The organism is Falsarthrobacter nasiphocae, from assembly GCF_031456275.1.
GTDB classification, from domain to species: domain Bacteria; phylum Actinomycetota; class Actinomycetes; order Actinomycetales; family Micrococcaceae; genus Falsarthrobacter; species Falsarthrobacter nasiphocae.
In genome coordinates this window covers 1,025,683-1,141,025 of the sequence record NZ_JAVDUI010000001.1, presented here as the reverse complement: position 1 = coordinate 1,141,025, position 115,343 = coordinate 1,025,683, and the positions used below count along the sequence as shown (strand labels likewise).

Annotated in this window: 96 protein-coding genes, 3 tRNA genes, 3 rRNA genes and 1 pseudogene (1 of these 103 running past the window's edge); 59 read left to right on the top strand and 44 right to left on the bottom strand. The window is 69.2% G+C overall.

The window, feature by feature from the left end; genetic code table 11:
* The 6 genes from gyrB to J2S35_RS05125 form a co-directional block, all read left to right on the top strand.
* A protein-coding gene (gene gyrB / locus J2S35_RS05150) for a DNA topoisomerase (ATP-hydrolyzing) subunit B (protein WP_309850569.1) crosses the window boundary here: on the top strand, positions 1-364 show its 3' portion. It extends 1,658 nt beyond the left edge of the window; the window shows 364 of its 2,022 coding nt (coding positions 1,659-2,022); its start codon lies off the left edge, out of view; the stop codon is at positions 362-364.
* 42 nt (positions 365-406) lie between these two features.
* Positions 407-3,085, top strand: coding sequence for a DNA gyrase subunit A (gene gyrA, locus J2S35_RS05145; RefSeq protein WP_309850566.1), 2,679 nt, complete (start codon positions 407-409; stop codon positions 3,083-3,085).
* Positions 3,082-3,594, top strand: coding sequence for a DUF3566 domain-containing protein (locus J2S35_RS05140; RefSeq protein WP_380083710.1), 513 nt, complete (start codon positions 3,082-3,084; stop codon positions 3,592-3,594). The genes gyrA and J2S35_RS05140 overlap by 4 nt, the downstream gene beginning before the upstream one ends.
* Positions 3,595-3,700: 106 nt before the next feature.
* Positions 3,701-3,774, top strand: a tRNA-Ile gene (locus tag J2S35_RS05135).
* 55 nt (positions 3,775-3,829) lie between these two features.
* Positions 3,830-3,902: transfer RNA gene (locus tag J2S35_RS05130), tRNA-Ala, on the top strand.
* A gap of 188 nt (positions 3,903-4,090) precedes the next feature.
* Positions 4,091-4,615 (top strand): DUF805 domain-containing protein, encoded by a 525-nt coding sequence (locus tag J2S35_RS05125; protein WP_309850564.1) that lies wholly within the window; start codon positions 4,091-4,093, stop codon positions 4,613-4,615.
* A gap of 105 nt (positions 4,616-4,720) precedes the next feature.
* Here the strand turns inward: J2S35_RS05125 and J2S35_RS05120 are convergent, their stop codons facing one another.
* Together J2S35_RS05120 and J2S35_RS05115 are read right to left on the bottom strand one after the other, a co-directional pair.
* Positions 4,721-5,365, bottom strand: coding sequence for a YdhK family protein (locus tag J2S35_RS05120; RefSeq protein WP_407649784.1), 645 nt, complete (start codon positions 5,363-5,365; stop codon positions 4,721-4,723).
* A gap of 253 nt (positions 5,366-5,618) precedes the next feature.
* The gene (locus tag J2S35_RS05115) at positions 5,619-6,392 is read right to left on the bottom strand and encodes a hypothetical protein (RefSeq protein ID WP_309850559.1); all 774 of its coding nucleotides are present in this window, start codon (positions 6,390-6,392) and stop codon (positions 5,619-5,621) included.
* 154 nt (positions 6,393-6,546) lie between these two features.
* Between J2S35_RS05115 and J2S35_RS05110 the strand changes: the two genes are divergently transcribed.
* The 4 genes from J2S35_RS05110 (at position 6,547) to J2S35_RS05095 (ending at position 10,946) form a co-directional block, all read left to right on the top strand.
* Positions 6,547-7,074, top strand: coding sequence for a peptidylprolyl isomerase (locus J2S35_RS05110; protein ID WP_309850556.1), 528 nt, complete (start codon positions 6,547-6,549; stop codon positions 7,072-7,074).
* 146 nt (positions 7,075-7,220) lie between these two features.
* The gene (locus J2S35_RS05105; RefSeq protein WP_309850553.1) at positions 7,221-7,706 is read left to right on the top strand and encodes a rhomboid family intramembrane serine protease; all 486 of its coding nucleotides are present in this window, start codon (positions 7,221-7,223) and stop codon (positions 7,704-7,706) included.
* A gap of 547 nt (positions 7,707-8,253) precedes the next feature.
* Positions 8,254-9,780 (top strand): amino acid permease, encoded by a 1,527-nt coding sequence (locus tag J2S35_RS05100; RefSeq protein ID WP_309850551.1) that lies wholly within the window; start codon positions 8,254-8,256, stop codon positions 9,778-9,780.
* A 137-nt stretch (positions 9,781-9,917) separates the two neighbouring features.
* On the top strand, positions 9,918-10,946 hold the full coding sequence (locus J2S35_RS05095) for an ornithine cyclodeaminase (RefSeq protein ID WP_309850548.1): 1,029 nt from the start codon (positions 9,918-9,920) through the stop codon (positions 10,944-10,946).
* 16 nt (positions 10,947-10,962) lie between these two features.
* On the opposite strand, the gene J2S35_RS05090 is transcribed toward J2S35_RS05095, so the two are convergent.
* Positions 10,963-11,448, bottom strand: coding sequence for an SRPBCC family protein (locus J2S35_RS05090; protein ID WP_309850546.1), 486 nt, complete (start codon positions 11,446-11,448; stop codon positions 10,963-10,965).
* A gap of 46 nt (positions 11,449-11,494) precedes the next feature.
* Between J2S35_RS05090 and J2S35_RS05085 the strand changes: the two genes are divergently transcribed.
* Positions 11,495-11,791: an antibiotic biosynthesis monooxygenase family protein gene (locus tag J2S35_RS05085; RefSeq protein ID WP_309850543.1), complete on the top strand. Its 297-nt coding sequence runs from the start codon at positions 11,495-11,497 to the stop codon at positions 11,789-11,791.
* Here J2S35_RS05085 and J2S35_RS05080 read toward each other — a convergent pair.
* From J2S35_RS05080 to rpf, 5 genes are all read right to left on the bottom strand, one after another.
* Positions 11,781-13,313, bottom strand: coding sequence for an MDR family MFS transporter (locus tag J2S35_RS05080; RefSeq protein WP_309850540.1), 1,533 nt, complete (start codon positions 13,311-13,313; stop codon positions 11,781-11,783). The genes J2S35_RS05085 and J2S35_RS05080 overlap by 11 nt on opposite strands.
* A 41-nt stretch (positions 13,314-13,354) precedes the next feature.
* The gene (locus J2S35_RS05075; protein ID WP_309850537.1) at positions 13,355-13,867 is read right to left on the bottom strand and encodes a DUF3817 domain-containing protein; all 513 of its coding nucleotides are present in this window, start codon (positions 13,865-13,867) and stop codon (positions 13,355-13,357) included.
* Position 13,868: 1 nt separating this feature from the next.
* Positions 13,869-15,017: a lipid II:glycine glycyltransferase FemX gene (locus tag J2S35_RS05070; RefSeq protein WP_309850535.1), complete on the bottom strand. Its 1,149-nt coding sequence runs from the start codon at positions 15,015-15,017 to the stop codon at positions 13,869-13,871.
* Positions 15,018-15,300: 283 nt separating this feature from the next.
* Complete coding sequence (locus J2S35_RS05065) at positions 15,301-16,461, bottom strand: lipid II:glycine glycyltransferase FemX (RefSeq protein ID WP_309850532.1); 1,161 nt, start codon at positions 16,459-16,461, stop codon at positions 15,301-15,303.
* A 215-nt stretch (positions 16,462-16,676) separates the two neighbouring features.
* The gene (rpf, locus tag J2S35_RS05060) at positions 16,677-17,405 is read right to left on the bottom strand and encodes a resuscitation-promoting factor Rpf (RefSeq protein WP_309850529.1); all 729 of its coding nucleotides are present in this window, start codon (positions 17,403-17,405) and stop codon (positions 16,677-16,679) included.
* Positions 17,406-17,996: 591 nt separating this feature from the next.
* On the opposite strand from rpf, the gene J2S35_RS05055 reads away from it, so the two are divergent.
* The 5 genes from J2S35_RS05055 to J2S35_RS05035 all read left to right on the top strand — a co-directional run bounded on the left by J2S35_RS05055 (position 17,997) and on the right by J2S35_RS05035 (position 26,081).
* Positions 17,997-19,880 (top strand): Na+/H+ antiporter, encoded by a 1,884-nt coding sequence (locus tag J2S35_RS05055; RefSeq protein WP_309850526.1) that lies wholly within the window; start codon positions 17,997-17,999, stop codon positions 19,878-19,880.
* 124 nt (positions 19,881-20,004) lie between these two features.
* Positions 20,005-21,684 (top strand): FAD-binding dehydrogenase, encoded by a 1,680-nt coding sequence (locus J2S35_RS05050; protein WP_309850523.1) that lies wholly within the window; start codon positions 20,005-20,007, stop codon positions 21,682-21,684.
* 265 nt (positions 21,685-21,949) lie between these two features.
* Positions 21,950-23,626, top strand: a complete 1,677-nt coding sequence (locus J2S35_RS05045) for an RNA-binding domain-containing protein (RefSeq protein ID WP_309850520.1) — start codon at positions 21,950-21,952, stop codon at positions 23,624-23,626.
* A gap of 104 nt (positions 23,627-23,730) precedes the next feature.
* Positions 23,731-24,486 carry a LamB/YcsF family protein gene (locus J2S35_RS05040; RefSeq protein ID WP_309850517.1) on the top strand — a complete coding sequence of 252 codons (756 nt, stop codon included), beginning with the start codon at positions 23,731-23,733 and terminating at the stop codon, positions 24,484-24,486.
* Positions 24,483-26,081 (top strand): 5-oxoprolinase subunit B/C family protein, encoded by a 1,599-nt coding sequence (locus J2S35_RS05035; RefSeq protein WP_309850514.1) that lies wholly within the window; start codon positions 24,483-24,485, stop codon positions 26,079-26,081. Before J2S35_RS05040 ends, J2S35_RS05035 begins: the two co-directional genes overlap by 4 nt.
* Positions 26,082-26,225: 144 nt before the next feature.
* On the opposite strand, the gene J2S35_RS05030 is transcribed toward J2S35_RS05035, so the two are convergent.
* Genes J2S35_RS05030 through J2S35_RS04995 form a run of 8 tightly spaced genes read right to left on the bottom strand, consistent with a single transcriptional unit; the run spans position 26,226 to position 35,401 of the window.
* Positions 26,226-26,558 carry a cell division protein CrgA gene (locus tag J2S35_RS05030; protein WP_309850512.1) on the bottom strand — a complete coding sequence of 111 codons (333 nt, stop codon included), beginning with the start codon at positions 26,556-26,558 and terminating at the stop codon, positions 26,226-26,228.
* A 60-nt stretch (positions 26,559-26,618) separates the two neighbouring features.
* Positions 26,619-27,578, bottom strand: coding sequence for a PASTA domain-containing protein (locus tag J2S35_RS05025; RefSeq protein WP_309850509.1), 960 nt, complete (start codon positions 27,576-27,578; stop codon positions 26,619-26,621).
* A 12-nt stretch (positions 27,579-27,590) separates the two neighbouring features.
* A complete protein-coding gene (locus tag J2S35_RS05020; protein ID WP_309850507.1) occupies positions 27,591-29,495 on the bottom strand; it encodes a protein kinase domain-containing protein in 1,905 nt (634 codons plus the stop codon).
* Between the two features lie 5 nt (positions 29,496-29,500).
* Positions 29,501-30,943: a penicillin-binding transpeptidase domain-containing protein gene (locus J2S35_RS05015; protein ID WP_309850504.1), complete on the bottom strand. Its 1,443-nt coding sequence runs from the start codon at positions 30,941-30,943 to the stop codon at positions 29,501-29,503.
* The gene (locus J2S35_RS05010) at positions 30,940-32,349 is read right to left on the bottom strand and encodes an FtsW/RodA/SpoVE family cell cycle protein (protein ID WP_309850503.1); all 1,410 of its coding nucleotides are present in this window, start codon (positions 32,347-32,349) and stop codon (positions 30,940-30,942) included. Before J2S35_RS05010 ends, J2S35_RS05015 begins: the two co-directional genes overlap by 4 nt.
* 2 nt (positions 32,350-32,351) lie before the next feature.
* Positions 32,352-33,902 carry a PP2C family protein-serine/threonine phosphatase gene (locus J2S35_RS05005; RefSeq protein ID WP_309850500.1) on the bottom strand — a complete coding sequence of 517 codons (1,551 nt, stop codon included), beginning with the start codon at positions 33,900-33,902 and terminating at the stop codon, positions 32,352-32,354.
* A 3-nt stretch (positions 33,903-33,905) separates the two neighbouring features.
* Entirely contained in the window at positions 33,906-34,421 is a 516-nt protein-coding gene (locus J2S35_RS05000; protein ID WP_309850497.1) for an FHA domain-containing protein FhaB/FipA, read from the bottom strand.
* Entirely contained in the window at positions 34,418-35,401 is a 984-nt protein-coding gene (locus J2S35_RS04995) for a DUF3662 and FHA domain-containing protein (protein WP_309850493.1), read from the bottom strand. Before J2S35_RS04995 ends, J2S35_RS05000 begins: the two co-directional genes overlap by 4 nt.
* Before the next feature lie 368 nt (positions 35,402-35,769).
* On the opposite strand from J2S35_RS04995, the gene J2S35_RS04990 reads away from it, so the two are divergent.
* From J2S35_RS04990 to J2S35_RS04970, 5 genes are all read left to right on the top strand, one after another.
* Complete coding sequence (locus J2S35_RS04990; RefSeq protein WP_309850490.1) at positions 35,770-36,648, top strand: hypothetical protein; 879 nt, start codon at positions 35,770-35,772, stop codon at positions 36,646-36,648.
* Positions 36,649-37,187: 539 nt separating this feature from the next.
* Positions 37,188-37,604, top strand: coding sequence for a hypothetical protein (locus tag J2S35_RS04985; protein ID WP_309850487.1), 417 nt, complete (start codon positions 37,188-37,190; stop codon positions 37,602-37,604).
* Positions 37,605-37,619: 15 nt separating this feature from the next.
* Entirely contained in the window at positions 37,620-38,831 is a 1,212-nt protein-coding gene (locus J2S35_RS04980; RefSeq protein ID WP_309850484.1) for an efflux RND transporter periplasmic adaptor subunit, read from the top strand.
* A complete protein-coding gene (locus J2S35_RS04975) occupies positions 38,828-40,894 on the top strand; it encodes an ABC transporter ATP-binding protein/permease (RefSeq protein WP_309850482.1) in 2,067 nt (688 codons plus the stop codon). Before J2S35_RS04980 ends, J2S35_RS04975 begins: the two co-directional genes overlap by 4 nt.
* A 104-nt stretch (positions 40,895-40,998) precedes the next feature.
* Positions 40,999-41,082: transfer RNA gene (locus J2S35_RS04970), tRNA-Leu, on the top strand.
* A 146-nt stretch (positions 41,083-41,228) separates the two neighbouring features.
* Here J2S35_RS04970 and J2S35_RS04965 read toward each other — a convergent pair.
* The 4 genes and pseudogenes from J2S35_RS04965 to J2S35_RS04950 form a co-directional block, all read right to left on the bottom strand.
* Entirely contained in the window at positions 41,229-42,380 is a 1,152-nt protein-coding gene (locus J2S35_RS04965) for an IS1249 family transposase (protein WP_309850197.1), read from the bottom strand.
* A 713-nt stretch (positions 42,381-43,093) separates the two neighbouring features.
* Positions 43,094-43,465 carry a hypothetical protein gene (locus tag J2S35_RS04960; RefSeq protein WP_309850479.1) on the bottom strand — a complete coding sequence of 124 codons (372 nt, stop codon included), beginning with the start codon at positions 43,463-43,465 and terminating at the stop codon, positions 43,094-43,096.
* A gap of 441 nt (positions 43,466-43,906) precedes the next feature.
* The gene (locus tag J2S35_RS04955; protein WP_309853138.1) at positions 43,907-44,977 is read right to left on the bottom strand and encodes a phytoene desaturase family protein; all 1,071 of its coding nucleotides are present in this window, start codon (positions 44,975-44,977) and stop codon (positions 43,907-43,909) included.
* A gap of 300 nt (positions 44,978-45,277) precedes the next feature.
* Positions 45,278-45,463: pseudogene (locus tag J2S35_RS04950) on the bottom strand (NAD(P)-binding protein); the annotation flags it as partial.
* A gap of 120 nt (positions 45,464-45,583) precedes the next feature.
* Here J2S35_RS04950 and J2S35_RS04945 point away from each other — a divergent pair.
* Positions 45,584-45,985 (top strand): SdpI family protein, encoded by a 402-nt coding sequence (locus J2S35_RS04945; protein ID WP_309850476.1) that lies wholly within the window; start codon positions 45,584-45,586, stop codon positions 45,983-45,985.
* Between the two features lie 108 nt (positions 45,986-46,093).
* Here the strand turns inward: J2S35_RS04945 and J2S35_RS04940 are convergent, their stop codons facing one another.
* From J2S35_RS04940 to J2S35_RS04925, 4 genes are read right to left on the bottom strand one after another with little or no spacing between them, the layout of a single operon-like run.
* Positions 46,094-48,790 carry a GNAT family N-acetyltransferase gene (locus J2S35_RS04940; RefSeq protein ID WP_309853046.1) on the bottom strand — a complete coding sequence of 899 codons (2,697 nt, stop codon included), beginning with the start codon at positions 48,788-48,790 and terminating at the stop codon, positions 46,094-46,096.
* A gap of 5 nt (positions 48,791-48,795) precedes the next feature.
* On the bottom strand, positions 48,796-50,253 hold the full coding sequence (locus J2S35_RS04935) for a lysine N(6)-hydroxylase/L-ornithine N(5)-oxygenase family protein (protein ID WP_309850473.1): 1,458 nt from the start codon (positions 50,251-50,253) through the stop codon (positions 48,796-48,798).
* 2 nt (positions 50,254-50,255) lie between these two features.
* On the bottom strand, positions 50,256-51,830 hold the full coding sequence (locus tag J2S35_RS04930; RefSeq protein WP_309850470.1) for a pyridoxal phosphate-dependent decarboxylase family protein: 1,575 nt from the start codon (positions 51,828-51,830) through the stop codon (positions 50,256-50,258).
* The gene (locus J2S35_RS04925; protein WP_309850468.1) at positions 51,827-54,646 is read right to left on the bottom strand and encodes a GNAT family N-acetyltransferase; all 2,820 of its coding nucleotides are present in this window, start codon (positions 54,644-54,646) and stop codon (positions 51,827-51,829) included. The genes J2S35_RS04930 and J2S35_RS04925 overlap by 4 nt, the downstream gene beginning before the upstream one ends.
* Before the next feature lie 84 nt (positions 54,647-54,730).
* Between J2S35_RS04925 and J2S35_RS04920 the strand changes: the two genes are divergently transcribed.
* Positions 54,731-55,450 carry a siderophore-interacting protein gene (locus J2S35_RS04920; protein WP_309850465.1) on the top strand — a complete coding sequence of 240 codons (720 nt, stop codon included), beginning with the start codon at positions 54,731-54,733 and terminating at the stop codon, positions 55,448-55,450.
* Positions 55,451-55,453: 3 nt separating this feature from the next.
* The gene (locus J2S35_RS04915; RefSeq protein ID WP_309850462.1) at positions 55,454-56,713 is read left to right on the top strand and encodes an MFS transporter; all 1,260 of its coding nucleotides are present in this window, start codon (positions 55,454-55,456) and stop codon (positions 56,711-56,713) included.
* A gap of 127 nt (positions 56,714-56,840) precedes the next feature.
* Here J2S35_RS04915 and J2S35_RS04910 read toward each other — a convergent pair whose 3' ends face one another.
* From J2S35_RS04910 to J2S35_RS04890, 5 genes are all read right to left on the bottom strand, one after another.
* Positions 56,841-57,119: a DUF3349 domain-containing protein gene (locus J2S35_RS04910; protein ID WP_309850459.1), complete on the bottom strand. Its 279-nt coding sequence runs from the start codon at positions 57,117-57,119 to the stop codon at positions 56,841-56,843.
* Between the two features lie 65 nt (positions 57,120-57,184).
* Entirely contained in the window at positions 57,185-57,484 is a 300-nt protein-coding gene (locus J2S35_RS04905) for a hypothetical protein (RefSeq protein WP_309850456.1), read from the bottom strand.
* 17 nt (positions 57,485-57,501) lie between these two features.
* Positions 57,502-58,734: an inorganic phosphate transporter gene (locus J2S35_RS04900; RefSeq protein ID WP_309850454.1), complete on the bottom strand. Its 1,233-nt coding sequence runs from the start codon at positions 58,732-58,734 to the stop codon at positions 57,502-57,504.
* A 122-nt stretch (positions 58,735-58,856) separates the two neighbouring features.
* Positions 58,857-59,285 (bottom strand): GtrA family protein, encoded by a 429-nt coding sequence (locus J2S35_RS04895; RefSeq protein ID WP_309850451.1) that lies wholly within the window; start codon positions 59,283-59,285, stop codon positions 58,857-58,859.
* Entirely contained in the window at positions 59,282-60,283 is a 1,002-nt protein-coding gene (locus J2S35_RS04890) for a glycosyltransferase family 2 protein (RefSeq protein WP_309850449.1), read from the bottom strand. The genes J2S35_RS04895 and J2S35_RS04890 overlap by 4 nt, the downstream gene beginning before the upstream one ends.
* Positions 60,284-60,346: 63 nt before the next feature.
* Here J2S35_RS04890 and J2S35_RS04885 point away from each other — a divergent pair, with 63 nt between their 5' ends.
* A complete protein-coding gene (locus J2S35_RS04885; RefSeq protein WP_456151908.1) occupies positions 60,347-61,168 on the top strand; it encodes a metal-dependent hydrolase in 822 nt (273 codons plus the stop codon).
* Between the two features lie 151 nt (positions 61,169-61,319).
* Here the strand turns inward: J2S35_RS04885 and J2S35_RS04880 are convergent, their stop codons facing one another.
* Entirely contained in the window at positions 61,320-61,490 is a 171-nt protein-coding gene (locus J2S35_RS04880; RefSeq protein WP_309850444.1) for a CsbD family protein, read from the bottom strand.
* A gap of 309 nt (positions 61,491-61,799) precedes the next feature.
* On the opposite strand from J2S35_RS04880, the gene J2S35_RS04875 reads away from it, so the two are divergent.
* Positions 61,800-62,642, top strand: a complete 843-nt coding sequence (locus tag J2S35_RS04875; RefSeq protein ID WP_309850443.1) for a phosphodiesterase — start codon at positions 61,800-61,802, stop codon at positions 62,640-62,642.
* Between the two features lie 30 nt (positions 62,643-62,672).
* Here J2S35_RS04875 and J2S35_RS04870 read toward each other — a convergent pair whose 3' ends face one another.
* Positions 62,673-64,301 carry a stealth conserved region 3 domain-containing protein gene (locus J2S35_RS04870; protein WP_309850441.1) on the bottom strand — a complete coding sequence of 543 codons (1,629 nt, stop codon included), beginning with the start codon at positions 64,299-64,301 and terminating at the stop codon, positions 62,673-62,675.
* A 175-nt stretch (positions 64,302-64,476) separates the two neighbouring features.
* On the opposite strand from J2S35_RS04870, the gene J2S35_RS04865 reads away from it, so the two are divergent.
* The 4 genes from J2S35_RS04865 (at position 64,477) to rrf (ending at position 72,005) form a co-directional block, all read left to right on the top strand.
* Entirely contained in the window at positions 64,477-65,985 is a 1,509-nt protein-coding gene (locus J2S35_RS04865; RefSeq protein ID WP_309850439.1) for a VOC family protein, read from the top strand.
* A 553-nt stretch (positions 65,986-66,538) separates the two neighbouring features.
* Positions 66,539-68,069 (top strand): 16S ribosomal RNA (locus J2S35_RS04860).
* Between the two features lie 479 nt (positions 68,070-68,548).
* A 23S ribosomal RNA gene (locus J2S35_RS04855) occupies positions 68,549-71,683 on the top strand.
* Positions 71,684-71,888: 205 nt separating this feature from the next.
* Positions 71,889-72,005: ribosomal RNA gene (rrf, locus tag J2S35_RS04850) — 5S ribosomal RNA — on the top strand.
* The 16S, 23S and 5S rRNA genes sit together here, the layout of an rRNA operon.
* 176 nt (positions 72,006-72,181) lie before the next feature.
* On the opposite strand, the gene J2S35_RS04845 is transcribed toward rrf, so the two are convergent.
* Both J2S35_RS04845 and J2S35_RS04840 read right to left on the bottom strand, forming a co-directional pair.
* On the bottom strand, positions 72,182-72,562 hold the full coding sequence (locus J2S35_RS04845) for an ATP dependent DNA ligase (RefSeq protein WP_309853044.1): 381 nt from the start codon (positions 72,560-72,562) through the stop codon (positions 72,182-72,184).
* A 113-nt stretch (positions 72,563-72,675) separates the two neighbouring features.
* Positions 72,676-73,854: a GTP pyrophosphokinase gene (locus J2S35_RS04840; protein ID WP_309850436.1), complete on the bottom strand. Its 1,179-nt coding sequence runs from the start codon at positions 73,852-73,854 to the stop codon at positions 72,676-72,678.
* A 202-nt stretch (positions 73,855-74,056) separates the two neighbouring features.
* On the opposite strand from J2S35_RS04840, the gene J2S35_RS04835 reads away from it, so the two are divergent.
* The 3 genes from J2S35_RS04835 to J2S35_RS04825 are packed head-to-tail and all read left to right on the top strand — an operon-like array spanning position 74,057 to position 76,297.
* Complete coding sequence (locus J2S35_RS04835; protein WP_309850432.1) at positions 74,057-74,560, top strand: YbhB/YbcL family Raf kinase inhibitor-like protein; 504 nt, start codon at positions 74,057-74,059, stop codon at positions 74,558-74,560.
* Complete coding sequence (locus tag J2S35_RS04830) at positions 74,557-75,450, top strand: HAD family hydrolase (protein ID WP_309850429.1); 894 nt, start codon at positions 74,557-74,559, stop codon at positions 75,448-75,450. The genes J2S35_RS04835 and J2S35_RS04830 overlap by 4 nt, the downstream gene beginning before the upstream one ends.
* Positions 75,443-76,297 (top strand): glycerophosphodiester phosphodiesterase, encoded by an 855-nt coding sequence (locus tag J2S35_RS04825; protein ID WP_309850426.1) that lies wholly within the window; start codon positions 75,443-75,445, stop codon positions 76,295-76,297. Before J2S35_RS04830 ends, J2S35_RS04825 begins: the two co-directional genes overlap by 8 nt.
* An 18-nt stretch (positions 76,298-76,315) precedes the next feature.
* Here the strand turns inward: J2S35_RS04825 and J2S35_RS04820 are convergent, their stop codons facing one another.
* Complete coding sequence (locus J2S35_RS04820) at positions 76,316-77,593, bottom strand: hypothetical protein (protein ID WP_309850422.1); 1,278 nt, start codon at positions 77,591-77,593, stop codon at positions 76,316-76,318.
* A gap of 11 nt (positions 77,594-77,604) precedes the next feature.
* Positions 77,605-78,924, bottom strand: a complete 1,320-nt coding sequence (locus J2S35_RS04815) for a uracil-xanthine permease family protein (protein WP_380084154.1) — start codon at positions 78,922-78,924, stop codon at positions 77,605-77,607.
* Positions 78,925-78,956: 32 nt separating this feature from the next.
* On the opposite strand from J2S35_RS04815, the gene J2S35_RS04810 reads away from it, so the two are divergent.
* On the top strand, positions 78,957-79,712 hold the full coding sequence (locus J2S35_RS04810) for a DUF1345 domain-containing protein (RefSeq protein ID WP_309850415.1): 756 nt from the start codon (positions 78,957-78,959) through the stop codon (positions 79,710-79,712).
* Between the two features lie 4 nt (positions 79,713-79,716).
* Here the strand turns inward: J2S35_RS04810 and J2S35_RS04805 are convergent, their stop codons facing one another.
* Complete coding sequence (locus J2S35_RS04805; RefSeq protein WP_309850413.1) at positions 79,717-80,412, bottom strand: thiamine phosphate synthase; 696 nt, start codon at positions 80,410-80,412, stop codon at positions 79,717-79,719.
* An 89-nt stretch (positions 80,413-80,501) separates the two neighbouring features.
* Between J2S35_RS04805 and J2S35_RS04800 the strand changes: the two genes are divergently transcribed.
* A complete protein-coding gene (locus J2S35_RS04800; protein ID WP_309850410.1) occupies positions 80,502-81,842 on the top strand; it encodes a glycosyltransferase 87 family protein in 1,341 nt (446 codons plus the stop codon).
* Entirely contained in the window at positions 81,839-82,381 is a 543-nt protein-coding gene (locus J2S35_RS04795) for a DUF4190 domain-containing protein (RefSeq protein WP_309850408.1), read from the top strand. Before J2S35_RS04800 ends, J2S35_RS04795 begins: the two co-directional genes overlap by 4 nt.
* A gap of 123 nt (positions 82,382-82,504) precedes the next feature.
* On the opposite strand, the gene J2S35_RS04790 is transcribed toward J2S35_RS04795, so the two are convergent.
* Entirely contained in the window at positions 82,505-83,971 is a 1,467-nt protein-coding gene (locus J2S35_RS04790) for a peptide MFS transporter (protein WP_309850405.1), read from the bottom strand.
* A gap of 164 nt (positions 83,972-84,135) precedes the next feature.
* On the opposite strand from J2S35_RS04790, the gene J2S35_RS04785 reads away from it, so the two are divergent.
* Both J2S35_RS04785 and pheA read left to right on the top strand, forming a co-directional pair.
* Positions 84,136-84,465: a rhodanese-like domain-containing protein gene (locus J2S35_RS04785; RefSeq protein WP_309850403.1), complete on the top strand. Its 330-nt coding sequence runs from the start codon at positions 84,136-84,138 to the stop codon at positions 84,463-84,465.
* Complete coding sequence (gene pheA / locus J2S35_RS04780) at positions 84,466-85,383, top strand: prephenate dehydratase (protein ID WP_309850400.1); 918 nt, start codon at positions 84,466-84,468, stop codon at positions 85,381-85,383.
* 101 nt (positions 85,384-85,484) lie between these two features.
* Here the strand turns inward: pheA and J2S35_RS04775 are convergent, their stop codons facing one another.
* Complete coding sequence (locus J2S35_RS04775; RefSeq protein ID WP_309850398.1) at positions 85,485-86,702, bottom strand: diacylglycerol/lipid kinase family protein; 1,218 nt, start codon at positions 86,700-86,702, stop codon at positions 85,485-85,487.
* Between the two features lie 44 nt (positions 86,703-86,746).
* Between J2S35_RS04775 and serS the strand changes: the two genes are divergently transcribed.
* Complete coding sequence (serS, locus tag J2S35_RS04770) at positions 86,747-88,006, top strand: serine--tRNA ligase (protein ID WP_309850396.1); 1,260 nt, start codon at positions 86,747-86,749, stop codon at positions 88,004-88,006.
* Between the two features lie 7 nt (positions 88,007-88,013).
* Here the strand turns inward: serS and J2S35_RS04765 are convergent, their stop codons facing one another.
* Complete coding sequence (locus J2S35_RS04765; RefSeq protein WP_309850394.1) at positions 88,014-90,119, bottom strand: DUF6541 family protein; 2,106 nt, start codon at positions 90,117-90,119, stop codon at positions 88,014-88,016.
* Positions 90,120-90,226: 107 nt separating this feature from the next.
* Here J2S35_RS04765 and J2S35_RS04760 point away from each other — a divergent pair, with 107 nt between their 5' ends.
* Positions 90,227-91,087, top strand: coding sequence for an HAD family hydrolase (locus J2S35_RS04760; protein ID WP_309850392.1), 861 nt, complete (start codon positions 90,227-90,229; stop codon positions 91,085-91,087).
* Between the two features lie 106 nt (positions 91,088-91,193).
* Here J2S35_RS04760 and J2S35_RS04755 read toward each other — a convergent pair whose 3' ends face one another.
* Positions 91,194-92,144 (bottom strand): amino acid oxidase, encoded by a 951-nt coding sequence (locus J2S35_RS04755; RefSeq protein WP_309850389.1) that lies wholly within the window; start codon positions 92,142-92,144, stop codon positions 91,194-91,196.
* A gap of 309 nt (positions 92,145-92,453) precedes the next feature.
* Complete coding sequence (locus J2S35_RS04750; RefSeq protein WP_309850386.1) at positions 92,454-92,978, bottom strand: inorganic diphosphatase; 525 nt, start codon at positions 92,976-92,978, stop codon at positions 92,454-92,456.
* Positions 92,979-93,096: 118 nt separating this feature from the next.
* Here J2S35_RS04750 and J2S35_RS04745 point away from each other — a divergent pair, with 118 nt between their 5' ends.
* From J2S35_RS04745 to panC, 15 genes are all read left to right on the top strand, one after another.
* Positions 93,097-94,518, top strand: a complete 1,422-nt coding sequence (locus J2S35_RS04745) for a D-alanyl-D-alanine carboxypeptidase (RefSeq protein WP_309850384.1) — start codon at positions 93,097-93,099, stop codon at positions 94,516-94,518.
* A gap of 185 nt (positions 94,519-94,703) precedes the next feature.
* A complete protein-coding gene (locus J2S35_RS04740) occupies positions 94,704-95,381 on the top strand; it encodes a hypothetical protein (RefSeq protein ID WP_309850381.1) in 678 nt (225 codons plus the stop codon).
* 105 nt (positions 95,382-95,486) lie between these two features.
* Positions 95,487-95,990 (top strand): hypothetical protein, encoded by a 504-nt coding sequence (locus J2S35_RS04735; RefSeq protein ID WP_309850379.1) that lies wholly within the window; start codon positions 95,487-95,489, stop codon positions 95,988-95,990.
* Positions 95,991-96,235: 245 nt separating this feature from the next.
* Entirely contained in the window at positions 96,236-97,300 is a 1,065-nt protein-coding gene (locus J2S35_RS04730; RefSeq protein WP_309850376.1) for a zinc-dependent metalloprotease, read from the top strand.
* Positions 97,297-98,460 (top strand): tRNA lysidine(34) synthetase TilS, encoded by a 1,164-nt coding sequence (gene tilS, locus J2S35_RS04725; RefSeq protein ID WP_309850373.1) that lies wholly within the window; start codon positions 97,297-97,299, stop codon positions 98,458-98,460. The genes J2S35_RS04730 and tilS overlap by 4 nt, the downstream gene beginning before the upstream one ends.
* 48 nt (positions 98,461-98,508) lie before the next feature.
* Positions 98,509-99,060 (top strand): hypoxanthine phosphoribosyltransferase, encoded by a 552-nt coding sequence (gene hpt / locus J2S35_RS04720; RefSeq protein ID WP_309850371.1) that lies wholly within the window; start codon positions 98,509-98,511, stop codon positions 99,058-99,060.
* A 176-nt stretch (positions 99,061-99,236) separates the two neighbouring features.
* Positions 99,237-101,336, top strand: coding sequence for an ATP-dependent zinc metalloprotease FtsH (gene ftsH, locus J2S35_RS04715; protein ID WP_309850369.1), 2,100 nt, complete (start codon positions 99,237-99,239; stop codon positions 101,334-101,336).
* The gene (gene folE / locus J2S35_RS04710) at positions 101,326-101,889 is read left to right on the top strand and encodes a GTP cyclohydrolase I FolE (RefSeq protein WP_309850367.1); all 564 of its coding nucleotides are present in this window, start codon (positions 101,326-101,328) and stop codon (positions 101,887-101,889) included. The genes ftsH and folE overlap by 11 nt, the downstream gene beginning before the upstream one ends.
* Before the next feature lie 29 nt (positions 101,890-101,918).
* On the top strand, positions 101,919-102,818 hold the full coding sequence (folP, locus tag J2S35_RS04705) for a dihydropteroate synthase (protein ID WP_309850366.1): 900 nt from the start codon (positions 101,919-101,921) through the stop codon (positions 102,816-102,818).
* Entirely contained in the window at positions 102,815-103,747 is a 933-nt protein-coding gene (gene folK, locus J2S35_RS04700; RefSeq protein WP_309850364.1) for a 2-amino-4-hydroxy-6-hydroxymethyldihydropteridine diphosphokinase, read from the top strand. Before folP ends, folK begins: the two co-directional genes overlap by 4 nt.
* Positions 103,744-104,208, top strand: coding sequence for a DUF3180 domain-containing protein (locus tag J2S35_RS04695; RefSeq protein ID WP_309850361.1), 465 nt, complete (start codon positions 103,744-103,746; stop codon positions 104,206-104,208). Before folK ends, J2S35_RS04695 begins: the two co-directional genes overlap by 4 nt.
* A complete protein-coding gene (locus tag J2S35_RS04690; RefSeq protein WP_309850359.1) occupies positions 104,192-104,746 on the top strand; it encodes a PH domain-containing protein in 555 nt (184 codons plus the stop codon). Before J2S35_RS04695 ends, J2S35_RS04690 begins: the two co-directional genes overlap by 17 nt.
* Before the next feature lie 2 nt (positions 104,747-104,748).
* Complete coding sequence (locus J2S35_RS04685; RefSeq protein ID WP_309850356.1) at positions 104,749-106,527, top strand: PH domain-containing protein; 1,779 nt, start codon at positions 104,749-104,751, stop codon at positions 106,525-106,527.
* Positions 106,524-107,435, top strand: a complete 912-nt coding sequence (locus tag J2S35_RS04680; RefSeq protein WP_309850355.1) for a Rossmann-like and DUF2520 domain-containing protein — start codon at positions 106,524-106,526, stop codon at positions 107,433-107,435. Before J2S35_RS04685 ends, J2S35_RS04680 begins: the two co-directional genes overlap by 4 nt.
* Complete coding sequence (gene panC, locus J2S35_RS04675) at positions 107,432-108,496, top strand: pantoate--beta-alanine ligase (protein WP_309850353.1); 1,065 nt, start codon at positions 107,432-107,434, stop codon at positions 108,494-108,496. The genes J2S35_RS04680 and panC overlap by 4 nt, the downstream gene beginning before the upstream one ends.
* 119 nt (positions 108,497-108,615) lie before the next feature.
* Here the strand turns inward: panC and J2S35_RS04670 are convergent, their stop codons facing one another.
* Both J2S35_RS04670 and J2S35_RS04665 read right to left on the bottom strand, forming a co-directional pair.
* Positions 108,616-109,098 (bottom strand): glutathione peroxidase, encoded by a 483-nt coding sequence (locus J2S35_RS04670; protein ID WP_309850351.1) that lies wholly within the window; start codon positions 109,096-109,098, stop codon positions 108,616-108,618.
* A gap of 99 nt (positions 109,099-109,197) precedes the next feature.
* Complete coding sequence (locus tag J2S35_RS04665; protein ID WP_309850348.1) at positions 109,198-109,824, bottom strand: GNAT family N-acetyltransferase; 627 nt, start codon at positions 109,822-109,824, stop codon at positions 109,198-109,200.
* Positions 109,825-109,891: 67 nt separating this feature from the next.
* On the opposite strand from J2S35_RS04665, the gene J2S35_RS04660 reads away from it, so the two are divergent.
* Entirely contained in the window at positions 109,892-111,877 is a 1,986-nt protein-coding gene (locus J2S35_RS04660; RefSeq protein WP_309850345.1) for a M13 family metallopeptidase, read from the top strand.
* 18 nt (positions 111,878-111,895) lie between these two features.
* On the opposite strand, the gene J2S35_RS04655 is transcribed toward J2S35_RS04660, so the two are convergent.
* Complete coding sequence (locus tag J2S35_RS04655) at positions 111,896-112,876, bottom strand: alpha/beta fold hydrolase (RefSeq protein ID WP_309850344.1); 981 nt, start codon at positions 112,874-112,876, stop codon at positions 111,896-111,898.
* 177 nt (positions 112,877-113,053) lie between these two features.
* Here J2S35_RS04655 and lysS point away from each other — a divergent pair, with 177 nt between their 5' ends.
* The 3 genes from lysS (at position 113,054) to J2S35_RS04640 (ending at position 115,285) form a co-directional block, all read left to right on the top strand.
* Positions 113,054-114,571, top strand: a complete 1,518-nt coding sequence (lysS, locus tag J2S35_RS04650) for a lysine--tRNA ligase (RefSeq protein WP_309850342.1) — start codon at positions 113,054-113,056, stop codon at positions 114,569-114,571.
* Between the two features lie 2 nt (positions 114,572-114,573).
* Entirely contained in the window at positions 114,574-114,807 is a 234-nt protein-coding gene (locus tag J2S35_RS04645) for a hypothetical protein (protein ID WP_309850341.1), read from the top strand.
* Between the two features lie 139 nt (positions 114,808-114,946).
* Entirely contained in the window at positions 114,947-115,285 is a 339-nt protein-coding gene (locus tag J2S35_RS04640; protein ID WP_309850338.1) for a histone-like nucleoid-structuring protein Lsr2, read from the top strand.
* The last annotated feature ends 58 nt before the right edge of the window (positions 115,286-115,343 follow it).

The following is a 115,343-nucleotide window of genomic DNA, read 5'->3' as shown; positions in this document are numbered from 1 at the left end:
CATCGAGCAGGGCTACGTCTACCTCGCGCAGCCGCCGCTGTACCGCATCAAGTGGTCCAACGCGCCGCACGACTACGTCTACACGGACGCGGAGCGGGACGCGGCCCTGGCCGCCGGCCGCGCCGCCAACAAGCGCCTGCCGAAGGACAACGGCATCCAGCGCTACAAGGGTCTCGGCGAGATGGACTACCACGAGCTCTGGGACACGACCATGGACCCGGCCCGCCGCACGCTGCGTCAGGTGACGATGGAGGACGCCGCCGCCGCGGACCAGATCTTCTCGGTCCTCATGGGCGACGACGTCGAGTCGCGCCGCTCGTTCATCCAGCAGAACGCGAAGGACGTGAGGTTCCTGGACATCTGAGGCTAGGCCCCGATGACCAGAGAACCCCCGCGAAAGGAAACAATGAGCGACATCACGCCCGAGAACCCGGAGAACGGCACGGCCCTGACCGAGGGCGTCGTCGTGCCCGAGGGCCACGACAAGATCGAGCAGATCGACCTCCAGGAGGAGATGCAGCGCTCCTACCTGGACTACGCGATGGCCGTCATCGTGGGCCGCGCCCTCCCTGACGTCCGGGACGGCCTCAAGCCCGTCCACCGTCGCGTCGTGTACGGAATGTACGACGGCGGCTACCGCCCCGAGAAGTCGTTCAACAAGTGCGCGCGCATCGTCGGCGACGTCATGGGCACGTACCACCCGCACGGTGACAGCGCGATCTACGACGCCCTCGTCCGCCTCATCCAGGACTGGACCATGCGGTATCCGCTGGCCCTCGGCCAGGGAAACTTCGGCTCCCCGGGCAACGACGGCGCGGCCGCTGCGCGTTACACCGAGACCAAGATGGCCCCCATGGCCATGGAGATGGTCCGGGACATCGACGAAGAGACGGTCGACTTCCAGGACAACTACGACGGCAAGAACCAGGAGCCCACGGTCCTGCCGTCGCGCTTCCCGAACCTGCTCGTCAACGGCTCCTCGGGCATCGCGGTCGGCATGGCCACGAACATCCCGCCGCACAACCTCCGCGAGGTCGCTGACGGTGTTCAGTGGGCGCTCGAGAACCCGGACGCCACGAAGGAAGAGCTCCTCGAGGCTCTCCTGACGCGCATCAAGGGACCGGACTTCCCCACGGGCGCCACGATCCTCGGCCACAAGGGCATCGAGGACGCGTACCGCACGGGCCGCGGCTCCATCACGATGCGCGCCGTGGTCAACGTCGAGGAGCTCCAGGGCCGCACGTGCCTCGTGGTCACCGAGCTGCCCTACCAGGCCAACCCGGACAACCTCGCGATCAAGATCGCCGAGCTCGTCAAGGACGGCAAGGTCCAGGGCATCGCGGACCTCCGCGACGAGACCTCGGGCCGCACGGGCCAGCGCCTCGTCATCGTCCTCAAGCGGGACGCCGTGCCGAAGGTCGTCCTCAACAACCTGTACAAGCACACGCAGCTTCAGGAGAACTTCTCCGCGAACATGCTCGCGATCGTCGACGGCGTGCCCCGCACGCTGTCCCTCGACGCGTTCGTGCGCCACTGGGTCAACCACCAGCTCGACGTCATCGTGCGCCGCACGCAGTTCCGCCTGCGCCGCGCCGAGGCCCAGGCGCACATTCTGCGCGGCCTCCTCAAGGCCCTTGACGCCCTTGACGAGGTCATCGCCCTCATCCGCCGCTCCCCCACCGTGGAGGACGCGCGGGAGGGCCTGAAGTCCCTCCTCGAGATCGACGACGAGCAGGCTCAGGCCATCCTCGACATGCAGCTGCGGCGCCTCGCAGCCCTGGAGCGCCAGAAGCTCCAGGAGCAGCATGCGCGCCTCGAGGCCGAGATCGCTGAGTACAAGGACATCCTCGGGTCCCCGCAGCGTCAGCGGGACCTGGTCTCCTCCGAGCTCGCGGAGATCGTCGAGCGCTACGGCGACGACCGCCGCACCCAGATCCTCCGCGGGTTCGACGGCGACATGAGCATGGAGGACCTCATCCCCGAGGAAGAGGTGGTCGTCACCATCACGCGCGGCGGCTACGTCAAGCGGACCAAGATCGACCAGTACCGCTCCCAGGCGCGCGGCGGAAAGGGAGTCCGCGGGGCTCAGCTCCGCGAGGACGACGTCGTCGAGCAGTTCTTTGTGACGACGACCCACAACTGGCTCCTCTTCTTCACGAACCTGGGCCGGGTCTACCGGGCCAAGGCCTATGAGCTGGCCGAGGGCGGCAGGGACGCCAAGGGCCAGCATGTGGCCAACCTCCTGGCGTTCCAGCCCGATGAGCGGATCGCTCAGGTCATGGAGCTCAAGGACTACTCTGTAGCGCCCTACCTGCTGCTTGCCACGCGCAACGGGCTCGTGAAGAAGACCCGCCTGGAGGACTACGACACGAACCGTTCAGCAGGCGTCATCGCCATCAACCTCCGCGAAGGCGACGAGCTGGTGGCGGCGCGTCTCATCGACGCCGAGGACGACCTCCTCCTCGTGTCCCGCGAGGGCATGAGCGTCCGGTTCACCGCCACGGATGACGCGCTGCGCCCCACGGGCCGCGCGACCTCCGGTGTCACGGGCATGAAGTTCCGCGGAGACGATCACCTCCTGTCTGCGGACGTCATCACTGACGAGGGCTTCGTCTTCGTGGTCACCGAGGGCGGCTACGCCAAGCGCACCCATGTGAACGAGTACCGCTGCCAGGGCCGCGGAGGCCTTGGCATCAAGGTGGCCAAGCTCGCCGAAGAGCGAGGCCACCTGGTCAGCGGCATGATCGTGGGCGAGGACGACGAAGTGCTCGTCGTCATGCGCAAGGGCAAGGTCGTGCGCTCCCGCGTCGACGGCGTTCCTGCCAAGGGCCGCAACACGATGGGTGTCATTTTCGCCAAGCCCGACAAGGGGGACAGCATCATCGCCGTCGCGAAGAACTCGGAGCGCCACCTTGAGGCAGCTGTCGAGGAGGACGAGACGGGCGAGGACCCCCAGGAGGGTGCCGCGGGCGCGTCTGTCGAGGCTGGCTCCGATGGCGTACCGTTGACTTCTGACACCCAGGGCTTTGACGCCGCGGCGGAGGCCGCCGGCGCTGAGCCGACATCCACGAAGGAGACCGAGTGAGCGAGTCGCAGACAGGACGTGCAGGCGCGCCCCGCACGGGCAACCGCCCGCAGGCCGGACGTCCCGTGCAGCGCCCCAGCCAGAGGACCGCTCCGGCCCGGGCTGGGCAGCGGCAGGGCCTCGTTCGCCCGGCGCCCAAGGCCAAGACCCGCAAGGCTCGCCTCGTTGTCTCGCGGCTTGACCCGTGGTCCGTCCTGAAGCTGGCCTTCCTCCTCTCGGTGGCGTTGGGCATCGTGGCCGTCGTGGCCTCGATCGTCCTCTGGGTGGTTCTCGACCTCACCGGCATCTTCGATCGCGTCAATACGCTCCTCGGGGACATCGGAGGCTCGTCCGTGAGCAGCTTCGACATCCGTCAGATCGCCTCCATGCGTCAGGTGGTGTCCTTCACGACGATCCTGTCCCTGGTGAACATCGTCCTCATCACCGCGTTGTCGATGCTCGCGGCAGTGCTGTACAACATCTGCGCCTCCCTCGTGGGCGGCGTGGGTGTCACGCTGACGGACGACTGACCTGGAGGCGGGGGCCTCAACTCCCCCGCCACCTCCCGTCTGCGCCGATTTTGAGTTCCGGGGCAGTGTCGGGTAGAGTAGTTTCTCGGTCCAGCAGGGCCAAGAAGGGCGTATAGCTCAGGCGGTTAGAGCGCTTCGCTGATAACGAAGAGGTCCCAGGTTCAAGTCCTGGTACGCCCACTGAACCTTCTGTTTCGTCAGGCCACCCCTGGCGGCTCAGCGGGTTCACCTGTTTGGGGGCTTGGCGCAATTGGTAGCGCATCTGCTTTGCAAGCAGAGGGTTAGGGGTTCGAGTCCCCTAGCCTCCACAGAAAAGAATCCCCGTCTCTCACCGAGGCGGGGATTCTTTGCGTCCCGGCCGAGGTCTCCCCCGGGATGAGGGGCTAGCGGGCTAGCGGCCGCGCCCCGGGGATGTGCGCAGGGACGGCCCCTGAGCTGTCTTTCTTCTCAGGGGCGGCTTCCGCAGGAGAGCCAACCTGTGACTAAGCTGGGTGTCATGACGAATCCCACTGCATTCCCCGCTGCCGCCCAGCCCGGCGTCAAGAACCCCGCCGACCTCGACCGTCCTCTCTACGGTGCATCGTTCGGTGAAGCCGTAGCGCGCTACTTCAAGCGCTACGCCCGCTTCCACGGCCGCTCGAGCCGCAGCGAGTACTGGTGGGTGGCGCTCTTCAGCTTCCTTGTGGCCGCGCTCCTCGGCACGATTTTCGCCACTGCGGGCATGGAGGTCCAGGAGGCTCAGACGTACACGACGTCTACGGGCGCGGGGGCCAACGCAGAGATGGTCCCCAACGCGCTGGGGTCGATCCTCATGATCGTCGCGTTCATCTTCTGGCTGGCCACGCTCATTCCGAACATCGCGCTCACTGTGCGTCGCTTCCATGACGGGGGCTTCAGCGGCTGGCTGTTCCTCCTCGGCCTGATCCCGGGCGTCGGCGGCATCATCCTGCTCGTCTTCATGCTGCTCCCCTCGAACCCGGAGGGCCGCCGGTTTGACGCCCCCCACGTGCGCGGGGTCTAGCTCTTCACCGCTTCCATCCGTGCGGTGACACCGGGCGCAGGCATCGGGGCTCACGAGCCCTGGTCCTGCGCCCGTCCTCGTTCATGGGTGGTGCCTCCCCGAGCCCTATTTGGCCGGTTTGATCTCGTCCTCGACGACCCACTTGTGGTTCTTCATCGTCATGCCGCCCGCCTCGTAGTTCACCATGTAGACCGTCTGGCTCGTCGAGCTCGCGACGTTCCCCTTGGCGCCCTTCATGCCGGGCATGTGGTCGGCGAGGATGGTGATGGCGCTGCCGTCTCCGAGCGGCTTGGCGCCGGGGTCCTTGAGCTCTTCGTGCACCACCCAGCGGTGGTCTTTGACGACAGCCCCGCCGTCGGTGGGCGTGTAGTCCACGGCGTAGACGGTGGTCTTGTATGCGCCCACGATCTTCGCTTTGGCGCCCTTCATGCCCTCCATGTGGTCCGCGGTGAGGGTCACGCTGGAGCCCACCGCGTATGTCGGCTTCTCGGCCTTCTTCATGCCTGCGGGCGCCGGCCCGCCGTCTGCGGCGTGGTGCATGTGTCCGCTGCCGGAGTGTCCGCTGGCCTGTTCCGAGGACGAGGCCGAGGCCGATGGCGAGGCCGATCCGGAGCCCGGGTGGCTGTGCGAGGCGCTGGCCGAGGGCGCCGCGTGATTCGGTCCGTGATCCGAGGCGGATCCACACCCGGCGAGGACAAGTGCTCCTCCCACGACCGCCGCGGCCCAGGATGTCGCACGTGCGTTGCGCATGAATACTCCAATCTTCGGGGCCGGGGCCCACTTGACGCGCAGGCGCTGACAGCCACGCGCCTGCCCTGACATGCCGCGCCCATCATACCCCCATGGGGTATTGGTCGGCCATGGGAGCGCCTGTGCCCGGCGCCTGCCGTCCGCAGCGCAGAAGGACCCCGGCACCTCCCTGTGGAGGGTCCGGGGTCCTTCGTGTCAGCCTGGGGCAGGAGTGCTCGACGACGCTCGCCTAGCGGCGTCCCGGGCGGCCTGCTTAGGCGCCGGCGGCGCGGCGGGCCGTCTGGCGAGCCTCGTCTGCAGCCTTCTCCGCCTCAGTGGGCTTCGGCTCGATGGTCGTGGCGCGCTTCCACGGGTCCTCGATGGGCTGGATGGCCTTCCAGATGGCAACGCCCGCAACCGCCGCGGTCACGATCATGCCGAAGACCAGGCCGCCCTTGCCCTTGCCGGCGTTGGCGTTCTGCTTGGAGGCCTTGCGCGCGTCCTTCGCAGCCTGCTTCGCGGCCTCAGCCGCCTGCTTCTGGACCTTCTTGAGGGAGCGGCCGGAGACCTTCTTGGAGGCCTTCTCGAGGCCCGCGGGGATGGTCACGGCGGCGAGAGCGGCCGCAGCCTTGTCGGCTGCCTGGGCGCCCTTGGCCTGGGCGGGGGCGAGGCCCTCGGTCTGGGCCTTGAGGCGGGCCTGCTCGGCGCGCTTGCCGGCCGTCTTCTTGGCGTCCTGGGCCTTGGCCCGGGCGTCGTCCGCGAGGGACGAGGCGTTCTTCTTGGCGTCCTTCGCCGCGTCCTCAGCCGAGCTCTGAGCCTTGTTCAGGGAGTGCTCCGCACGCTCAAGGAGGTCCTGGCCACGGGACTCGAGCTCTTCGACGAAGTGCTGCAGCTTCGGCTGCGCCTCAGAGAGCTTGTCCTGGAGAACGGGGGTGACCTTGTCGATCGTGTCCTGGATGCGCTCCTGAACGGCAGGCGCGTAGTCCTCGTACTGCTTCTGGATGGCTTCGGCGAGCGTCGCCGGCTGGACCTTCTTCTTCTTGATCATGGGAACTCCTTAGTCAGCGATGTGTGCTCTCAGCCTAGTTGCTCGGTCTAGACGTTCGCTTGGAATGGTGTATGGCGCGCTGGGGGAGAGGCGCTTCCTGTTCGCTCGTGTCGAACCCTCGGGGAGAGGGGCAGAAGGATGCGAAGATGTCCCTATGAATGCAATCGCAACGAATCAGGCCACGATCAAGACCAACCACGGCGACATCGTCGTCGATCTCTTCGGCAACCACGCCCCGAAGACGGTCAAGAACTTCGTGGGGCTCGCGAACGGCTCGCAGGAGTGGACGCACCCGCAGACCGGAGAGAAGAACAACGGCAAGCCGCTCTACGACGGCACGATCTTCCACCGCATCATCAAGGACTTCATGATTCAGGGCGGCGATCCCCTGGGCCAGGGCTTCGGGGGACCGGGCTACCAGTTCGAGGACGAGATCCACCCTGAGCTCCAGTTCACCGGCCCCTACCTCCTCGCCATGGCGAACGCGGGCCCCGGCACCAACGGCTCGCAGTTCTTCATCACGACGGCGCAGACGCCGTGGCTCAACGGCCGCCACACGATCTTCGGCGCCGTTGCGGACGAGGCCTCCAAGAAGGTCGTCGACGAGCTCAACGCGGTCAAGACCGGCCGCAACGACCGCCCTGTCGAGGACGTCGTCATCGAGTCCATCGAGGTCGCTTAGCCCCCATGAGCGAGCACCAGACTCCTTCGGGAGACTCTGGGATTCACGTGCGGCCCGCGCAGTCCTCTGCGCGGGCCGCACGTGTCTCCACACCTGTTACATATGCGGCAGAAGTTATATGCCTACTTGCTTACTTAGCTGAACTGGTGCGGCCAGCGCTGGCCTACGACTGGGCCCTCAAGCCAGGGTATGTGGCTCAGGAGCCGCTGACAGTTGTCACCAACGCGTTCTTGCACGACCCAGACTCGTTCGCCCACATCGGCACCAACCTCGTCTCCCTGTGGATCTTCGGGCGGATGCTCGAGCCGCTCATCGGGGCCGGCCGGATGGCCGGGCTGCTCACCGTGAGCATCCTCTCCGCGAGCACGAGCGTGCTCCTGCTCGAGGCCCCGGGCACGTACACGATCGGATTCTCGGGGGCGATCTTCGGTCTCATCGGGGCCGTCCTCGCCGTGCAGCGAAGCTTGCGCATGCCCGTCGGTGGCACTCTCGTCCTCCTGGGCGTCAACGCACTCATGCCGCTGCTCGTCTCCAACATCTCCTGGCAGGGGCATCTCGGCGGGTTCATCGGGGGACTTCTCTGGGGGCTGCTCGTCCTCGGCCCCCGTCTCAAGCGAGAGCGGATCGCCTAGATCTTCACCCTCTCATCGGGGCCGTCCACTGGCCCTCCACACCCGATGTCCACAGGCGGCTTCCCAGAGGGAGGCCGCCTGTGCGCGTGAGAAGGCGGAAAGCGCGGGGAAGTAGGGCGCCGAAGAGAGGATTCGCGCAGGTTCTCCACATCCTGTGGATAACTATGTGCACAGGGTGGTGAATGGTGGGGGCGGAGGATGGCTCACGATCGCTGCTCAGGGGCTGCAGGCAGGGCTCTGCGGCGGAAAATCAAGGCTGTTCCGCGTTGTCCACAGAGGTTGTCAACAGTGTGGGTATCTGACATCGGTGTCATTCCATCCTTGTCATTCCTGTGGAAACGGCCCATGCGGAGGGCGGCTTCAACCGGCGCTCGAAGATTTCTCCACACCTGTGGATAACTTCTGTGCACACCTCCCCGGAGGGCGGGGGGGGTGGCGGCGCGGCCCATCCCCGGAATCATGACGAACGTACTGTATGGTGGATCACATCGTTTGGGTGCCGGCGCCCATGGGGTCGGCACGTCGCCTGACTGAAAGCTCAATGACGATGAATTCAGCACCCAGCACACAGACGCCCCCGGTTCGGCCTCTGGACGACGACGCCCGCCTCCCCAAGGACCTCGGCCCGCGTCAGATCCAGATGATTGCCATCGGCTCCGCCATTGGAACCGGCCTCTTCCTCGGAGCGGGAGGCCGCTTGCATGACGCGGGCCCCGCCCTGGCCATCGTATACGCCGTCTGCGGCTTCTTCGGCTACCTCATCCTCCGCGCCCTGGGGGAGCTCGTCTGCTACCGGCCGACCTCCGGCTCCTTCGTCTCCTACACGCGCGAGTTCTACGGGGAGCGCTCAGCCTACGCGGCGGGCTGGCTCTACTGGCTCAACTGGGCCATGACGGCGGTGGCGGATGCGACGGCCATCGCAATTTACGTGGCGTGGTTCGGCCAGTACAGCGAGTTCATCGCCGGCATCCCGCAGGGCCTGACGGCGCTCATCGTGGTTGTGCTCGTTCTCGTCATGAACCTCGTCTCCGTCAAGCTCTTCGGCGAGCTCGAGTTCTGGTTCGCCCTCATCAAGGTCGGCGCGCTCGTGACGTTCCTCATCGTGGGCGTCTGCTTCGTCATCTTCGGCACCCCGACTGGCCAGCCCACGGGCCTCCACCTCATCACGGACAACGGGGGAGTCATCCCCAACGGCGTCCTGCCAGCGCTCATCGCGGTCCAGGGCGTCGTCTTCGCCTACGCGGGCATCGAGCTCGTGGGAACCACGGCGGGGGAGACCAAGAACGCCGAGAAGGTGGTTCCGCGTGCCATTCGCACGGTGATCTTCCGCATCGCCGTCTTCTATGTCGGCTCTGTCCTGCTCCTGTGCCTGCTCCTGCCGCACTCGTCGTACTCGGACAAGGAGTCGCCGTTCGTGACGTTCTTCGAGTCCATCGGCGTCGGGTACACGGGTCCCATCATGCAGCTCGTCGTCATCACGGCCGCGCTGTCCTCCCTCAACGCCGGCATGTACTCCACGGGCCGCATTCTCCACTCGATGGCCGTCAACGGCTCCGCGCCGAAGTTCGCGGGCACCGTCAACAAGCGCGGCGTGCCGAGCGGCGGCATCTGGCTCACGGCCGCTGTCGGCCTTGTCGGCGTCGGCCTGAACTTCATCGTCCCGGAGGAGGCGTTCGAGATCGTCCTCAACATCGCGGCGCTCGGGACGATGGCCGCCTGGGCGTCGATCGCCCTGGCCCACGCGCGCTTCGTCTCCCAGGCGAGCAAGGGTCTCTACCGCTGGCCGTCCTACCGGCTGCCGCTGAGCCCGTACCTGGACTGGCTCGTCATCGCGTTCCTCGTGGTCGTCGTTGTCCTCATGGCGTTCGACTACCCGGTCGGAACGTACACGCTCGCCTCGATGGCCCTGCTCGTGCCCATCCTCGTCGGCGGCTGGTTCATGGTGCGGACGCGCGTGCGTGAGATCGCCGCGGCCCGCGAGGGCTTCACCGGCGCCGTCTCCCTCGCGGAGATCTCCCGGGCCGGGCGCGGGGGACCCTCGGGGACGGGCTCACACGCCGCAGGCAGCCACTGACTCATGCGCCGGGGGCGGCGAGTCGGGTGGACCGGTCTTGCGCCTCATGGGCCGCCCCGGGGGTGCCCGATACCCTGAAAGAGACGTCCGCGGCGCCGCAGACTCGCCGCGGGACCCACTGAATCAAGGAGGATACGGTGACGCAGTTCGTTGACGTCACGAACATGTCGAAATGGATCCAGCGCGAAGGCGTGGAGCGGATCATCGGCCGCATGGTCGAGTACCTGGAGAAGGACTTCTCGCGCTGGCAGTCCTTCGACAAGATCCCGAGGATCGCCAGCCACACGCCGTTCGGGGTCATCGAGCTCATGCCGACCTCCGACGGGCAGGAGTACTCCTTCAAGTACGTCAACGGCCACCCGTTCAACCCGGCCCGGGGCTTCCAGACTGTCACCGCCTTCGGCGTCCTCGCGGATGTGGACAACGGCTACCCGACCTTCCTCGCGGAGATGACGCTCCTGACCGCCCTGCGGACGGCGGCGGTCTCCGCGATGGTGGGCCGCAAGCTCGCCCGCCCCGAGTCACGGGTCATGGCCATGATCGGCGCCGGCTCGCAGTCCGAGTTCCAGGCGCTCGGCTTCCGCTCCGTCCTGGGCATCGAGACGCTGCGGATCTTCGACATCGACGCCGACGCCATGGAGAAGACCCGCCGCAACCTCGAGCCGCTCGGCTTCACCGTCCACATGTCCAGCTCCGTGGAGGATGCGGTCGAGGGCGCGGACATCATCACCACGTGCACGGCGGACAAGGCCCAGAACACGATCCTCGAGGACCGTCACGTCGCGCCCGGCGTGCACCTCAACGCCGTCGGAGGAGACTGCCCGGGGAAGACGGAGCTCGCGGAGGCCATAGTGCGTCGCTCCACCGTCTTCGTCGAGTACCCGGAGCAGACGCGCATCGAGGGCGAGATCCAGCAGGTCGAGCCGGACTTCCCCGTCGTCGAGTTCTGGAAGGTCCTCACCGGCGAGGCCGCGGGCCGCACGTCCGCCGAGGAGGTCACGCTCTTCGACTCCGTGGGCTTCGCGATCTCCGACTTCTCCGCGCTCCGCTGCCTGCGGGACTGGACCAAGGACACGGACCTCCAGCAGTTCATCGAGCTCGTGGCCGAGCCGGAGGACCCGAAGGACCTCTACTCGCTCGTCAACGCCCTCAAGCCCGTCGGCTGAGGCACGACGACGGGCCTCAGCCCGCCTCGGCCTCGGCCTTGAGGCGGGCCAGGCCCTTGTCGAAGTCTGCCGCGAGGCGCCGCTCCATGGACATGACACGGAACATGAGGCGCTCGAACCAGGTCTGCTCCCCCGTCATGGTCCACATGACCCGGGTGCCGTCGCCGTTGGCCCCGGCGCCCTCGCCGGCGCCGAGCGGCTCCAACGTGAACGCCACCGTGTTCTCCGCCTTGAAGGGCTTGAGGAAGGTCAGGCCCACCTGGATGAGGTGCGGCGCGGAGGAGACGATCCGCATGATGCCCTCGCCGGCCTTGGCATTGCCGGCCCAGTGCATCGTCGCGCCCTCGCCGGACGCGGGGCCGGAGTAGTCCTGCCGCATGTCGGGGTCGGCGTCCTGCCACGGGGACCAGCGCTCCCATTCGCGGAGCGTGTTCACGAGCGCGTGGACTCGGTCCAGGGGCGCGTCGATCTCTGTCATGCGGGTGATTTCAAAGTGAGACATGCCCCCGATCCTACGGGCCGGGGCGCCACGGTGGGAGACTGGAAGCATGATCGTCGAATCCGCACTGCTTCCTGTCATTCCCGGCCGCGAGGAGGAGTTCGAGGAGGCCCTCGCCACGGCGAAGGACTTCATCAGCGCCTCGCCCGGCTTCCTCAGCCTCCAGGTCTCGCGCGGGGTGGAGTCCCCGAGCACCTACCTGCTCGTCGTCACGTGGGAGACCCTCGAGGCCCACACCGAGGGCTTCCGCGGGTCCGAGCTGTTTGAGCAGTGGCGCGCGGCCCTCCACCACTTCTACGAGCCCAAGCCCGTGGTGGAGCACTACCGGCCCGTCGTCACGGCTTAGGCTCGGCGGCGGCCGGCGTCGTCGTCATCCTGAAGGCGAGGATCACGCCCAGGACCGCGAAGCCCGCAGCCACGAGGAACGCGGCCCCCAGGCCGGCCTCAGCGGCCGAGACCTGGGCGGCCGGCGTGCCGTCCCCGTGCCTGAGCGCGGCGAGACGGCTCGCCTGCATCACTCCGGTCAGGAGCGCGACGCCGAGGCCGCCCGCAAGCTGCTGGATGGACGAGAGAGTCGCCGAGCCGTGCGAGTACAGGCGAGGGGGGAGCGGGTTGAGGGAGTAGGTGAACGTCGGCGTGAAGATGAGCGCCAGGCCGAACGAGAACACCGTGTAGACCGCGAGACCCAGCCACATGGACGTCCCGGAATCGAAGCGGGACATGACGAGCGCAGTAACGACGAGGATGCTCGTGCCCGTGAGAACGAGGGGGCGCGCGCCGATCCGGTCGAAGAGGCGGCCCACGGGCGGGGCGGCCAGGCCCATGATGAGCCCGCCCGGCAGCATGAGCAGGCCCGTGGTGAGCGAGTCCTTGCCGAGAAGCTGCTGCATGTAGAGCGGGAAGAGGATGATCGTGCCGAACATCGCGATCATCGAGATGGACATGAGCGCGAGTCCCTTGGCGAACGGCGCGAACGTGAAGACGCGCAGGTCCAGAAGCGGCTCGCCGCCCTTCGTCAGCGCGAGCTGGCGGCGGCAGAAGAGCACGATGCACACGAGGCCGACGACGAGGGACACGATCGTGGCCGGCCCCGGGTTCACGGCGATCTCGTTGATGCCGTAGACGAACCCGCCGAAGCCCGGGATCGTGAGCAGAACCGAGGGCCAGTCCAGCGGGCGAGACGTCTGCACGCCAACGTTCTTGAGGCGCAGCAGGCCCGCCGCAAGCATGAGAAGGGCCACCGGCAGCATGAAGACGAAGAGGAAGCGCCACTCGAAGTGCTGCAGGATGAGGCCGGAGAGGGCCGGGCCCACGGCGGGCGCCACCGAGATGGCGATGGACGCGTTGCCCATGACGGCGCCGCGTCGGTTGAGGGGGACGAGCTGGAGGATCGTCGTCATGAGCAGGGGCATCATGACCGCGGTGCCGGACGCCTGGATGACGCGCCCCACAATGAGCACCGGGAAGCTCGGGGCCGCCGCGCAGACCACAGTGCCCAGGGTGAAGAGGCCCATGGCCAGGGTGAACGTCTGCCGGGTGGTGAGGCGGGACAGGAGGAAGCCCGTGGTCGGGATGACGACGCTCATGGTCAGCATGAACGCGGTGGCCACCCACTGGACCGTGGAGACCTCGGCGATGGACAGGCTCACCATGAGGTGGGGGAGAGCCACGTTCATGAGCGTCTCGTTGAGGATGACGACGAAGGTGGCGCAGAGGAGGATGACGATGACTGGGAGGGCGTTGCGCTGGTCGTCCGTCTGCTGATCCGTCATGGCGGGGGTCTCGGGGGCGGCTTCGGGGACGGCCTCGAGGCGGGCGGATTCGTCAGAGGGCAGGGGGATCTTGGGCGTGTTTTCCGGGTGAGGCACCGGGACAGTCTATAGGTGCGGTTGGGTCCTCCTCCTGTGCCTCAGGCGGAGGACCCCGGCGGACCCACCAGGAGCGCCAGAACGGTGAGGACGACGACGAGGGCCACGCCCACCACAACCGCGCGGGAGGGGTGGGCCAGGAGCCCGGCAAGGACCCGCTCGGGGAAGCTGCGCGGTGTTCCCTGCTGGCCCGGGCGGGCATGATCGCTGGGGGAGGCGAGGCGCCACGTGGGCAGGATCTTCCCCTTGGCCTCGACATCGCTCTCGAACGGCAGCGTGGCGAAGGGCAGGATGGACGAGCCCAGGCCGAGCAGGCCCCGGCCGAGGGACCAGCGGCTGTCAATCCACACGGCCACGGTCACGACGACATAGGAGATGAAGACGATCCCGTGGAGGAGCCCGCCAATGCGGACGCCGAGCTCCGTGGTCTTGGTGACGTACTTCAACGCCATGCCGATCAGGAGGAGGGCCCATGTCACGGCTTCGGCGCGGGCGACGAGCCGGTAGAGGCGGACGGGGGACATGAGCTGGGGTGCGGGGTCTGCGAGCGTCACATTATGAGTGTGCCAGGGGCTCCTGGGAAGCACCACCGCGCCGGGCGCGCTGGGCCGCCTCACGCATGCGGGAGACGGCGGACCGCGCAGCGGCGGGGCCCTTCTGGCGGGCCGTGAGCCACGCGCGCAGGGCCGCGTACTTCGCCGGCTTGAGGGGGACATCGTGCAGCGGCGGGTACTCGGCGATCTCCTTGGAGAAGGAGAGCTTGAAGCGCTCCAGGCGCCGGAGCTCGGGCCAGATCTCGGAGCCGATGCCGGTCAGGCCGGCTGCGGTGTTGCCGCTGGCCCGCAGGTCCAGGAGGAGGCGGTTGAGCATGACGGGCATGACGCCGGCCTTCTGCGCGGCCTTGGTCGAGCCGGCGAAGTAGTAGGAGCCGCGGCCGTGGTATTCGTTGGAGATGGCCCACGCCACGGGGGCCTCCGGGGCCGGCTCGCCCTCGGCGGCGGGCAGATACGTGGCGTAGAGGCGCACGTTCTCCGGCATGACGTCGAGGAGTCGGACGAAGAAGTGCTTGGGCTGGACCTCGAAGCCGTCCCGCTCAGCGGTCTCCTCGAAGATGGGGAAGCACCAGCGGGAGAAGAACTCGGAACGGTTCTCCGTGATCTCGCGGACCTCGACCCGGTTGCGGCGCCCCCGGTTGATGAGGTTGCGCGTCGTCGAGGAGAACGTCTTCTTGAGGTCCTCCGGCGTGTTCGCGAGGGGGACGATGACCTCGCGGTCGAAGATGCCGCGCTCGATGGCCAGGCGCGTGCCCGGGATGGCCTCGGGGTGGGCCACGCCCATGCGGATGTACATGGGGTCCACGGAGGGGTCACGCTTCAGGTGATTGGCCAGGGTCTCGACGAAGCGCCGCTCGGCCTCCGGCGTGCGCTCGGCGACGAAGACGGGGCCCGTGAGGGAGACGATGGAGGAGCGGATCTTTCGCTGAAAGTGCTCGGCCCGCATGAGAGCAACCAGCTCCCCGTGCTCTCGCATGACGATGTAGCCGTACTCACTGCGGCCCGGGTCGCTGCCGTCCATCATGCGCGTCCAGATGCCGCTCTGCTCGAACGGGACATACACCGAGCCAGCCAGGGAATCGACGATCGCGTCGAATTCAACCGGGGAGACAAGCTCGAGGTCGTAGAGGCGGGACGAGGGTCCTGTCACAGGATGGCCTTTCTCAGCGCCGGGTATGGCGCGGCGCACGAAGGCGCGGGTGGGGGCGGGGATCCTGGCCAGTCTATCGGGCGGATGTGATCGCGGCGTATCAAGCCACGGTCTGAGTCGTGGCGTTCACGCCGCGTCAGCGCCGCGGTGGAGAGAGCATTCCTGCGCCTAGCTGGAGAGGTCTCGGCTGGGGTGGCTCTCCGCCGCCAGCTTCTGAGCCCAAGACGGAGTCGGCCCGGGCGGAGCGCTGCTCCACCCGGGCCGATGATCAGGCATGCTTGCCCTAGTTCTTCGCGATGCTCTCCTGGGCTGCGCCGGCCTTCGGGCGCGTCACGGCGGCGCGCGCCTTGCCGGCCAGGTCCTTGGCTCGGCTCACGGCGTCCCGCGCGAGAGCCGGTCCCTGAGACCTCGTGAGCAGCGCCGCGCGCAGGGCGCGGTACTTGAGCGGCTGGAGGGGGACATCGAAGAGGCGGGGAAGCTCGTCGATCCGCTTGGAGAAGCGCAGCTTGAAGTTCTCCACGCCCTTGAGCTCCGGGAAGCGCTCCGAGGTAATCCCCGTCAGGCCCACCTCCCGGTTGCCCGTCTCCGTCAGGCGGAGCAGGATCGTGTGCATGAGCGCGAACATCGCACTCGTCTCCTGGGCCCTGTGGTTCGAGGCGCCGTAGAGGTAGCAGCCGCGCCCGTGGTATTCGGTGGTCAGCATCCACGCGACGGGGATCTTCTCGGCGGCCTCCGGAGCGTCGTCGGACGCAGGAGCGTAGGCGACGTACAGGCGTGAGTACTCCGGAGCGTCCTCAAGGACGGAGACGTAATGCGCGGCAGGCAGGAGGCTGAACGCATCCCGGCTGGCAGTCTCCTCCATGATGGGGAAGCACTCCGTGCGGAAGACCTCGCCCCGGTTCTCCGTGATCTCGCGGACCTCGACGCCGGCGCGAGCCGCCCGGTTGATCCGCGTGCGAGCGGTGGAGGAGAAGGACTTCTTGAGCGCCTCGGGGGACTTGCCGAGCTCGACGACGACCTCGCGCTCGTACAGGCCGCGCTCGATCGAGCGGACCGTGCCCGGCACGGCATCCGGGTAGTCGAGGAAGACGCGCAGGTACATGGGGTTGATCGTCGGGTCCTGGCGAGCGTGTTCAGCGAGGGCCTCGACAACGGCCTTCTCCAGGGCGGGCGTGCGCTCCACCGTGAAGACCGGGCCCGCCATGACGACGAGGGACTCGCGGGTGCGCCGCACGTAGCGGTCCACGGACGCAAAGGCCACGAGCTCGCCCTCGCGCTTGAAGTGGAGGAAGGCGTAGTGGCTGCGGGCGCCGTTGGCGATATCCACCCCCGCCCACGCGGCAGACTGCTCAAAGGGCACGTGCAGCTCAACCGGTAGGGCCGCAATCGTGGATTCGTGCTCGGAAGCTGACACGGGTTCAACGGTGAGTCGCGAGGAATTCATGGGGTCCTGTCGTCTGGCGCCGTCCGCTGGCAGGGAGCGCAGCAGAAGGGCGTCATCGGGTAAGTCGGGGCAGGCGCGCGCGCTTCGCCGATATGAGGAGGGGAGGGGGTGGCGCGGCCTGAGACCGCGCGATCCCGCCCCGCAGGGGTGCAGGACGGGATCGTGTGGCCTCTGAGGGTCCGAACTCTAGAGCTCGGAGTCCTGGAGGGGATGCCTTACTTGGCGACCGGGATGTTGAGCTTGTGGCCCGTGATGATGAGGTCGGCGTGGATGACCGTGTCCTTGTTCAGCTCGTAGAGGGCCTTCCAGCCACCCTCGACGTTGTACTTCTCCGCGAGAGCGGAGAGGGTGTCGCCAGCCTGGATCGTGTACTCGAAGGTCTCGCCTGCGGTGGCCGGAGCCTGTGCGGCGGGTGCCTGAGCAACAGGTGCCTGTGCCGCGGGTGCCTGTGCGGCGGGAGCCTGAGCAGCCGGTGCCTGGGCAACGGGGGCCTGTGCGGCCGGAGCCTTGTAGGCCGGGGCCTGGAGAGCGGCGGCGGGGGCCTGGACAGCGGCAGCCTGCTGGACCGGAGCGGCAGCGGCGGCCGAGGAAGCGCCAGCCTTGCCGTAGAGGCCAAGCTTGGCGGAGCAAGCGGGCCATGCGCCCCAGCCCTGGAGCGCGAGGAGGCGCTCGCCGGCCTGGATCTGCTGCTCACGGCTGGCGTTCGCGGGGGAGCCGCTCATGCCAACGCCGTTCCAGGACTGCTGCGTGAACTGCAGGCCGCCGTAGAAGCCGTTGCCCGTGTTGATGGCCCAGTTGCCGCCGGACTCGCACTGCGCGAGGGCGTCCCAGGTGGAGGCATCCGCTGCCTGAGCGGAGGTGCCGGCGAACCCGAGGGAGACGCCTGCCAGGGCGAGCGCTGCTGCGCCGCCGCGGACCGTACGGTTCATGGTGAAAGTCTTCATGGTGAATGCTCCGAGGGTCACCTACGCTCAGACCGTCCCCGGTCTTCACTGCGCCGCCCGCCAACCGCCGATGATAAGAGGTCAGTTCCGGTGTCTGCCATTCTGGGGGCGTGTGGTGTGGGCAGACCCTGCATTGCTTACTGTCCGGCCGGGGAAGTATGAAACCAGCCAGTTGTCCCTCTCGTGAGGGGCACCCACGAGGGGCGCTGTTGCCTCCACGTTATCGGACTGTTATCGAATGTCAAGCACCCGCGCGTCTCGTGACCTTCAGGTGACCTCCAGGTTTCCCCGGGGATGAGGGTAGTTATCCACAGGCGTTATCCACAGTGTGGATTTCTTACATCGATGTAGTTCACGTCCGCATCGGCGTCGTGGCGGGGGAGACCGATCGCTGTCCACTTATTCACAACCATGTGGATAAGATGGAGCCGGCCTCGTTCCACGCGAGCCGCGCCTCCTGTGGAAGTGTGATCAGCCCCATCGTTGCGGCCCGTTCCCCACCCGATCCGCTCCCCAGGACCGCCGAACGTCACCGCTTCGTGACCCTCTCCCCAGGCACTCCCCACGGGCAGCTCGCCGGAACGGACTCCTTTGCACCTCGTCCAAGTCCTCATGACCCTCGTGGCAGTGGTCGTCGTCGTCCTCATGGCCCGCCCCCTGGGGGAGCGGTCCGGCGTCAACGCCGCCCTGATCCTCACCGTCCTCGGAATCGGCGTGTCCTTCCTGCCGTTCGTCCACGTGGAGGCCCTGGAGCCGGAGCTCGTCCTTCTCGTCATCCTGCCGCCCATCCTCTACGCGGCGGCCGTCAACGTCTCCCTCCCGGACTTCCGTGCCGAGATCAAGCCGATCATCCGCCTGTCCGTTGGACTCGTCGTCTTCACGGCCTTCGTCACAGGCCTGATCGCCTGGTGGCTCCTGCCCATCGGGTTCGCGGCGGCCCTGGCCCTCGGCGCCGTCGTCGGCCCCCCTGACGCGGTCGCCGCCATGGCCATCGGCAAGAAGCTCGGCCTCCCGCGCCGCGTCATGACGCTCCTCGAGGGCGAGTCCCTCCTCAACGACGCCACGGCCCTCGTCCTGCTGACGACCGCCATCTCCGCGATCTCGCAGCAGGCCAGCCCCGGCGGCGTGGCCCTGGGCTTCCTCATCTCTGTCGGCGGCGGCATCCTCATCGGTGTCGTCGTCGGCTTCCTCGTCAACAAGGTGCACACGCTGACGAACGACACGACGATCGCCACGGGCGTCTCTCTCATCACCCCCTGGCTCGCGTTCGTCCCGGCCGAGGAGATCCACGCCTCGGGTGTGCTCGCCGTCGTCATCGCGGGCCTCGTCATCGGCCACAAGGCCCCCGTCGTCCAGACGGCGTCCGCGCGCCTGGCCCAGTCCGTCAACTGGCGGACGATCTCCTTCCTCCTCGAGCACTCCGTCTTCTTCCTCATCGGACTCCAAGCCAGCCAGATTGTTGAAGGGGTTCACGACGCCCATCACGACACGGCCAGCACGTGGATCGCCGTCGTCGTCATCTACCTGGGCGTGGTGGCCGCGCGGTTCGTCTGGGTGTTCTCCTCCTACCTCGGATTCTTCGGCCGGCATCGGCGGGGCCAGCAGAACCTCAGCTGGCAGCAGGCCTTCGTGCTCTCGTTCGCGGGCATGCGCGGCGTGGTGACCCTGGCGTCCGTCTTCCTCATCCCCGAGGACACCCCGTACCGGGACGTCATCGTCCTGGCGGCGCTCTTCGTGACCGTCGCGTCTCTGCTCGTGCAGGGGCTGTCGATGCCGTGGGTCGTGCGGAAGCTGGGCGTCGTCGGGGCGGGCGTCCGCAGCGAGATCCTCCAAGAGGCGCACATCATTCAGCGCCTGGCGGTCACGGGAAAGAAGCGCCTCGACGAGGTGGCGGCTGCCGATGGCAAGCCGGAGAACGAGTCGGATCAGGCCGTCATCGACCGCCTCGACACCCTCAATCAGGTGCTCGCCAACCGCGTGTGGGAGCGGCTCGGGCGTCAGTCCGACGGGGAGGCGCCGTCACACCTCTACCGCCGCTACAGGCTCGAGATGATCAAGGCGCAGCGAGCCGAGGCTCTGACCATGGGCAACGAGCGCAGCGTCGACTACGAGGTGCTGCAGAAGGTGCTCGCGGGGCTGGATGTGGAAGAGGCGGGCCTTGAGTCGGCTGAGGCCGCGGAGACCCTCGAGCCGGAGGCCGACGACCAGGTGATGACGGACCGGTGCGTGCACCTCGTGGACACGGACGGCTGGGACCCCGCGCCCCTCTCCGACGTGTGCGAGGACTGCGAGGCCGAGGGCCTCACCCCCGTCCACCTGCGCCTGTGCATGCAGTGCGGGTACGTGGGCTGCTGCGACTCGTCCCCGGGCGAGCACATGACCAAGCACTTCAAGGAGTCGGGCCACCCCGTGCTGCGGTCCTTCGAGCCGGGCGAGGCCTGGCGCTGGTGCAACGTGGACCACCTCCTCTCCTAGCGCCACCCCGGGCCCCTCCCCTCCCGTTCCGCGGCGAGGTTCGCACAGAAATGGGCCCCCAGCGTGCGAAACCCGCCCCGGAACGCGGGTGGGAAGTGGCCGCCCCGACGTACACTTCTGTGTCATGAGCCACACCTCCGGATCGCGCACCAGCTCTTCTCCCTACGACCTCATCGTCATCGGCGCCGGGCTTGCGGGCCTCACGGCGGCCGCCGAAGCGGCAGAGGCAGGCCTCCGCGTCGCCGTCCTTGAGCAGGAGGGCCCGCAGAGCCTCGGCGGCCAGGCCTTCTGGTCCTTCGGCGGTCTGTTCCTCGTGGACTCGCCGGAGCAGCGCCGCCTGGGCATCAAGGACTCCGCGGAGCTCGCCTGGCAGGACTGGGAGGGCTCGGCGGGGTTCGACCGCCCCGAGGACCACTGGCCCCGCGAGTGGGCCAAGGCCTACGTCGAGTGGGCGGCTGGCCCCAAGCGGGAGTGGCTCAAGCAGCAGGGCCACCGCCTCTTCCCTGTCGTCGGCTGGGCTGAGCGCGGCTCCGGTCTCGCCCGCTCGCACGGCAATTCCGTGCCCCGCTTCCACATCACCTGGGGCACGGGCCCCGAGCTCGTGGAGGTTCTTGCGCGCCGCTGCCGCGCCCAGGAGGCCATCGGTCGCCTGGACTTCCTCTTCCGTCACCAGGTGGATGAGATCCTCACCTCTGGCGGCGCTGTCGCCGGGGTCAAGGGGACGGTTTTGGCGCACGACGACGCGCCTCGCGGCACCGCAACCTCGCGCGAGCCCGCGGGCGAGTTCGAGTTGAGCGGCCCCGCCGTCGTCGTCGCCACGGGAGGAATTGGAGGCAGCCTGGACGCGGTGAGGGCCGCCTGGCCCGAGCGCCTGGGCGCCGCGCCGAAGGACATGGTTGCGGGCGTTCCCGCGTACGTGGACGGCCGCGGCATTCAGATCGCCCGGCAGGCCGGTGGCGCGGTCATCAACGAGGACCGTATGTGGCACTACGTTGAGGGCATCAAGAACTGGGACCCGGTGTGGAAGAACCACGGCATTCGCATCCTGCCCGGCCCAAGCTCCCTCTGGCTCGACGCCACCGGGCGCCGCCTGCCCGTCCCGCTGTTCCCCGGGTTCGACACGCTGGGCACGCTGGAGCACCTGCGCACCACGGGCCACGACCACTCGTGGTTTGTCCTCACCCCTGCGATCATCGCCAAGGAGTTCGCCCTCTCCGGCCAGGAGCAGAACCCGGACCTGACGGGCAAGTCCGTCAAAGCGGTGCTCTCCCGCGCCACGCAGGGCATCCCGGGGCCTGTGCAGGCGTTCTTGGACCACGGCGAGGACTTCGTCCAGGCGGACACGGTGGAGGACCTGGTGCGGAAGATGCAGGCCCTCGAGGGCGGGGAGGTGCTGGACGGCGAGCAGGTCGCGCTCGAGATCGAGGCCCGTGACCGGGAGATCGCGAACCCCTTCACGAAGGACCTTCAGGTCACGGCGCTGCGCGGCGCCCGCAACTACATCGGGGACCGCCTCATCCGGACCGCCAAGCCGCACCGCCTCCTCGACCCGGAGGCCGGGGGCCTGATCGCCGTGAAGCTGCACGTCCTGACGCGCAAGACGCTGGGCGGCCTCCACACGGACCTCGGGTCCCGGGTGCTGGGGCACGACGGCGAGCCCGTGCCGGGGCTGTACGCCGCGGGCGAGGCTGCCGGGTTCGGCGGCGGCGGCGTCCACGGGTACCGCTCGCTTGAGGGCACGTTCCTCGGCGGCTGCCTGTTCTCGGGTCTGCGGGCGGGCCGCGACGTCATCGCGCGCAGCTGATCCGCGCCCGGGCCCCCCGTTGCGTGGCGACTTCCGACGGGTCCCCCGTTGCGTGGCGATTCCCGACGGGGCCCCCGTTGCGTGGCGATTTCCGACCACGAACCCGCCTGAAACCGTGCGAGACTCGCCGCCGAATAGGAGAGGAGAGGGGGAGGCGGGTCTAGAGGCAAGTCAGCGAAAGTCAAAGTGCAAAAGTAGAACTTGGTGCACTTCAAGTCTTACAGTTTCAGTTGCACTTTGACAGTATGAGTTGTACTTTGGCGCTATGACGTGGACCGTTGACCGCCTCACGGAGGCTCTGGCCGCCCTCAGGATCCATCGCGGGGACTCGACGCATCTCGAGCTCAAGCGCGCGGCAGGCGGGCTTCCGCAGTCATGTGCCGAGACGATCTGCGCTTTCGCGAACATGCCTCGCGGCGGAACCATTGTCTTGGGTGTGGACGAGGCTCGCGGCCTGGAGGTCACCGGGGTCGAGGACCCCGCGCGACTGGCCCAGGGCCTCGCCGCGCAGGCCCGCACAGCCGTCAACCCCTCCCCGCACGTGGAGATCGAGACGCTCGTCGTCGATGGCCGGCCCGTGGTCATCGCGGACGTCGTCCCCCTGCCTTTGACCGAACGCCCGGCCGAGACGCGCGGCCGGGCCTACCTCCGCCAAGCTGACGGGGACTATCCCATGCAGCCCCACGAGCTCCGCATGATCGAGGTCCAGAAGCTCCACGCTGACGAGGCGGTCCACTATGACCGAACCCCCGTCAACGGCCAGACCGCGGATGACCTGGATCCGGGGATCCTCGCCGACTACCTGAGTGAGGTGCGCCGCTCGAATCCGCGCCTCAGGGACGAGGATGACGCGGCAATTCTCCGCCAGACGGGAGTCACCACCGCCTCGGGCTCGCTCACGCTGGCTGGTCTGTACGCCATGGGGCGCTACCCCCAGGGGGAGGAGCCGTCCCTCACCGTGACCGCGGCGGTGCAGCTGCCGTACAGCGCGTCCGGGGGCCGCACGCGCAACCTCCAGGACTTCACGGGGCCCATCCCGGCGCTGCTTGAGGAGATCATGGACTGGGTGGCCCAGAACGTCCCCACAGTCCAGGCCTACCGCGAGAGCGGGCACATGCGCTCGGTCCCGGAGTATCCCCTGGACGCCGTCCGTGAGCTCGTCGCCAACGCGCTGGTCCACCGGGATCTTGGTCCTGACACGCTCGGTGCGGGCAAGAGCATCCAGATTCGCCTCACTCCGAGGGGCCTGTTCATCGTCAGCCCTGGGGGGCTCAAGAACGTCTCTGTCGAGCAGCTGCGCAGCGAGGAGCACGCCCAGGCGGCGGTCAATCAGCGTCTCTACGCGATCGCCAAGAAGCTCCGCACACGGGATGGCGACGCGGTCGTCGAGGGCGAAGGCGGCGGGCTGCGTCTCGTCCACCGCGCCTCAGCACGCGCGGGCCTCCTCCCGCCGGCCCTTGATGACACCGGCGTCCAGTTCAAGGTCACGCTCTGGGCGCCGGTGCGCGACGGCGAGACAGCGCCCCGCGCCGGGACCTCGTCCGGGACGGGCTCCGTCTCCGGGGTTCCGGAGCAGGTCCCGGCCCTGCCTGACATGTCCCAGGCGGACGACGACGGTGCCGCCGCCCCCACCCCCGCGGCAGCCTCAGCGCACGCGGCGGCCGCCACGACCAAGAACGGCCCCGTGATCCTCGCCGCGCTGGCCCAGGCCGGCCGGCCCCTGCGATTCTCCGAGCTCCGGGCGGCTGCTTCCCTCTCACCTGGCCAGGTGCGGTATGCGGTGGGTGCGCTCCTCGACGCAGGGGTGCTCCGTATGAACGGCGGCCAGGGGGAGAGGACGACGACGTACGAGCTCACCGCGGCCCCCGCCGGCGCCCCCGAGCGCCCTACGCCCCTCCTTGACCCCGTTGGGCGGCGAATTTCAACCAAAAACCCGGCCTAAAACGTGCGAAACCCGCCCCGGAACGGGAGTGGGAGAGGCGGGGACGGGGGCGGATGAGGCCAGCCTGACCGCCGCTCGCCGGTGAGCCGACTACCCTCAGAAGTATGAGCCACGCAATCGATCTCAACAGCGACGTTGGAGAGTCCTTCGGACGGTGGACCCTCGGGGACGACTCGGCCGTCATGGAGTCCGTCTCCAGCATCAATGCCGCCTGCGGCTTCCACGCAGGGGACCCGTCCGTCATGCTTGCCACCTGCAAGACCGCCGTGGAGCGGGGGGTCACCATTGGCGCCCACCCCGCGTACCGTGACCTGGCCGGCTTCGGGCGGCGCTTCCTTGACGCCTCCCCCGCGGAGCTCACCGCGGACGTCATCTACCAGATCGGCGCCCTCCAGGCGATGGCCTCTGTGGCGGGCGGACGGGTGGCCTACGTCAAGCCCCACGGCGCCCTGTACAACACGATCGTGCATCACGAGGCGCAAGCCGCCGCCGTCGTCTCCGCGATTGCCGCAGTGGACCAGAGCCTGACGCTCCTGACCCTGCCCGGCTCCGTGGCGGGCCGCCTCGCAGAGGAGGCCGGCCTGCGCGTGGCGCACGAGGCGTTCGCGGACCGCGCCTACATGCCGGACGGCAGCCTCGTCTCCCGCCGCGAGCCCGGGGCCGTCCTCACCGAGGAGCAGATCCCGGAGCACGTCACGCGGATCGCCAACGGCGAGATCAAGGCGATCGACGGCACGATCATCCCGGTCACCGCCCACAGCATCTGCGTCCACGGGGACTCCCCGGGCGCGGTGGCCATGGCCGCCGACGTCAAGCGGACCCTCGAGGCCGAGGGCATCACCATCAGGAGCTTCGCATGACCCAGGACCCCACCAGCAGCACCCCCACGGGCCCCACTGGGTACCGCCGCTCCTCCCGCCGGGCCGTCCTCTTCGAGTTCGCGGACCTCGAGTCCGTGGTGACCGCCCAGGCGAACCTCGCGGAGCGCCCCGTCGAGGGCATGGTGGAGCTCGTCGCCGCGGCCCGCACCCTCCTCGTCGAGGTGGACGCCGCGGAGAAGCTCCAGGCGGCCATCGATGACGTCATGAGCCGCGCCGTCGTCCTCCGGGAGGCGAGCGAGGGCAAGCTCGTCGTCGTCGAGACGGTCTACAACGGCGAGGACATCGCCGCCGTGGCGCGCCTCGCAGGCCTCACCGAGGATCCGACCGCCGCCCGGGACGCCGTCATCGAGGCCCACACGGGCACGGAGTGGACCGCCGCCTTCGGCGGGTTCGCCCCCGGCTTCGCGTACCTCACGAGCGAGGATCAGCGCCTCACGGTGCCACGCCTCGACTCGCCCCGCACCGAGGTTCCCGCGGGATCCGTGGCGCTCGCGGACGGCTTCTCGGCGGTCTACCCGCGCTCAAGCCCGGGCGGCTGGCAGCTGATCGGCCGCACGAAGGCCCGCCTGTGGGACGTGACCAAGGAGGCCCCCGCGCTCATCCAGCCAGGGGACCGTGTGCAGTTCAAGGCGATCCGCGAGCAGGTCTCCATACCGCCCATCAAGCTTCCGAGCTTCATTCGCTCCGCGCGGCACCTGGAGATCCGGGACCCGGGCGTCTTCGCCACCATCCAGGACCTTGGACGCCCGGGCCTCGCCCGGATCGGCGTCACTCGCTCCGGCGCTGTTGACCGCTGGGGGCTGCGCCGCGCCAATCAGCTCGTGGGCAACGAGCCGGGCGCCGCTTGCGTGGAGTTCATCGGCGGCACGTTCCGTCTGGCGGCGCGCACGGACCAGGTCGTTGCCGTGACCGGCGCGCTCGTGCCGATCAAGATCACCACCCCGGACGGTCGCACGCGCCGCGCCGTGACCGAGGCGCCGCTTCAGCTCAAGCAGGGGGACCGGCTGCACGTGGGCGCCCCCGAGGCGGGCCTGCGCAGCTACCTCGCGGTCCGTGGCGGGTTCGATGTCGCGGAGATCGTCGGCAGCCGCTCCACGGACACGCTCTCGGGCGTGGGCCCCGAGCGCCTCGTCGAGGGCACCCGCCTTGCGGTCCTCCCGCCGGCCCCGAAGTCCTTCGTGGGCGACGCGGGCTCGCCCGTCGAGGGCCTCCCGGCTGCCGGCGGCGAGGCGACGACCCTGCGCATCACCCTCGGTCCCCGCCAGGACTGGTTCACGGACGAGTCCCTTGCGGCGTTCCTCGCCGGCGAGTACGAGGTCACCCAGAAGTCCAGCCGAGTCGGCGTCCGCTTCACGGGCCCGGCCCTGGAGCGCGCCGCCGAGGGCGAGCTCGCCTCCGAGGGCACCGTGGCCGGCGCCCTCCAGATCCCCAAGGACGGCCTGCCCGTCCTCTTCCTCCAGGATCACCCGGTGACGGGCGGCTACCCCGTCCTCGGCGCGGTCATCGACGAGGACCTGTGGATCGCCGGACAGCTCCCGCCCGGCGCCACGGTGCGCTTCGCCGTCGTCGACTGACGCCGGCGGGCTCGTCACCCGCTGCCTCTGGCCGGCCGGGACCCTGCAGATCTCTCTGCTGACCCCGGCCGGCCACGAGGCGGGAACGCGAAAGCGGGCGGCACCCACGTGCCGCCCGCTTTTCTGTGCCCTGTCGATGCCGGGTCAGCGCCAGCGCATCATCATGATGAAGCCCACGAGGATCAGCCCGAAGCCGGCCGCGATGTTGCCCTGGCCCCATGCCGCCACGGGGCCGTTCGCCTGCATGATGTAGAACGCCACAACCCACAGCAGGCCCACGACCATGAGCCCGAACATGAGAACTTTGTACCAGGTCGGCAGGGGGGTGCTGGCTTTGGGCGCGGTCTTGCTCGAGGACACGGGGATGGGCCGGTCCTGGAACGCCGCAGGCATCTCGTCGATGTCCTTGCGGAGGGTCCGGGTGGACTTCCCGGCGGGTGCGGACGAGCTCTTGGAGCGTGAGCGCTTCGTGGACATCGCTTCCTCGGGGTCGGGGTCGGGGCCTGGGTCTCCGGGCCTGGTCGGGTCCAGTCCAGTCTACGTCCGCTTCGGCTCAGGGCTCTTCGAGGAGGAGGGGGACGACGACGGGGCTGGCGCCGTCGTCGGCCGCGTCCTGCGAGGGTCCAGGGTGATGGTGAGACGGATCTTGGTGCCGGCCGGGATGGACGCGTGGGCCTTCTCCGACTGCTCCGTCACGGTGCCGAAGGAGCGTCCGCGCGTGAAGGCGTAGCGGATCTCATAGGGAAGGCGGAGGTCGTCCGCCTCGAGCCGTCTGATGGCGTCTGCACGCTTGAGGCCCACGAGGGACGGCATCGTCACGCGACCCGAGGAGACGGTCAGGACCACCTCCGTGCCGACGGCCACATCCGTGCCGGGCTGGGGGGTGACGCTCATGACCTTGTTCTCCGAGACCTTCGCCGAGTTCTGCTGAGAGGTGGTCACGGTGAAGCCGAGGTCCTCCAGACGGCGACGCGCCTCGGCCTCGTCCAGGCCATCGAGACGGTCCGGGACCTTGGCGTGGCTCGGGCCGCTGGAGACGAGGATCCGCACGGCCGCGCCGCGGTCGGCGGGCTTGCCGGCCTCGGGCTCCGTGCCGAGGACGGAGCCGCGCGGGGAGTCGGAGGGCGATTCCTTGGTTCGGTACTTGAGCCCGGCCCGGCGGAGCGCCGCCTGGGCTTCCTCGAGCGTGCTGCCCGCAACGGGGGGAACCGTCTCCGTCATGGGCTCAGCCGGCCCGGGGGCGGCGCCTCGGAGGGCACCCACGCTGGCGGCAACGGCCGCGACCCCCGCGGCGCCCACGAGCGTCATGACGGCCCGCCGGGAGAGGCGGCGCTTGCGCGCGGCGGCCCCGGCGTCGTCCGCACCCCCGCCCGGCACGGACGCCGGACCGCCCGCCCCGGAACCGCCCGCCCGTGCGTCACCCGCGCTGGCCCCGGAGAGCAGGTCCTCGAGAGGCGCCTCGACGGGGTCGGGGACGTTCTTGCCGTGCGACGTCATGGCGGGCTCCGGTCAGAGGCCCCCGCTGCGCGACGCGGTGGCGGACGCCGAGGGGGTGTCCGTTTCGGTCCCGGAGGGAGTGGCGCTCGCGGAGGACGGGGTGGAGCTGGGGGTGGAGCTCGGGGTCGGGGACGCCGAGTCCGAGGGAGTGGGGGTGGGCGTCTGCGTGCGCTTGGGGCCCGAGGAGATCACGTAGGAGACGGTCGAGCCCTTGTCCACGCTTGTTCCTTCGCCCGGCGTGACGCGGATGACCGCACCCTTGGGAACGGAGTCCGAGCTCTCCTCGCCACCCTTCTCGGCGGCGAGTCCCGCCGCCTCTATGGCGGAGACCGCCGAGGACTCCGAGCGGCCCACAAGCCCGCTCGGGACGGTCACCTTGGCCGGGCCGGTGGAGTACGTGACGGAGACCGAGGAGCCCTTGTCCAGCTGGCCGGAGGGGTTCACGTCGGTGACGAGGCCGGAGTCCATCGAGTCGCTCGGTTCCGGCACCAGGTTGACCGTGAGACCGAGCTTGATGAGCTCGTCCCGGACCTTCTCGTAGTTGCGCCCCACGTAGCTCTTGGGGTCGACGCTGATGCTCGTAGGAGTGGCGGACGGCGTCTTCGTGGGGGTGGCGGTGCTTGCCGAGGGGCTCGGTGTGGCCTCCGGCTTGGGCTCAAGCCACCCCTGGAGGCGCCCGGCGGTGAGGCCGGCCGCGATGACGAGCCCGATGAGGATGATGAGCGTGATGAGCGGGAACGTCAGGCGGGACCGGCGGCGCGGCGGGCGGCTCCCCTGCCCCCGGGGCGGGACGGGACCGTGCGAGTCAGTCGAGTCGTCCATGTAGGAGTTCTCGACGGCGCGGCGGGCGCCGGCGGCGGACGAGTACTCGTCGTCGTCGGCCAGGCCCAAGGGGCCGTGGGAGGCGGCGGAGGAGCCCACAGCGGCACCGACGGCTGCGCCTGCCCCGAGCGCGGGGAGGGCCGAGGTGCGGGGGTGGCCGTCCTCTGCGGCGCGGCGGCCGGGGGAGGAGGCGAGCGTGCGCGTGACCTGGCCCGTCGGGGTGGTGTCCGGTCCGTTGAGGAAGCGGCCCACGCCGGGGACCGCGCGAACGGCGTCCTCCACGCGCCCCTCGAGGAGCGCGTCGGCGGCCTCGGCGAGGAGGTGGGCGTTGCCGGGGCGGTCGGTTGCGTTCTTCTCCAGCATGGACATGATGAGGCCGCGCACGGGCGCCGGCACGGACTCGGGCAGCGGGGCGGGCTGATCCTGCACCTGCGCGAGGGCGATCTGGATCTGGGACTCGCCCGTGAAGGGCCGGTGCCCGGCGAGGAGCTCGTAGCCGATGATGCCGAGCGCATAGATGTCACTCGAGCCCGAGGCCTGCTGGCCCGTGGCCTGCTCCGGGGCGAGGTACTGGGCCGTGCCCATGACCTGGCCCGTGGCCGTCAACGGGACCTGGTCCGCGAGGCGGGCGATGCCGAAGTCCGTGATCTTGACCCGCCCGTCCGGCATGCAGAGGATGTTGCCGGGCTTGACGTCTCGGTGGACGAGCCCCGCGTCATGCGCCGTCGCCAGGGCCTTCGCCGTCTGCGAGATGATGCTCAGCGTCCGGTCCGCGTCGAGGACCTTCTCCGTCTCGATGACGGAGGAGAGCGGCTTGCCGGGCACGAGCTCCATGACGAGGAAGCCGGAGCCGTCCTCCTCGCCGTAGTCGAAGACGTTGGCGATGGCCGGGTGGCTGAGGAGCGCGGTGTGGCGGGCCTCGGCGCGGAATCGCTGCAGGAAGGCCGTGTCGCCGGTGTACTCCTCCTTGAGGATCTTGATGGCCACGCTCCGGCCAAGGATCGAGTCGGTGGCCTTCCAGACCTCGCCCATGCCGCCGATGGCGATGCGCTCGGTGAGCTCGTACCGATTGCCGCCGACCGTGTTTCCCTTCATGGGTCTCACTTGTTCAACACCGCCTCGTAGATGTTTCGTGCCGCCGTCGTCACGGCGTAGTTGCCTGAGTTCGTGTCAGTGCCTGCGACCACGACGGTCACCGCCACCTTGGGGTCTTCCGCCGGGGCGAACCCCGTGTACCAAGAGTTCGTGAGGTTGTTGGCGATCTCCGCCGTGCCTGTCTTCGAGGCGATCGAGACCCCTGGGATGGCCGCGTTGGTGGCGGTTCCCGACCTCGTGGTCTCCAGCATCATGTCCCGGATGTCCGCGGCCACGGAGTCAGTCGTGGCCCGCTTGAAGACGGACGGCTTGAACTGGCTCTTGACGCTGAGATCCGGCTGCCGAACGGTCTTGACGAGCTGCGGGTTCATGATCTCGCCGCCGTTCGCGATGGCCATGGCGAGCATGTTGACCTGAAGCGGCGTCGTCTTGACGTTGAACTGTCCGATCGCGGACAGGGCCAGCTGGTCCTTGGACATGTCTGAGGGGAACTGGCTCGCCGTGACCCGCGTGGGGATGGACAGGGAGCTGCCGAAACCGAACGCCTCCGCCTTCTTGGCGATGGTGTCCTGACCGAGGTCCAAGGCGATCTGGGCGTAGGGAGTGTTGCACGAGTGCGCCAGGATCCATGAGAAGGACGGGCGGCTCTCAGAGTTGCAGGCCCCGAGCTGGTAGTTCGGCAGGTAGGTGGTCGTGCCGGGAAGGAGAAGGCGGGACGGGTTGTCCAGCTTCTGATCCTTCGTGTACTTGCCGGACTCGAGGGCGGCGGCGGTGTCCACGATCTTGAAGACAGAGCCCGGTGCCAGGAGGTCCTCGGTGGCCGGGTTGGTGTAGACGGACAGGCCCGGGACGCCGTCGAGGGCCTTCAGGTTGCTCGCCACGGCGCTGCCGCTGTGGACCGCGAGCTGGTTCGGGTCGTAGCTCGGCTTCGCGGCCATGGCGAGGATCGCGCCCGTCTTGGGGTCCGAGACGATGGCCACGGCCTTCTTGTCGTTCGGCAGAGAGTCATAGGCGACCTTCTGCAGCTGCGGGTCGATCGTCAGCTCAACAGAGTTGCCGGCCGGCTCCGAGCCCGAGAGCATCTGGGAGATCTTCGCGTAGAACTGCGAGTCCCCCGTGCCGGTCAGCTCCTCGTTGAGGGCGTCCTCGAGCTGCGAGGACCCGAGCTGGAGCGAGTAGAAGCCCGTGAGGTTGGCGTACATGGCGCCGCCCGGGTACTGCCGCTGGAACTTCCAGTCGTCATCGCTCGGGACAGAGGCCGCGAGCGTCACGCCGTCGGCCGTGATCTGGCCGCGGTCCCGGGAGAACTGGGCCAGGATCGTCCGCGAGTTCCACTGGTTCGCCTGGAGGCTGCCGGCCGCTACGAACTGGACCACAGTCAGGGAGCCGAGGATGAGCGTGAAGAGGAGGATCGCGGCGATCCACGTGTTGCGAATGGCCTGGTTCATGCGGCATCAGCCTCCTGGTCCTGGGATGAGGGCCAGAAGCGCCGCTTGCGGCGGGCGTCCCGGTCCTCGTCAGTCATGGGCCCCGTGATGAGCGGCCGCCGCGCGTTCTCGGAGATGAGAAGGAGGAGGGCGACGATGAGCCAGTTCGCGAGCAGGGACGAGCCACCGGCGGCCATGAACGGCGTCGTCAGGCCCGTCAGCGGGAGGAGGCGCGTCACGCCGCCCGCGATGGTGAAGAACTGGAGAGCCACAACGAAGGAGAGGCCCGCCGCGAGAAGCTTGCCGAAGCCGTCCTTTGTGCCGAGAGCCGCGCGCATGCCGCGTGTGACGAGCAGGACAACGAGCATGACGATGGCCATCGTGCCGATCAGCCCCAGCTCCTCGCCGAAGGCCGTGAGGATCATGTCCGAGTTGGCGTAGGTGACGATGTCCGGACGCCCCTGCCCGAGGCCCTTGCCGAACAGGCCGCCGTTCGCGAAGCCGAAGAGGCCCTGGACGATCTGCTGCGAGCCGCCCTGCGCGTTGTAGAACTCCGGCTGGAACGCGTAAAGCCACGCGTTGATCCGGCGCGTCACGTGGGAGAAGAACGTGTACGCGAGCACGGCGCCCACCGCCACGAGGCCCAGGCCGATGACGATCCACGAGATGCGCCCCGTGGCGATGTAGATCATCGCCATGAACAGGCCGAAGAAGAGGATGGACGAGCCGAGGTCATTCTGCGTGAGGAGCACGCCGATCGAGATGAACCACGCCGCGAGCATGGGCCACATGTCGCGGAAGCGTGGGAACTGGAGCGGCCCCACGCGGCGACCGGCCAGGAGGATCAGGTCACGGTTCGTGGAGAGGTAGCCCGCGAAGAAGATGGCCAGGGTGATCTTCGCGACCTCACCCGGCTGGAACGTGCCGAACCCGACGTTGATCCACAGTCGCGCGCCGTTGATCGGCACGCCGATCGGCTCCGGCAGCAGCGGCAGGGCCAGGAGGACAAGCGAGGCGAACAGGCAGATGTACGTGAACTTCTGCAGGCGCCGGGCATCCTTGAGCACGACGACGAGGGCGATCGCCGCCACCACGGACACCGCCATCCAGGTGAGCTGGCGGCCGGCGTCGTCCCGCCCGTCAAAGGGCAGGTCGAGCCGGTGGATCATCGCGAGGCCCAGGCCGTTGAGGAGGGTCGCGATCGGCAGGATGTAGGGGTCCGCGTACTTGGCGCGCACGCGCAGGACGACATGGAAGATCAGCGGCAGCGCCACGAAGACCGCCTGGCGCACCGCGAAGTCCGGGCTCAGCGTGTCCAGCATGACCATGTCCACGGACCAGTAGGCCCCGATCCCCAGGATCCAGGCCATGATCAAAAGCCCCAGCTCGAGGTTGCGGCGAGGGCGAGGTGTGCTCGTGTAGTCCATCGTCAGTCTCCGCAGATCGTCGTTGTGGGGCCCGGTGCCACAGAGGGGCCGGGCGCGGAGCCGGTCGAGGCGCTGGTCGAGGGCTTGGCGGACGGCTTCGGGCTCGCGGACGCCGAAGGGCTCGGCGTGGCCTTCCCACTGGGGGAGGCGCTCGCGGAGGGGCTGGGGGAGCCCTTTCCGCCCGGGGCGGTGACGGCGGGGAAGCAGTTGTGCGCGCGTGCCATTGAGCGCAGGCTCTCCACGATGGACTCGGCGTGGGCCAAGTCGTTCGCGGGGATGGAGCGGGAGACGTTCTGCCGCGCGTTCTCGGGCAGCACGGCCACGTCAATCGAGGACGTCTCCTGCACGTGAGAGAGGCGCACAGGTCCCAGGCGCTGGGAGACGCCGTTGTAGACGGCGACCTTCCCGTTGTCCTCGCCCACGTAGTAGCGGGTCTGGGTCCACATGTAGCCCAGGGTGCCGACGAGCGCCACGAGGAGCACGAGGACGCCCAGGACGGCGGGGAGCATCCACGGGCGGTTGCGCTCGCGCTTGCGCGCTGAGCCCGCCTCCGGGTGGTCCTCGTCCGCCCCGAGGTGCTTCTCGGAGTCCGCGGGCTCGTCCGTGGCCGCAGGCGCGTCGTCGGCCGCGAGAGCGCGACTCTCAGCCGTGTGCGCGGTGACGACGGGCAGCTGCCCCGTCTCCGTGGCCAGCGCGGCGGCGCCCACGAGGACGTGGGGGCGGCGCTCAAGGTCCTGCCGCAGGAGGGCGGCGCTCGGCGCATCCGCGGCGGCCTCGGAGGGCGCGGGGGACGGGCGGGTCACGGGAGCGGAGGGGTGAGGCTTCTCGGTGCCCTCCTCCCGGACGTCGACGACGGCGACCGTCACGTTGTCAGGCGCACCTCCCTCGAGGGTGCGCCGCACAAGGATGTCCGTGATGGCGTCGAGATCCTCGGTGGAGCGGACGACCTCCTCGATCTCCTCGAGGGACACGACGTCCGTCAGGCCGTCCGAGCAGAGGAGCCAGCGCTCGCCCACGTGGATGTCCAGCGTGGCGAGGTCCACCTCGGGGGACGCGTCAGAGTCCCCGAGGACGCGGGCGATCACGTTGCGGTGGGGGTGGGTCTTGGCCTGCTCGGGGAGGAGGCGGCCCTCGTCCACGAGTCGCTGGACGAACGTGTGGTCCAGGCTCACCTGCTCGAAGACGCCGTCCCGGAGGCGGTAGGCCCGCGAGTCCCCGATGTGGGCGAACTGCAGGCGGTCCCCGTCGATGAGCAGGGCCGTCAGGGTGGTGCCCATGCCGGAGAGCTCGGGGTTCGTCTTGACGATCTCGTTCATGAGGAGATTGGCGTTCTGGATCTCGTCCGCGAGGGACAGCGCGGCGTCCTCCAGGCCGGGCCGGTCCAGGGGCGCGAGGCCCAGCACGGCCGTGGCAGACGCGACGTTGCCGCCGGCGTGCCCGCCCATGCCGTCGCCCAGGACGGCGAGACGGCGGCCCGCGTAGGCGGAGTCGTCGTTTTTCTGCCGGACCTGTCCCACATCGGTCCGGGCCGCGAAGTCAAAGACAAGCTGCAAAGGCTAATTCCTCAGCTCGAAGACGGTCTTGCCGATGCGCAGGGGCGCGCCCGGCTCGACGGGGACGGCCCGAACCAGCGGCTCGGATCCGACGAACGTCCCGTTGGTGGACCCCAGGTCCTCAATGAACCAGCGGCTCCCCTGGGGGAAGAGGCGCGCGTGGCGGCCCGAGGCGTAGTCGTCCGCAAGGACGAGCGTGGCCTCCTGGGCGCGGCCCAGCAGGACTGGCGAGTCCGCGAGATCCAGCACGGTGCCGGACTGCGGGCCCTCCGTCACGACGAGCTTCGACGGGCGCACCCGCGGCGTCTGCCCGCTCTGCGGCGCGGTGCGGGCCGGGGCCGGGGCGGCGGCTGCGGGCGCGACGGCCCGTGCGGACTGGCGCGCCGCCGGGACCGAGCCCGTGCGCCGCGGGCCCTGAACGCCGAGATCTCGGCGCAGCGAACCCACCACCATGGCCACGAACACCCACAGGAGGATGAGGAAGGCGAAGCGGATCGCGGTGATGGTCAGTTCGCTCACGGGGAGGCCTCCAACGAGTCCGGGGAGAAGCGGCTGCTGGGCTGCTGATTGGGGTAGGCCTCGCGCGGCGCCAGGCGGAAGCTCACGCGCGTGGCCGCCATGGTCAGGAGGGACCCGTCCGTCAGCTCCGTCTCCTGCTCCAGCGGGAATCCGTTGAGGTGCGTTCCGTTGGTGGAGCCCAGGTCCCGGGCCCAGTACCCGCCGTCCCGGACGAAGATCTCAAGGTGGCGGCGGGACACGCCGTCATCCGCCACGGTGATGTCTGCGGTGTGCGAGCGGCCGAGGATGACCGAGGCGCCCTCGATCGCATAGCGCTGGCCCTCCACGCCGATGATCCCGAGGAGTGCCGGCGGCTCGGGCTCCAGGAGCCGGGCCGCGGTGGGGCGGGACGTCGCGGGCGAGCCCTGCCGGCCGGGCGCGCTGTGCTGGCTGGGGGCGTGGGGCGCGGCGTGGGCAGGTGCGGCGCTCTGCTGCGGCGCGTGCGCCTGCTCGGCTGCGGACTCAGAGGGCGACGACGGGGCGTAGTCTTCCTCGAACCCGTCCTGCGGGGAGGAGCCGCGCTGCGAGTGGCGCCGCGACGGCGGGGCCTCGGTGGCGAAGAGCTCGGTGCCGTCGTCGTCAATGAAGGCCGGGTCAACCTCAAACTCATGCGGAGGCAGGGACTCATCCCGTAGGAAGGTGACCTGAACATCCGAGGGGAGCGTGTACCCCTGCGTGCGCGCGTGGCGGATGAGGACGTCGCAGAGCTCCTCGGCGAGGGGGCTGCCCCACTCGCGGGCCTTCTCATAGGCCTCGGCGCCGAAGCGGAAGGCGGCCGTGTTGGGGGAGATGGTCCGGTTCTTGCGGGAGACGATCCGCCGGTCAACCGCGTTGCGCAGCGCGCTGGCGAGCTCCACGGGCTGAAGGTCCCCTCCGCGGCCGGCAAACGGCTTGCGGACGGCCTTCTCGATCCTGCGCTCCAGGTTGTCGAGCAGTCCCATGGGACCTCCTTTCATCGTTCGCGCTCAGGCGGGCACGGGCTGGGCCCTCCGGCCGCAGCATAGGGCAATAGAGCGAGCGCGGCTGCCGCGTCCACTGCCGATACTACTGACTGGTGCTGAGGAATGCCTGGTCCAGGGCTGGATCTGGGCCTGAAGGACGAGGGCGGAAAGACCGTTGACCTTGATTGAACGAACGTTGTATGTTTGATCTACTCCTGCCCCTTCCTAGGAGTCGCGGGGGCCTCGAATCCCACCCCCTCGAGGCCCCCGCATTGGCACCCAGGGGCGGGGCCCGCCGCGTGCCGCGAGGTCCGCGGGGCGCATGCGTGCTGTGTGGCGCATGGCTGACGAGGGAGAGGATTGAGTCCTTGGGCAAGAGAACACGCAGTGCGGCCGCGCTCATGGCGGCGCTCCTGGCGCTGGCGGGATGCGGTCAGGCGTCCAGTGATTCGGGCTCGGGGCGGAGCGCTCCGGGGCGGAGCGAGCCCGGGCAGGTGAAGCGGGCCGCGACCCCTGCGCCCCAGGCGTATGAGAAGGCCGAGGCCCTCATGAAGCCCAATGCGATTGCCGAGGCCGCGCGCCAGCGGTTCATCGTGGGCTGCATGCGGGAGGCCGGACAGGCGCCCATGTCCACGCCTGTCCCGGCCCAGAGCCTGCGGTCCCTCATTGAGCTCGTTCCCCTCTCCCTGGACGATGCGAGGGAGCGGGGCTACACGCGAGCGGTGCAGGGCACTGGGGAGAAGCCGGTGAGCGACGCCCAGGCGCGCGCCTACTTCGGTGACGAGTCCGCTGGGCCGGTCACCGCCGCGCTGGTCGGCGCCCCAGGGTCCCTCTTCAAGAACGGCTGTCTGGCAAAGAGCTACGAGGCGGTCTACGGCTCCATTGAAGACGGGCTGGCGGCGCACGAGGGGCCGCACATGCGCGTGCAGGGCGCGGTCCAGCTCGCGCTCCACACGGACCAGTACGAGGTGCTCTCCTCCGAGTGGGTCGCCTGCATGAAGGGCAAGGGTGTGGAGGCGGAGTCCCCTCAGCGCCTCGAGCACGAGGCCATCCACGTGCTCAAGTCGGCCCACAAGGAGATGGCCGTCAAGGACGCGGAGTGCCGTGTGCAGGTGAAGTTCGAAGAGCGGCTCAAGGAGGAGATGGCGGCCGTGCTGACCCCGTTCCTGGAGGAGAACGAGAGCGAGCTGGCAGCCGTCGAGGACATCAAGCGGCGCGGCGAGAGGATCGCCGCCACAGTCAAGTAGGCGTGACGGCGCCTGAACGGGCGCCCCGAGTGCAGGCGGGGGCTCCCCGCCACGTTGTTCAACGGCATCCTGCCGAGATGAGAGGAAACAGAATGGCGAGGAAGACACGCGCTGCTGCAGTGCTCATGGCGGCGCTCGTGGCGCTGGCGGGATGCGGTCAGGCGTCCAGTGATTCGGGCTCTGGGCAGAGTGAGCCTGGCAAGGTCAACCGGGCGGCGACTCCTGCGCCCCAGGCCTACGAGAAGGCTGAGGCCCTCTTGAAACCCAACGAGACCGCCGAAGCCGCACGGCACCGGTTCATCGCGGCGTGTGTGCGGGAGGCAGGCGAGGTCGCCCCACCTGTCAACGAAAGATCGGTGAGTGTGCGCTCCCTCGCCCAATTGACCCCGCTCACCGTAGATGGCGCCCGTTCGGCAGGCTATGCGAAAAAACAGGGCTTGTCGGCTGAGAGTGCTGCAGCTGGAGGGCAGGCCCCCTCGTTCCGCGGTGATGAGTCTGGGGGGACTGTGTCCGCCAGGCTGCTCGGAGGCCGGGGGAGTGTGTTCAAGAATGGGTGCCTGGCCAAAAGCTACGAGGCCGTCTATGGATCAGTGGAGGACGGGATGCGTGTCACGGGCCTCATCGAGAACGCGCTGTTGCAGCCCGTACAGAGCGCCAGGGACACGCAGCAGTACAGGAAGCTCGTCGAGGAGTGGGCCGTGTGCATGAAGGGCAAGGGCATCAACGCGGAGTCTCCGGATCTTCTCGAGCACGAGGCCCTCAATGTTCGCAAGTCCCCTGACAAGGAGACGGCTGTCAAGGATGCCGAGTGCCGTGGGCAGGTGAAGTTCGAGGAGCGGCTCAAGGTGGAGATCGCCGCGGTTCTCACGCCCTTCCTGGAGGAGCACGAGAAAGAGCTTGCGGCCCTGGGCGAGATCAAGCGGCGCGGCGAGCAGAACGCCGCCAAGATCAAGTAAGAACGAGCTCCTGGCATGAAGAAAGCAGTCAAGGTCCTCATTGGGGTCATCCTCGTTGCCGCGCTCACCGTGGGCACGTGGTTCACGGCCCAGTCCGTCCAGTCCCCAGAGCAGCGGCGCGCCCAGGCAGAGGCGCCCCAACGGTCCCGGCTCACCGCCCCCGTGGAGAAGGGCCTCCTCGAGGACTCGGTCAACCTGACGTGCACGGCGGGCTACCTCCGGCAGCTGCCGGTGGAGCTCAAGGGCGAGGAGAAGATCGTCACCCGGGTCTTCGTCAAGCAGGGCACCACAGTGCGCTCGGGCAAGGGGCTGGCGGAGGTCCAGGGGCAGCCCGTCGTCGCGCTCGCGGGTTCCTTCCCCTTCTACCGGGACATCACGCCCAAGACGGCCGGGCCTGACGTGGACCAGCTTCGGAGCGCCCTGGCCGGCCTCGGCTACCTCGCGGTGACCGGCTACGAGCGGGGGACGGCCGCGGGCAAGCCCGTGATGGAGGCCCTGGCCCTCCTGCTGCGGGACCTCGGATACCCCACGATTGACGTCGCCGACGGCGCTCCCGCCGGGCTGTTCGTCGTCGTCCCCGAAGAAGGGGGCACTGTCCTGACCGCGCAGGCGGAACCCGGCCCCGCGCAAAAGCCGCTCCTCAGCCTGGGCATTGGGGAGAAGCGCTGGCTCTGCGTGGGCGGAGACGGGCAGCTGCCGCACGGGGTTGAGGCAGGGCAGAAGGCCACGCTGTCCACCTCTCCCGGGAAGAAGGTGACGGTGGGCGTTGAACGGAAGGTCACGGGCGACGACGCGGCCGCCGCAGGAGCACCCGGCGCGCCAGGCGGACACGGTGCGGAGGGCGGACCCGCCGGGACGAAGCCCGGTGCGCAGGGCGCGGGGCAGGAGAGCTCGGACAAGGGAGCTCTTGTGGCAGTCGTGTCCAGGGACGCCAAGGAGAAGGAGACCCGCGCCAACCTCAACGTGGTGGTCAACGCGGGGCCCAAGGACTCGCTGATTGTGCCGGCGAGCGCGCTGTGGACCAAGGACGGGAAGACGCTCGTGCGCGTGGTGCAGGGGGACCCCTCGGACCAGAACGCGGCCGTGAGGGATGTTGAGGTGACGCCGGGGCTTGCGCTGGGGGGGCGGACCGTGATCACGCCCGCCGCGGGGCAGAAGCTGGCCGCCGGTGACGCGGTGCTGGTGGAGGATGCTGAGCGGCGGGGCGAGGGCGGAGCCGGCCGGTGAGCGGTTCAACGGCGCTCGCGGCCGGGGGCCTCGCGCGGCGTGCCCGGCAAGAGGGGCGCCCAGGGGTTGGTCCGATCCTGGAGGCGCGCGGGCTGATCAAGGCCTTCGGGCCGGCGGGGGACGAGCAGACCGTGGTCAACGCCGTCGACCTGACGCTGTACCCCGGTGAGATGGTGGCGCTGCTCGGCGCGTCCGGGTCCGGGAAGTCCACGCTGCTCAACATGCTGGGGCTGCTCCTCGCGCCGGACGAGGGCGAGCTTGAGATCCGGGGCCAGCGCATGGACAGGCTCGGGCCGGGGCGCAGGTCCGCGGCCCGGCTGGCCCACGTCTCTCACGTCTTCCAGGCGTTTCACCTCATTGAGCACAAGACCGTGTTCGAGAACGTGGAGCTGCCGCTCATCCACGCGCGGCGGTCCCGCGAGGAGCGCAAGCGGAGGGTCGAAGACGCGCTCGCGGAACTTGGGCTCGAGCACCGCTCCGCCGCGTTTCCCGCGACGCTCTCCGGCGGCGAGAAGCAGCGCGTGGCCATCGCCCGCGCGCTCGTGACCCGGCCGGATGTCCTCCTCTGCGACGAGCCGACCGGCTCTCTCGACAGCGCGCGCAGCGTCGAGGTCATCGACCTGCTCCGGGATGTGACCCGGGAGGACTCCGTCACGGTGATCGTCACCCACGACGAGTCCGTGGCGGCCAAGTGTGACCGCGTGCTGCGGGTGCTCGACGGGCAGATCGTCGAGGAACAGGCAGCGCTCGGCGGGGGTGGGGAGCGTGAGGCCAAGACTCGGCCTGGTGACGAGGCGGCGGCGTATGCAAGTGCCGACGCAGGTGCGCCGACCGAAGAGCTAGGGCGCAGACGGGGCGCGCGGTGGGGATGGGTGGCCTGGACGCAGGCCTGGAACGCGTTCGCGGGCCGGCTCCGGCGCAACCTCTACACCCTCCTCGGTGTGGCGCTCGGCGTCTCGGCGCTCGTGCTCTCTGTGGGATTCGCGGAGACCGCCGGAGCGCAGATCTCCAGTGCGTTTGACGCCTACAAGGCCGACCGCGTCGAGGTCATGCGCATGGCCGCCGGCCAGCCCGAGAAACTCACTGCCGCTCAGGCGAAGGCATGGCGCGACCACGTGGCCGCAAGCCGCTACCGGAGCATCGACGGGGTCCGGGCCGGCGGCACGGTCCACCGCCTCACCGAAGGCAGGGACGTCTTCCTGGCCCGAGGCTCCGGAGCTCCGGCCGAACCCGTTCCCGTGGACGGCGTGGGGCCGGAGGGTCTTGAGGCCCTCGGCGTGGTGGCCGAACAGGGCCGCCTCTTCGATGAGGGGCACGTTCGCCGCGGCGACCACGTGGCGGTGGTGACCGAGGTCCTCCTCAATCGCCTGAAGCGGCAGTGGGAGCCCGGGATGGTGCTGACCGTCGGGGATCAGCAGGTGAGCGTCATCGGCGTGGCCAAGGACTTCGGCGACGGGCGCGGGCGCCACGCCGATGTCTATCTGCCCATCGGCGTGCCCCTGGCGGATTCGGGTGGGGAGAGTACCGGGCCGGCCAGCGTTGTCGTGGTGGTCCGGCCCGGGGCGGCCGACGTCGTCGCCTCCCAACTGCCCCTGGCGCTTGACCCCGCGCGGCCCGAAACGCTCTCCGCAGCCACCCCGCCCGAGATCAAGAGCCTCAGGCAGGCCGTGGACCAGCAGCAGCAGATTCTGCTCGTGGGGATGTCCGCCCTGACGCTGTTCATTGCGGGTATTGGCATCATGAACACGTTCATCGTGGCCGTCATGGAGCGGCGGCGGGAGATTGGCATCCGCATGGCCCTGGGGGCGCCGCCGCGCGCCATCGGCGCGCAGTTCTGCTGGGAGGCGGTGCTGACCGCGCTGGGCGGCTCCGTCATTGGCATCCTGTTCTCCGTCAACGCGCTGTTCCTCGTGGCGGCGTTCCACGGGTGGACGCCGGTTCTCGGGGCGACGACGGTCCTGCTTGGGCTCGGCGCCGGCCTCCTCGTGGGGACTTGCGCGGGGATTGTGCCCGCCGTGAGGGCATCCCGCGTGCAGCCGGTGGAGAGCCTCCAGCAGGGGTGAGACCGGGGTGGAGCGGGGCCCGGACCTCACGGCGATTTCGCGGCCGGGCCCCGCATGCGCTAGAATGATCTAGCTATGTGCGCGCCTGCGGTGCGCAGATGCACGCGCGAATGGCGGAATTGGTAGACGCGCTGGCTTCAGGTGCCAGTGCCCGCAAGGGCGTGGGGGTTCAAGTCCCCCTTCGCGCACAGATGGGTGCAGATCGAAACTTTTCGGTTCTGCGCTCGAAACTCTCCCGGTCACTGTGGTGGCCGGGATTTTTTCGTTTGCGGGTGGGGATTGGGACTCGAGGATTGCGGGTTAGCGGCCAAAAAGTGTGTTTTTCTCGGGCGTGTCATGGCCGTCCTGCCCACCCTCGCTGGGTTCCGTTCCCGTCCTCCCAGCTGAACCCGGTGCCCCACAGCTCGGGCCCGATCACGTCCTCGACCCCCGCGATGGTGTCCTCCCGGGCCTGGTAGTGCTCAGGGCGGATGAGCTCGCTTGCTGGTCGAGTGTCCACGCTCAAGGACCGGAAATACCAGGCCGCCGCCACGGGGGCCCGGTGCCTGGGGATCCCGCGATGCAGTCGGAAGAGTTCCTTGAGCCCGGCATTGACCCCACCCTCGAGCGGGCTTGTCGTACGCGGCAGCACTTCCCCGGGCCTGGCTTGTTCCAACCAGGTGAAGAGATGCCCGGCTTTGCGAACGCGTTCCAGGGTGAAATACGCCCGCCGAAGACGCTGATGCGTGTACCACCACGCCGCGCTCACAGGCACGCTCGAGGGCCTCACCAGGCCAGCACGGGCGTACGTGCGCTCCGTCAGAAGCGCCCGCCAGGCCCCATGCCACGCGGCCAACGAAGCCTCCCACGAGGCCGCCTGGTCCAGGGAGGAGACCTTCGGCAACGCCCGGGCCAGCGACCGCAGTTGCCGCCCTGCCTGTAGCACGGGCCGACGAGTGAGATGCTCATCCACCCGGTGAAGCAGATGAAAGAGACACCGTTGAACCCGGGTGGCGGGCCACAGCTCGCCGATCACGGTCAGAGCCGCGGCGTTCCCGTCGACGATGACGATCTCCGGGGCCGGGATCATCTCCAGCAGCGCGGCCCAGGACGCGCGCTTCTCCCGGTCGCAGAACTGCCACGCCACGACATGCTCACCGGTGTAGGCCACGAGCGCGCACCAGGTGTTGAAGTACGTCCCATCCAGCATCAGCACCCGGTGGACTTCCCCGGTCAGTACTGGTTCCGGGGCCACGTTCCAGCACCAGGCATGTTGGCGGCGGAATGTGCGAGCGGGCCCGTGCTCGCCCTGGGTCGTACGTCCAAGGAGCCAGTCCTCGAAGCGGTGGATCTGGTGGGCCCGTGTCAGGTCATCCCGGCGGGCTGGGGTGGTGGACGCTCCGCAGGATGAGCATCGGTAGCGCGGGCGTCCTGCGCTGGTCGTGCCGTTCTTGATCAGGGGCTGGGCGCATACACCACAACGGGGCCGATTCGCGGGAAGGGGCATTCATCATGCTTGCAGAGTAAGTCAACGGGCGTATAGCCCTACTGCCGACTGGGAAGCAGGCCCCTGCCACACACACTTTTTGGCCGCTAACCCAGGATTGCGGGTTAGCGGGGTTAGCGGCCAAAAAGTGTGTTTTTCTCGGGCGTGTCATGGCCATCCTGACCCGCTCAGCTTGCCTGGTCACTCGATGCGGGAAGGTGGCCCCGCCCCGCGAGCTAAGCCAGGTGCCACTCCTTCACGCCCGACCCGCACCTGTACACCAGGGCACGTGCCACTGCTTCCAGGATCGTCTCCGTGAACCTGGGCGGACGCCAGCAGCGTGTCCACTCCATCCCGGCTTTAACACCCCGAAGCGCTTGCACACGGCCAACATCCGCATGATTCCCGGGGCGACAAGGAGAACCCCTCGCGAAAGCCCGGAACACGTGGGGCGAGCTCCGGGCGCATGTGAGGAGCACGCCCCGAAAGCCCGGAACGAGCGGAGACCCACCACAGGCCAGCAGGCGAGGTGCTCATCCACACGGCTGACCTAACCGGCGGGCACGGGCGAATCCATCGCGCCGCGCCGTTCTTGATCAGGGGCTTGGCGCATACACCACAACGGGGCCGATTCGCGGGAAGGGGCATTCATCATGGTTGCAGAGTAAGTTAACGGGCGTATAGCCCTACTGCCAACTGGGAAGCAGGCCCCTGCCACACACACTTTTTGGCCGCTAACCCGTGCTTTCCGTGTGCAGGTTGATATGTGCCGACGGCAGATCTTCTGAATATCCCTCATCGAAGTCAAATGAAGCGACCGGGGACGATTCCCCCTCCGCTCGAATGAGGAAACGACTCTTCATGACTTTCAAGAATCCGCTTCTTCGGCCCATTTCCAGCTCATAGGAAAGTTCAAGGTCGAGAACGTGTTCGCCCTTTACCCTCAGTGGGATGCCCCCGGAATCGCTCACGGGTTGAATGATCGCACGTCCTTTGCCCTCGACGTAGAACATTTCGAGAAGCGGTTCCGACTCCCCGAAGACGGCGGAGAGAGTTGTGTTTAGCTCCTCCGCGAAGCTTCTAGCGGAGTCTGCGAGTGCTGACACGTGAAAAGGTCACTCGTGCAACAGGAACTCAAACCTGCGGACGCGCTCCAGGGCGCGAAGCTGGTCAAGCGTCAGCTCGTCCTTGTCGTTGAGTTTCTCTAGTTCGTCTCGCGAAAGGCCGACGGATGCTAGCGTGGCCCGGATTCGATCACCAACGGTTCGAGTGGTTGCGCTTTCTACAAGAATCGTACTCATCATCATCCCCTCTTCAGCGCGCCCGCCTGTGGATAAGTCCCGCCCGCCGACGCGTTGCAGTCCCTAGTGTAGTACAGCTGGGCAAGGGGTGGCGCCCTCCTATTTTGGCATGATTACGCGGTTCTTGGCGGGCCTCATCGAGTGCGCAGCGGTCGCAGTGAGCGGCGTGCCGTCGGGGCCAAGGACATCGCCGCCCTGTGGATAACGACTTGGCGTGGGCCCTTCCCAACGGGCGGTATTTCACCGCTAGGGGCAAGGGGTCATGGCCTGGTAGGCGCGCCTCAGGGATGACGGAGCGGGCTGGTCCATGGTTTGGAGGGCCAGACGGGCCGCGATGTAGCCGGCCATCCCGTGCACGCCTGGCCCGGGCGGCGTGGCCGCCGAGCAGAGGTACCAGCCCGGCCTGGGCAGCGTCCACGGGGAGGCGGCGAACCGGGCAGGCCAGGACAGGAGCGAGTGAACCGGCAGCCTCAACCGCGTGCTGGAGGAAAGGACTGAGCGCCAGGACTTGCGCAAACCGCGGTCGAGGCCCGGTCCGCCGGCTGGACCGAGCGAGGCTGCCCCGGTCGACTCCCCGGCCCTCGCCTTGCGCAGGGAACCCCCGGTGAGCATTTGAAGGCCCCGCGTGGCGCCCGTAGCGATATCGCCGCCGACGTAGTTGAGGTTGTATTCGCTGAGCTGCTCAGCCGTCGTCGTCCGCACGTCAAGGACGGTTGCCGAAAAGCCCGGCGCGAAACGCTCGATCTCTCGCGTGATGATCTCCGCGGGATTCTCGCGCGAGCCGAAGGGGACGTGCGCGTATGCCCAGACGGTATGGAGGCCCGCTGGGGCGCGGGATGAGTCGAAGAGTGAGGGCTGTGAAACGAGGACTACGGGGTGCTCGGCGGGGCGGCCGGAATTGATGGCTCGTTCGGCGGCCGAAACGTCGGACCATGTGCCGCCCAAGTGGACGGTGCCGGCCTGGCGCATGGCGGGGTCGGACCACGGGATGGGGGCGTTCGTGACGAAATCGGCCTTCGCGGCGCCGGGGCCGTATCTCCGCGGAGGCGCGGGGGTGTCGGGGCGGGCGGCGAGATGTGCCGTGGTGGCATCGGTGTCCCACAAGACGAGGTCGGCAGAGAGGATCTCCGGCGGGAGCGCCCCGGGGTCCACTCGGCGGTTGCACTCGATGGTGCCACCGAGCGATTCGAGGGTGCGGACGAGGAAGTCCACGATGGCCTGCGAGCCACCGCGCGGGATGGGCCACCCCGCGAGGAGGCCGGTCCCGCCGAGCAGCGCCGCGGTTCCCAGTGCGAGCGGGGTGTGCGGCGGGAGCATTGCGTGGGCGCCGACGCCGGCGAGGGACGCGGCGAATCGGGTGAGTGGGTCAGGACGGCGCCGGTGTGGAGGGGACTCGTGGGTGAGAGGCGGGGCGGGAGCTGGCCCGTGGGCGTGAGACGGCGGGGGCGTGGGTTCGTCAGTGCCCGGCGGCCCGGGTTCGGGCCGCGCGGGGGAATGCCCGTGGGCCCAGGGGCGCGGCGGCCTCACGAATTCGACGTTCCGGGCGAGGCCGATGCTTCGGAAAAACGGCGAGATGAGGGCCAATGGGTGCACAGCGGAGCATTGGTCGTGGAGGGTGCCGAAACGCTCATTGCGGAAAGAGCGCATCCCGCCGCCTGGTGTCGCCGCGGCTTCAAGCACCCGCGCGGTGACACCCGCCCTGGCCAGGGTGATCGCGGCGGCCAGCCCGTTGGGACCCGAGCCCACAACAACGGCGCTCGCGTCAACGCGTGCCGGCGTCACACTCCGCGCAGAGGGGCTCATGCGACTTAGTATGGCACCACGACGGGCGGCATCGGCCACGAGTCACGTGTGGTGCTGCGGAGGACCATTATGACGAGGCCCTGCTGCCAGATTCACGAACCACGCAGAAACGGGAGCAGCATGGACATCGGCGGAGTAGCCGTCAACGTGGTTGGGCTGGTCCTTGTCTCGGCGGTCTTTCTCTCGGTGGCAGGGGCCGCCAAGGCGGGCACCCTGCCGCCCAATGGCGCGGTGGGCATCCGGACCCGCGCCACGAAGGCGAACGACGCCGCCTGGTACGCCGGGCACATCGCCGGGGCACCCGTCCTCAAACTTGGGGGAGCAGGGGGCCTCGTGCTGGCTGTTGTGGCGGCGGCCGTCCTCATCATTGCCCGCGCCAGCACGCCCGCGCTGGTCATCTCCCTCGCAGGCTATGCCGCCATCCTGGCCGCCGCGATCATCTCGGCGGTGAAGGCCAACGCGGCGGCGCGCCCTCTTGCGGGCGGTGGCCCGGGAGGGCGGCCCTCGTCGTCGTCCTCCTGAATCCCCCCGTTCCACGGCGATTTTGGCACGTTTGGAGGCCCAAAAACGTGCGAAAACCGCCCCGGAACGGGAGGATGAGGGCGCCCCGGAACGGGAGGGAGGGAGGCGCTAGCGGCCCCGTGCCACCGGGTTCCGCAGCATCCCCGCCTTGGCGAGACCGCCGTTCTGGTCCTCAAGATCCAGCATGTGCCGGGTGTTGCGCAGCTGGAGGCGGTTGAGGCAGGACAGCTCGAACTCAGGCGCGAAGAGGCCGAGCCACTCCGAGCCCGGGTGCCGCGCCTCGTACGCGGCGAGCACCCGCCGGACCTCTGCCCAGAACCCGTCCTCAGCGAGAAGGCCGTCCTCGGCGAGGATTGGCGCGAGGAAGCGGAAGAAGCAGTCGAAGACATCGGTGAAGACGCTGAGGCACACGTCCGAGGAGGGCGTCGGGGCGTAGATGCGGTCCACGCCCTCGGGGAGCTCGGGGGTGGGCGGGCTGGCCGAGTCGCCGTCCGGGGGCGTGAGGACCGCGATCTCCTCGCCGATGTCCTTCATGAAAACGCGCTCCACGAGGCCGCCCCGTAGGCAGAGGATGACATTTTCCCCGTGAGGCATAAACGCGAGACGGTGCGCGGCGAGGCAGTGGACCACGGGGACGAGGTATGCCTCGAGGTAGGCCGCGAGCCACGCCTGCGCCCCGACGCCCGAGCGTGCGATGAGCCGGGACACGAAGGAAACGCCCTGGGCATCGCGGTGGAGGAGGGAGGCCATGGTGGCGAGCTCCTGGCCCTCGCCCGTCTGTGCCACGGGGGACTCCCGCCACAGCCCGGACAGCATCTTCCGGTACGGCGAGCCCTTGACGGACGCCTCCGTGTAGAGCGGAGAGCGGTACCCCACGGCGCAGACCTCGCGGATCAGGCCTACTCGGGTGCGGCCCAGCTCCGCGTCCCCGGCGAAGAGGCCTGCGAGCCACTCGTTGATGGCCGGGGTGTCCCGCATGTATTCGGCGGACAGGCCCCGCATGAATCCCATGTTGACCACAGAGAGGGCCGTTTTTGCATAGAACCTTTCGGGGGCCGAAACGTTGAAGAAGGTCCGGAGGGACTGCTGGGGCCGGAACAGATCCTCGCTTTCCCCGAGAATGACGATGTCCCCAGCCGCGACCTCCGCCGCGAAGGACTGGAGGATCTTGTGATCCGCCTGCCATGGGTGCGCCGGGAGGAGGACGTACTGCTCCGGGTCCAGGCCGCGCTCGCGGAGGCGGGAATCGAACGCCTCGAGCTCCCGGGCGGAGAACTGCGAGGCGCGAAGGGCCTCGTACTCAAACCCGGGAACGCAGGAGAAATGCGCGTTCCGGCGGGAGACCGCCAGCCACACGAGCCGGATATCCTCCCCGGACTCGGGCGCCCACGCCGCGAGGTCCCGCGCGCCCATCCCATGCCGGCCGCTGTTGGCGATGAAGCACGGGTGCCCCTCCGTCATGGCTGACTCGACCTGCTGGAAGGCCTCGGCCCGCCCGAGCCTCCGCCCGAACGCGTCCGTGCCCTCCGCCAGCTGCTCCGAGCTGGGCCCCACGTGCTGGATCTTCGCGGCGATCGAGGCCAGGGTCGCCTGAATCTCCTCCAGGTACAGCGGGGTGAGCTCGTCCGTCAGCGGCAGGCGGGAGCGCAGCCCCAGGACGATCCGCCCCGTATTCGGGGCCTCCGCTCTCGCTTCCCCGGCTTCCCCTTCTTCCGCTTCGGTTCCGGGGCGGGTCTCGCACGTTTTCCGGCTGGTTTTGGGTTCAAACTCGCCGCGGAACGGGCTTGGGCTGGGGGCTTGGGCTGGGGTCGCGCCGGGGGTGGGAGTTGGGTGCGGGGTGGGGGTGTCGGAGCGGACGACGACGATGCTGCGCGGCTCCACCACCCAGTGCTCCAGGAGGTGGCGGGTGGCGGTGAAGAGAACGCGCGAGCCGTCATCCAACGTGATCCCGTACCGGCGCGGGGCGGGCGTGCGGGGAGCGGGGCCGGTCGGTTCGGCGGCGCTCGCGGAAGGGATGGCAGGCTCGGCCGCGGTGACATTCGCCGGGGCCTTGCCCCCGCACGCCGCGGGGCTGGGCGCGGCGGCCGCGTCGTCGTCATCCACGAGCTCCGGCAGGATGAGGCGCTCATGCGCGAACTCCGCGAGCAGCTTGGCGGTGAGCCGCCGCTCAGCCTGCTCGAAGATCTCGGGGCGGAGGTGAGAGCCGACGGGGCGGAACGTCCATCGCTCCACCGTGCTGAGGAGCGCGCGCTTGGGCGGCTGGCCGGGGCCCTCGTTGAGCTCGGCCTCGCGGAGAACCCGGAATCCGGCCCGTGCGTTGAGCCGGTGGACGGCCTCGTTGCGGACGTCGGGCTCGACGACCACGCGCCGGGCCCCGTAGCGCCCGAAGCACTCGGCGAGGACGCGCCGCATGGCCGCAAGGGAGTAGCCGGGGATCGGTTCCGCGGAGGGCGGGGCGAGGAAGAGGTGCATGCCGACGTCGCCGCGCCGCAGCTCGGGCAGGCCCGCGAGCGGCGAGGTGGCGGGGTCATAGATCTCGGCGAGGAACGCCGGTTCGCCCGTGGCCGAGTCCAGGCCGAGGAGGCAGTCGTGGCCCGGGCGGGCGGCGAGGCGCTCGTACTCGGCCCGAACGTCCGCGACGCTCGCCGACCCCATGCCCCAGAAGCGTCCGCGCGGCTCCGTGAACCAGCGGTGCAGGATCGGGGCGTCGGCGGCTGGGTCCACGGGGCGCAGCCGGAACGCGGGCCCGGCGGTGGGGGAGAGGGCGGCATAGGACTGGGTGGCGGGCTGCGGGGTGGGATTCATCGTGTTCACCGCGCACCTCCCGCCACGCCGAAGGTCTGGAACCCGATGCGCTCGGGCACGGGGTATGGCGCGGGCCTGCCCTGTTCCGCGAGGATCCGCCGCAGAATGACCGAGCTCCTGTATGCGCCCATCCCCAGGTCCGGTGCGGTGAATCCGTGCGTGTGCAGCTCGGCGTTGTGGACAAATACCTCGCCGGGCTCGCGGGACACGCCGTACTCGCGGTCGACGTCGAACCGGCCGTCCGGCAGCCGCGTGATCCGATCCTCGACGCCTGCGAGGAAGTCCGTGCCGCGCGCACGGTACCCGGTGGCGAGAACCACGGCGTCCGCCCGGATCTCGCCGAGCTCTCCCGTCTCGGTGTGCCGGAAGCGCAACGTGGCCCCGTTGGCCCCGTTGGCCCCGTTGGCCCCGTTGGCCCCGTTGGCCCCGTTGGCCCCCTCGTCACCGGGCGTTCCGGCCTCTCCGGCGACGTCCGCCGAGACCAGCTCGCAGTTCGTCATGAGTTCAACCCCGAGCGCCCCGTCGTCGAGCTCTTGCCGGGAGAGGTCCACGCTCTGGGCGTACAGCTCGTCGTAGATCGCGTTGATGAGGTCCCCGTTGATCCCCTTGTAGAGGTTGTGCTGCGAGGCGACAAGCGCGTCCCGTTCACCCTGCGGCAGGCGCCGGAAGTGGTCAATGTACTCCGGGCTCGTCATCTCGAGCGTGAGCTTGGTGTACTCGAGCGGGAAGAACCTCGGCGACCGCGTGACCCACGTCAGCCGGCCGCCCCGCCTCCACTTGCGCGCCGTGAGGAGGTCCTGGAAGACCTCCGCTGCGGACTGCCCTGAGCCCACGACGACGACGTCCTGCCCCGCGAGGATCGCCTCGCGCGAGGGAAGGTAGTCCGCCGTATGGTGCCCCGTCCCCGCGTGGACAAGGCCATGTGCCGCATCAGGAATATGCGGCTCCGTCCCAACTCCGAGGCTGATGTGCTTCGCCCGCACCGTCTCCTCCCGGCCGTCGCGGTGGACGAGCCGGGCGGTGTAGTGCTCGCCGTCGTGCCCGATCTCCCGGGCCTCAACGCCGAACTGAACCGAATCGAGGCGCTCGATGGCCCACCGGCAGTACGCCGTGTATTCCGCGCGGAGAATGGAGAAGCTCTCCCGGATGTAGAACGGGTAGAGCCGCCCCGTCTCCCGGAGGAAGTTGAGGAAGCTGAAGCGGCTCGTGGGGTCCGCGAGGGTCACGAAGTCCGCCATGAAGGGCACCTGGAGGTGGGTGCCGTGGAGCATCATGCCGGGGTGCCAGTCGAAGGAGTCGGCGCGGTCTACGAACCGGGTGGTCAGCGGAAGCGGCTCGGCGAGGGCCGCCAGACCGAGGTTGAAGGGGCCGACCCCGATGCCGAGGATGTCGAGGACGCCTTGGGGCATGCCGGCCTCCGGTGCGAGGGACTGCGGTGCGTGGGTCTGTGACGCGTGGGTCATGGTTAGGCCTCCGTGGTGATGAGGTGGTCTGCGGGGTTGTGGGCGCCGGCGTCGCGGACGTCGGCGCGGCGCGCGGAGAGGGCCGCCCGGCCCGCGTCTGCGACGAGGTCGAGGATCCGGGACACGCCGCCCTGTGTCATGGCGGGGTTGAGGAGCGTGAGCTTCAAGTGCGGGACGCCGTCGACCGTGGTGCTCGCGACGTTCGCCTCGCCGCGGGCCAGGACGCGCCGGCGGGTCTCGGCCACGAGGCGCCCGGCCTCGTCGGCGTCGATCCCCTCCGGCCGGTACTGGAAGACGAGCGTGGACAACTGGACGGGCGCGCGCAGAGCCATGTCGCCGCGTTCGGTGAGGACCCGCTCGGCCTCGCGTGCCAGGTCAACAACCCCCTCGACAAGCTCGCCGATCCCCTCCCGCCCCAGGACCCGCAGCGTGGTCCACAGCTTGAGCGCATCGAAACGCCGCGTGGTCTGGAGGGACTTGTGGACTTGATTGGGGGACTCCGCGTCGGAGACGCTCGCGGGGTTGAGGTAGTCCGAGTGGTGCCGAATGAGATCGAGGTCCGCGGCCCGCCGCACCACGATTGCCGAGCAGGCCACCGGCTGGAACCACGTCTTGTGGAAGTCGAGCGTCACGGAGTCCGCGCCCTCGATGCCTTCGAGCAGCGGGGCCAGGCGGCTGGAGGCGAGCAGGCCGCCCCCGTACGCGGCGTCGACGTGGAACCATGCGCCGTGCTCGCGGGCCGCGCGTGCCATGCGGGGCAGGGGGTCGATGGCCCCGAAGTCGGTCGTGCCCGCGGTGGCCACGACGGCCATAGGCCTCAGGCCTCGCCTCCGGTCCGCCCGGAGCCGGGCCTCCAGGGCTGCGGGGTCCAGCCGGCGGTCCTCCCCGGTGGGGATGGCGACGACGGCGGCCCGCCCCAGTCCCAGCAGGTCTGCGGCGTTGGCGATGGAGAAGTGAGAGTCCGCGCTCGTGTAGATCCGCAGCCCGAGAAGCCGTTCCGGCATGGGGAGCGCGGCGGCGTCCGGGTCGAGGCGCGCCTGGGCCGCAAGCGCGCGCCCCCTGGCCAGGAGCATGGCCTGGAGGTTGGACTGGGTGCCACCGGACGTGAAGACGCCGTCCGCCCCGGACTCCCAGCCGATGAGGCCGGCGGTCCAGCGGATGAGGCGGCGCTCGATCATCGTGGCCCCACCGGACTGGTCCCATGTGTCCATGGAGGTGTTGACGCCCGCGATGACGGCCTCGGCTGCGAGCGCAGGGAGGGCGACGGGACAGTTCAGGTGCATCGCGTAGCCCGGGTGGTGGAACCAGACGGCATCCTTCAGGTAGATGCGCTCCAGCTCGGCGAGGCTCGTGCGGAGGTCAACGGGGCGGTCCAGGTCAACCGCGTCGACGAGCGCGGCGACCTCCTCCGGGCGGGCGCCTGTGGACGGGCGGTCGGCACTGCGCACCGCGTCTGCCACGACACCGTGCGCCAGGCCGACGCTCTGGAGGTACCGGGTGGTGTTCTCCTCGTTGAGGAGCTGGCCGAGGGGGCTGGGCGCCTCGCCTGGGTCCGTCAAGGCCGCCAGCGTGTTCACTTGGCCACCTCCAGCGCGAGTCCGAGCGCGGCGGCCGCGTCGTCGTTCACTTCCAAGAAGGCGAGGCGCGCGGTCTTCCCCGCGCCCTCAAGCCAGACCTCATCCCCCAGGCGGAAGCCGGCCGCCGTGAGGCGGGCGAGCGCGCGGTGATTGCGAGCATCAGGCTCCGCGACGATCCGCCGCGCTCCCGTCGCCCGCAGGACGGCCGGGGCCAGGGCTGCCAGAACAGTGGACGTGAGCGAGACTCTCCCGGGGGCGGCAGGCCCCGCCCCGTCCGGCAGCCGCGGCCCCATCATGAAGTGGACCCCAAGGTCGCCGTCGCGGACCTCGAAGGTCGTGCCCACCTCGTCGTGCCGTGGATCGTAGGTCTGGAAGACGGCGATCATCGCCCCGTCCAGGCACACCGCGTACGCGTGATGGGTCTCCGACTCGTCGAGCCAGTCGTAGATCCCGCGGATCTCCTCCAGGGTCTGCTCACTCATGCCCCAGAACTGGGCCCGTTCGTCGCGGGTCCAGGCGTGGACGATCTCCGCGTCCTTGGTGGGGTCGAGGGGCCGGAGGGTGAATCCTCCTCCCAGGTCTGTCGTCTCGCTCAGATGCTCGTGCACGGTGTCGCCTTTCACTGGTGGGATCGGGGTGTGTCTTGCGGCGGGGGAGGGGACGACGCCGGGCGCGGGGCTGACCCCGAACGTCCGGCCTTCGGCCCAGGCGGAAGCCTGGTCGGAAGCATGAGGGGAGGACAGGGACCCCGCGGCGCCCCACGGGACAACCCAGCGGGAGGAGTCCGGGTCCCCCACGACCCACGTGACGCGGGCGGAGGGCGCTCGGAGGGACGCGTCGGAGTGCCCGGGGGAGGAGCTCGCCGCGAGCACGCACCCGCCGTCCCCGCCGGTGCCGATCGGGGCGGGAATGAGCCCGCGGGGCGCGGGCTCCAGGGCGGACGGGAGGGTCGCGAGGGGGATTGCGCAATGGGATTCGCCCCACGGGCGGGCGGGGCCGACGGCGGCGGCTCGCCGGGCCGCCTCGAGGGCAAGGTGCCCGAGGTCCAGGCCGAACCGCGGCGCGTGGCGGATGACGGTCGGGAGGGCATAGCCGATCCGAGAGGCCGGGTCGAGCCACGGGGCGAAGAGCGGGGAAAGGCCCGAGTCCTCGCCGAGCGGGGCCAGCATGGGCTCGGCTGCGATGAGCCTGATGAGCTCGTGTCGCCACGCGGAGACCTCGGAGGCGGTGCGAGAGTGCGCGTCGAACCGCCCGTCCCAGGCGGCGATCCGTGCCAGGAGCGCCCGGGCCTGGTCATCAGGGCCGGTTTCGGCCGCGTCGGGGGCGGGCGGCGGGGAGCACGACGACGGGGCCGCGGGGCCTGGCCCCGCCGAGTCCGCGGCCGCAGCCAGATCGAGGGCGGCCGCCGCGCACTGGCGCACGACACTGCGCGTTTCGCGATCGAGCGTGTCGAGCGCGACCCGGGATGCGTCTTCCGCTCGGATCGGCCCCGACTCTGCGAGGGCGTCGAGCAGCTCGCGGATGCGCTCCGCGCGCTGGGGCGAGCACGACGCGAACCCGAGACGCCGCTCGCTCTGCTTGTGCTCGTTCGCGTCCACCCACAGGCCCTCCAGTCGAGAGACGGGGCGCTCTTCCCACATGCCGCCGCCCGGCATCTCCGCCGCGGTCGGCCCGCCCGCACGGGGTCCAGGCGGGCGGGCCCCGTCGTCGTTCTTTCGGGGGACAGCGGGGGAGGAGGGGCCGCCGCGAGGATCTGGCGGCTGGGGCCCAATGGCCCACAAGCGCGACTCCTCGGGGAGGCGCGGGACACGTCCGGCTGTGAAGCTCAGCGCGTTCCCCGACACGTCCGCGGCGATGACCCGGTTGACGGGATCGGTCCAGGAGGCGAAGGCGGCGGCGACGTCCTCAGCGCTCGCGGCTCGCAAGAGGGCCAGGCTTGTGCCCAGGCCGCCGTCCCCGTGGACCATCGGTGACCATGCGAGGTGCAGGGGCCCGTCCGCATCCCTGGCGGCCTCGGGAAACGGGGACCCGGGGTGCGCTCCCGTTTCCGGACGCCCCGGCCCGCGGATGAGGGGCTGATTGTCGGCCATCGCGTTGGTGACCACCCAGGCGGCGCTCGCGGTCTGGCCGAAGTGGGGCACGCCCGGGAACCCCGGAAATGCGAGGCCGTCTGCTCGGATCCCGGGACCCCGGAGGCGGACCTGGTGATAGGGGCCCGGCCACTCAAGGAGCCTGTGCGGGTCCGCGCAGAGCAGGGGGCGGCCGTCGGCTGTGAGACGGCCCGGGACAAGCCAGGCGTTGCTCCCGGACGATCGCGGCGGGTCCGCGAGCAGGAGCGGCGCCAGGTCTGGGCCGACCGTGCGCCGCGCATGCTCCCGCCAGAGTGTCTCGGGGAAGGCGCCCATCAGGAGGTGGGCCAGGAGCATGAACCCGACGGGCGTCCAGGGCTCCCAGTGAGGCGCCGCGTCTTCCAACCCGGCCGTCAGGGCTATGCGGTCCTGTGCCAGTGCGGCGGGCAGAGCCCCGTTGACCCCGTCCGCGTAGGCCGCAGCAAAGTCCTGGGCGTGCGGGGCGGCGCGGTCGAAGCACCGGCGGGCGAGGCCCGGGAGATCCACGGCGGACACGAGGCGGTCCAGCTCGGCGTGGCCCTTGCCGAGCCGGGCGGCGGATTCTCCAGCCAGGCGCCACCCGTCCACCGCCAGCTGCCAGGCCCGGTCCTCTGCGGTGGCCCGCCCCTGGAGGCGGGCGAGGCCAGAGGGGGTCGGGGCCGTCAGGGTGGGGATGCCCTGGGCGCATCGTTCGATGGTTCCGCTCACGGTTCTCCACAGGTTAGGCTTACCTCAGTCCTCGATTACGATAGGACATAGTTTCGTAATAGGGAACTCGAAGAGGAGAAACCGATGGCCGTTCGCCTGGAGCGCCTCGTCATGAAGGCGATGGGCTCAAAACAGACCACTCTCCGCGTGCTTGCCGCCGAGGCCGTCACGCCGGGCTTCCGCCGCGTGCATGTCAACTGCGGGCCGCTCCTGGCGGAAGAGGGCATCCACCCCACCATGTGGCTGCGTTTGTGGTTCGACGACGGCGGCCGCCCGCACCAGCGGGCCTTCACCCTCGTGGACCCCGACCCTGCCTCGGGGAACGCGTGGCTGGAGTTCGCCCTCCACGAGGGGATCGCCTCGGACTGGGCCCGCGCAGCCGCGCCCGGGCAGACGATCGAGGCCAGCCTCCTCGGCAGCCGGTACGACTGGGACGGCGAGGGCCCCGCAGAGGGCACCCCGTGGGAGCGGACCCTGGTGGTGGGGGACATGGCCGCCCTCCCCGCGATCAACTCCCTCCTGGACCACCTGGGCGACGCCCCCGCGGACATCGTTCTCGAGCAGGCGCGGGAGGACGACGCCGACGTGCCCGTCCGCCTCCGCCCCTCCCATTCCCTCGTCCGCTGCTCGCCGGGCGGGCCGCGGGTTGAAGAGGAGGTGGCTCGCCTCGTCAGGCCACAGGGGCAGCGGGTATGGGTCGCCCTCGAGGCAGCCCGCACACGGGCTCTCGTCAAGGCTCTCCGACACGAGCACGGCGTTCCCAAGACAGCCGTCTCCGCTCTCGGTTACTGGAAGGGGGCCTAGGCAGTGTCGTCGCCCGGTGTTTCCCTCAGGCTCCTGACGGCGCTCTACGCCACGCAGTTCATCGGCGTCGGCTTCCTGTCCGTGGGGCTCGTGGCGATCCTTCGCGCGGACGGGGTGAGCCTGTCCACGCTCGGTCTCATTCAGCTTCTCGGTCTCGTCTGGCCGCTCAAGTTCTTGTGGGCTCCCCTGCTGGACCGGTTCACCCCGGCCTCCTGGAGCCCTCGCTTCGCGGGTGCAGGCCACTACCGGGCCTGGCTCCTTCTCCTCCAGCCGCTCATGGTCTTCGCCCTGCTGGGTCTGGCGCTGGTGTCCCGGCCCTCGGAGCAGCTCCCACTGCTCGTGGCCGTCGTCGGGCTTTTCATCATCATGAGCGCCACCCAGGACATTGCCGCGGACGCGCTCTCCGTTCGCGGCCTCGCAGGCGGCCGGCGGGACCTTGGCAGCGCAGTCCAGGTCTCGGCGAGTTACGTCGGGAACCTTGTGGGGGGTGCGGGGGCCGTTATCGTCGCGGATCACTGGGGGCTGCGTGCTGCCGCCGTCCTCCTGGCGCTGACGACGGCGGTGGCGCTCATCCCCGTCATCACTCATCGTGAGGCCGAGCACGTAGTGGGGGATCCAGCGACGGGTGTTGCGTCGAGTGAGGCTGACTCCCCGGCCGGGCCGCGGAGTCTCGGCGACTTCTTCGGCGTCTTCGCCAGTGCGGAGGCGCGGGCCTGGTGCTTCGTCGCCATGCCGCTGCTCTACATGGGTTCTGCCGGGGCCTACTCCCTCGTGACGCCGGCGCTCACGGACTCCGGGCGGAGTCTGTCCGAAGTCGGCCTCATCACGCTGACGTGGGCCTCCCTCCCGGCGATCGCCGCGGGGCTGCTCGCTGGCTGGATCTCGGCCAAGTGGGGCCGGCGGGCAGGTGTGGGTCTTGGCATTGCGGTCCTCGCGGCGGGTGTCTGGGGCCTGGGGCCGGTCTTCGCGGGCGGGGGATCGTTCACGGCGGCTGCCGCAGGCGTGGGCCTCCTCCTGTCCGGCTACACGGTCCTCAACGTGACGGTGTACGCGCAGGCGCTGCGGTTTGCCCGGCCGGATCATGCGGGGAGCGACTTCACCCTCCTCACGTGCATCCCGCTCGCCCTCTCGTTCTTGGCCGCCTGGGCTGTGCTCACCCTGGCGCAGGCGGCGGGATACGGCGCTGCGGCCTGGGTGTCGTTCGCCGTCGCGGCCCTTGGGGCCCTGACGGCCTGGCGCGGGCTGGGGCGCGCGGCGGGTTAGGACTCCGCCCGCACACGTCCCTCCCGCCGCTCTTCCCCCGTTTCGTGGCGGGTTTCGCACGATTTTGGGCCTCCAGTCGTGCGAAACCCGCCCCGGAACGGGAGGGATCAGGAGGAGCGGGAGGCTGCTAGTGGGGGTCGAGCCCGGTGCCCTCGAGGTGGCGGAGAACCCGGGCGATGTCCTCTTCGCTCGGCGTCTCGTCGGTGACCTTCGTGATCTCGACGCCCACGTCCACGCGGGGCTCCTCCAGCACGCCGCCGTCCTCGAATCGGCGCGCGATCTCCTGCACCTCGGCCTCTGTCAGACGGCGGCGCAGGAGGGCGAGGAGGGGCTGGTAGTCGGACTGGGGGACGCCCGCCGGATAACCGGCGCGGATCCAGGCGAGGGTGCGAGCGACAATGTTCACGGCTGCTTCCTGGGTTCAGGGCTCCCGGCTGGGCCGTGGCTCAGCCAGCGGGTCCGTTGGCGGGCCTAGTGGCCCTTGTCGACGAGGATGGGGAATCCGTGCGAGAAGTCGACGGCCTTGCCGAGTCCCGAGGAGACGACGACGAGGATGCCGCACGCGATGGCCACCGCCACGAGGGCGAAGCACAGGTACGCGATGACCCGGCCGGCGGGGTGCGTCTGCACGTCCCCGGTGGTCTCGTGGGCGGTGCCCCACGCGAGCGAGCGGATGCCCACGGCGAAGAGGGCCGGCAGCCCGGCGCCCAGCAGCAGGCCGACAGTCAGGACTTTCCAGGCGGCGTCGAGCGCGAAGCCAAGGTTGCTCATGAGGGTTCCTTCCGCGTTCAGACGGTCGCGCGCTCAGGCGCGGCGGGCTCGGTGGGGGCGTCGGCGGGCTCGCCGTCCCAGTCGTGGTTGACGTTGTTGTGGTCGACGACGTCCTTGCGGGACCGGAGGACCATCCACCCGGAAAGGCCGATGAGGATGGCCATGATGAGGATGGCGCCCCAGACGCCCGGCAGGAGCGATCCGGCCCAGTAGGTGGCCGCGCCGACGAGACCGGCGGCCGGGAGCGTGATGACCCAGGCGGCCATCATGCGGCCCGCGACGCTCCAGCGCACCTGGGCGCCCGGCTTGCCGACGCCGCTTCCCAGGATGGAGCCCGTGGCGACGTGGGTCGTCGAGAGCGCGAAGCCGAGGTGGCTCGAGGCGAGGATCGTGGCGGCCGAGGCGCCCTCGGCTGCCATTCCCTGCGGCGAGGAGATCTCCACGAGGCCCTTGCCCAGCGTGCGGATGATGCGCCACCCGCCGAGGTAGGTGCCGAGGGCGATGGCGACGGCGCACGCGACCTTGACCCAGAACGGGATCTCGTCCGTGTGGTGCCACTGTCCGGAGGCGATGAGGGCCAGGGTGATGACGCCCATCGTCTTCTGGGCGTCGTTGGTGCCGTGGGCGAGGGAGACGAGGGAGGCGGAGCCGATCTGGCCCCAGCGGAAACCCTTCTCCTTGTAGCGCTCGGCCACGGAGCTGGTGATCTTGTAGATGAGCCATGTGCCCACGGCCGCGATGATGCCGGCGATGAGCGGGGAGAGGAGAGCCGGGAGGATGACCTTGCCGACCACGCCGCCGAGCTTGTGCCCGTCACCCTGCCAGTTGACGCCCGCGAACCCGAGGGCGGCGATCGTCGAGCCGACGAGCCCGCCGAACAGCGCGTGGGATGAGCTTGAGGGAAGGCCGAACAGCCAGGTCAGGAGGTTCCAGATGATCGCGCCGACGAGGCCTGCGAGGACCAGCATGAGGAGCTGGTGCCCGCCGTTCTCGAGGAACTCGGGCTTCGGCGCCCCGGAGGGCGACTGGATGTTGATGACGGCATTCGTCACCGTGAGGGCGACCTCGATGCTGAGGAAGGCGCCGATGAGGTTGAGGACCGCCGAGAGCGCCACGGCCTTCTTGGGCTTGAGCGCGCCTGTGGCGATCGAGGTCGCCATGGCGTTGGCTGTGTCGTGGAAGCCGTTCGTGAAGTCGAAGGCGAGAGCCGTGCCGATGACGAGGACGAGAATGAAGAGTTCGGGACCCATGGTTCAAGTGTGCTCCCCGTCGAGGCCTCTCAAGGAAGGGCGGCGGAGAAATTAACGAACACGCCCGCATTCGTTCATCTGTTGTTAACCTCCCGTGTGACCTGGCCCGCTATGGGACCGGTCTAGACCACGGGGGTGGCGCGGTCGTGCCGGGAGTTCGTCAGGAGGAGCTTCGTGGCCAGGAACGACACCGGCATCGAGACGAGGCTCGCGAGCAGCGGCCCAACGACGTCGGACACTCCCCACACGTCCACGAAAAGCCAGGAGAGCACCGAGGACAAGGCGAGAGTCATGAGGGGCGCGCCCAAGAAGGCGAGGAACCGGCCCCACGTGGGGCGCACCTTGAACGTGAACACACAGTTGGCGAAGAACGAGAAGACCATCCCGGAAACCCACGCCACGACATGCGCCACAAGGTACGGCGCCACGAGAAGCAGCAGGAGGTAGAGGACGTAATAGATCGCGGTGTTGGCGACGCCCGTCATCGCGAAGCGGATGAACTGGTTCTGCCGCAGCCCTGCGAGGCGCCCGGAGGCCGGCGAGGACGTCACGGGGCGAGCGGCGTGCTGGAGTGCGGCGCGGGCTGAGGCTCGTCCTGGCGCTCGTCCCCCCGCGGAAGCGGCTGCTCGAGGCTGTCATAGGCCACGTAATGGCTGGGGCGCGCCTGCATGGCGAGGTACATCCGCCCCACGTACTCGCCCAGGATGCCGAGGCACAGGAGCTGGAGCGCGGCGAGGGCGGCCATGATGCAGACCGTCGAGGCCCAGCCGCTGCTCGGGTCCCCGGTGGCCTTCGCAACCAGGGCGTAGATGCCCACGCCAAAGGCGACGACGAAACCGATTCCCGCCATCCAGGTCGCCAGGCGAAGCGGCGCGTGGGACAGGCCCGTGACGGCGTCGAGCGTCAGCTTGAGCATCTTGGACAGGGGGTACTTGGAGTCCCCGGCGGCGCGGACCTCCCGCTTGTAGCCGACCTCTGCCGAGGGGAAGCCCAGGGCGGGGATGACGAGGCGCAGGACGCGGCCGTGCTCCGGCAGGGCCAGCACGGCCTCCACGGTGGCGCGGCTGATGAGACGGAAGTCGCCGGCGTTCATGGCCCCCTTGGCGCCCATGCGCGCCATGAGCCGGTAGAAGCCCTCGGCCGTGGTGCGCTTGAAATAGGTGTCGGTGGAGCGGTCGGTCCGCACGCCGTAGACGACGTCCACCTTCTCCCGGAGGGCGGTCTCGAGCATCTCGCCGATGACCTCGGGCGGGTCCTGGAGGTCGGCGTCGATGGTCGCGACCCACTCGCCGCGGGAGCGCGCCAGGCCCGCCGTGATGGCCGCCTGGTGGCCCGCATTGGCCCGCAGGCGGATGATGCGCGCGTTCTCCCACTCGCGGGCAATCCGCTGAAGGAGCGCGGGGCTCTGGTCTGCGGAGCCGTCGTCCACGAAGACCACTTCATAGCTCGTGTTGATGGCGTCGAGGGCCGGCTTCAGACGCTCGACAAGGAGCGGAAGGACTTCTTCTTCGTTGTACACCGGTACGACGACGGAAAGATTCGGGAGCATGGTTCTCAGGTTAGTCGAGGTGAACTGTCAAGCCGCAGTTGTGGGGCTGTGCCGCGTCTGAGGATGGCGCTGGGCCCATCGCGTTCCCTCAACGTGTCCACCCCTCCTGACAGGATGGAATCTCCTGGACGGGCCCCGGTGAGGGGCTTCGGGGCCAGGCGTTTCGGACGAGGAGAGGCAGGCACGGAAGCAATGATGGGCGGGCACCACGCGGCGAGCGGGGCCGCACTGTGGGTGGGGCTGACGTCCACCACGTTGGGGGCGGGCCTGATGCCCCTTGACCCGGCGGGCGTGGCCACGGGGTCCCTGGTCTGCGCGGGGGCGGCCCTCCTGCCGGACCTCGACCACCGTCGCGCCACTCTGACCCGGGCCCTGCCGCCCATCAGCTCGGTCGGCGCGCGCGTTGTGGAGGCAGCCGCAGGCGGACATCGCCAGGGCACCCACTCGCTCGCAGGCATCGCCGTCGCCGTGATCTTCGCGGTGCTCGCCGGGCGCACCCCGTGGGTGCCGGTGCTCGCCTCGCTGCTCCTCGGATCCCTGGCCTTCACTGCGTTGAAGATCGTCCCGGGCCCCAAGACTGGCTGGCTTGTGGGGATCGCTGTGGCCCTCGCGGTGGCCGCCGCCGGGCCGGGCGGGGAGGCGTGGTTCCCCTGGGCCATCGGGCTCGGGGTTGCCGCCCACGTTCTCGGAGACGCACTGACGCGAGGGGGCGTCGCGCTGCTCTGGCCGGTCTCGGGGCGCCGGTTCGCTGTGCCCGTGCTCGGACTGACCGGCTCACTCCGGGAGTGGCTCCTCATGACGCCCCTGTCCCTCTACGCCACGGTGGGGCTTCTGCTCTCCGCGGCGCAGGCGCTGGGTCTGTGGTCGGGCGGGGGCGGGTTGTAGTGCGGAGGTGACGTGGCGGCTCGCTCCCCGCCCTCCTGCTGAAAGGGGGCAGGAGCGGGGTTGGGCTTCAACGACGAAAGCCCCGCTCACGCAGGGTGAGCAGGGCCTTCGTATAACAACGCGGGCCTTTCGGGCCTAGCGCGGAGGGTCTTTACTTGAAGGTGTCCTTCACGTCTTCGCCGACCTTCTTGGCGCCGGCGGCGAGCTGGTCGCCCTGGCCCTCGGCCTGAAGCTGCTCGTTGTCGGTCACCTTGCCAGCGGTCTCCTTGGCCTTGCCCTTGAGGTCCTCAGCCGCGTTGCTGATCTTGTCTCCAAGTCCCATGGTCTTTTCCTTTCCTCAATGGCCCGCCGTTGATCAACGGGTTCTGAGCCCTACTTTAATCAGCCTTCCCTGGGATAATTCTTGTACCTTCCTGTGTGAATCATCAGTATCTGCGGGCCGGTCGGGGGATGGGCAGGCAAGGCCTCGTCGATTCGCGAGGGCTGGAGCGACCGCGCCGCCGCATCTGAGCGCCGCTAGCTCTCGCTCGTTCGTGTGATGGAATAGTTCCTGGACCCAGCACTCCGAGCCGAAACCGAGCACATCGTGTCGAAGACGGAACACCCCCCAGCCCGCCAGACCTTGCTCCACGTGAGCGATACCCACTTCACGGGCTCAGGCCCGCTCTACGGGGGTGTGGACGCGGACGAGGCCTTCGAGCGGATGCTCGATTCCATCCTTGAGAGCGGGCAGCGCGCATCCGCCATGATCTTCACCGGGGACTTGGCAGACCTCGGCGAGCCTGCCGCGTACCAGAGGCTCCGCCGCATGGTTGAGCCCGTGGCCGAGAAGATCGGGGCTCGTCTCATCTGGGCCATGGGCAACCACGACACCCGCTCCGCGATGCGCGAATACCTCCGCGGCGAAGAGCCGAGCGAGGACCCCGTGGACGAGGTCTACGACGTCGATGGCCTCCGCGTCGTTGTCCTCGACACCACCGTCCCGGGCCACCACCACGGACAGCTCGATCCGTCCCAGTTGGACTGGCTCCGCGGGGTCCTGAGCGAGCCGGCGCCCCGGGGCACGATCATCGCCATGCACCACCCGCCTATCCCGGTCATCCAGCCCCTCGCCCAGCTCGTGGAGCTGCGAGGTCAACGGGAGTTCGCGGACGCCGTCCGGGGCACGGATGTGCGGTCCATCCTCGCCGGGCACTTGCACTACTCGTCGGCCGCGACCTGCGCAGGGATCCCCGTCTCCGTGGCGTCATCCACGTGCTACACGCAGGATCTGCTGGCCGAGGTGGACGCGGACGGTGTCCGTGCCACGCGCGGGCGAGACGCGGCCCAGACGTTCAACCTCGTTCACGTCTACGACGAGACCATCGTCCACACGGTGGTGCCCGCCGCCGGCGGCCTCGAGGTCGGCGAGCCCGTGGACAGCGCCACCGTGGTGAGCCGCCTGGCCGCAGCCGGGCTGGTCCAGCGCGACTGACCCTCGCCGGCCGGCGGGGACCGCGTTGCGTCAGCCCGTCGTCGTCTCCTTCTCCCACGGGGCGGGGAACGGGAAGTACGCCTCGAGGAAGCCGACCACGCGCTCCTGGCGCTCCTGAGCCGGCACCTCCGGGAAGCTGCCGTCGTTGAGGCAGAAGAAGTCCTGGTTGCGCTTCCGCAAGAGCTTCTCGAGGGTCTTCAGGCCGGAATACATGGTCGTATCCACGTAGGTGACCTTGGCGCCGACCTTCTGCACAGACCTGCCGGTGAGCAGGGTGTAGTAGTGGTACAGCGAATTGGTGACCGAAATGTTGTCCTTCTGCCGGAATCGGCTCGCGGACGTCTGAATGAACTCCTCGGCGAATTCCTGGCGCATCTCCTTGAGGACAGAGACGCGCAGGGGAGCAGCCGTGTGCTCGAGGTGGCGGGTCGTGATGCGGCCGAAGCGCTCGAAGAGGAGGCGGCGGTTCACACGCGCCGCGTTCTCGAACCCGGAGCGGTCGAGGTGGTTGTCGCCAAGGCCGATGCGCGTGTCGGCCTCGATGAACTTCGTGATCCCGCCCGGCGAGAAGAACATGTCCGGGCCGAGCGGTCGGCCGAGGAACATGTCGTCGTTCGAGTAGAGGAAGTGCTCGGAGAGCCCCTCGATGTTCTGCAGCTGCGCCTCGATGGCCTGCGAGTTGAAGACGGGCAGGACGGATGTGTCCTCGAAGTGGTCGGCGGCACGGACGATCCGGATCTGCTCGTGCTCCTCGTTGAGCCACGCCGGCACCGGGGAGTCCGTGCAGATGTAGATGCGCCGCACCCAGGGGGCGAACATGTGGATCGACCGCAGCGCATACTTGAGCTCGTTGATCTGGCGGAAGCGGGCCTCGGCGTCGTCGCCCTCGCCCACCACGGCGTTCTCCATGAAGGAGGCGCGGTACCGCTGGAAGTCCTTGTTGTTGCCGTCCACCCAGGAGAAGACGACGTCGATCTCGAACCGGATGTCCGTCGCATGGTCCGCGAACATGTTCTCGATGGTGGGCCAGGTGTGGCCGAAGCGCTCGACCGTCCCTCGCACGGCCTCCTCCGCGGGCAGGCGACGGCGCGTCACGGAGTTCTCGATCGGCAGGTGCAGCTCCTGCCCCTCCCAGCGCCACAGTTCGATCTGCACGCCGGTGCCCTGGCCGTAGCTCAGGCCGCCAGCCGGGTCGAGCCGCGGGCGGTACAGCCGGATCATGCGGGAGCTCTTCGAGGGGGAGATCTTTCCGTCTGAGACGAGGACCGCCTCGCTCTTCTTCGAGTCCACGGCCATCGCATAGAACGGCTCCGTCTGGCATGCGGCGACGAGCGCCTCCCGGAGGCGCTTGCGGTCTGCCCAATCGATGGCGACGACGGGCCGCGCGTCATTTCCCCGGACGAGCATGTAGCGCAGGCCTGCGGACTCGAGGACCTCGCGGACGAAGAGCAGGTCCTCCACCATGGCCTCGTGGGGCGTGAGGCCCTTGTTGATGAGCGTGTATCGCCCCTGGTGGTGGGTGATGTCGGACCTGTTGGCGAAGCGGGCGCCGGCCGCGGAGGACGAGACCTCGCGGACGTCGCGGGAACGGGGCTCCGGCTCGGGGCCGCCATGGAAGACGACATCAGGAGTGACGGCTTCGGTCACGGCGAGCTCCATTCTGGTTGGGGGCAGTGGCGGGCCCGGGGCGGGCCGTCGGGACCGCCCATGGGAGGGTCACGAGGATCTCAGTAGGATCAATGGTACGGACGGCGCCGCCGTTGGGGGCTCCCGCCACCTTCGGGCCGCGTCGGGCCGCGCCGGACACCGCACCCGGCGCGCGGAAAGGATCCCCATGGCCACGGTGTCATCGTGCCTCTGGTTCAACGGGCAGGCCGAGGAGGCGGCGGAGCTGTACGTGTCGCTTGTGCCCGGCTCCCGCGTCACCAGTGTGAGCCGGTACGGGGAGGGGGCGTCCTTCCCTGCGGGCACGGCCATCATGGTCGAGTTCGAGCTGGCCGGCGTGCAGTTTCAGGCCCTCAATGGGGGCCCGCAGTTTCCCCCGAGTGAATACTTCTCCATCTCCCTCCTCTGTGAGGACCAGGCCGAGGTGGACGCGCTGTGGGACGGCCTCGTCTCGGACGGCGGGGAGGAAGGCCAGTGCGGCTGGCTCAAGGACCGGTTCGGCGTCTCGTGGCAAGTGGTGCCGCGACGCCTCGGCGAGCTCATGGCCGCTGGCGGGGAATCGGCGGGGCGGGTCGGTGCCGCAATGATGGGCATGTCCCGGCTCGTGGTGTCCGAGCTCGAGGCCACATCTGAGGACACTGCCCCAGGGGAAACCGCCGCAGGCAACCCAGGCAGCAGCGCCGCACCGGACAGCAGCACGGCCCCGGAGGCGAGCCCCGAGCAGGCCGACCCCCCAGCCCCGCTTGTCCCCAGTCCCGCTGGGCCACTGTCCTCCCTCACGGTGGCTCTGGTCCCCGGTGTCCAGCCCGGCAAGTGGCTGGACCGGTGGGCGGAGAGGCGTCCGGACGTGCCGGCCGTCGTCGTCCATGTCGACGAGGCCGCCCAGCTCGACGCGCTGGCGACCGCCCACGTTCTCTTTGCCCGGACCGGCCCGGATGGCGCGCCGGTGCGCGGGCGCGAGGGCCTGCTGACCATTCCCCTCTATGCGGAGGCGCCCGTGGCCGTGCTGCCGCGCGAGCACGTGGGGGCCCTCGCGGAGGAGATGCCGGTGTGCGCCCTCGCCGACGACGAGCTCCTGGACGTGGCGAGCCTCGGGTATGAGGCGGCGAGCGGCCTCGCGGGGAACGGCGCGGGCGTTGCGGTGGTGCCGCAGGCGGTCGCGCGCGTCTTTGGGCGGCGCGACACGGAGACCCGCCCTCTCACGGATACGGACCCGGGCACCCTGGGCCTCGAGAGCCTCGCCCCCCAGGGTGCCCGCGCTGAGCTTCTCGAGGGAACGCGGGTGTGGCTGTGCTTCGACAAGGCGTGGCAGGACCCGGCCACGGGACAGAACCATCCGGTCATCGAGGAGTTCGTGGGGATTGTGCGCGGCAGGCGCGCGGAGAGCTCGCGTCAGCCTTCGGTGCAGGAGCGGCAGCAGGCGGAGGCGCAGCGTCGCCTGAAGGAGCGGCAGGGCTCCTCCTCTTCAGTCGACGACGACGGGGCCGCGGGGCGCGGGCGCTCGCGGGCCGGAGGGTCAGGGCAGCGCAACGGCGGGCGCGGTGCCGGTGGCGGCGGTGCCCGGAGCGGCGTCCGCGGTGCCAAGGCGGGCCGCGGGGGTCAGAGCGGACGCGCGGGCCAAGGCGGCCGAGGTGGCCGCGGGGGCGGCAAGGGAACCGGCGGCAAGGGGCGCCGATAGGGCACCGGGGGCGGCCAGCCTGGCTGGTCTCGTGTGGGGCGCCCGAGGGTGGACATGGGGTGAGTCTCGGGTCGCAGTGGAGCGGCTCTTGGGGCGGGCCTCAGGCGCGTGTCGCACGTCACGCCGTTCGGAGCCCGTTCGAGTTGTGTTCTCGGCGGGGCCCGTGTAGAGTTTTATCTCGCGCCGGGTTACGGAAAGCAGCGCAAGGGATGAACGGTTCGGGAACGAACGGATCAGGACTTGCGAAGAGCTGGAAGACCTGGTAAGCTTGAAAAGTTGCTTCGGAGCGAGCGGCCAACGATGAGGAGCCTGAGGGTTTCGGGTTGGCTGTGGTGCCGGACTAGTGATTGTTGTTTGAGAACTCAATAGTGTGCCAAGTTTGTTGAGACCGAATTATTTACATTTGGTTGTAGACAATAGTTGTCTGGCTGGTCCGCACCCTGTGGGCTGGTCAGTGACAAAAGTTTTATAGCCATGGTGAAAACCAATTTTGATTGGCATCAGTGCTGTGACCGTTTTCCCGGTCTGGTTGCTGGTGTTCTTTCGTATGTTTTTTACGGAGAGTTTGATCCTGGCTCAGGATGAACGCTGGCGGCGTGCTTAACACATGCAAGTCGAACGCTGAAGCACCAGCTTGCTGGTGTGGATGAGTGGCGAACGGGTGAGTAACACGTGAGTAACCTGCCCTTAACTCTGGGATAAGCCTGGGAAACTGGGTCTAATACCGGATACGACTTCCTGCCGCATGGCATGGGAGTGGAAAACGTTTGTAGTGGTTTTGGATGGACTCGCGGCCTATCAGCTTGTTGGTGAGGTAATGGCTCACCAAGGCGACGACGGGTAGCCGGCCTGAGAGGGTGACCGGCCACACTGGGACTGAGACACGGCCCAGACTCCTACGGGAGGCAGCAGTGGGGAATATTGCACAATGGGCGCAAGCCTGATGCAGCGACGCCGCGTGAGGGATGACGGCCTTCGGGTTGTAAACCTCTTTCAGTAGGGAAGAAGCGAAAGTGACGGTACCTGCAGAAGAAGCGCCGGCTAACTACGTGCCAGCAGCCGCGGTAATACGTAGGGCGCAAGCGTTATCCGGAATTATTGGGCGTAAAGAGCTCGTAGGCGGTTTGTCGCGTCTGCTGTGAAAGCCCGGGGCTCAACCCCGGGTCTGCAGTGGGTACGGGCAGACTAGAGTGCAGTAGGGGAGACTGGAATTCCTGGTGTAGCGGTGAAATGCGCAGATATCAGGAGGAACACCGATGGCGAAGGCAGGTCTCTGGGCTGTAACTGACGCTGAGGAGCGAAAGCATGGGGAGCAAACAGGATTAGATACCCTGGTAGTCCATGCCGTAAACGTTGGGCACTAGGTGTGGGGGACATTCCACGTTTTCCGCGCCGTAGCTAACGCATTAAGTGCCCCGCCTGGGGAGTACGGCCGCAAGGCTAAAACTCAAAGGAATTGACGGGGGCCCGCACAAGCGGCGGAGCATGCGGATTAATTCGATGCAACGCGAAGAACCTTACCAAGGCTTGACATGGACTAGTAACGGCCAGAGATGGTCGCCCCTCTTTGAGGCTGGTTCACAGGTGGTGCATGGTTGTCGTCAGCTCGTGTCGTGAGATGTTGGGTTAAGTCCCGCAACGAGCGCAACCCTCGTTCCATGTTGCCAGCACGTAATGGTGGGGACTCGTGGGAGACTGCCGGGGTCAACTCGGAGGAAGGTGGGGACGACGTCAAATCATCATGCCCCTTATGTCTTGGGCTTCACGCATGCTACAATGGCCGGTACAATGGGTTGCGATACTGTGAGGTGGAGCTAATCCCAAAAAGCCGGTCTCAGTTCGGATCGTGGTCTGCAACTCGACCACGTGAAGTCGGAGTCGCTAGTAATCGCAGATCAGCAACGCTGCGGTGAATACGTTCCCGGGCCTTGTACACACCGCCCGTCAAGTCACGAAAGTTGGTAACACCCGAAGCCGATGGCCTAACCCCTTGTGGGAGGGAGTCGTCGAAGGTGGGACGAGCGATTGGGACTAAGTCGTAACAAGGTAGCCGTACCGGAAGGTGCGGCTGGATCACCTCCTTTCTAAGGAGCTACTACACATGGCCTGTCACCGCGATTGTGGTGGTGGGTGTGTGTCAGTGTTACTCATTGCACGGCCGAGTGTGTCGTGGTGAGTGCTCATGGGTGGAATCTCAACGAATTGTGGCTGGTCATGTTTCTGGCGTGTCCTGAGTACTTCTGATGGGTTTCCTGCTTCGGTGGGGGCCTGGTTGGGATGGAAAGGGGTGTGTTGGGGTGTGTGGCTGGTCTTTGGTGCACTATTGGGTCCTGAAGCAACAATCTGGGCTGTCCTGTTGGATGGTCGGGTTGTGTGTTTCTGGTTGTCCTGCCTGCAGCTGGGCTGATCGCACTGTGTGTGGTTGGTTGGTGTGGAGTGGGTTGTTGTTTGAGAACTGCATAGTGGACGCGAGCATCAATTTTATTGCAATGTTCGAGAATTTTTTCTTGATTGTTCTGTGTGCGATCATCCATGCGGCATCCTTGTGGGTGTTGTGTGGTGTGGTCAAGTTTTTAAGGGCGCACGGTGGATGCCTTGGCATCAGGAGCCGATGAAGGACGTGGGAATCTGCGAAAAGCCTGGGGGAGTTGATAACCGAGCGTTGATCCCAGGATGTCCGAATGGGGGAACCCCGCCGCACTTGATGCGGTGACCCATGGCTGAACGCATAGGCCATGTGGAGGGAACGTGGGGAAGTGAAACATCTCAGTACCCATAGGAAGAGAAAACAAAAGTGATTCCGTGAGTAGTGGCGAGCGAAAGCGGATGAGGCTAAACCGTTGGTGTGTGATACCGAGCAGGGGTTGCATCAGCGGGGTTGTGGGAGCAACCGTCACAGGGCTGCTTTTCTGTGGCAAGGATGGCATGGCGTGAGGTGAACGGTTTTGAATGGCCGACCAGAGAGGGTGTGAGTCCCGTAACCGGTTACGTGCGTGCGCTTGTGTGTTGTTTCCCAAGTAGGACGGGGCCCGAGAAATCCCGTGTGAATCTGCCAGGACCACCTGGTAAGCCTAAATACTTCCTGATGACCGATAGCGGACAAGTACCGTGAGGGAAAGGTGAAAAGTACCCCGGGAGGGGAGTGAAATAGTACCTGAAACCGTGTGCCTACAATCCGTTAAAGCCCTTTTTGTGGGGTGATAGCGTGCCTTTTGAAGAATGAGCCTGCGAGTTAGTGCTGTGTCGCGAGGTTAACCCGTGTGGGGAAGCCGTAGCGAAAGCGAGTCTGAATAGGGCGTTTGAGTGGCACGGTCTAGACCCGAAGCGAAGTGATCTACCCATGGCCAGGTTGAAGCGACGGTAAGACGTCGTGGAGGACCGAACCCACTTCAGTTGAAAATGGAGGGGATGAGCTGTGGGTAGGGGTGAAAGGCCAATCAAACTTCGTGATAGCTGGTTCTCCCCGAAATGCATTTAGGTGCAGCGTTACGTGTTTCTTGCCGGAGGTAGAGCTACTGGATGGCCGATGGGCCCTACAAGGTTACTGACGTCAGCCAAACTCCGAATGCCGGTAAGTGAGAGCGTAGCAGTGAGACTGTGGGGGATAAGCTTCATAGTCGAGAGGGAAACAGCCCAGACCACCAACTAAGGCCCCTAAGCGTGTGCTAAGTGGGAAAGGATGTGGAGTTGCTGTGACAACCAGGAGGTTGGCTTAGAAGCAGCCACCCTTGAAAGAGTGCGTAATAGCTCACTGGTCAAGTGATTCCGCGCCGACAATGTAGCGGGGCTCAAGTACACCGCCGAAGTTGTGGCATTCAGATATTCGACTAGCCTTCGTGGTTCAGTTGTCTGGATGGGTAGGGGAGCGTCGTGTGGGCAGTGAAGCGGCAGTGTGAACTAGTCGTGGAGCCCACACGAGTGAGAATGCAGGCATGAGTAGCGAAAGACGGGTGAGAAACCCGTCCGCCGGATGATCAAGGGTTCCAGGGTCAAGCTAATCTGCCCTGGGTTAGTCGGGACCTAAGGCGAGGCCGACAGGCGTAGTCGATGGACAACGGGTTAATATTCCCGTACCAGTGGTCAACCGCCCATACTGAGCTGGTGATACTAACCGCCCGAACCGTCCGTGATTGTTGCAAGGCCTTTGGTTTTGTGATGACTGTGACGGGGAGCGCGGGACCTGAACTGGGGAGGTAAGCGTATTAACAGGTGTGACGCAGGAAGGTAGCTCAGCCAACGATTGGAAGAGTTGGTCTAAGGATGTAGGGTGCGTGATTGGCAAATCCGTCACGTGTGAGCCTGAGATCTGATGGGACCCCCGTTTGGGGGGATTGAGTGATCCTATGCTGCCGAGAAAAGCATCGACGCGAGGTTGGCTGTTGCCCGTACCCCAAACCGACACAGGTGATCAGGTAGAGAATACTAAGGCGATCGAGAGAATTATGGTTAAGGAACTCGGCAAAATGCCCCCGTAACTTCGGGAGAAGGGGGACCCCAACTGTGATCCACACATGCTGTGGTGAGCGGGTCAGGGTCGCAGAGACCAGGGGGAAGCGACTGTTTACTAAAAACACAGGTCCGTGCGAAGTCGCAAGACGATGTATACGGACTGACTCCTGCCCGGTGCTGGAAGGTTAAGAGGACCGGTTAACATCCTTTGGGTGTGAAGCTGAGAATTTAAGCCCCAGTAAACGGCGGTGGTAACTATAACCATCCTAAGGTAGCGAAATTCCTTGTCGGGTAAGTTCCGACCTGCACGAATGGAGTAACGACTTCCCCGCTGTCTCAACCATAAACTCGGCGAAATTGCAGTACGAGTAAAGATGCTCGTTACGCGCAGCAGGACGGAAAGACCCCGAGACCTTTACTATAGTTTGGTATTGGTATTCGCTGTAGCTTGTGTAGGATAGGTGGGAGACTGTGAAGCGGGCACGCTAGTGTTCGTGGAGTCATCGTTGAAATACCACTCTGGCTATCGTGGATATCTAACTTCGGCCCATGATCTGGGTCAGGGACAGTGCCTGATGGGTAGTTTAACTGGGGCGGTTGCCTCCTAAAGAGTAACGGAGGCGCCCAAAGGTTCCCTCAGCCTGGTTGGCAATCAGGTGTCGAGTGTAAGTGCACAAGGGAGCTTGACTGTGAGAGAGACATCTCGAGCAGGGACGAAAGTCGGGACTAGTGATCCGGCGGTACATTGTGGAATGGCCGTCGCTCAACGGATAAAAGGTACCTCGGGGATAACAGGCTGATCTTGCCCAAGAGTCCATATCGACGGCATGGTTTGGCACCTCGATGTCGGCTCGTCGCATCCTGGGGCTGGAGTAGGTCCCAAGGGTTGGGCTGTTCGCCCATTAAAGCGGTACGCGAGCTGGGTTTAGAACGTCGTGAGACAGTTCGGTCCCTATCCGCTGCGCGCGCAGGAAATTTGAGAAGATCTGTCCTTAGTACGAGAGGACCGGGACGGACGAACCTCTGGTATGTCAGTTGTACCGCCAGGTGCACCGCTGATTCGCTACGTTCGGAAGGGATAACCGCTGAAAGCATCTAAGCGGGAAGCCCACTTCGAGATGAGATTTCCATGCACCTTTTGGTGTGAGAGGCTCCCACCTAGACCAGTGGGTTGATAGGCCGGATGTGGAAGCGGGGACTAAAGACCCGTGGAGCTGACCGGTACTAATAAGCCGATAACTTACACCACCCCCCACACCGTTTGTGTGTGGGTGTTGATTGTGCACGTCGCAATGACTGTTGTGTTCGCGTCCCTATGCGGTTCTTGATCAAGAACCCCACCACCCCCCCTTTGTGGTCTGTCTTTTGTGGATTGGCTGCGGGGGTGTGGTAGGATATGTTTTGATCATAGGTTTCCCAGCCCGCCCTGTGTGTGTGGGTGTTGGGTATAGTGTTACGGCTGTCATAGCGTGGGGGAAACGCCCGGTCCCATCCCGAACCCGGAAGCTAAGGCCCACAGCGCCCATGGTACTGCACTCGTGAGGGTGTGGGAGAGTAGGTCGCAGCCGGACAATTCTTCGAGGGGGGAGAAAAAGGAACACCGTGTGTGTTTCCTTTTTCTCCCCCCTCTTTTTTATGCCCAAAACCCGGCGCGCCACATCACTTCAGAGGCGCAGATCCCGGGGTCGAGGGCCCGTGCAGCACCCGGCGGTCGTGAGGCCGTGGCCCTGCACGCTCTCCTAGCCCGCTAGTGGGCCTCTTCACCCGGCAAGGAAGCGACCTCCGAGGGGGTCTTGTCCTGAAGCCAGCCCTTCCAGACCGGGCTCAGATACCGTCCATGCTCGGAGAACCCTTGATAGGCCACCCTCCCGACCAGCGCCGGGCGCACCCAGTGCGCGTCCTTGGCATCCGAGGTGGGGATCTCGTTGTCCGTCGGCGGTAGCTTGCGCGTCATGTGACGCAGGCGAGCGGTCAGCTGTGCCAGCTCCGCGTCCTTGAACCCGGTGCCAACGCGCCCGACATAGTGGAGCTCGAGACCCCGCGGGACAGCCACGAGCAGGGATCCGATACGTCGCGATCGCGCGCCTCGCCCGGCACGCCATCCCACAATGATGACGTCCTGCTCCATGGCACCAGGCCGCGCCGGCTCCACAGCGCTGCTCGAGGGCGAAGACGGCACAGAGGACGATGACACCTTTTCTGTGGTCATAGCGCGCCCCTTCCCCTGATCAGCATTGGTGCTTACGCTCCCGATTCTGCCTCACGGGCCAGCGGGGGAGGGAAGTCCTCCGGGTGGAGGCGCCGGTACGTGCGCATCTGTCTGAGCCTGCGGGAGAGGGACGCACGGCGGGAGCGCAGCTCGTCGTCACCCTCGGGGGCAGTCCTGTCGATGTGCCCCTGCCCGAACTCCCAGAGCAGGACGTCGTCGAGCAGGCGGTCCGGTCCCGGTGAGTACCGGTGATCCAGGGCGCTGCGGACGTGGCGGATGCGGTTGGCGTCGAGGAGCTCGCACAGCCGGTCCGTCCGCTCAACCTCGTGGGCGGCGAGGAGCTCGGCCGCCCACCCCCAGTCGTCGTCGAACTTGCGGTCCACGTGAGGCAGGAGCGTCTCCCACACCTCGCGGATGCGGGCGGGTGTGAGGGGCACGGCGCCGCCGTACTCGGGATCCCAGAATTCGCTGACGCGCGTGTAGGCGTCATTGAGGTCCTCAAACGTCTCCTCGACCTTTTCCAGCATCGCGGCCGTGGCCGTGAATTGCCGGTCAAAGGTGGGGGACCAGGCGCGGCGGTCGGCGGACTTGAAGCGGATGTCGTGCTCGATCTCGCTCCATGCGTGTGCGAAGACCGTCCGGATCTGCACTTCGAAGAAATATGCCCCGTTGGGGTTGGGGTCCGCGTCCGGAAGGAGGGACTGGTAATGGCGGACTGCGTCATTCTGCAGGGTCCGCAGGATGAGGTGTCGGCTCGAATATCCATAGGTGCCGGACTCGATGGATCCCGTGTCCTTTTCTTTGTCCCCCCGGCAGTCGAAGATGTCGCGGGCCCTCTTGATGAGCCCGGCCGCCTCCCGGATCTCGTGGGGCAGAGTGACGATGACGCGCACGGCGACAAGGTCATTGAGGTTCTTGAGGGGGTCCGGGAAAATGAGCGTCTCGGTTTCGTCCTCGTCCATGGCAGGCAGGACGCGCGACGCCTTCTCCTCGAAGCTCTCCACCGATTTCGTCCGGGAGGCGATGAAGAGGGGCCGCACGGTTGAGCCCTCGAAGATCTGTGTGATCTTCTCCGTGACGTCGGCGGTGACGGCCTCGAGGGCAGGACGGAGGCGGATGTACTCCTCCACGGACGCGCGAACGCTGCGCGCGAGCTCGGCCGAGGTGGTGTGGTCGTGGCCCGTGGCGGACAAGTGGCGCCTCTGCCGCATGACGGTTCCTCTCTGCGGGGTGTGCAAGACAGCGCTCTCAGACTACCGAGCGAGCCTCGGTGAGCGCCGGGAATCTCCCGTGCTTCGCCAGAAGGGGCCGACGTCGGGCTGGCGCGCGTGTTCCCCGGCCGTCGTCGGCCGCGGGCTCTGGGGCACTTGCTAGGTTAGGAGGGTCAGAGTCCCCTCAACCCTAGGAGCGACTGTGTTTGACCCGTATGACCGCCTTCCGGATGTCCCCTCGTTCCCTGTCACGAGCGAGTCGTTCGAGGACGGGCAGCCGCTGCCCAAGGCGCAGGCTGCGCCGGAGAGCGTCTCGCCCCAGCTGTCCTGGTCGGGCGTGCCGGAGGGAACGAAGAGCCTGGCCATCACGTGCCTGGACCCGGACGCTCCCACGGGCTCGGGCTTCTGGCACTGGCTCGTTGCCAACCTCCCCGCGGACCTGACCTCCCTCCCAGCCGGTGAGGACGTCTCGGAGGGCGCCCTGGTTCTGGTGAACGACGGCGGGTCCCGCGACTACACGGGCGCCGCCCCGCCGGCGGGCCACGGCCCTCACCGCTACATGTTCGTGGTCCACGCCCTCGACGTCGAGAAGCTGGACCTCCCCGAGGACGCGAGCGGCGCGAAGATGGGCTTCATGATGTTCGGGCACACGCTGGGGCGTGGGCGGATCGTCGGGACCTACGAGACGCCTGGCGAGGGCGAGTGACCCCGGTCCGGCTGATTGCCTGCGACCTCGACGGGACGATCGTCAGCCACGGCACGCACGCGGTGAGCCCGCGGAGCGTCGCGGCGTTCGGGGCGGCGAGGGCTGCGGGCTACGAGGTGGTCTTCGTGACCGGACGCCCCCCGTGGTACCTCGCTCCCCTGACGGAGAGCATGGGCGCCGCAGGCCACCGGATCGGCCGGATCATCTGCTCCAACGGGGCGGCGGTGTATGACCTCGAGAGCGAGGAGATCCTCGCGACCGAGCCATTGCCGACGCACCACGCGATCGAGACCATCGAGGCTGTCCGCGCCCTGGCCCCGGGGGTCGCGTTCGCGGCGGAGGCCCTGACCGGGCCGGTCATCGAGCAGCCGTTCCTCCCGGCCGGCTTCGAGGCGGGGCTCGTGGTCGAGGACCTCGCGGAGGCGCTTCGCGAGGACGGAAGCGTGTTCGAGGGCGGGGTGCTCAAGCTGCACGTCTTCGACCCCTCCGGCCCGGACCCGGACGAGTTCCTGGCCCGCGCCGCAGCGGGGGTCTCCCCGGACGCGTACGCGACGCGCTCCGTGGCGGGCATGGCGGTGTTCGAGGTGGGCCGCGCGGACGTGACCAAGGCTCGCACCCTCGGCGAGTACGCGCACGCCCTCGGGGTGGGCCCGGAGGAGATCGTCGCGTTCGGCGACATGCCCAACGACCTTGAGATGCTCCGCTGGGTGGGAACGGGGTTCGCCATGGCCTCGGGCCACCCGGACGTCGTCGCGGCGGCGGACCGCACAGCGCCGCCGATCCAGGAGGACGGCGTGGCGCAGGTTCTCGAGCACCTGGTGGCCACGGGCGAGCTCCCCGCGGGGCTTGACCGCTCCGGGGGCGACCTCGGCGCGGGGAGCCATGGCTGAGCCGCGCGTGGGGAGCGCCCCCTACCTTCTCAACCGGGCGGGCGGGCCCCTCGCGGGCCAGCCGCTCGGGATCGCCCACCGGGGTCTTCCCCGCAACGGGGAGGAGAACACCCTCCTCGCCTTCGAGCACGCGGTGGGCCTCGGGTACGCCTACCTCGAGCTGGACATCAGGACGACGGCGGACGGCCACGTCGTCGTCTTCCACGACGAGGACCTCGACGCGCTCACGGACGCCCGGGGGCGCGTGGGGGAGAAGACGCTCGCGGAGATCCGCAGGATCACCGCGGGAGGCGAGCCGCTCGTGACCCTCGACGAGCTCTTTCACCGTGCTGCGCTGGCCTGGCCGCGGGCGCGGTTCAACATCGACATCAAGGACGCTGGCGGCGCCGAGCCGCTGGCCCGCCTCATCCACCGCTACCGGTTCGAGGGCCGGGTCCTCGTGACGTCCTTCAGCGACGAGCGCCGCGCCGCCTGTGTGGCGGAATACGAGAGGCTGTCAGGGCGGCGGTCCCTGGCCCAGTCCCCTGGCATGGGACTCGTGGCGGCGTTTGTCCTGGCCGGGCCGCTCGGCCTCAGCTCGGCCCTGCGTGGCAGGCTCGAGGGGGTCGTCGCGTTCCAGGTCCCCGAGAGGCACTGGGGCATTCCTGTGGTGACGCGCGGGTTCGTCCGCCGCGCGCACGCCCTGGGGATCCAGGTGCACGTGTGGACGGTCAACGAGCGCGAGCGCATGGAGCGCCTCCTGGGCCTCGGCGTGGACGGGATCGTCACCGACGCCGGGGACACGCTCGCGGACGTCCTCGCCGAGCGGGGCGCGTGGCCCCAGAGCACCGGGACGACGGCGGCCTAGCGGCGTGGCGAGGAGGCCCTAGCGTGCCCGGCGGGCCGCCCGCCGGATCGGGATGGGCGCCGCGACGGGCTCCTCCCGAGACAGGGTCGGGAACGCCGCGGCCCAGTTGGCGGGCGGCGAGCCCACGGCGCGCAGGCGGTCCAGGGTCAGGCTCGCGAGCCTCGCCGCCGTCTCCTCGTCCAGCGGCGCAGGCCCAGCGACGATGCGCATGCTCGCGGAGTAGTCGTTGAGGGGGGACAGGCGCACGGCGTGCTCTGCCACCTCAAGCAACTCCTCGGGGGTCCCGAAGCGGGAGAAGGCTTCGAGGTAGGTGAGGACGAGCGGCGCGAGGCCCTCGTCGTGGTCCCCGTAGGCCCGGTGGCGCGCCGCCGCCGCCGTGCTCAGCGCCGAGAACGGGTGCGCGATGGAGGCGTGGGGCAGCCGGCGCACGACGAGGCCGTCCGAGCCCCGGCCGAGGTCCGTGCCGACGATCCGGCCCGGGTCCAGCATGAGGGGGATCCCCGAGTCCAGGAGGATCTGGGCCGAGGCCTGGGTGCGCGGGATGAGCTCCGCCTCGAGACGTGCGGCCTCCTCCGCGGAGATGTGCAGCGGGTCCGAGGAGGGGCGGGCCGCGTGAGCCCGGATCTGGTTCTCCACGAACATCGGGAACCACGAGGGGTCCATGACGGGCGCGCCCGCCTGCTGCATGTCGAGGCGGTGCATCGCCAGGCCCAGCTGCGCCTCCGCCCACCGCGGGAGGAACTCGGGCATGGCGTCCGCCACGGCCCTGTCCTCGGCGGCGATGTGCTTGTCCCCGATCTCGGTCGTCGCGAACCCTGACGAGGGCTGAGGCGCGGGCGTGCCCCCGTCCCCGGAGGCGTCCCCGGTGGGGTCGGGGAGCCCGGCGGTGGGGGAGAGCGCGCGGCGGCCCACCCGGCGCATGACCTGAGTCTGGGTGGGGGCTGCCGATCCGGCGGGGGCGAGGCTCAGCGGCACGGCGTCGTCGTGCACAAGGAAGCGCGCCTTGGCCTCGTCGAGAGCGACGACAGGGTTGACGAACCCGTGAACGAAGCGGCCAGCACACGCAAGGAGGCCGCCCTCGAAGCGGTGCGGCGCGTGGGACTCCACGAAGCGCAGGGGCCCGATGGACGACGGCGCGACGGCCTCGATCCGCCAGGCAGTCTGGCGCTCGACGACAAGGCCGCCGGTGAGCTCGATCCCCTGCTCGCGCAGCGTCTCCCTCGTCCAGCCGATGACGGATTCCCACCACAGGGGCGAACCCCAGGTGATGGAGGTGAGGGAGGATGATGCCGGCATGGGGGCTCCGTTCAGCCGAGTTCGGAGTGCTCGACGGGATGGTCTTCGGTCTCTGACATCGTGTCAGAGCCGCGCAGGCGCGCCAGGGCCGTGAGGCCGTGGTAGCCGATGAGGGCGGCGGCCGTGCCCAAGGCGATGCCGCCGAAGGAGACGGAGCCGATGGTCCACGTGTAGTCCCCGATGCCGACGACGAGCGCCACGGCGGCGACCATGAGGTTGATCGGGTGCGCGAACGACACCCGGTTCGAGACCCAGATGCGCACGCCGAGCAGGCCGATCATGCCGTAGAGGACCGTGCCGGCGCCGCCGAGGACGCCCGGCGGCACGGTGGCGATGGCCGCCCCGAACTTCGGCAGGAGGCTGAGGACGACGGCGGCGAGGCCGGCCATCCAGTACGCCGCGGTCGAGTAGACCTTGGACGCGGCCATGACGCCGATGTTCTCGGCGTAGGTGGTGGTGCCCGAGCCGCCCGCGGAGCCCGCGAGCATCGTGGCCAGGCCGTCCGCCATGAGGGCCCGGCCCGCGTAGGGGTCCAGGTTCTCGCCCGTCATCGCGGACACGGACTTCACGTGGCCTACATTCTCGGCGATGAGCACGAAGACGACGGGCACGAACGCGGCCATGAGGGACGGCACGAACTCGGGGCGGTGGAACTGGGGCAGGCCGAACCAGGCGGCCTGCTCGATGGCCTCAAAGTTCACCTCGCCGCGGATCAGCGCCGTCACGTACCCGGCGGCCACCCCCATGAGGATGGACAGGCGCCCGAGCAGGCCCTTGAAGAGGACGATCGAGAGGAGGACCGCCGCGATGGTCACGAGGGCCGTGACGGGCGACTTGTCCACGTTGGCCTTGGCCGCAGGGGCCAAGTTGAGGCCGATCAGCGCGACGATGGCGCCCGTGACGAGCGGCGGCATGATCCGCGAGATCCAGCCCGCGCCCACGAACTGCACGAGCAGGCCCACGGCCGCGAGCAGCGCACCGGAGAGGATGACGCCGCCCAGGGCCGCGCCCATCCCGCCGCCGGGAGCGGCCGTGGCCGCGGAGATCGGGGCGATGAACGCGAAGCTCGAGCCCAGGTAGCTCGGGACCCGGTTGCGCGTGATGAGGAGGAACAGGAGCGTGCCCAGCCCCGAGAACAGCAGGGTGGTCGAGGGCGGGAAGCCGGTGATCGCGGGCACGAGGAACGTGGCCCCGAACATCGCGATGACGTGCTGGGCGCCGACGCCCGCGGTGCGCCCCCAGGAGAGCCGCTCGAGGGGGCCCACGTAGGAGCCCGGGGCGGGGGCTCCGCCGTCGCCATGAAGGGTCCAGGGAAGTGCCATGGGCACCAGTGTAGGCGGAGGGGCGCGGCTAGGCTGAGGCGGTGACCACAACTGATCGCCCCGCCCGCCGCGACTCTGCCCTCCGGCTGGCCGTCAGCGCGTCCGCCGGAGTCGCCGCGGGCCTCCTCGTCGGCCTGCTCGGCCTGGATCGCGCGCTCTTCGGCGACGAGTCGCCGGTCGTGAGCGTCTGCGCCGGGTGGTCCGTCGGCGCGCTCGTGTTCATGGGCCTGTGCATCCACCACCTCTGGCCGCTGGACGGCCCCGCGACGCGCGCGTGGGCGACGAGGGAGGACCCGTCGGTCGGGTGGTCCCGGGCCGTGGGCGTGGCGGCGGCAGGTGCTGCGCTCGTCGGCGTCGTCGGGCTCATGGCGCGCTCTCACGCCGGAGGGGGAGCGTCAGCGCTCCCGCTGGCCATCCTGGCCATCCTCACGGTGGCGTCCGCGTGGTTCGTCATCCACACGCTCTACGCGCTGCGGTATGCGGAGGACTATTTCACGCAGGAGGCTGAGGGCGACGCCGGCTGGCGCCACGGGGCCGCCGCGGGCGCCGGGGAGGCGAGCCCGGGGCAGGCGGGCGACGCCCGGCCGAGGCCCATCGAGTTCAGCGGCTCGCCCATTCCCACGTACTCGGACTTCGCCTACTTCTCGTTCAACCTGGGGCTGACGTTCCAGGTCTCGGACACGGACGTGGGCTCCATGCGGCTGCGGCGGACGATCCTCGTCCACTGCATCCTGTCCTACCTCTACAGCACGGCGATTCTGGCCTCCGTGGTGAACCTCGTCATCGGGATGCTCTGAGGCGCTAGCCCGCGGGGTGCGGGGCGCTCGCGTCCCATTCGGCGCGGAGGAGGGCAGCGGCCTCGCGGGGGCTCGGCGCGGCGCAGATCGCGGAGACCACGGCCATGCCGTCCGCTCCGGCCTCGCGCACACGGCTGGGGTCCCCCGGGCCGAGGCCACCGATGGCGATGCGCTGCACGCCGAGGCCCTCCGCCGCCGCCAGGAAGTCCCGCAGGCCGTCGAAGCCCTTGGGCGCGGGCGCATCTGCCTTGGTCTGGGTGGCGCGGACCGTGCCCACGCCGATCGCGCTGACCGTCCCGCGCGGCAAGCGCCGCAGCGCCTCGAGATGCTCGGGCTGGTTGGCGGAGAGGCCGAGGTGGGCGGCGGGGCCGAGGAGGGCGCGGGCCTCCGCCGGGGAGCGGTCCGACTGCCCCACGTGAACGCCGTCCACGGGAACACCCGCCGCACGCAGGCGCACGGCGACGTCGACCGCGTCGTTGAGAACCAGGGCGGCCCTCCCGTCCGTCACGGCGGCGACCTCCCGGGCCAGGGCCTCCATCTCCTCGGCGGTCGCGTCCTTGGCGCGGATCTGGACCATGCGGACCCCCGCCTCGACGGCCTCCGCGACCACCTCGGGGAGGGTGAGCGCGTGGACCCCGCGCTCGCGGGCCTGGGCGGTGATGCGGGTGTCTGCAACGAGGTAGACCGAAGGATCATTCACACGGCTGAGGGTAGCTTCCGGCGGATAAGATGGCAATGGCCGTGCCTTCACGTGCCGGAGTTCTACCTGTTCCCAGAGGAGCCCTAGTCATGACCACGCCCGAGGCGGAGAGCCGGTCCGCTGTGCGATTGCCCACGTGGGCCGGGTGGTGCATCGGCGCAGTCCTGCTCCTCGCGGGCCTGGCCGTCTCAACCCTTCATGGCACCGACCTCATGGCGTACCGCTCCGGTGCCAGGGCCTTCCTCGAGAACCCTGCGGGGCTGTACGAGGGGGCCCTGCCGCTCGAGGACGGCCGCTCCCTCCCGTTCACCTACCCGCCCTTCTCGGCGCTCATCATGGTGCCCCTCGCGCTCCTGCCCTACCACGTGGCCATGGCGGCCATGACGACGACGTCCGTCGTGGGGCTCTTCCTCGTCTGCCGCGACCTGGCCCCGCGCGTGGCGGCGCTCGTGCCGGCCTCCGCGCAGTGGGTCTGCACGGCCCCGCTTCTCACCGGCATCGCCGCGTGGCTCGGGCCCATCCGGGACTCCTTCGCGTTCGGGCAGATCAACATCATCGTTTTCTCCGCCGTCTACCTCGCGTGCGTGCGCTGGGGTCTCGGCGCCGCGGCCGGCGTCGTCGTCGGCATCATGGGCGGCATCAAGCTCACGCCGCTCGCGCTGGGCCTGCTGCCGCTTGTCTGGGGGCGCTGGAAGATGCTCGTCGGCATGGCTGCCGGGTTCGCGGGGACCATTGCCGCGATGATGCTCGTGGCCCCGGGCGTGACGAGGCAGTACTGGTTCGAGGTCTTGCGGGACCCCTCCCGTGTCGGCGGGATCGGGTACTACGACAACATCTCGTTCGAGGGCGTGACCGCCCGGTTCGGGATGGACATGAAGGGCCTCTGGTTCCTCGGTGCCGTCTGCCTCATCGCCCTGGGGCTCATGGCCCTCCTGGGCCTGCGCGGGCGCGGGGACCTGCCCTCGCAGATCAGCCTCGCGAGTGCCGTCATGCTCTTCATCTCGCCCATCTCGTGGGCGCATCACGCCGTGTGGATTCTCGTCATCCTCTACGGGTGCGTCGTGCTGCCGCGCGAGACAGGGCGGTACAAGCGCTCGTTCGCCGTCCTGGCGGTCGTCATCTTCCTTGTCCTCGGCGTGGGGCTGCGCGTGCTCGGGTGGGACTCCGCTGATGCGGGGCCGATCACGAGCCAGCCGTGGGCCAAGGTTGTGGCCAGCATTCCCGCGCTCTGCCTCGCCGCCTACGTCGTGCTCGCATTCCTCACGGCGGTGCGCCTCCCGGACCGCCCCCGCCTGTTCGAGCTTCCCCAGCGCGTGAACTGGCGCCCTCGGCGCGCCGCAGCCGCGGCGCCGACGGCCCCCTTGACTGACCCGACCCTCCCCGATCCCAAGCCGGCTTCCGCGACGGAGGCCGAAGAAGGTGCACGATGACTGAGAACACCAACCCCGAGCGTTCCGGGCCCCCGTCCAGCGAGGTTCCCCGCCATCAGGAGCCCTACGGCGCCCCGGGACACGGCCCGTACGGTCAGGGCCCCTCCCCGTACGGGCAGGCCGACGCCCCGTACGGCCAGGGCGCGCCCCAGTACGGCCCATACGGGCAGCAGCCGGCCCCGAACTACAACTACTCGCGGCCCCCCTACCAGGCCCCGCACAACGACTCGAAGGGCCTGAGCGTCACGTCCCTCGTGCTCGGCATTCTGTCGATCATGGGCGGCCTGCTCTTCTTCGTCCCCCAGGTGGCAGGCATTGTCTTCGGGCACATCGGCCTCCGCCAGGAGCCCACGGGCCGCCCCCTGGCGATCGCCGGCCTCATCATGAGCTACCTGTCCCTCTTGCTCTTCATCGGGGCCATCGTGCTCTTTGTGATCATCCTCGGCCAGGCGGCCAACGAGATCGACATGGATCTCAGCCCGAGCCCGAGCCCGACCTTCCCCTCGCCGAGCGTCTCCCACTCCGGCGCCACCGCCTGAGCACTGCCACCCGGACGGACGAACCCCCCGGCCCCACCCCGAACGAGTCGGGAGGAGCCGGGGGTTCCGCGTTGCGGCAGCCGCCGGCGGGGTGAGCCCGCCGCCAGGCGCCGTCGTCGTGCTCTAGAGGACGCCCTTCATGAGCGCCGAGATCCGCTTGGAGGCGACGAACAGGATGACGCCGCACACCACGCTCGTGAGGCCGATGCTGACGAAGTACGGCACCTCATTCGTGGGGTCGTAGTACTTGGCCACCGTGCCGGCCAGCGTGGTGCCGATCGAGGACGCGAGGAAGTTCAGCGCCACCATCTGGGTGGGGAACTTCGCGGGAGCCAGCTTCGTCGCGAGCGAGAGGCCGATCGGGGACAGGAGGAGCTCGCCCATCGTGAAGAGGAACAGCACCGCGACAAGAACGAGGACGGGAGTCAGCGTCTTGCCGTTCGCAAACGGAAGGAACACGAAGTACGCGAAGCCGATGAGGACAAGCGAGATCGCGAACTTCCGCGGCGTGGCCGGGGCCCGCGTGCCCAGGCGGGTCCACATCGCCGAGAGGACGCCGGCGAAGATGATGACGAAGACCGCGTTGATCGACTGAACCCACGAGGCCGGGAACTCCCAGCCGCCGATGCTGCGGTTCAGTCGCGTGTCAGAGTACAGCGCGATGAACGTGAACTGCTGCTGGAACAGAGACCAGAACAAGGTGGCCGCGACGAAGAGCGGGATGAACGCCTTGACGCGAGAGCGCTCCTCCCCGGTGACCTCGCGGTCACGAAGCATGACCGTGAAGAACGCGAGGGCAGCGAAGAGCGCGACGCCGAAGATGACCCAGTCCAGGGTGTCGGTGGCCAGGCCCAGCCACAGGGCGAGGCCCATGACGACAAACCCGCCCACGACAACGGGAGCGATGAGCTTGCGCTGAGAGCCCTCGAGCGGATCTGCGGGCGCGTAGGCGGCCTCGGGGAAGCGCTTGCGGCCCATCGAGTAGACGATGAGGCCGATGGCCATGCCCACGGCAGCCGCCCCGAAGCCCCAGTGGAACCCGCGAGCGTCCTTGAGCCAGCCTGTGACGAGCGGGCCGAAGAGCGCACCGATGTTCACGCCCATGTAGAAGATGGAGAAGCCTGCGTCCCGCTTCGGGTCCTTGCGCTCGTAGAGAGTGCCGACGACGGCGGTGGCGTTGGCCTTGAGGCCGCCGGAGCCGATGGCCACGAAGATCAGGCCGATCAGCAGGCCGACCTGGCCCGGCAGAAGCGCGAGGGAGACATGGCCCAGCATGATGAGGATGCCGGAGATGAAGAGCGTGCGCTCCTTGCCCAGAACGCGGTCGGCGACCCACGCGCCCATGATGGTCATGAGGAAGACCGTGCCGCCGTACGCGCCGACGATGCCGAGGGCGGTGGCCTTGTCCATGCCCAGGCCGCCTTCGGTGGCCGAGTAGTACATGTAGTAGGCGAGGATGCCCTGGAGGCCATAGAACGAGAACCGCTCCCACATCTCCAGAGTGAAGAGCACGCCGAGCTGGGGCGGGTGGCCCCGGCGGGTTGATCCCGGTGAATCCGGGCGGTCTATTGAAACAGTTGCAGTACTCACAAGTCTCAACTATCTCACTCTGCGGACACTGAGGACAATTGGGTTTCTCCTGGATGGGGCGTCTGCCCGCGGCGCGCGGTCGGCGCAGGCGGCGCCGCGACGCGTCAGCACGCGGCGCGTTAGCCTTGGAGCAGGACAGACAAGGCCACACGAAAGGTGCCGTCATGCATGACATCGAGAACATTTCCGCCACCGACCTGACGAGCGGGGACGACGTCCTCGACGTGCGGGAACAGGACGAGTGGGACGCGGGTCATATCGAGGGCGCCCGCCACATTCCGCTGAGCGAGCTCCCCCTGCGCATCGACGAGCTGGACCCCGACGTCGACTACAAGGTCATCTGCCTGCGGGGCGGGCGCTCCGCCAAGGCCACGCAGTGGCTCGTGGGCCAGGGGTACTCCGCCGTCAACGTCTCGGGCGGCATGGACGCCTGGGCGGACGCGGACAAGCCGATCGTCTCGGCCGCCGGCGAGCCGTTCGTCAAGGGCCACTGAATGCGCTTTGCGTACCTGGGCCCGTCCGGCACCTTCACGGAGGCGGCTCTCCTCAAGGTGGACGGGGCGGCCGAGGCTGAGCGGGTGCCGATGCCGAGCGTCCCCGCGGCGCTCGACGCGGTCCGCACAGGAGCGGCCGACGCCGCCATGGTGCCCATCGAGAACTCGGTGGAGGGCGGGGTCACGGCCACGCTCGATGCCATCGCCGCCGCGGACGGCCTGCGGATCGTCGCCGAGCAGATGGTGCCCATCACCTTCGTGCTCGCGGCGCGCCCGGGCGTGGCGCTCGCGGACGTCAGGGGAGTCTCCACGCACGGGCACGCGTGGGCGCAGGTCTCCGAGTGGGTCGCGCAGAATCTGCCCGACGCCGCCTACTTCCCCGCCGGCTCCACCGCCGCGGCGGCCCAGGAGCTCGCGGGAGGGGAGGCGCCGTTCGAGGCAGCCGTGTGCTCCCCCCTCGTGGCCGAGCAGCTGGGCCTCGCCGTCCTGGGCGAAGACATCGGCACCGTCAAGGACGCCGTGACGAGGTTCGTGCTCGTGGCACCCCGCGGCCTGGTCTCGCGCCGGACCGGCGCAGACAAGACGACCCTCGTCGTCAGCCTGCCCGAGAATCGCCCGGGCGCCCTCATGGACATCCTCAACCAGTTCGCGAGCCGCGGGGCCAACCTGAGCCGGATCGAGTCGCGGCCCACGGGGCGGGGGATCGGCTCGTACTTCTTCTCCATCGATGTCGACGGCCACGTCTCCGACGCCCGGATCGCCGCAGCCCTGCGCGGGCTCAAGAGGATCGCGGACGTGACGTTCCTCGGCTCGTACCCGCGCGCGGACGGGGTCCGGACGGAGCCTGCCACCCACACCTCGGACGAGGCATACCGCTCGGCGGACGCCTGGTTCGAAGGGCTCTTCGACGAGCGCTGAGGCCCCGCCCGGCCGTTTGCCCCCGCGTTTGGCATCTGCCACCCGCAATGTCATGGGCAAACGCCATTCGAGGGGGCAAACGGGGCTGTGCGCGCCGTGGCTCAGCCCTCGCCCGAGTCCCCGAGCGTGAGACGCTCCAGGAGGCCCGGCGTCTTCGGGGGCACGTGCACGGTCAGGGAGCGCGGCCGGATGCGGGCCTCGAGCCGGACGGCCTCCCCGGAGAGATCGCCGTCCAGCTGCGTGCCCATGGGCTCAGCCGCGCGGATGGCGATGCGCTTGGCGTGCTCATACTTCATAACGGGGATGTCCGCGCTCGAGCGGCTGATCGTCTTGGCGGCGATCCATGCCCAGCCGAGGACGCCGCGCGGGGACATCGTCACGATGGACAGCAGGCCGTCGTCGACCTCCGCGCCCGGGATGAAATCCAGGCCCGTGGGGAGCTTCCCAAGGTTCGCGAAGAGGACGCTGCGGACCTTGGTCCTGTGGAACGGGCCGCCGTCGATGCTGATCTCGACGTCTTTGCGCTCGCCGGGCAGCAGGCGGATGCCGGCGTCCGTGTAGGCGAGCCAGCCGAACCGCTTCTTGAGGTCGTCGTTCGTGGCCGCGATGACCTCCGCGTCGAGGCCGATGCCGCCCATGACAAGGAAGACCTCCTCGGTCACCCGGCCGTCGGGGGCCTCGATCGTGATGCGCGCCGTGTCGATGACCCGGGTGCGCCCGTCGAGGGCGGCCTCGATGGCCGCGTCGAGCGCCTTGGAGTCCAGCTTGGAGGCGTCGATCCCCAGGTTGCGCGCCAGCAGGTTGCCGGTGCCGAGGGGGATGATGCCGAGCGGCACGTGCTCCGGGTTCTCGTCCTCGTCCGCCAGAACGCTTGAGATCTCACGGACCGTGCCGTCGCCGCCGGCGGAGACGACGAGCGTGGCCCCCTGCTTCAGGGCCGCACGGGCCTGCCCCTCGCCGGGGTCCTCGGTGCTTGTCTCGAGAACGAGGGGGGCGGGCCAGCCGCGCACCGCGCACGCGACGCGAACGCCCTTGAGGGCCCTGTCCGCATCGTTCTTGACGGGGTTGATGATGAGGGCCACCCGCTCACTGCCGGGCGCCGCATGGGGCCAGACCGAGGCCTCCTTGGCCTGCGCGGCGTGTCGGCGCTCCCCCTGGCGGGCGAGTGCGCGGTCCGTGTGCTCGGACTCGGCCTGCCTGCGGCCACGGCTGACGCCGACGCGGTACGCGACGACGAGGACCGCGACGATCGCCACGAGGGCGACGAGCGAGAGAATCCAACCAGTGGCGTCTGCGAAGGCGGGGATGTCGGGGTTCACGGTCACAGCCTATCGCCGCAGAGCGCCCCGGATATGATGGGCACGTGATTGACGTCAAGGACCTTTGCGAAAACCCGTCCGCCTACCGCGAGTCCCTCCGGGCCAGGGGGGCTCAGGACTCCGTCGTCGACGAGGTCATGGCGGCTGACTCCGCCCGTCGCTCCGCCATCGCCCGCTTCGAGGCCCTGCGCGCCGAGCAGAAAGAGTTCGGCAAGCGCGTCGCCGCCGCCAAGGGCGAGGAGAAGCAGGCGCTTCTCGCCGAGGTCAAGGACCTCGCCGCGAACGTCAAGGAGGCCGACGCCGAGGCTGGCGCCGCGCAGTCCCGCCTCACCGAGCTGGCCCGCTCCATCCCGAACCTCATCATCGAGGGCATCCCCGCCGGCGGCGAGGACGACTTCGTGACGGTCAAGACGGTCGGCGAGCCCCCGGCCTTCGACTTCGAGCCGCGGGACCACCTCGAGATCGGCGAGAAGATCGGCGCCATCGACATGGAGCGGGGCGCCAAGGTCTCCGGCGCGCGCTTCTACTTCCTCAAGGGCGTCGGCGCCCGCCTGGAGCTGGCCCTCATGAACATGGCGCTGGACCAGGCCCTCGCCGCGGGCTTCGAGCCCATGATCACCCCGACCCTCGTCCGCCCCGAGACCATGCAGGGCACCGGCTTCGATGTCGCGCACGACGACGAGATCTACAAGCTCGCCGAGGACGATCTCTACCTCGTGGGCACGTCCGAGGTGGCGCTCGCGGGCTACCACGCGGACGAGATTCTCGACCTCACCGCGGGCCCGAAGCGCTACGCCGGCTGGAGCACGTGCTACCGCCGCGAGGCCGGCTCGCACGGCAAGGACACCCGCGGCATCATCCGCGTCCACCAGTTCAACAAACTGGAGATGTTCATCTACTGCCCCGTCGAGGACGCCGAGGCCGAGCACGCCAAGCTTCTCGCCTGGGAAGAGGAGATGCTGGCCAAGTGCGAGCTGTCCTACCGGGTCATCGACACCGCCGCCGGGGATCTCGGCATGAGCGCGGCCCGGAAGTTCGACTGCGAGGCGTGGGTCCCCACCCAGGGCACGTACCGCGAGCTCACCTCGACCTCGAACTGCACGACGTTCCAGGCGCGCCGCCTCAACATCCGTGAGCGCGCCGAGAAGGGCACGCGCGCCGTGGCCACGCTCAATGGCACGCTGGCGACGACCCGCTGGATCGTCGCCCTCCTCGAGACGCACCAGCAGGCTGACGGCTCGGTCCGCGTCCCCGAGGCCCTCCGCCCGTACCTCGGCGGTCTCGAGGTCCTGCCGGTTCTCTGAGGCTCCCTCAGCGCCCCTGGGGGCCCGTCTCTCCGCAGACAGTGACGCGGAAGAGGCGGGCCCTTCCCTGTGCGTCGACGAGCTCCACGCCCGCAGCCCGGTCCAGGCCCTCCGTCCCGGGCAGGACCTGGTTGACCTCGGAGACGTAGGGTCCGCCGAAGTCCAGGGCGAAGTAGGCGCCCGTCGCCCGGACCGCGGAGCACACGAGCGGGTCCGTCGCGGCCTCGCGCCATCGGTCCAGGAGGTACTGAACGTCGTCCGAGACGGCCCCGTGAACGTGAGGCTTGAGGACACGGCGATCAGCCAGCGCGAGGGCGAGCGACTCGCCGTTGCGAGGGTTCGCCACAATGGCCTGGTCCTCGCGGACGTGCCGCGGCAGCCGCTCGAGAAGAGCGCGTTCGTCAGGGGACAGCAGCAGGGCGCCCTCGACGAACGAGTAGCGGGACGCTACCTGCTCCTGCTTGACGCGCATTGACCCGGTCTGGAGCTTCAGGCCGAGTCCCGCCACCGCGACGGCCAGGACCGCCGAGGCCGCGACCGTCCGTCCCCCGAGGGCCCGCCGTGCCGCGGCCGCCGTCGTCGACCTCGAAGCCCGCGTGCCCGCCGCCCACCCGTGCAGGGCGCGCACGGGGCGCACTGCGCCCGCCCAGGCGAGAGCGGAACGCATGAGCGCCTCCGCTCCCAGAACGACGACGGGGGCCGAGGCCATCGGGAGCAGGGCGGCGAGACGGTTCCAGTCGTTGTACCAGTTGCCCGTGACGAAGAGGCGCAGAGGCGTCGGCGCGAAAGCGATGCACACGATGTACAGCGCACCGCTGACGCCCATGAGGCACGCGACCCAGGTCAGACGGCGGGCGCGGACGATCGCCACGAGGCCGGCCACCGTGAGGACCATCATCGGGATGCCGCCCGGCATGCCCACGGGCGTGCCACCGAGCACTTCCCCGAGCGCGCGGGACGGGGAGGTGACGGGCCGCCACGTGGCCGCGCTGGCCGGCGGGCGGAGGACGACCCACGCCGCGGCGCCGCTCGCGAGGTAGGCCAGGGCGGCGAGGACGAACCGGCGATGCGCGCGGGCCGCCTCCGGGGAGGATCGCCGATCGAGAGTGAGCCTGTAGAGGCGCGCCGCGACGAGCGGGAGGACGAACGCGACGAGGGCGAGGAGCATGCTCGGGTGCGCGAGGAAGAGGCCAGGGAGGACGAGGGCGAGGGCGGCTGCCGCGAGGCGAGGGGACGGCGCAGCGGAGAGGCGCAAGGCCTCGATGGCGAAGCCCAGCGCGGCGGGGAGGATGGCGATGGCCATGTGCGTCGGGTACAGCACCCCCATGTCCACCATGTGGTACGGGAAGGCGGGGAAGGCCGGGGCCACGGCCCCCGTGATCGCCATGGGCAGCAGGCGGGGCCCCGTCACGCGAGTGACGAGGAAGAGGAGCCCGAGGGGCCAGATCACAGCCGCGGTGACGATATTGACGAGGGTGACGGTGGCCGGGATCGACAGGCCGGATGCGGAGAAGAGCAGGGCCACGAGGTCGTGCCACGCCGCGGGGTAGAAGCCCTGCGACTCGGGGGTCAGGTTGCCGAGCGTCAGGGAGGAGCCGTTCTGGCCCCGGACGATCGCCCGGACGGCGTTGAGGTGGTAGACGTTGTCGTAGGACTGGGACACGTGCTCGACGTTCCCGAAGGCGAGGGCGTAGCGCAGCGAGACGACGGCCCCGGCGAAGGCCAGCGCCGCGCCGCAGACAGCGGCCGTCAGGCGGCTCGAATGCGGGGCGGGTGCGGGGCCGGCCATCGAGGCGGGGGAGAGGTCGGCGGCGTGGGCGGGGGGTGTGGGCGACGACGGGGCCGCGGGGGCGAGCCGGCCCCCGAGACGGCGGACTGCCGCGGCTGCCGCGACGGTCAGGCCCGCGGTGGCGAGCGCCGCCCGCCAGTCCCACGGGACGTGAAGCGCGCCGGCGGCCACGGCCGACGTGCCCGCTATGGTCACCGTCACAGGGCCCGCCCCGGCAAGGGCGGCGAGGCCACGGGCGCCGAGAGCCCGCAGGACGCACCACCCGGGGACCATGATGAACGCGACGGCAATCGCGGCGAACGGAAGTGTCTCAGACCAGCGCATAGCCCAATCTCACCGATGTTATACAAGCATTCGTCAGTATAAATGTTTGCTGAGAGTTCTCGTGAAACGTGGGTGTCCTGGGGGCGGAGTGCTGGCACGATGGAACCATGCCTCCCACCGCGCCTGCTCCTCTCGACCCCATCCAGACCAGCCCGGCGGAGACCCCCGCGGCGGGGCCTCGCCTCATTGCGCTCGACGTCGACGGGACCCTCGTCAACCACCACGGCGACATGTCCTTCGGGGTCCGTGAGGCCGGGCGCGCGCTGGCGTCCCGCGGGGACGCGCATGTCGTCGTCGCGACAGGGAGGGGGCTCTACGCGGCCCTTCCGATCGCGCAGGAGTTCGGGATCGAGTCCGGTTACATCGTCGCCTCGAACGGGGGCGTGACGGCGCGGCTGGACCCGGCGCTGGACGGCGGGCTGGAGGTGCTGGAGCGCGTGACGTTCCGCCCCGCCCGCGTCATTCTTGCCCTGCGCGAGCAGCTGCCCACCGCGAACTTCGCCGTGGAGGACGAGCACGGCCAGTACTGGTCGACGCTCGAGTTCCAGGATGCGAGCTTCGGTGTGCCCGCCTCGTCCCTCCCGCTCGAGGAGCTCGCGGAGAAGACGGCTGTGCGCGTGGTCGTGTTCAGCACGGACTCCTCGGCGGAAGAGTTCGGCGAGGCCGTTGAGTCGATTGGCCTCCATGGCGTGACGTACTCCGTGGGGTGGACCGCGTGGCTGGACATCGCCGCGTCCGGGACAACGAAGGCGAGCGCGCTGGAGAATCTGCGGCGGCGGATCGGCGTCGATCCTGCGGACACCGTGGCCATGGGGGACGGGCGCAACGACATCGAGATGCTCGAGTGGGCCGCGCGGGGCGTGGCCATGGGCCAGGCTCCGGAGGAGGTCAAGGCGGCTGCGGACGAGGTCACGGGGTCGGTGGACGACGACGGGGCCGCCCGCATCCTCCGCCAGTACCTCAGCTGAGGGCGCCGGATACGCCACAGGGCGCCGGGCTGCGAGAGGCTCGGCGCCCTGTGGGCACGCGTGTCAGGGGCCGCCTCGCAGAAGCAGGGGCGGCCGCCGGAGACGACTACGGGTGGATGGCCGACGTCGTGGTCAGGCCGGTGATCTGCGTCGTGGTCGGCGCGATGTACGGCGCAGGGACCGTGTAGGAGAGCGTCGCGCTCTGGACAGAGGAGGTCAGCGAGAAGTTCGTCCAGCCGTAGGCGGGGCTGATCTGCACCGTGGCGGGCATGATGACGACCTGGCCGTAGTACTTCGTGCCCGTCTGCGTGATGACGAGCGGGGACGTCGTCGTGAACGTGATGGTGCCGGTCAGGGTCGCAGAGCCGTCCGGGTTGGTCGTGATGACCGGGGCGGCCGCGTTCCAACGGCCGTTGACCTTGAGGTTGACGAGGTACGTGCTGATGGAGTCGCCCGCCGAGCTGAGCGTGCCCGAGATGGCCTTGTTCCACTTCTGGCCCGCGATGGTCGCGTTCTGGAGGGGCCAGAGGGCGTTGGGGCCGGCGGGGATGGTCGCGCTGACCTGCGTGACGAACGTGGCGCCGGCCGCGAGCGTCGTGGAGGAGCCGGGGATGTAGCCGGAGCCGACGTTGGCGGTGGTCGTCGGCGTCGAGATCCACCAGCCGCTCGTGGAGGCGTAGGCGCCCGTGCTGCCGCCGGCGTTCGTGGCGGGCGTGAAGGAGCCCTCGCCATTGACGAAGTAGGAGGGCTTGGTGGCCGAGTTGGTCGCGTCGCTCCAGTTGATGTCGCTCTCCGGGCGGGGGTTGGAGGCGAAGTATCCGGTGGGGGTCGTGGGGTGGATGACACCCGTGTCGTTGGCGCCGGCGTAGCCGACGTAGCCGCCGTTGAATTGCGTCGAGACGAACAGGCCGTAGTCGACGAACGTCTGGTTCGCGACAGGGGAGGCTGCGAAGGCGGGGGAGGCCGTCGTGGCGAGGACCGCGGGGGCGGCCCAGGCCGCGGTCTTGACGACCGAGCGGCGGGTGGGGGCGGGGCTATGCGATTCAGAGGAGATCATGAACAGAGACGCTACACCAAGTAGTTAGGCAACCTCTAGTGATTGTCGTCTTTAAAAAATAGCGTTTTTAGTTCGCGTGAATCGTGAGATGAGAGCATTCCATGACGACATTGAGACCTGGTTTCCGGCAAGGGCTCACTGCGTCAGCCCGCCCCCTTCCCGAGACGGAGCAGAGGCCCCCGCGCCCGCCGCGCCCGAGCCCCTGCCGTCGGCATTGACAGTGCGCGAGGCCTGGCGCGGTCACCCGGGCACAAGAAACGGCGCGGCACCCCGTCATGGGGTGCCGCGCCGCCTGCGCGTGCGCGACGATCAGACGTCGCGGCCCTGGGGCTCGTCCTCCTCGGACTCCTCGCCGTGCTTGGCGAAGCGCTCGATGGAGCGCTGGAGCTCGGCCTCAGCCTCGGCGCGGCCCTGCCAGCCCTCGATCTTGACCCACTTGCCGGGCTCAAGGTCCTTGTAGCGCTCGAAGAAGTGCTCAGTCTCCTTCTTGAACCACTCGTCGAGATCCTCGAGTTCCTGAATGTGGTCGAAGCGCTTGTCGGCCGGGACGCAGATGAGCTTTGCGTCTCCGCCGCCGTCGTCCGTCATGTTGAGGACGCCGATGGGGCGGGACTCCACGAGGACGCCCGGGTGCAGTTCAACGCCGGGGATGTAGACGAGGGCGTCCAGCGGGTCCCCGTCTTCGCCGAGGGTGTCCTCGAAGTAGCCGTAGTTGGCCGGGTACTGCATCGACGTGAAGAGGACGCGGTCGAGGCGCAGGCGGTGCGTCTCGTGGTCGATCTCGTACTTGACCCGGGATCCCGCCGGGATCTCGATGGTGACGTCGTGGCTCATGGAGGCTCCTGTTGCTCGGTGTGGCCCAAGGGTGCGCGGCGAGTAAGGGGATGGGCCTGGGCGCTCGCCGCCGACTAGGATCAACGATATATTGTCCAGCCGTTCCCAGGAGTCCCGGATGAGGACCCGTACGCCCTTCGTCGCCGCTCTCTCTGCCGTGATCGGCGCGTCCCTCGGGGTCAGCTCCGCGCTTCTCGCGCCCCCTCCGGTGCCGGACGCGGCCTCCTCCTCTCTTCAGGGGACGACGACGAGCCCGCCGCCCCCGAGCGCCGCCGGCTCCGCAGCTCCGTCCTCCTCGCAGCCCGGGGCGGGGGATGCCGGGCTGTCTCGGGCGCGGGAATCGGCGAAGGCGGCCCTGGCGGAGGCGCCCTCCGTGGCGGGTCAAGCCATGCGCGGGAGCGTCGTCGACCTGGAGACGGGTGAGCAGCTCGCGGAGGCGGGGGCCGCGAAGCCCTTCCCCCCGGCCTCGTCGGTGAAGCTCGTCTCCGCCGCGGCCATTCTGGACGGGCTGGGCGCCGAGCGGACCCTGAAGACGCGGGTCTCGCGGGGCGCGACCGCGACCACGCTTGTGCTGAGCGGCGAAGGGGACGCCCTCCTTGGCGTGGGCGCCGGCAGGCCTGGGGAGGTCAATGGGCGCGCGGGCATCGCGACCCTCGCTGCGGCGGCCGCGAAGGCCCTGGTCTCCGGCGGCGCCGACATGCCGGCCTCCCTCACGCTCGCTGTGGACGATTCGCTCTTCCCTGAGCCTCTCAACCCGGCCTGGCCGGACGGGGATCTCGCCACGGGGCAGATGACCCGCTTGTCCCCCTTCGCCGTGAACGGCGCCTTCGCGGAGGAGGGGGCCGACGCCGGGCTGCGCGTGGCGGACCCCGCCATGACCGTGGGGCGCGCGCTCGCGGAGGCCCTGTCTCGGGAGGTCGCGGCGGCGTCCGGGCGCTCGGTCTCGGTGACGGCCGTGCGGGGTGCGGCGGGGAAGGCCGGGGCAGAGCTGGCCGCGGTGACCTCTGCTCCGGTGGGGGACCAGGTGGAGTTCGCGATGGCGCGCTCTGACAACTACGTCATGGAGGCCCTGGCGCGGGCGGCCGCCCGGGAGAAGGGCCTGCCGGCGACGTCGGCCGGGGTGGCCCGCTTGATGCGGGAGCGTCTGGCCGCGCTCACCCCGCACCCGGGGGAGATTGTCCCGGTGGACGCGAGCGGGCTCTCTGCGGACAACGTCGTGACGGCCCGGTCCATGGCGGGTCTTCTCCGGGCCCTGGCGACGAGCCCGGACCCGGCCGCGCGTGAGGAAATGCGGGGGCTTCCCGTGGCGGGTCTCACGGGGACGCTCGCGGAGCGGTTTGTCGCGACGAAGGCGATTCCTGGGCAGGGGCTCGTGCGGGCGAAGACGGGGACGCTTAATGGCACGTCTGTTCTTGCTGGATTTGCAGTGACTCCAGATCATCGAAGGGTCGTGTTTATATTTGCCTATGACGGCATTGAGGGGGGTTTGACGGAGGCTCGTCAGGCCCTGGATATCGCGGCTGCCCGCCTCGTCTCCTAGTGGTCTCGCGGGGGAGTGTCCCCTCCGCTTCCGGATGGCATTCGGTCAGAATGTGTCCATAGATCGGACATATCTGTTGTTAGCCAACCATGAAGTTAGCTACAGTAAGATCCGCTCCAGTGTTCTTGAGGAATTCTGAACGAGCGCTCTTACTTTTTTGCCACTTCACTAAAGGAAAAACACGCATGTCGCAGAACATCTCTCGCCGCCGCATGGCCAAGGGAGCGGCCTGGGCCGCCCCGGCTGTCGCCATCGCCTCGGCGGCCCCCGCTGCATCCGCCTCGCCGACCACGCCGATTCCCGTCCTGTGCACCGCCACCCCCACGGGCAGCATCACGGGCAGCAAGACCTACTCCTTTGCCGTGGGCACGCTCCCGACGTATGACCCGGACAGCGCGGGCTTGTCGGACAAGGGCACGTACTACAACGTGCAGCTGGGCCAGTTCCAGTTCAACCAGCCCCTGCGCCCGGACGGCACGCCGTACTCCGGGGAGATCACGGGCTACCGCATGCGCCTCGCAGGCACGGCCTACCTCCAGTCCGCCTCGGGCGTGAAGAGCACGGCCGAGGTCGTCCAGCTCGGCACCGCGGCCGCCCAGGTCATCGGGGCCGGCCTCCAGCAGTCCGTCTCCCTCCAGACGGCCATCCCGTACCGCTTGACCGGCCAGGGCCCGGCGAACTACCTCCAGAACCTGTCGCTCCCCGTGTGCCTCACGTACCTGGACGGCCTGACGGCCGTGGCGACCGCCTCGAACGAGTGCTGCTTCTACCTCAACGTCAGCTACACGACCCCGAAGACCGATGGCGGCACTGCCGTTCAGACGGCCACCTGGTCCTACAGCGTGGCTCCCCTCTTCGCCTGAGTCCACCCGCTCTCGCGTTGACACCGGAGGGCGGTGCTGGCCCGTGGCCGGCGCCGCCCTCCGGCGCGCATATCCCTCACGACACCAGACAGAAACGAGATCCCCATGAAGAAACCCCTCGCTCTTGCCGCCGCGGCCGTTGCCCTCGCCGCCGCCGTCGGCCCCAGCGCCGCCGCTGTGACCCCCGAGCCGGTCGAGGTCGACTCCAGCGTCAACATCTTCTCCACCACCCCGGTCCCCGGCGCGGCGACGACGGGCCGCTGGGAGATCGCCAACACGGGCGCCACGACGATCCCGGCGGGCACAACCTACCGGATCCGCTTCACGTCCCTCACGGGCGAGGAGCAGCGCGGCCTGCGCACGATCTCCTCCCTCAACCTGGGCCGGGCCACGACGACGCGCCTCTCCGAGCACGAATTCCGCGTCACCCTGACGCGCGACCTCGGCGCGGGCTCCGGTGTCGCCGGGCTCTGGAACGACTCGCACGGCTTCCGCTTCAGCGAGCGGGACCAGGTGACCCTGACGCTTGAGAGTCTTCCCGCGCAGGTCGTCGACACCAAGCCCTCGAACGACACCGCCACCTACGACAACGGCGGCACGGGCTTCTAGCCTGGGCGCCTTCGGGCGCAGCCGCGCGTGACCCGCAGCCGGGGTCCTGCCCTCCGCAGGTCCCCGGCTGCTGTGCGTTCCGCGCGCTTCCGGGCCCCATGGGTGCCCCGGGTCCACTGGCCGACGGCGTCCGGCCCCGCGCAGCCCCGCCGTCGTCCCCTCAGCCGCCGCTATCCCCGCTCCAGCGCGCCCCGCTCCGCTGACCCGCCCAGCGAGGCCCCAGAGGCTCTGGGCATACTGTCCACATGACTCGTTCTGCCGTGCTCCCCGCCCGCGTGTCCGCCGCCGTGTCCCGGGCGCTGACCCCCAGCGGCCCCCGCGTCCGCGTCGAGGAGGCGCGCGAGGTGGTGTCCAGGCTCCGCGTGCTCGCCCCCGTGGCCGCTGCCGAGGTCGCGAGGATCACGGGACTTCCCGCCGCCCGGGCCCTGACGAGTGAGGTTCGCGTCGTGGACCGGGAGGCGTGGACGGCCGCGGCGCTTGCGTCGTTCGAGCACCTGAGTGGCGCCGCCCTGCGCCGGGGCCTCGAAGGCGCCTCGCCGGTGACGCTCGCGGTGGGGGGTGTGTCCTCGGGCGTGCAGTCCGGCGCCATCCTGTCCATCCTCGCCACGCGCGTCCTCGGCCAGTTCGATCCCTTCACTCCGGGCCACCCGGACGGGGCCCTGCTCCTGGTCGCCCCCAACATCGAGGCCGTGCGGAGCGAGCTCACCGTGGACCCGGACGACTTCAGCCTCTGGGTGCTCCTCCATGAGCAGACGCATCGCGTCCAGTTCGCCGCCGCGCCCTGGCTCAAGGCGCACATGGAGGCGCGCGTGGCCGAGCTCATGGAGTCGGTTGTGGGAGAGGCTGAGAGCCTGAGCCGGGACCTCGCCAACCTCCAGCGGGCGCTTGAGCGAGCCCGCAGAGGCCGCCGCGAGGGCGTCCCCGTCTCCGAGCTGTTCCTTCCCCCTCAGGCGCGCGCCATCATGTCCGAGCTGACGGGCGTCATGAGCTTCCTCGAGGGGCACGCGAACCTCGTCATGGACGCCGTCGACGCCTCGACGGTCCCGACAGTCAAGACGATCCGCCGCCGATTCACGGAGCGGGCCGCGAACCGCTCCGGGGTGGAGCGCGTGCTGCTGCGGTGGATCGGCATGGAGAAGAAGGCGGCGCAGTACCGGGACGGGCAGCGCTTCTGCGAGGCGATCCACCGGGATCACGGCATGGGGGCCCTCAATCGCGTCTTCGAGCGCGCCGAGCACCTGCCCAGCGAGGCCGAGATCCACGAGCCCTCCCTGTGGGCGGCCCGGGTCCTCGGGGTGACGGCCCCGTGAGACCGGGCGCGGCCGTCTTCGCCCGCGCCTTGGCGGCCGTTCGGGCCGCCCTCGCCTCCCTGCCCTCGCCGGCAGCGGACGACGACGGTGCCGAGCGCCGCCCGGGCACGCCCCCGCTGGAGGCGGTCGTGGCCGTGAGCGGGGGAGCGGACTCGCTCGCGCTCGCGGCCGTCGTCGCGGCCCTCGCGCGCAGGGGGGAGGTGGAGGCGCGGGCCGTCGTCGTGGACCACGGCCTCCAGGGCGACTCGGCCCCCGTGGCGGCCCGCGCGGCCGCGGCATGCGAGGGGCTCGGGCTCGAGGCCGAGGTCCGCCGCGTCGACGTGACCGCGTCCGCCACGGCCGCGCACGGGCTCGAGGCGGCGGCGCGCGCCGCCCGGTACGTCGCGCTCGCGGACGCGGCCTCCCCGCGCGGCGTCATCCTCACCGCCCACACCCTGAGCGACCAGGCGGAGCAGGTCCTCCTGGGCCTCATCCGAGGGTCCGGGGCCCGCTCGCTCGCGGGCATCCCGCGCCGGACGCAGTGGGGTCGGCCCGGCATCGGGGCAGTCGGGCCCGGCGGGATGGGCGAGGCGGCTGTGCTGCGCCCGTTCCTCGACCCGCGCCGGGGGCTCTGGCGCGCGGACACCGAGCTGATCTGCCGACACGCAGAGCTCACCCCGTGGCAGGACCCCACCAACGGCGAGCCCATCCGGCCCCGGACCCAGATCCGCCTCGAGGCGCTCCCAGCCCTCGAGGCCGTCTCCGAAGGCGTCCGCGCCAACCTGGCCCGCACCGCCGCGCTCATGGCTGACGATGCGGACTTCCTCGACACCGCCGCCCGGGACGCCTACGCGCGAGTGAGACGCCCGGGGCGGCGGCCGGGAGAGGCGGCCATCGTCGTCGGCCCCTGGAGGCAGCTCCACCCGGCGCTCCAAGGGAGGGTCACCGCGCTCGCGGCCCAAGAGGCGGGGGCGCCGCCGCCCACCCGCGAGAGGATCGAGGAGATCAACCGCCTCATGCGCCCGCGCGAGGAGGACGGGACAGATTCCGCGGGACCCGTGCAGGCTCCCGGCCTGCGGTGCTGGAGGCGACGAATGCCCGGCCCGGGTGGCAAGATGGAACCGACCCTGGTTCTCGAGCGAGCCGAGGACGGCCTCGACGCCGCGGACCAGGAGAGTTGACGCACACGCGGGAGCGAGCCCGCGCCCTCACGACATCAGGAGCCTGAAGTGGAAGCCAGCCACGTCGAGTCCGATCTGACGAACATCCTCTACACCAAGGAGGAGATCCAGGCGCGCGTGGCGGAGCTCGCGGCCGAGATCGAGAAGGACTACGAGGGCCGCGACGTCCTCGTCGTGGGCGTGCTCAAGGGCGCGGTCATGATCATGGCTGACCTCGTGCGGGCGATGAACAAGCACGTCAGCATGGACTGGATGGCCGTGTCCTCCTACGGCTCCGGCACCAAGTCCTCCGGCGTGGTCCGCATTCTCAAGGACCTCGACACGGACCTCATGGGCAAGCACGTCCTCATCGTCGAGGACATCATCGACTCCGGCCTCACGCTCTCCTGGCTCAAGACCAACCTCGAGTCCCGAGGCCCCGCATCCGTGGAGATCTGCACGCTCCTGCGCAAGCCGGACGCCGCCAAGGTCCAGATCGACGTCAAGTACGTCGGCTACGAGATCCCCACCGAGTTCGTCGTCGGCTACGGCCTCGACTACGACGAGAAGTACCGCAACCTGGACTTCATCGGCACACTCGCGCCGCACGTCTACTCCTAGGGTCCAGGCCCGCCGGGCGGCCGAGGCCGCGCACCGGCCCGGGCCGCCGTTACGCCCTGAGGCGAGCCCCCGCCGATCCCAGAGAACTGGCAGACGGGGGTGCTTGACTGGTGAGAATCACCACCATGGTCGTCCGTTGAAGCAGGAGGATCAGGGCCGCCACGGCCCTGCAACGCATGAAGAAGTTCCGTCAGATCCTTAATACTCCGTTCCCGTGGATTATCGGGGCGCTCCTGGTCCTCATGGTCGCCTTCCCGTTCATGACCGCCTCTGGCACGCAGAGCGTGGACACGAACGAGGGCCTCAAGCTCCTCAACGAGCACAAGGCCACGCAGGCCGCCATCGTGGATCAGGACCACCGCGTGGACCTGACTCTGAAGGAGGAGTACAACCAAGACGGGCGGGACAAGGGCAAGAAGATCTCGTTCTACTACAGCGACTTCCGCGGCCCGGACATCGTCAAGGCCGTCAACAACGCCGGGCTCTCCTCCTTCACGGACAAGCCCCCGCGGAACAGCTTCTTCTCCACCCTGCTGGGCTACCTCCTGCCCATGCTGCTCATCGGCCTGTTCTTCTGGTTCTTCCTCATCCGCCCGCAGCGCGGACAGAACTCGCCGTTCTCCTTCGGAAAGTCCCGCGCCAAGAAGTTCACGGCGGAGATGCCGCAGGTGAAGTTCGACGACGTCGCCGGCGCAGACGAGGCCGTCGAGGAGGTCGCCGAGATCAAGGACTTCCTCCAGAACCCGGACCGCTACAAGCACTTCGGCGCCCGCATCCCGCGCGGCGTGCTCCTCTACGGCCCTCCCGGCACCGGCAAGACGCTCCTCGCGCGCGCCGTGGCGGGCGAGGCCGGCGTGGCGTTCTACTCCATCTCCGGCTCGGACTTCGTTGAGATGTTCGTGGGCGTCGGCGCATCCCGCGTCCGCGACCTCTTCGAGACGGCCAAGAAGGACCCTGCCGCCATCATCTTCATCGACGAGATCGACGCCGTGGGCCGCTCCCGCGGCGTGGGCATCGGCGGCGGAAACGACGAGCGCGAGCAGACCCTCAACCAGCTCCTCGTCGAGATGGACGGGTTCTCCGGCGAGTCCAACGTCATCCTCATCGCGGCGACGAACCGGCCGGACGTGCTGGACCCGGCCCTCCTGCGCCCGGGCCGCTTCGACCGCCAGATCCGTGTGGACGCCCCGAGCCTCGAGGGCCGCGAGCAGATCCTCAAGGTCCACGCCAAGGACAAGCCGCTGGCCAAGGACGTGGACTTGCGCGCCGTCGCGAAGAAGACGCCAGGCTTCACAGGTGCCGACCTCGCCAATGTGCTCAACGAGGCCGCCCTCATGGCCGCCCGCGAGCACCGGCCCGCCATCACGGACGACGTCCTCGACGAGTCGATCGACCGCGTCATGGCGGGGCCGCAGAAGAAGTCCACGGTCATGCGGGAGCTCGAGCGGAAGATCACCGCGTACCACGAGGGCGGGCACGCGCTCGTCGCGGCGTCCCTCAACAACACGGCCCCCGTCACAAAGATCACGATCCTCCCTCGAGGCCGGGCCCTCGGGTACACGATGGTCGTCCCGGACGACAACAAGAACTCGATGACGCGCAACGAGCTGCTCGACCAGCTCGCCTACGCGATGGGCGGGCGCGTGGCCGAGGAGATCGTCTTCCACGACCCGACGACGGGCGCGAGCAACGACATCCAGAAGGCCACCCAGACGGCCCGCAGCATGGTCACGCAGTACGGCATGAGCGCGCGCCTCGGCATGGTGCAGCTCGGCGGCGAGGCGAGCGACCCGTTCCTTCACCAGCAGGGCGGCGGCCAGCGGGACTACTCGGACGAGGTCGCCGCGATCATCGACGAGGAGGTGCGCGGGCTCATCGACAACGCGCATGCCGAGGCCTACTCGATCCTCATGGAGAACCGCGACGTCCTCGACGAGCTCGCCCTCACCCTCCTGGAGCGGGAGACGCTCGGCCAGAAGGAGCTGGCGGAGATCTTCGCGAAGCTCCGCAAGCACCCCGAGCGCGAGGTGTGGCTCACGAACGAGTCCCGCCCCGTGAGCTCCATTCCGCCCGTCGTCACGCCGAAGGAGCGCGCCGAGGCCGCCGCGGCGGGCGAGCCGGACCCGGATCTCGTCGCTCCGCAGGACCAGATCGCCCAGGCGCACCTGCCCAGCGGGTTCGACCAGTCCGACGGCGACCTGCCCAACCCGACGCAGAACCCTGGGGAGCAGCCCCTGCCCGGCGGAGGCGAGACAGGGACGCCCTATGAGCGTTGACAAGCCCCGCATCGAGGCCGCCGTCCGGGAGATCCTCGCTGCCATCGGCGAGGACCCGGACCGGGACGGCCTCGCGGAGACGCCGGCCCGCGTGGCCCGCGCCTACGAGGAGATCTTCTCCGGGCTCTCGCGTGACCCCGCGGACGTGCTCTCGACGACGTTCGACCTCGATCACGAGGAGCTCGTGCTCGTCAAGGACATCCCGTTCTACTCGACGTGCGAGCACCACCTCGTTCCGTTCCACGGCAAGGCCGCCGTGGCCTACCTCCCCGGCGCGGGCGGCAAGGTCACGGGGCTGAGCAAGCTCGCGCGCGTCGTCGAGCTCTTCGCGCGCCGGCCGCAGGTGCAAGAGCGCCTGACCGCGCAGATCGCGGACTCCATCATGGACAACCTCGACGCCCGCGGCGTCATGGTCGTCGTCGAATGCGAGCACATGTGCATGTCCATGCGCGGCATTCAGAAGCCCGGGGCCCAGACGGTGACCTCCGCCGTGCGCGGCCAGATGCGAACGCCCGCGACGCGCGCCGAGGTCCTCTCACTCATCAACGCCTGACCCGATCACCCAGAAGGTAGACGGAGACGATGGATTCACTCGCAGCACTTCCCGAGGAGGGGGCCCGCCGCCGCCCGCGGCGCGTCGAGGCCCTGCCGGACCGGACGCTCGTCATGGGGGTCCTCAACGTCACGGAGGACTCGTTCTCGGACGGCGGCCGCCACGCCACGCCACAGGAGGCAGTGCGCCACGGACTCGAGATGAGCCGGGCCGGGGCGGACATCGTGGACGTCGGCGGCGAGTCGACGCGCCCAGACGCTGTGCCCGTCGACCCCGCGGCGGAGGCAGCCCGCGTGATCCCGGTGGTCGAGCGTCTCGCGGCGGCCGGTGTCGTCGTCTCCGTGGACACGAAGAACGCCTCGACGGCCCGCGCGGCCGTCAAGGCCGGAGCGCTCATCATCAACGACGTCTCCGGGGTGGAGATGACGGACGAGATGGCGCGCGTCGTCGCGGAGACGGGCGTCCACTACGTGCTCATGCACTCGCGCGGCCCCGTCCGCTCGCAGGACCCCAAGGCGGCGTACGACGACGCCCCGTCCGAGGTCCTCGCCGAGCTCGAGGGGCCCCTGGCCCGCCTCGAGGCGGCCGGCGTGGCGCGGGAGAAGATCATCCTGGACCCGGGCCTCGGCTTCAGCAAGCGCCCCGCGGACAACTGGGCCCTGCTGCGCGCGATCCCGCGCTTTGAGGCGCTCGGTCTCCCCGTGCTCATCGGGGCGAGCCGCAAGCGCTTCCTCGGCTCCCTCCTGGCCGCGCACGGGGAGGACCGCCCCGTGGACGGGCGGGACGCCGCCACCGTGGCCCTCACCGCGGCGCTCGCGCAGCGGCGCGTCTGGGCCGTGCGGGTGCACGACGTGGCCGGGAACGCGGACGCGGTCGCGGTGGCGGAGGCTCTGCGGGACGAGCCTGCGCGGGCGGGCGCGGGCCGATGAGCGACCTCATCACCCTCACGGGAATCGAGGCCACGGGCCACCACGGCGTCTTCGAGATCGAGAAGCGCGAGGGGCAGACGTTCCGCGTGGACCTCACCCTGGAGACAGACCACTCCGCCGCGGGGGCCAGCGACGCGCTCGAGGAGACCGTCAACTACGCCGAGCTCGCGGAGGCGGCCCATGCGCTCATCGTGGGCGAGCCCCGGGACCTCATCGAGGCGCTGGCCGAGGACATCGCGGCCCGATGCCTTGGCCTGGCAGGCGAGCGCGCCACCGCCGTCACGGTCACGGTCCACAAGCCCCAGGCCCCCATCGAGGTCCCGTTCGGCGGGGTCAGCGTGACCGTCCGCCGGGAGCGCCTCCGCATGGTCCTCGCCCTCGGGAGCAACCTCGGGGACTCCGGGGCCACGCTCGCGGAGGCCGTCGGGGCCCTCGCGGCCCACCCCCGGGTGCGGGTGGACTCGGTGAGTGACGTCGCCCGGACCAAGCCCGTCGGCGGCCCTGAGGGGCAGCCGGACTATCTCAACATCGTCGTCACGGGGGAGACGAGCCTCGCCCCCCGCGCGCTCCTCGCGTTCGCGCACCGCATCGAGGCGGAGCATCACCGGGAGCGGGGCGTGCGGTGGGGTGCCCGGACCCTGGATATCGACGTCGTGGCCTTGCGGCGGACGGGCACCGCCGTCGGGGCGGCCGCGGGCGGGGAGCTCGTCAGTGCGGACCCCGTCCTGACCCTCCCGCACCCTCGAGCCGCCGAGCGGGCCTTCGTCCTCGCGCCGTGGTCCTGGGCAGAGCCCGAGGCGAGGCTCGCGGGCCAGGGCGTCGCCGAGCTGGCGGCCAGCGCGCCTGACCGGGACGGCGTTGAACGCCTTGGGCCACTCAAGTGGGAGGCCGCCGCGCCGAATGCCCCCGCGGAGGGGCCGGGCCGATGAAAGCCATTCGCCCCCTGCCCCTCGTGGCCTTCGCCGTCGTCGCGGGTGTCGTCGGCTGGTTCGTCAACGTCATGGTGGCTCGGGAGGGCTGGCCGGCCATTCGCTTCCCCTGGTCCGCCGCGCTGACGATGGGCGTGCTCTGCCTCGTCGCCGTGGGGTTCGGGTGGGGTGTCTACCGGACCCGGACGGGGAAGGCCCCGCGCGCCGTGGAGCCGCTTGTAGCCGCGCGGGTGCTCGTGCTCGGTCAGGCCTGCGCCCACGCGGGGGCCGTCGTCGCCGGCTGGCATGCGGGGGTTCTCGCCGCGTCCGGGCTCGCGGCCGGGGCGGGGATGTCGCAGACGGTCGTCGCCTCTCTTGTCATGACAGGGTGTGGCCTCGCCCTGGTGGGGTGTGGAATCCTGGTTGAGTACTTCTGCCGCATCCCACCCGACGAAGGAGAGGGCCTTGAGCCACACCGCTGACTCGACCCCCGCACCCGAACGGGAACCCTCCGTGAACCGCCCGCACACCCCGCCGTTCTCTGAGGGACTGCTCCGCCCGGACCCGCGACTCAAGACGGCCAAGAGCCTCGGCGCCCTCGGCTGGGTGGGGCTGGCCCTCGCGGGCGCGGCCATCGTCGGCGTCATCTCTGGGACCAAGAGCCCCGCGCCCCTGTGGGTCTGGCTGCTGGTCACGGTCCCCTTCCTCGTCTTCGCGGCGGTCGGCGTGGCGCTTGCGGGCCGTTTCGTGCGCAATCACGGCTTCGCCGAGCGGGACGAGGACTTCATTGTGGCCCGCGGCGCCCTCTTCCGCAGTGTTGTCTCCGTGCCGTACGGCCGCATCCAGTACTGCACCGTGGAGCAGGGGCCCGTCCTCTCCCGCTTCGGGCTCGCCAGCGTCACGCTGCACACGGCGGCCTCGGACGGCGAGGCCAAGGTCGAGGGCCTGCCGCTCGACGAGGCTGAGGCGCTCAAGGAGCGTCTTGTCGCCCTCGGGAGCTCGCGCCTGGCAGGGCTGTGAGCATGGCCCACGAGCAGGAGCCGCGCGAGCACGAGAACGCTGCGCCGGACGCCCCCGCACGCGACGTCCCCGAGCAGCACGCGCCCGCGCCGGACGCCCCCGCGCCGAAGGCAACGGGCTCCGTCCCCGACCCCTCGGCCTGGCGCCACGTCCACTGGTCCACGCCGCTCTTCCGCTTCTGGCTGCTCATTGGCTTCTTCCTCTTCTCCCACGGCCGGGATGTGCTGGAGGCTGCCATCGAGGGCAAGGGCTTCCACCCGTTCCCCGAGGGCGGCTGGGGCGAGCTGTCCCCACGGGGCATCGCCGTGGGCATCGGCATCCCCGTGCTCATTCTCGGGTTCATGGTCCTCTCGTGGGTCTTCTCCCGGTACTGGGTGAGCGAGGACCACGTCTATCTGCGCCAGGGCTGGCTCTTCAAGGTCCGCAAGCAGCTGCGCGTGGACCGCATCCAGTCGGTGGACGTCGAGCAGCCGTTCCTTCCCCGGCTCTTCGGGCTTGCCAAGCTCTCCTTCGTCACAGCGAACGGGGAGGGCGAGGACTTCTCCCTCGAGTTCGTCACGAAGCGTGAGGCTGAGGCGCTGCGGTCTCGCATCCTGCGTCTCGCAGCCGACGGCGAGGGCCGTGAGGCGCAGAGCCGCGGGGCCGGCGAGTCCGCCGCGGGGGAGGGGGCCCCTGCCGACGGCGCCCCCAGCGCGGCCGCGGCCGCGGCGGCCAGCTCCGGCTCAGATGTCACGGACGTGGCCGTCAACGAGGCGGCGCTCGCGCCCGGCGAGAACGCCGTCGTCCGTCCTGAGGACATCCGCGAGGAGGTCTTCCGAGCGGACCCGGTCAAGGTCATCGGCTCGCGGATCCTCAGTCCCGGGGTGATCTTCATCGGCCTGCTCTATGGCCTCGGTGCCATTGCCGCCGCGCTCCCGTGGGAGATCGCCCGGGAGGTGGCCTCCGGCGTCATGACTGGCGGGCTCGCGGCCGTCGTCGGCGTGGTCTGGAGCGCGTTCAGCTCCATCCAGGCCAAGCTCAACTACCGTCTTGTCAAGACCGGCTCGCAGCTCGCGATGACGCGGGGGATCGCCTCGACGTCCATGCGGGCCCTGAGGACGGAGCGGATCCATGCCGTCACCGTGACCTCGCCGCTGCTGTGGCGGGCGTTCGGCTGGTACCGCGTCAAGATCACCGTGGCTGGCAGCGCCACGGTGGACGACTCCAAGCTTCAGGACATCATGCCCGTGGGCACCTGGGCAGACGTCGAGCGCGTGCTCGCGGCCGCCATGCCCCAGGCGGCGGAGCGCCTTGACGCGTTCATTCCGCATGAGGCGGACGGGCTTCTCCGCCCCAAGCCGGGCCAGCGCTGGCGTGCGCCGCTGGACTTCCCGCGCCTCGGCGCCGGATACGACGGCACCATGTACCTCAGCAGGAGCGGCGCCCTCAGCCGACGCCTCGTCCTCCTGCCGGCCGCGCGCCTCCAGGGCGTCGCGTTCTCCCAGGGCCCGCTCAGCCGCATGACGGGCACCGCGGACGTGGAGCCGAAGATCGCGGGCAGCTCCTTCACGGGCAGCGTCACGGGCGCGGCCGGGCTGCTCGCGCTTGAGGACGCGGAGCGCCTCTTCGCCGACATGAGCCGAGCCTCGGTCCGCGGCGCGCAGGCCTCCCTCCTCCCGGGCCCGCGCGGCCGCAGCACCGCGCCTGAGCCAGCGCCCTCGTCCGAGCCCACGCCGGGCCCTGCCGAGTCCGAGCCCACGCCGGGCACAGCCGCCGATCCCACCCCCGGGCGCCCCGAGTGAAGCCGGGTCGCCTCAAGGTCTCCGTGATCGGGGCCGGCAAAGTGGGCGCCGTTCTCGGGGCGGCGCTGCGAGCGGCGGAGCACGACGTCGTCGCCGTCACCGCCGTGTCCGAGGCGAGCCGGGAGCGGGCCGAGACCCTCCTGCCCCAGGTGCCCGTCCTTCCCGTGGATGAGGCGGTGCGCGCCGCTGAACTTGTCCTCTTCGCCGTGCCCGACGACGCGCTTGCGCCACTCGTCGCCGGCCTTGCCGAGGGAGGCCACATCAGGGCGGGGCAGATCCTCGTGCACACGTCCGGCAGGCAGGGCATCTCGGTGTTCGAGCCCGCCCGTGGGCTCGGGGCGGTGGGCGTGGCCGTCCATCCCGTCATGACGTTCACGGGCATGAGCCTGGACCTCGCCCGGCTCCAGGACGCCGCGTTCGGGGTCACGGCTGACCCGGTGTTCCTGCCGATCGCCCAGGCCCTCGCCGTCGAGATGGGCGGGGAGCCTGTGCTCATCGATGAGGAGGACCGCCCGCTGTACCACGCGGCGCTGGCGCACGCGTCGAACCACCTGACCACGATTGCGGGGCAGTCCGCGGCGCTCCTGGCCCGGGCTGGGGTCGAGGACCCCTCGCGGATGCTCCGCCCGCTCATGCTGGCCTCTTTGGAGAACGCGCTCGCGGCGGGGGAGGACGCGCTGACGGGGCCCGTGGCCAGAGGGGACGAGGACACGCTCGAGGTGCATGTGCGGGCGCTGGAGGCCCTTGTGGACTCGGACCCGGGGGCCGAGGATCTCCTCGGCGCCTACCGGGAGCTCGCCGTGGCGACGGCCCGGCGTGCGCTTCAGGCCGGGCGCCTGAGGGCCGAGACGGCCAGCCGCATCATTCGCAGGCTCACTCTGGGCCCAGTCAAGGAGGACCAGTCGTGACTCGAGTCGTCACCACCGTCGAGGCGCTGCGCGCCGAGGAGGCCCGGCTCGTCCGGCTAGCCCAGGACGCATCAGCCTCCGCGGGGTCGCAGCCCGGGGAGGGAGGGGCTCAGGCTGGGCCGGCCCCCGCGCGTGCTCGGTCCGGGGGAGCGGGGCGGCCAGTCGTGGCCCTCGTCCCCACGATGGGGGCGCTCCACGCGGGGCACGCCGAGCTCGTTCGGCGGGCGCGGGCGGCGGCGGACGTCGTCGTCGTCTCGATCTTCGTCAATCCCCTCCAGTTCGGGGACCCTGCGGACCTCGCCCGGTACCCCAGCACCCTCGAAGCGGACCTGAGGATCCTCGAGGCCGAGGGGGCGGACCTCGCCTTCGCGCCGAGCGCCGCCGAGATGTACCCGTCGGGCGAGCCCATGGTGCGCGTCTCGGCAGGGCGAATGGGCACGGTGCTTGAGGGTGCGAGCCGGCCCGGGCACTTCGACGGCATGCTCACCGTGGTGGCCAAGCTCTTCAACGCGGCGGCCCCTCGCGGCGAGGCCGATTTCCTCGCGTTCTTCGGGGAGAAGGACGCACAGCAGCTGGCGCTCATCCGCCGCATGGCCGCGGACCTGACGATCGACGTCGAGGTGCGCGGGGTGCCGATCGTCCGTGACGCCGACGGGCTCGCGCTCTCCTCGCGGAACCGGTTCCTGTCAGCGGAGGAGCGGGAGCAGGCCTTGGTGCTCAGCCGCGTGCTGGCCGGGCTGCGGCGGGACGCGGAGGCTGGGCGGCCCCTGGGCCTGGAGGCGGCGCGGGCCGAGCTCGAGGCGGCCCCGGGGGTCGAGCTGGACTACCTCGAGCTCGTGGACCCGCAGACCTTCGAGCCCCTGGCTGGCGGGTCCGCCGGTGGCATCACGCGCACCGCAGACACCGACGACGGGTCCGCCTGTGGCACCAGGCGCACCGCAGACGCTGCGGGCGGGATGGCACCGACGGGCTCCCGTGCCGAGGGCGCGGCGCCGTGGGGCGTCGTCGTGGTCGCGGCGAGGGTTGGGGCTGTCCGGCTCCTCGACAACCTGCACCTGTAGGCCCCGCCGATCCGCGGCATGTTCAACCGAAGCACGTCAGGATTGAGCCGGTTCCCTGCGGCCCGGCGCCCCCCACAGGTGCCGCGCTTCACCCAAAGATGTCGCGGTTTGACCGGGCTCTAGGCTGCGAGGGCCTTCTCGATGGCCTGGCGCAGGCTCTCGGGCTCGGTCGTCGGGCCGAAGCGCTCGATGACCTGTCCGTCCCGGCCGACGAGGAACTTGGTGAAGTTCCACTTGATGGCGCCGCCCAGGAGTCCGGACTTCTCGCCCTTGAGCCACGCGAACACCGGGTGCGTGTCCTTGCCGTTCACGTCCACCTTGGCGAACATGGGGAAGCTGACGCCGTAGTTGCGCTGGCAGAACTCGCCGACCTCGGCCTCCTCCCCGGGCTCCTGGCTGCCGAACTGGTTGCACGGGAAGCCGAGGATGGTCAGGCCCTGGTCCTCGTAGTCTTCGTGGAGTTTCTGAAGGCCTGCGTACTGGGGTGTCAACCCGCACTTGCTCGCGGTGTTGACCACGAGGCAGACGTTGCCTCGGTAGTCGGCGAGGTCTTTCTCGGCGCCTTCAAGGGTGGTCGCGGTGAAATCGAAGAGGGTTGTCATGCGTCGAGCATAAGCCTCTTACCTGGTAGTAGGGAAGGGTCGACGACGAGGCGGCCGCCGGCCTCTTCCTCCGCGGCCGCGGCCGCCCCCGTGGGCCTCTCAGCCGGCCTCGCTCTGCGCCGTCTCCCACTGTTCGCGCGTCAGCACGGAGACCCAGCCGTCGTTGTTGATGCCGCGCTCGCTGAGGATGGCCGGGGCCTCGATGTGCGGAGGGAAGCCGGCGGCGCGCGCGGCCTTGAGCGAGCCGACGTTGCCGGCCTTCGCCTTCCAGACGGCGCGCTCGATGAGCCCGCGCCGGAACGCCTCTCCGAGGCCGAGCCGGACGGCCCGTCCCATGAGCCCCCGGCCCCGGAATGCGGGGTGGGTCACGAATCCGACCTCGCCCGTGGGCAGGGGCCGGACCCCGCCGAACCGCTCGGCGTCGGCGCGGGCCAGCTCGAGCTCCTCGGCGTTGTCCACGCCGGAGAATCGGAGGTCGAGCGTGCCCGCGTAGGTGCCGTCCGCCTCAAGGGCCCAGGACCACGTGGGGCCGTCGCCTGCGAGCAGCCCCTTGACGTACTCCTCGGCCATGTCTCGCGTGTACTCGCGGGGGATCGTGGTCCAGGCGATGCTGGCGGCGTCGCGGCAGCGCTCGTAGACGGCGTCGACGTCCTCGAGGCGGTGCTTCCGCAGCGTCAGCCCGTCGTCGGTCAGCGTGGGTGGTTGGGAAAAATCAATCAGCTCCATGATGAAACATTAAGGCAGCCCCAAGCATTTTCCAAACTCCTCTGCGGGACTCGTTACCCTGGAAGGTATGACTGAGACCACACCCGCTCCCGCCGTCTTCGAGGACCGCGACGAGTCCATCCGCATCCAGGACGACCTCTACCGCCACGTCAACGGCCGCTGGCTCGACACCCACGAGATCCCGGCCGATCGCGGCGCCGACGGCTCCTTCCGCGCCCTCCGGGACCAGGCGGAGGAGGACGTGCGGCGCATCATCGAGCGGGCTGCCGAGAGCGCGCAGGATGACGACGACGCCTCGCCCGAGGCCGTCAAGGCTCGGCGCATCGGGGCCCTCTACTCCATGTTCATGGACGAGGAGGCCATCGAGGCCCGGGGCGCCTCACCCCTTCAGCCCGTCTTCGCGGAGATCGACTCCGCCGCGAGCATCGACGAGCTCGTCGAGGTCGCGGGCCGCCTGGCCGCCGCCGGCATCGCCACGTTCGCGGCGCCCTTCGTGAGCATCGACCCGAACAGCCCCAAGGACAACCGCCTCTTCGTCGTCCAGCACGGCATCTTCCTCCCGGACGAGGCCTACTACCGCGAGGACGAGTTCACCGAGATCCGCGAGAAGTACGTCCGCCACCTCGAGGAGTTCTTCGGCCTCACGGGCATCGAGGCCTCGCCGGAGGACGTGTTCCAGCTTGAGACGAAGATCGCCGCCGCGCACTGGGACAAGGTGCGCTCGCGGGACGCCGTCGCCCGCAACAATCCCACGACGGACGCGGACTTCAAGGCCCGATGGCCGCGCCTGCACGCGTGGCTCGCCGCGATGGGCAGCCGCGAGGACCAGCGCGAGACCATCCAGGTCTGGCAGCCGGAGGCCCTCGACGGCGTGAGCGAGCTCCTCGAGTCCGAGCCCCTCGAGACGTGGAAGGCGTGGCTCAAAAACTTCGCCGCCCACTTCGCGGCCCCGTACCTGTCCAAGGCGATTGTCCGCAGCAACTGGGACTTCACGTCCAAGACGCTGTCCGGCACCACGGAGCAGCGGGACCGCTGGAAGCGCGGCGTCGGCTTTGTCGAGGGCGTCGTCGGGGAGGACATCGGCGCGCTCTTCGTCGCCGAGCACTTCCCGCCGGCCGCCAAGGAGCAGATGCTCGAGCTCGTCGACTACCTCGTCCGTGCGTACCGGGAGTCCATCGAGGGCCTGGAGTGGATGTCGGACGCCACCCGCGCCAAGGCGCTGACGAAGCTCGACAAGTTCGTCACGAAGATCGGCTTTCCTGAGGAGTGGAAGGACTACTCGGGCATCGAGATCGTGGAGGGTGACCTCGTCCGCACGGCCATGAACGCCAACCTGGACGAGACGCGGCGGGAGCTGCAGAAGATCGACGACGGCGTCACGGGCCGCGAGTGGCTCATGACGCCCCAGACCGTCAACGCCTACTACATGCCGCCGGCCAACGAGATCGTCTTCCCCGCGGCCATCCTGCGCCCGCCGTTCTTCGACCCGGAGGCGGACGCGGCGGTGAACTTCGCGGGCATCGGCGCGGTGATCGGACACGAGATCGGCCACGGCTTCGACGACCAGGGCTCGCGCTACGACGGCGACGGCCGCCTCGAGAACTGGTGGACGGAGGAGGACGAGGCCGCGTTCCGGGAGCGCACGCGCGCGCTCGTCTCGCAGTATGACGGTCTCCGCCCCGCGGATGCGCCTGAGGCCAAGGTCAACGGCGAGCTGACCCTCGGCGAGAACATCGGCGACCTCGGCGGCCTGGGGATCGGCCTCAAGGCGTACGCCCTCTACCTCCAGAACCGGGGCCTGACGCTGGAGACGGCGCCGGACGTGGACGGCATGCCTGCTCTGCAGCGGTTCTTCTACTCGTGGGCCACGATCTGGAAGACGAAGGCCCGCAAGGAGTTCCTCGAGCTCCAGGTCTCGAGCGACCCGCACTCGCCCGCGGAGTTCCGCGCCAACGAGCCGGCGAAGAACCTGGACGCGTTCCACGAGGCGTTCGGTACGAAGCCGGGAGACGGCATGTACCTCGCCCCGGAGGCGCGGGTTTCTATCTGGTAGACGGGGCCGCCCGGCGCTTCAGGCGCCGGGCGTCTCCTCGGCCGGGGGCTCTGGCCGACGACGAGCCTTCGGCCGCGGGATCCCGCTGCGAATCCCCACGCCGCTGCGCGCGGCCGCCGCGGCGCTTCGGCGCCGTGAAGGGCGGCAGGGGGCGGTCTCCACGCCGGTGGCCCGGCAGAACTCGGCCACCTCTCGGATCACGGGCAGAGGCCCGCGGGTTCCGCCGTCGTGATGAAGGCCCAAGAGCACGCGGACTGTTGCGTTGGTGGCCTCCGCGATCTCTTCGGAGGCGCGCCGGAAGAAGCGCGGGGAGCGCGCGCCGACGAGGAGAAGGGTCGGCACGCTGAGGCCGTACTGGTCCGCGGGGCGGTCGCTCTGCCGGAGCTGCTCGAGCTCTCGGAGGGTGGGCGCGGCGAGGTACTCGAGCTGTGCGCCCGCCGAGGTCCGGGCCGCTGTCTGGATCATGCGGGCCAGGACGGGGAGGGGCAGGCGCGGAAGGAAGGGCACCGTGCCGAGATTCTTGCCCGCGATGGCCGTGGCGAGGGCGAGTCTTCCGTAGGAGAGCGCCGCGTTGGCCTCGGGGAGGTATCCCGTGGGGAAGCTGCCGCCGACGTTGGCGGCGGCGTCGTAGGTGATGACCCCGTCCAGGAGGTCAGGCCCCATGGCGCGGGCTGCGTGGAGGGCCACGGCCCCGCCGAAGCTGTGTCCCAGGAGAATGCGGGAGCCGGTGGCACGGACCACGGCCTCAGCGTCCTCGATCTCCGTGCGCAGAGAGTAGTTCTCCGGCTGAGCGGAGGATGAGCCTCGGCCGCGCCGGTGATAGAAGTGCACCGGCATTCCGGTGAATGCGTGAAGGCGGTGAATGAGGCCCAGGTACTGGTGGATGGTCACCATGGCGCCGTGGACCACGACAATTCCAGGGCCCTCGCCCATTGAGAAGAGCTCAAGCCTTGCGTTGCCCGGGAGGGCGAGAACTCTCTGAGAAAGCTGGTGCTTCACGGTGGGCTCACCTCCAAGAGACGGTTGGGCAAAAACCTGGCCGGCGCATCAAGGGAGCCGACCCCCCGCATGGTGCGGGCGAGGGGCGTTGGGCCCCGGCATCAGACACAGGCAATCTTCCTCCGGTTACCTCAATGCCCCCTGAGAGAAGGGACATGGGCGGTAGAATCAGGGATTGTGACTTCTTCTGATTCCGCATCCAGCCAGACGCCCCCGACCTCCGCGGAGGTCTCCGAGCAGATGCTTGTTCGCCAGGCCAAGCGCCAGCAGCTTGTTGACGCGGGCCAGGAGCCCTACCCGGTGTCCCTGCCCCTGACGCACACGATCGAGCAGGCGCGTGAGGAATTCGGGCATCTCGAGGCCGGAGAGGAATCGGGAAAGCGGGTGGCGCTGGCCGGCCGCGTCGTGTTCGTCCGCAATACGGGCAAGCTGTGTTTCGCGACTCTCCAGCAGGGAAACGGCACGCGGATCCAGGCCATGGTGTCCCTCGCCGAGGTGGGGGAGGAGTCCCTCGCGGCGTGGAAGCAGACGGTGGACCTCGGTGACCACGTGTTCGTTTCCGGGCAGGCCATCTCATCCCGCCGGGGGGAGCTCTCCGTCATGGTGGACGAGTGGCGGATGGCGTCCAAGGCCCTGCGCCCCATGCCGATGATCCACGCGGAGCTCAACGAGGAGACGCGGGTGCGCCAGCGCTACGCGGACCTCATGGTCCGTGACGCGGCCCGGGACATGGTCCGCCAGCGCTCGCTCATCACCCGGTCCGTCCGTGAGACTCTTCACGGGCACGGGTACATCGAGGTGGAGACGCCCATCCTTCAGCTCGTCCACGGCGGCGCCCAGGCGCGCCCCTTCCAGACGCACCTCAACGCGTTCGACCAGCCGATGACTCTGCGCATCGCCACGGAGCTGTACCTGAAGCGCGCCGTCGTCGGCGGCATCGAGCGCGTCTTCGAGATCGGCCGCGTCTTCCGCAACGAGGGGGTCGATTCCACGCACAGCCCCGAATTCACGACTCTCGAGTGCTACGAGGCCTGGGCGGACCAATTCGTCATGGCCGAGCGCATGAAGGAGATCGTCCTCAACGCCGCAGACGCCATTGGCGCCCCGCATCAGATCGAGACGGCCGCGGGCGTGATTGACCTCGACGCCGAATGGCGCTGGGTCTCCGTTTACCCGGGTCTGTCGGAGGCCGTGGGCCGCGAGATCACCCCTGACACGGACCTGTCAGTTCTCCGCGAGATCGCGGATGAGCGCGGCGTTTCTCTCGATCCGGCGTGGAATGCTGAAAAGGCCGTCGTCGAACTCTTTGGCGAGATTGTGGAGCCCACGCTCATCAACCCGACGTTCGTGTGCGACTACCCGCCGTCCGCTCAGCCGCTGGCCCGACCGCACCGGGACAACCCGCGCCTCATCGAGGCGTGGGACCTCATCATCGGCGGCATGGAGCGCGGCACGGCGTTCAGCGAGCTGGTGGACCCGGTCCTGCAGCGCGAGCGCCTCACCGAGCAGTCGCGCATGGCTGCCGGGGGCGACGACGAGGCGATGCAGCTCGACGAGGACTTCCTTCGCGCCCTGGAGTACGGCGCTCCGCCGATGGGCGGGCTGGGGCTCGGCGTTGACCGCCTCGTCATGCTGTTCACGGACGCGGGCATCCGCGAGACCATCCTGTTCCCTCTCCTCAAGCCCGAGGCCTAGACATGGACGCCATCGGCCCCTACGTTGACGTCCTGTTGCCGTCCATTGGCATTTTCTTCATCTTCTGGTTCGTGTATCGCGCTGTCTTGAAGGCAGATCGCGGGGAGCGGGAGGCGTACCGGGAGGCGCGTGAAGAGTACCTCGCAGCTCACCCTGAGGTGCATTCGGCAACAAAGATGGGTGACGCTGATGGAGGCCCGGATAAAGAAGGGCGCGCACCATCCGTTCCTGAGTGAGTGCAGGGAATCGCCGTAACATTCGGGTTGGTTGGTGGCGTTTTAGTGCGCTTTGCATGTAGGGTGTTATGTGCAAGACAAACGCCCTGCCAATCACCGGCGGGCGGAACGCGTGACCAATACATAAGGAGGTAGCCTTATGGCACAGAAGGTTCAGATTATCCTCGAAGACGATCTCTCCGGGGGAGCCGCCGAGGAGACCGTTCGATTCGCCCTTGACGGCGTCGAGTACCAGATTGACCTCAACACCGAGAACGCGGAGAAGCTCCGCGAGGCCCTCAAGCCCTTTATCTCGGTGGCCATGAAGACCAACACCCGCGGGCGCCGCTCGCCGGGCCGCTCGGGTGCCGCTGCGTCCCGTTCGGGGCACACCGCCAAGGTGCGCGCCTGGGCCAAGGAGCAGGGGTTCAACGTCTCGGACCGCGGACGCATCCACCAGGAGATTTTCGACAAGTACGCCGCCGCCCACAACAGCTGAGCGGGCGTACAGGACGCAGTGCGGGGCTGAGGCCCCGCCCGCCGTCGCCAGGCCGGCA

Coding starts and splice junctions, on each gene's coding strand:
- gyrA (WP_309850566.1), top strand. CDS start 407: ATGAGCGACATCACGCCCGAGAACCCGGAGAACGGCACGGCCCTGACC.
- J2S35_RS05125 (WP_309850564.1), top strand. CDS start 4,091: ATGACGAATCCCACTGCATTCCCCGCTGCCGCCCAGCCCGGCGTCAAG.
- J2S35_RS05120 (WP_407649784.1), bottom strand. CDS start 5,365: ATGCGCAACGCACGTGCGACATCCTGGGCCGCGGCGGTCGTGGGAGGA.
- J2S35_RS05115 (WP_309850559.1), bottom strand. CDS start 6,392: ATGATCAAGAAGAAGAAGGTCCAGCCGGCGACGCTCGCCGAAGCCATC.
- J2S35_RS05110 (WP_309850556.1), top strand. CDS start 6,547: ATGAATGCAATCGCAACGAATCAGGCCACGATCAAGACCAACCACGGC.
- J2S35_RS05100 (WP_309850551.1), top strand. CDS start 8,254: ATGAATTCAGCACCCAGCACACAGACGCCCCCGGTTCGGCCTCTGGAC.
- J2S35_RS05090 (WP_309850546.1), bottom strand. CDS start 11,448: ATGTCTCACTTTGAAATCACCCGCATGACAGAGATCGACGCGCCCCTG.
- J2S35_RS05085 (WP_309850543.1), top strand. CDS start 11,495: ATGATCGTCGAATCCGCACTGCTTCCTGTCATTCCCGGCCGCGAGGAG.
- J2S35_RS05065 (WP_309850532.1), bottom strand. CDS start 16,461: ATGAATTCCTCGCGACTCACCGTTGAACCCGTGTCAGCTTCCGAGCAC.
- rpf (WP_309850529.1), bottom strand. CDS start 17,405: ATGAAGACTTTCACCATGAACCGTACGGTCCGCGGCGGCGCAGCAGCG.
- J2S35_RS05050 (WP_309850523.1), top strand. CDS start 20,005: ATGAGCCACACCTCCGGATCGCGCACCAGCTCTTCTCCCTACGACCTC.
- J2S35_RS05045 (WP_309850520.1), top strand. CDS start 21,950: ATGACGTGGACCGTTGACCGCCTCACGGAGGCTCTGGCCGCCCTCAGG.
- J2S35_RS05040 (WP_309850517.1), top strand. CDS start 23,731: ATGAGCCACGCAATCGATCTCAACAGCGACGTTGGAGAGTCCTTCGGA.
- J2S35_RS05035 (WP_309850514.1), top strand. CDS start 24,483: ATGACCCAGGACCCCACCAGCAGCACCCCCACGGGCCCCACTGGGTAC.
- J2S35_RS05030 (WP_309850512.1), bottom strand. CDS start 26,558: ATGTCCACGAAGCGCTCACGCTCCAAGAGCTCGTCCGCACCCGCCGGG.
- J2S35_RS05025 (WP_309850509.1), bottom strand. CDS start 27,578: ATGACGTCGCACGGCAAGAACGTCCCCGACCCCGTCGAGGCGCCTCTC.
- J2S35_RS05020 (WP_309850507.1), bottom strand. CDS start 29,495: ATGAAGGGAAACACGGTCGGCGGCAATCGGTACGAGCTCACCGAGCGC.
- J2S35_RS05015 (WP_309850504.1), bottom strand. CDS start 30,943: ATGAACCAGGCCATTCGCAACACGTGGATCGCCGCGATCCTCCTCTTC.
- J2S35_RS05010 (WP_309850503.1), bottom strand. CDS start 32,349: ATGGACTACACGAGCACACCTCGCCCTCGCCGCAACCTCGAGCTGGGG.
- J2S35_RS04995 (WP_309850493.1), bottom strand. CDS start 35,401: ATGGGACTGCTCGACAACCTGGAGCGCAGGATCGAGAAGGCCGTCCGC.
- J2S35_RS04980 (WP_309850484.1), top strand. CDS start 37,620: ATGAAGAAAGCAGTCAAGGTCCTCATTGGGGTCATCCTCGTTGCCGCG.
- J2S35_RS04965 (WP_309850197.1), bottom strand. CDS start 42,380: ATGCCCCTTCCCGCGAATCGGCCCCGTTGTGGTGTATGCGCCCAGCCC.
- J2S35_RS04955 (WP_309853138.1), bottom strand. CDS start 44,977: ATGCTCCCGCCGCACACCCCGCTCGCACTGGGAACCGCGGCGCTGCTC.
- J2S35_RS04945 (WP_309850476.1), top strand. CDS start 45,584: ATGGACATCGGCGGAGTAGCCGTCAACGTGGTTGGGCTGGTCCTTGTC.
- J2S35_RS04940 (WP_309853046.1), bottom strand. CDS start 48,790: ATGAATCCCACCCCGCAGCCCGCCACCCAGTCCTATGCCGCCCTCTCC.
- J2S35_RS04935 (WP_309850473.1), bottom strand. CDS start 50,253: ATGACCCACGCGTCACAGACCCACGCACCGCAGTCCCTCGCACCGGAG.
- J2S35_RS04920 (WP_309850465.1), top strand. CDS start 54,731: ATGGCCGTTCGCCTGGAGCGCCTCGTCATGAAGGCGATGGGCTCAAAA.
- J2S35_RS04905 (WP_309850456.1), bottom strand. CDS start 57,484: ATGAGCAACCTTGGCTTCGCGCTCGACGCCGCCTGGAAAGTCCTGACT.
- J2S35_RS04900 (WP_309850454.1), bottom strand. CDS start 58,734: ATGGGTCCCGAACTCTTCATTCTCGTCCTCGTCATCGGCACGGCTCTC.
- J2S35_RS04890 (WP_309850449.1), bottom strand. CDS start 60,283: ATGCTCCCGAATCTTTCCGTCGTCGTACCGGTGTACAACGAAGAAGAA.
- J2S35_RS04885 (WP_456151908.1), top strand. CDS start 60,347: ATGGCGCTGGGCCCATCGCGTTCCCTCAACGTGTCCACCCCTCCTGAC.
- J2S35_RS04880 (WP_309850444.1), bottom strand. CDS start 61,490: ATGGGACTTGGAGACAAGATCAGCAACGCGGCTGAGGACCTCAAGGGC.
- J2S35_RS04870 (WP_309850441.1), bottom strand. CDS start 64,301: ATGGAGCTCGCCGTGACCGAAGCCGTCACTCCTGATGTCGTCTTCCAT.
- J2S35_RS04865 (WP_309850439.1), top strand. CDS start 64,477: ATGGCCACGGTGTCATCGTGCCTCTGGTTCAACGGGCAGGCCGAGGAG.
- J2S35_RS04845 (WP_309853044.1), bottom strand. CDS start 72,562: ATGGAGCAGGACGTCATCATTGTGGGATGGCGTGCCGGGCGAGGCGCG.
- J2S35_RS04840 (WP_309850436.1), bottom strand. CDS start 73,854: ATGCGGCAGAGGCGCCACTTGTCCGCCACGGGCCACGACCACACCACC.
- J2S35_RS04825 (WP_309850426.1), top strand. CDS start 75,443: ATGGCTGAGCCGCGCGTGGGGAGCGCCCCCTACCTTCTCAACCGGGCG.
- J2S35_RS04820 (WP_309850422.1), bottom strand. CDS start 77,593: ATGCCGGCATCATCCTCCCTCACCTCCATCACCTGGGGTTCGCCCCTG.
- J2S35_RS04800 (WP_309850410.1), top strand. CDS start 80,502: ATGACCACGCCCGAGGCGGAGAGCCGGTCCGCTGTGCGATTGCCCACG.
- J2S35_RS04795 (WP_309850408.1), top strand. CDS start 81,839: ATGACTGAGAACACCAACCCCGAGCGTTCCGGGCCCCCGTCCAGCGAG.
- J2S35_RS04785 (WP_309850403.1), top strand. CDS start 84,136: ATGCATGACATCGAGAACATTTCCGCCACCGACCTGACGAGCGGGGAC.
- pheA (WP_309850400.1), top strand. CDS start 84,466: ATGCGCTTTGCGTACCTGGGCCCGTCCGGCACCTTCACGGAGGCGGCT.
- J2S35_RS04765 (WP_309850394.1), bottom strand. CDS start 90,119: ATGCGCTGGTCTGAGACACTTCCGTTCGCCGCGATTGCCGTCGCGTTC.
- J2S35_RS04760 (WP_309850392.1), top strand. CDS start 90,227: ATGCCTCCCACCGCGCCTGCTCCTCTCGACCCCATCCAGACCAGCCCG.
- J2S35_RS04755 (WP_309850389.1), bottom strand. CDS start 92,144: ATGATCTCCTCTGAATCGCATAGCCCCGCCCCCACCCGCCGCTCGGTC.
- J2S35_RS04750 (WP_309850386.1), bottom strand. CDS start 92,978: ATGAGCCACGACGTCACCATCGAGATCCCGGCGGGATCCCGGGTCAAG.
- J2S35_RS04745 (WP_309850384.1), top strand. CDS start 93,097: ATGAGGACCCGTACGCCCTTCGTCGCCGCTCTCTCTGCCGTGATCGGC.
- J2S35_RS04740 (WP_309850381.1), top strand. CDS start 94,704: ATGTCGCAGAACATCTCTCGCCGCCGCATGGCCAAGGGAGCGGCCTGG.
- J2S35_RS04735 (WP_309850379.1), top strand. CDS start 95,487: ATGAAGAAACCCCTCGCTCTTGCCGCCGCGGCCGTTGCCCTCGCCGCC.
- J2S35_RS04730 (WP_309850376.1), top strand. CDS start 96,236: ATGACTCGTTCTGCCGTGCTCCCCGCCCGCGTGTCCGCCGCCGTGTCC.
- ftsH (WP_309850369.1), top strand. CDS start 99,237: ATGAAGAAGTTCCGTCAGATCCTTAATACTCCGTTCCCGTGGATTATC.
- folE (WP_309850367.1), top strand. CDS start 101,326: ATGAGCGTTGACAAGCCCCGCATCGAGGCCGCCGTCCGGGAGATCCTC.
- folP (WP_309850366.1), top strand. CDS start 101,919: ATGGATTCACTCGCAGCACTTCCCGAGGAGGGGGCCCGCCGCCGCCCG.
- folK (WP_309850364.1), top strand. CDS start 102,815: ATGAGCGACCTCATCACCCTCACGGGAATCGAGGCCACGGGCCACCAC.
- J2S35_RS04695 (WP_309850361.1), top strand. CDS start 103,744: ATGAAAGCCATTCGCCCCCTGCCCCTCGTGGCCTTCGCCGTCGTCGCG.
- J2S35_RS04685 (WP_309850356.1), top strand. CDS start 104,749: ATGGCCCACGAGCAGGAGCCGCGCGAGCACGAGAACGCTGCGCCGGAC.
- J2S35_RS04670 (WP_309850351.1), bottom strand. CDS start 109,098: ATGACAACCCTCTTCGATTTCACCGCGACCACCCTTGAAGGCGCCGAG.
- J2S35_RS04665 (WP_309850348.1), bottom strand. CDS start 109,824: ATGGAGCTGATTGATTTTTCCCAACCACCCACGCTGACCGACGACGGG.
- J2S35_RS04660 (WP_309850345.1), top strand. CDS start 109,892: ATGACTGAGACCACACCCGCTCCCGCCGTCTTCGAGGACCGCGACGAG.
- J2S35_RS04645 (WP_309850341.1), top strand. CDS start 114,574: ATGGACGCCATCGGCCCCTACGTTGACGTCCTGTTGCCGTCCATTGGC.
- J2S35_RS04640 (WP_309850338.1), top strand. CDS start 114,947: ATGGCACAGAAGGTTCAGATTATCCTCGAAGACGATCTCTCCGGGGGA.